Consider the following 113,203-nt stretch of genomic DNA (forward strand, 5'->3'; position numbering starts at 1 on the left):
CCCCACCAGCTATCAAAATATGTTTCATATAAATAACCCCTTTTAGTTCTTTAAATATAGTTAGGCGCCTAACTATATTACTTTACTATATCCTCAGAAAAATTGTCAATCATCTTTAAGTCAGGTTGTATTATGATATTAACTCCTTTATAATCGTGTCATAACGAACGAACGGGAGCTTATTTTAATGGAATTAAAACATTTACCTAAATATAAGTATTTAACAGAACACACCGAGACGTATTCCAATATAGATGCTAGTTCTCTTGAATTGTTTTTATCTCTATTTGATATATCAAAAAAAATGAATCATGTGATGGAGCGTTACTTTGCAGGCAGAGGGCTGTCTGAAGGAAAATTCAAAATCCTGATGCTACTCTTCGACGCAAAAGACCACTCGTTAAGTCCGACAGAACTTGCAAAGCAATCAAACGTTACGAAAGCAACGATTACAGGTTTGCTGGACGGGCTGGTGAGGGACGGTTTTGTCAGCCGCACGCATCAAAATAAGGATAAACGAAAAATCAGCATTGAACTGACAAAAGAGGGAAAAGAACAACTGAAACAATTTCTACCCGGTCATTTCAGTAAAATCTCTGCGGTAATGGAAAACTACAGCGATGAGGAAAAAGAAATGTTTATCAATATCCTGGGAGATCTATTTGAAAAACTGAGCGTGTTTAAAGACTAAAACGCATTTTTTGGTCCCACCACATCGTTATTCAGCTAAAATTTTATAGTACCCCCAGAACGAAATTTTGTACTAACTTGTAATAAAATATTCATTTTTCGTTTTGAGGGTATTTGCATTTCTTAGGTTGATGGCGGTGAGGCTAGTTCCATGAACGATATAAATCCGGTTGAATTAACGAAAGGTTTACCTGACATACCTTGTCCCATCGCTAAAACGCTTGATGTAATTCGTACAAAATGGACGTTTTTAATCATTCGCGACCTTCTTATCGAAGGAACCTTACGCTTTAGTGATTTACAAAAATCAATGGACGGGATTAGCCCGAAAACATTATCGCTTCGACTAAAAGAATTAGAGTCTCAAGGCATTATAACGAGAAAAGTATATCCAGAAGTTCCGCCTCGTGTAGAGTACACATTAACGGATAAAGGAAAGCAATTAGAGAGGATTTTTATTGAATTACAACGATTTGGATTAAGTTTATAAAACAAAAACCCCTTACCGTTGTAAGGGGTTTGATTACTTCGCAAAACTTTCAGCTAACTGTTTCTCTCTCCACATAAATGTAATAGCGAGACCAACTATTAAGACAACTCCTGAAAATGCATATGGATAATGAATATTCATATCAAATAATATTCCGCCCATCGCTGGTCCTGCTATATTTCCTAAACTCGTATAAGTCGAGTTCATACCAGCAACGAATCCTTGCTCTTTTCCAGCTGCTTTTGATAAAAACGTCGTTAAAGCTGGGCGAAGCAAATCAAATGCAAGGAAAATAAAGCAAGTAACGAGAAGTACAATCCAATAATTAAAGACTACAGTTGAAACGAACGCTAATACTGCACCTACAATTAAACAGATTTGAATTAACACTTTTTCACCGAACATATCAACCAATTTACCAAACATAAATACTTGCACAACTACCCCAAAGATTGAACTGATTGTAATAATTGCTGCAATATCTTTCGGCGAGAAACCAAATTTATGATCTGAGAATAAGCTAAACACAGTTTCATACGCCGATAATCCGAATGCGAGTACAAATACGATAATAAATGCAATTGCATACATTGGATGTAATGATTTCTTTAAATCACCAATAAAACTTGATTCTTTCGTATTAGAAGAAATCTCTGCAAGTTCTTCTTTCGTTAACGGTTCTTTTAAAATAAAGATTGAAATCACACATGCTATAAAAGCAATTGCTGCTGCAACGAAAAACGGCACACGTATACCGTATTCTGCAATAAATCCGCCGATTCCAGGCCCTATAATGAATCCAGTACTAATAGCCGCAGATAAGTATCCCATCGCCTTTGGACGTTCCTGAATAGATGTAATATCCGCAACATATGCCGTAACACCAGGCATAATAAAAGCAGCACTAATTCCGCCTAATACCCTTGCTACATAAAGCATCCATACATCTTTTCCTAATCCAAAAAGAAGCTCTGAAACACCAAAAATAAATAATCCAATGATTATCATTTTCTTTCTACCGTAAAGATCAACCCACCGGCCTGTAATAGGTGAAGTAATGAGCTGTGCCATTGCAAACACTGCAACGAGATATCCCATCGTCTTCCCTGTTAAATGCATATCATTCATAAAGGACGGCATAACCGGAATGATTAATCCAATCCCTAAAAAAGCGATAAATATATTACTCAAAAGAATGACCAATACCATCTTTTGTTCTTTTATCGGTTTCTTCACTTTCTAACACCTCTTCCCGTAAGTTCCTCTCAAAAAATAATGCCCAAGAAGCTTTTTCTTTATCCTGCTCTTTGCGGGCTAGTAATGAGTGAGGATGCCTCCACTCATTAGAATTTCACTCTATCCTTCCACACATACATAAGCATTAGGTGAATGACTATCATTCAGTTTTCCTCAAAAATGAACCTACCTTTTCAGACAGGTTCATCTTACTACTTCTTTATATGTAGTGCATGTGTTAAAAAATCTAGTACTTCTGCCTTTTGCAAATCCACTTGCTCATCATCTTTATGATCATATAAATAAACTTGTTCCGCTGCTGATTCAACTAGAGCGATAAATAACTTCGCTGTTCGCTCTGCGTGAACCGAATCACGAATTTCACCAGCTTCTTTCGCCTCACTTAAAAATTCGCTTAACCACATATAAAGAGGCTCATACACAGCTTCCCACTCTTTTATATGTTCTGTAGATGCAAGACCTGCATACATTAAAGCTTGTATTTCACGGTATTCCTCTATAAATTGAAACACCGCATCGATTACTTGTGCCACTTTATTTGAAAAAGGTACATCTTTTTGTACTTTCTCTTTCACTGCAAGTATCATCTTTTCAACCATCACTTCTGCTATTGCAGGCATAACAGATAGCTTAGAAGGAAAATATAAATAGAAAGTTCCTTGCGCAATGCCAGCTAATTTCACGATATCAGAAATCTTCGTTTTTTCGACGCCCTTTTCCTGAAACACTTCAATAGCTGCATAGACAATTTTCTCTTTTTTATTCATCATCTAAACCCTTTCACACGCATATTGAATGACTGTCACTCATTTTATAAGATAATTGATTGTACTGTCAATGATAGTGAACTCTAAGAGGACGTCATTTTTTTATAATAAAATCTCCTAATAAACAATTAGGAGATAAAAATACAATATATCTTTAAGAAAGTGCCTTTAATCCTGTCACTCCACATACAATAAGAAACACACTAATAATACGCGCTTTACTTTTCGACTCACCAAACAAGAACATGTTTAACAAAACTGCACCTGCTGTTCCAATACCGATCCAAACCGCATACGCGACACTGACTTGTAAAAATAAGAAAGATGTATACAAGAATGCGAAGGATGTAGCAAACCCACCTATATAAATTGCACCATTGGCTAATGTTTTATCTTTACTATACATTTTAAGTCCTATCACACCGACTATTTCACTAATTGCAGCACAAAATACGAAAAACCAACCCATCTTTAAGCAGCTCCTTCCACAGTTTCTTCTTTATTATCAGCAAGCTTTAAACCGATAACGCCAGCTACAACCATCACGATAAAAAATAACTTCCCTACACTGAAACTTCCGCCGAAAAGAAATACATCCATCAAGAAAGTACCTACCGTACCAGCTCCGGCGAAAACAGCATATACAGTCCCTGTTGCAAGATGTTCACACGCTTTAGAAAGGAAGTGAAAATCAACAGCGATAACTCCTAAAATAATAATCCAATGCCACCAAGTATTAGCCGTATTAAAACCAAACACCCAAAAAATTTCAAAGATACATGTTAATATGACATATAACCAAGCTTTATTTTTCATACCTCTCACCTCTTATGACTGACTATCAGTCATTTTTGTTTTAAAAAAATATACTCTTTCATCAATACTATATAAAAACAACTATCATCCTCATTTACCATTTTATTTGTTCCATTTCTAAGCTAACTGCATCCTGTCACATAAAAATGACTGAATGTCATTCATATATATATTGTACATGAACATTTTAAAAACTGTCAATGGCGAAAGTTTATTTAAAATTTCTTTCATCTGATTTGTATATTTCTCAATAATCTGTCAATACTGCTAGTAACATAATATTTTCTCCACTCCCCCTTGGAGAGATCCCTTGAATAGAGCAGTTAGCTTTTGCTAGCTGCTCTTCTTTATTTACCAACACACTATGAGATCAAATCCATGTTTATCCTATAACTAAGGAGCGAATTTTGTTTTCTATTTATTTTCCAATGAGCTTTTGTAAGCACGAATTTTATTCTCGAGCATCTTCTCTGTAACTTCTAAGTTTTCTCTTTGAATCTGAATAGATTTCCTATGATCTTCTAGGAGCTGTAAACGAGCTTCTGTTGTATGCTCCCCTTCTGTATATAATCTAGCGTATTCTCTTATTTTCGCTATTGGCATTTGCGTTTGTTTTAATTTCATTACAAACTGCAACCACTTTATATGTGACTCTTCGTAAAGTCGATTTCCATTTGTATCTCGATTTGCAATTAATATATTTTCCTTTTCATAATAACGTAGTGTATGTGTGCTCACGCCTAATAATTTTGCTACCTCGCTAATTGTGTACATACTAAAACTCCCTCCACATGCTTACCCTCATATATTTTATGACCGTATCAAATTTATAAAAAACATTTGACTTAGAGTATACTCTAACAAATACAATCTAACCATAATAAATTCATTTGAACTTAGGGGGATTTTATATGAAATACACTGTTATTACTGGCGCAAGTTCCGGAATTGGTTATGAAGCAGCTTTAGCATTTGCATCTCGCGGAAAAAATTTAGTACTTGTAGCTCGAAGACAAGAAGAATTAAACGAATTAAAATTGAAAATTAACGAAATGCATCCAGAATTGGATGTTGTCATTCGAAGAACTGATTTATCTGTTACTGAAGATGTTTATAAACTTTATGAAAGCCTACAATCTTTTCAAATTGAAACGTGGATTAACAACGCAGGTTTTGGTAATTTCGCCTCAATTGCTGAACAAAATTTAAATAAAATCGAGACGATGTTGCATGTCAATATAGAAGCACTAACAATACTCTCTTCTCTTTTCGTTCGAGATTATTCAAAGGTTGACGGAACACAGCTTATTAACGTTTCATCGGGCGGCGGATACACGATTGTTGCTGATGCTGTTACGTATTGCGCTACGAAATTCTATGTAAGTGCATTTACAGAAGGGCTGTCTCACGAACTGAAAGAACAAGGCGCAAAACTGCAAGCAAAAGTTTTAGCTCCTGCTGCAACTGAAACAGAATTTGCGAAGCGTTCATTTGATATTGATGAATTCCAATACGATAATGTTGTACCAAAATTCCACACTGCAAAACAAATGGCACAATTTATGCTCGATCTTTATGATAGCGATAAAGTTGTAGGGCTTGTCGATGGTTCTACTTATAACTATGAACTTAAAAACCCCATTTTTAAGTTTGCAGTAAGAAAAACGAATTCAAGTTCTTAATTTCCCCTAAAACATAGATGCCCACTATTACGTAAATAATAGTGGGACTTTTTCTGTCTGAAAAATTCACCCAACATACCGAATCATCGCCACCTCATCACAATAATCAACCTTTGGACAATGCCTACAATCAATCCATACTTTCTCTGGCAATGCATCTCTATTCACAAAATCAAACCCGCACTTTTGAAAAAATTCCGTTTCATATGTTAAAGAAATAACTCTACTCACTTTTATTTTCGCAGCTTCATTCATGACATGATTCACTAACATACGTCCAATCCCTTTTCCTGCATATGTATGCGAAACGACTAACGACCGGACTTCTGCTAGGTCCTCCCCTAATACATGTAAACCAGCAACTCCAACAATTCTCTCGTCTTCTTTCATAACATATAAACATTGCAAATATTGATAAAGAGACAAAAGAGAACGTGGTAAAACAACTCCCTCTTTTGCATAAACCTCAATAAGACTATAAATTTCTTTCACATCACTCGTCACCGCATTACAGATTTTCATATTACATCCCCTTGCCCCTCAATATTAATATTTATAACTTAAAATGAATTTTAATTCATAATTTTATATAATAATACATCTCTCTTTTCTCCTCGTCAATCACTTTATGCAAACAAAAAACCAAGCAATCTAATTGATGCTCGGTTCCTCATCTCGTATCGGCAATACTGTTGAATATTTAATTTCACGAAGTGCTAAACTTGTCTGTATCCTTGTAATACCAAGCTTATTCAGCTTTCTAATAAACTGCTCTAGTTCTTTACGATCACGATTTGCAACCTTTAATAAATAATCGTACTCCCCTGTTAAACAGTGACATTCTAACACTTCCGGCATCGATTCTAATTCTTTCTCCAACACTTCCAACTTGTCAAATTGATGAATATTCGTACTCATAAAAATAAAGCATAATAAATCAAACCCAAGCTTTTCTTGATTTAAAATCGCAACTTGCTTATCGATGAAACCTTCCCCATCTAACCTTTTTATTCTTGCATGCATCGCAGCTGGTGATAAATTAACGCGACGTGCCAACTCTGCATTACTTACTTGTGACTCCTTCTGCAATATATCTAAAATTTGTACATCCAAATCATCCAACACTTTAATAACAGACGACTCCATTACAATTCCCCCTTTTTTCTTACCGATGATTATTCGAAAAAACACCTTATAATTTATCCGAAACTGAATATCATTCTGTAAATATCATTCACAGATAAATATTTTATCGAGTTTTCACCATTATACAAAAGAATATATTATACAATAAAGAAAAATGCTAAAATTATTTACAATTCGTATTGATTATAAAAAAGGGGATTTTAGCATGCCTTATTTTTACGTCTTTTTACTATTACTAACGAGCTTATTATGGGGAGGAAATTTTGTCGTTGGAAAATCACTCGTCGATCATGCATCGCCGATGACACTGACAAATTTAAGATGGATGATTGCGATTGTTTGTTTATTACCGATGGTATGGTTTAAAGAAAAGAAAATCCTTCCACCACGTACCGCAATACTTCCTTTAATATTGATGGGAATTTCAGGGGTCGCTCTTTTTAACATCTTTCAATTTTTAGCATTAGAAAAAACATCCGCTACGAATGTAGGTCTTATCTCTACATTGAATGCAATTTCAATCGCATTATTTTCAGTATTATTTCTAAAAGAAAAAGTAAATACACTTCAAATCCTATCCATGATTCTTTCATTCTTCGGGGTTATCCTCGTCCTATTAAAAGGTAATTTCTCGCTTTTATTTTCACTACATTTTAATAGCGGCGATTTATGGATGATTGCAGCAGTTTGTATTTGGGGAATCTATTCTGTTTGTAGTAAATGGGCAACAAAAACAACTACACCACTTATGGCAACGTTGTACTCTGGTATTTTCGGCGTTATTTTATTACTACCGTTTAACATAGGTAGCTTCACTGTTTCAAATATAAATACTTCTTTCATCACATCACTTTTATATACTGGGCTTATTTCGACAGTTCTTTGTATGGTATTTTGGAATATTGGTGTACAAAAATTAGGCGCAACTACATCAGGTATTTTTCTAAACTTCAATCCAATTTTCACAGCCATTTTGGCATTCATATTCCTCGGAGAAGAATTAACGTGGATACAAATTTTAGGGACAATTGTCGTTGTAACAGGATGTTATTTATTTTCTCATTTTAAAACTGTTGCCGTTCAGCCTGTTAGACCTTTAATGCGAAAACATTCTTAATGAAAAAACATCGTCATCTGGGTTGGCGATGTTTTTATTTTCTCTTCATTTCTTTTATATACTGCTTTTCCTCTTCTGGCGATAAACGTTCCGTCGCCTTGCCAGTATCTCCACCTTGAAGGCTCCATAAAAAGTTATGCTCCTCAACAGTTTGAGAAAAATCTCCTTTTTCCCATCTATTTATAATAGAAAATAACTTCATTTTATATTGAAAACCTGTACTATTTTCAATATCTCTTTTTACATTAGAAATTTCCTTTTTTGTCATCTCTACAAATCCCCATTTTTCAGAGGATTTTACCTTTTGATGCACCATTTTATGCATAGTAGAAATAATTTCACCTTCACTAAATTGCGGGGCTTCTTCTGCAGCTTTTTTCTCTTTTTCGTTTGCCGCTCGCTCGGTTTGAATATTTTCATTTTCTTTTTCCACATATGCAAGCAATTTCTTTCCGCCAACTATAGACGAGAAAATTACTATAATTGTAATGCATATACCTACGATCCATTTAAAAAGCATTATCTCTTCATCGCTTCCCTAACAATATGACTATCTACATATTGCTTAAACTTCACGATTTTTCCGTTCTCAAGTTGCCATACATGAACAAATTCTGCTTCAAATGATTTTCCTGTTTCTTTATAAACTCCAGAATACATACCTTCAGCAACAATTACATCTTTTCCGTTTACTTCATGATATGTATTTACACTTGCTTTATAAGCATCCCATTCTGATCCTAAACGGCTAAATACATTTTTCATTATAGCTTCCACGCCTTTATATGTTCCGCCGTACGGGAAACCTTCTGCCTCTGTCCATTCCACTTTTTCAGAGAGGGCTTCTGCTAAATGCTTTGCATTCGAAGAAGCTGATCCTTCATACGTGCTTTGAATAATTTCTAAATTTGATTTAGGCATATTACTTCCTCCCGTTTATTTATTTTTACACAAGACGTAACCAATCTAGTTACATCTTGTGTAAAAAAATATTTAAATTGTTTCATTCGTAATTCATTAGTTGTAATCATTATAGTTACAATGATTATTCAAGTCAACAATTTATAAATAAAATTTACTTCGTTTTCATTACTTTCTCTTTTAAGAAACGATCTACATATCCTTCTGCTTTTACTACGAATAAATACGCACCCATTGATAATAATGCAAGATCTAATTCATATCCTGGATTCTTTCCATCTCCTAATAAACCTGCTGCTCCATTTACCTTTACGATAGCTCCAGCTAAAATAAGAGCGAATAACAATCCTACATATCGTACACCTAAACCGATAATTAATAATATACCACCAACTAATTCAACTGTTGCTACGCCGTATGCAAGACCACCTGGTAAACCGATGCTTGTAAACCATCCTGCTACGTTATCGATACCTGATTGAAACTTTGCTAAACCGTGTGCAAAGAACGTAACTCCTAACACGATACGAATAATTAAATTCCCAATATATTGATTCATTTTGAACTCTCCTTTTTTGTTTTGTTATGGTGAACTTTTATTTACAAGTCAAAACAATACGGTATTTTATTTCATTCGTCAAATACTTTTTTAAAGAAAACAAAAAACATTATCCGTTTTACAGATAATGTTTTCTTACAAAATAGCGCTAATTCAAGCTTTTATTCTATCGCATAGAAAAAGTTGAAACATTTTTCCAGCGCCAATATAAGGCAGTAAAGAAACGTCCTCTTCCACAACTATTCCAACAACATTCACTTTCTCATCTACAGGTAAATCATGTGTAGCAACTTGCATCTCCCCTGCATATCTACCGTACAATTCATTATCAATTGTAATGCTGCCTTTCTTTCTTACAATTGTATGCATCGGCTGTAAAACCACTCTATTTCCTTCCCTTGATTCTACAGATCGAATAACATCACGAGCCGGATCTAGTCTATTTGTATGCACTTGCTCCACCACTTTTAATACTTCTTTATCAGTTATAAATGATTTGTAACGCAATGGAATAATCCCTCTACTCGCACTAGCTACTTCTTGCATACTTTCCAAACTTGCGCTTATATCTCCAATCAATACTTTATCAACACCACAATCTTGAACAAGTTCTAAGTACGCTTCAAGCGGGCGCATATTGCGATGTTTTTCTAACGTTGGTAACCCTTCATATAACGGACCACGTTTTTCCGCATCTCCTGGAATAAATGCCATCGTTTTTATTCCGCACTTCTGTAAATATTGATTTTGTTTTTGTAAGAAGGACTTTGCTAGTCCCGTCTCTGGACGTGGATAAAAATTATGCCACGCTTCTACATTCTCTACTCTTATATGTTCTGCAAGTAATTCTTTCCAAAATGGCTTTGTAATCGTACTCGCATTTAAAGCTACTTTCATCTTATGAGATACGCTTGCAATTTCTTTTGGCGCAATGCCGTAATCCATTCTTAAACCGGTAATGCCCCAGTCCAATAGTTCTTCCACATTTTCATATGTTAGCCCTAAATGATGTAACGATTTTGGAGAAACATCAACCATTAACTCCATTTCATGTGCAAGAGCTTGTTTCCCTAATATTTGAATTAACTCTTTATACGTATTTGGATCATCTTCTGGAATGTGCAGTGATGTAAAAATAGATGTAAACCCATTTTCCTTCGCTACTTTTAGCCACTCTTCTTGTTTCTCTACTCGTTCTTTTGAAAGATAAATGGAAACTCCGATCATATAAATCTCCCTTTCTATTAATAGAAAAAGAGAAAGGAATCCCTTTCTCTATATGTTTTCTGCCATTTCTTCTTTAAATCCGAAGAAGTACGTAAAGATAAATCCAAAAGCATATGCAATTACTAAACCTAAGAAATATAGTAAATATTTATTGTCAGCAATTAATGGAATTAAAGATAGCCCTGATACGCCAATTCCAAGAGAAGCTGTTTGCATAACTGCTTGGAATGCACCACCGACAGCCGCTCCTAAACAAGCAGTAATAAACGGTTTCCCAAGTGGTAATGTCACCCCGTATAATAACGGCTCACCAATTCCTAAAAAGCCAACTGGCAATCCACCTTTAATTACGTTACGAAGTCGTTTGTTTTTTGTTTTCACATAAATCGCAATTGCTGCGCCCACTTGGCCAGCACCAGCCATTGCGAGTACTGGTAATAAAGGTGTTACGTGTGTTTGATTAATAAATTCCATATGAATTGGTGTTAAACCGTGATGCAATCCGACCATAACGAGAGGTAAAAATGTTCCCGCAAGTACTGCGCCAGCAAATGCTCCGCCAATATTTAAAATAGCATTAATTCCGCTCGTAATACCATCTGATAAGAAACCTGCTAATGGCTGAATGGCTAACATCGTTACGATACTTACAACTAATACAGTAATGAGTGGCGTCACGATTATATCAACTGCATTCGGCACTGCTTTTCGAACTTGTCTTTCCACTACAACCATAAGCCATGCTGCAAAAATAACTGCAAACAATCCGCCTCTTCCAGGCACTAATGCTTCACCAAACAATTTTACGTTTGCCATCGCTGGATTGAAAATTAAAATACCAGCAATTGCCCCAAGAACCGGTGTCCCGCCGAACTCTTTCGCTGTATTCCAGCCGACTAAAATTCCTAGGAATGTAAAGATACCGCCGCCAATGAGTAGTAACATTTGTAACCACGTTGCATTTGGATCAGCACCAGCGTTTTTCGCAAAGTTAGCAACCCCGTTTATAATTCCTGACGCAACAAGACCTGGAATTAATGGGATGAAAATACTTCCTATTTTTCGTAAAAAGTTTTTCACCGGTGTATTATTTTTCTTCTTAATCTCTGATTTCATCTCTTGCCCAATATCTTCAAGGTGATGATCTGCTACCTCACCAATTCGTAGTCCTGTCAAACCTTCCATTTCAGCTGCCACTTTATTTACTGTTCCCGGACCAACGACAACTTGAAGCGTCTCATCTTCTATAACACCCATAACGCCTTCAACTTTTTTCAAAAGGTCCATGTTTACTTTACTTTCATCATGAAGCGTTAATCGCAGTCTCGTCATACAATGAGCAATACTACGAATATTTTTTATTCCTCCAAGTTGCTCCGAAATTTCCTTGGCCATTCTCTCTTCTTTCTTCATAATAGAATCCCCCTCCCTATTATTTTATAGTGCTTTCTTCACAAACCCTTTAGCGTATTTTAATTTCTCCAGTGCTTCCCCATATTCGCACTGCAACAACACCATAACAATTGCAGCTTTTACGTTACGTTCTGCCTTTTCATAATACTCTGTCGCTACTTCATAACTAGCGCCTGTTGCTTCCACAATAATTCGTTTTGACCGTTCTACTAACTTTTCATTTGTGGATTGAACATCTACCATTAAGTTTTTATATACTTTTCCTACACCAATCATCGAAGCTGTTGAAATCATATTCAGCACTAATTTTTGTGCTGTACCAGCTTTTAAACGCGTTGATCCTGTTAATATTTCTGCACCTGTCTCTACTTCCACATTTAACTTTGCATATTTACTTATTTCAGCATTTTTATTACAAGAAATACTCGCTGTACTCGCTCCTACGCTCTGTGCGTATTTCAAGCCGCCGATTACGTAAGGAGTTCTGCCACTTGCAGCAATTCCAATCACTGTATCTTTCTCATTTAATCCAATACTTTTTAAATCTTCTTCCGCTAACTCTTCGCGATCTTCGGCACCTTCCACCGCTTTAGTAAACGCTTTCAATCCACCTGCTATAAACCCTTGCACCATTTTATCATCCGTGCCAAATGTCGGCGGACATTCCACTGCATCTAGAATACCTAAACGACCACTCGTACCAGCACCAATGTAAATTAAGCGTCCCTCTTCTTCAAAAGATTTAATAACAGTCTGTACAACCTTTTCAATTTGTTCTATCTCTTTTTCAACTGCTAACGCAACAGTTCGATCTTCTTCATTCATACTTTGCAACACTTCTTTTATACTCATTTCATCCAGATTCATTGTTTTCTCATTACGATGTTCTGTCGATAAATTTTCTAACATATTGCCACCCTCTTTGAAATTATATTTCACACTTTTATTATAACTTTAAGAAACTAAAAATCAATAACTCTTTCTTATTTTATGAAATAAAATTTCACGACATGACATATTTTTGTCAAAGATAATAAAGTGAAACTTTAATCAGTGGGGGTTTTGTTCATCCCCACTGATTATTAGCCCGCACCACTCGGGCTTTTACGGGCAGTTAATCCCCCACCTAACTTTCTTTGCTTCCGCTGAATTTTGAAGTGGGGGGCTTACTGCCCGTTAACGGGATAAAAAAAAGATGAGTCTCCTCATCTTTTCTTCTACTTTAACTTCCGTAACCGCAACGCTTCTTCTCGCGTCTCCATAAATTGATCCAATACTTTATTACCAATTCGATTGAAAGTAATAACATATAAAGCATCGATCATATTCAATTGTGTCATTCTCGAAGCAATACTCGCAATACGATGATCTTGTTCTACATCTGGCATACAAAGGCGTATATCCGCTTCTTTATATAGGGGTGATGATTGATCTAATTTCGTAATTCCAATAACAGTTGCACCTTGTCTCTTTGCATACTGCGCCATTTCAAGCACATCTTTCGTTCGACCAGATGTTGAAATCGCAACAAATATATCGCCTTCTTTTAAATTTGTCACAAGCGGCAACATCATATGAAAATCAGATAGCATCATCGCTGTAAATCCGAGCCGCGTAAATTTATAAGCCCCGTCCATTGCTGGCGTAGCTGATCCGCCTACGCCGTAAAATATAATTTTATTCGCATTTACAATAAGATCTGCAGCTTTCTCAAGTTCCCTCTTATCTATTGCAGTAACACTCGCCTCAATTGCAGCTTTATTCACATAAGTAACTTTATTAAATAAATCATACGGTCCATCTTCTGTATTCATCACTGAAAAATCGTTAATATTATAATCAGCAATCGTTAATTCACGAACGAGTGCTATCTTAAATGCTTTAAAACTTCCGATTCCAATCGATTTACAAAAGCGAACGACACTCGCTTCACTTGCGCCTGCATTCGTTGACACTTCTTTCGTCGTTAAATTCGGTACAATCTCTGCATTCTCCATTATGTACATGGCAACCTTCTTCTCAGCTGGTGAAAATTGATCCATATTACTTTCAATTTTAAATAGTAATGTTGAAGCTTTCACTATTTAACCTCCACTTCTTACGGTTGCGTTCACTTATTTTCTCTTGCTTCAAGAAGGTAATAACCATCATCGCCAGGAGGATGAAACACATTTACAATGCGATTCCCTTTTTGATAAACAGTTCTTTCCCCTTCTGTCCACTTCTTTTCCCAACCGTTCATCCAAATCGCAACATCAGGTAAAAAAGCAGTATATTTCAGCTTCTGACCGTACTCACCATCTGCTTCTTCCGAAAAAATAGAAACCGGAAAATCTTTCACTTTTGATTCTTTCCATGCAGTAAATGGTATACATACTGCAATAAGTACGATTACACCGATAACCTTCTCCTTCGTAATCTTCACACTTCCCTCTCCTTGTCATATCACATACATAGATTTTACCATAATTACAAACCCTTCATGCTATATGACTATTGCTTTTGGGAATAAAAAAGAGCTTACCTACATCAGATAAGCCCTTCCCGTCTATACAAAATATTTCTTCAAAAGTGGCGGTGTAATAATCGTCGTCAATATAACAACAATAACAATCGCTGTGAAATTTTCTTTCGCTAATAAATTCGCCGTAAGTCCATTTGCAGCGATGATAAGCGCTACTTCACCACGTGATACCATCCCCGCGCCAATACTAATAGAAGATTGGAGATTAAACCCTGTCAGCCTTGCTCCTAAACCTGATCCGATTAACTTTGTGAAAATCGCAATGAGAGTCATAATAATAATGAACCAAAGCTGGCTTCCAATGCCTTGAAATGTAATTTCCATTCCGATACTTACGAAGAATACTGGAACAAATATTGCATAAGCGATCGGTTCAATTTTATGTTCCACTTCATGCTTATACTCTGTTTGAGAAATAGCAATTCCTGCTGCGAATGCTCCAATAATGCCTGCAATTCCCATCATTTCACTGTAATAAGAAAAAGAGAAGCAAATAATAAGAGCTGCACTAATTAACGCTTCTGTTACACGAAGCGGGACAAGCATTTTCATAATCCAAGGAACGACTTTCCAAGCAATAAAAACAATACTTACAAAGAAAATAATTTTCTTTACAATGACCAGTGTTATATTCACATCTTGTGTTCCTAAAAAACTCATTACAAATGCTAATAAAATAACGACAATGACATCATCAAATACGGCAGCACCTAAAATTGTTGTACTTTCTCTCGTATTCATTTTTCCTAGATCACGTAGCGTCTGCACCGTAATACTAACCGATGTTGCGCAAAGTAATAACCCTAAAAAAATGGCATGGGATTGTATTAATCCAAACAGCAATCCTGTTACATAACCACCGATGAAAGGAAAAATAATTCCACCGGCCGCTACTGCAAACGACGATTTCAAATTCCGATTTAACTCTTCTAAATCTGTTTCAAGTCCCGCCATAAACATAAGTAACAAAACACCAATCTCACTCAATTCATCAATCAGTTCAGAACTATTAATAATACCAAGTACAGCCGGACCGATAATAATACCGACAATTAACTTACCAAGTACAGAAGGCTGACCAAGTCTTACACTAATGTCACCAGCTAATTTCGTACAAAGTAAAATGACGACAAGTTCAAAATAAAATAACATAGCATCTGCTCCTACTTTAACTTTAATCAGTGGGTCGTTAAACCCCGTCCATTTCTGCAAGTAGTTTCCCCTATTGATCCGCATTTTATTTGTCATATTTTTATTTGACAAAATATTCTGAATTATATTAAGATTAATCCAGCAATTTTAAAAAACTACATACCATAACTGCACCTCCACTTCCTTACTTACTCTTTTTTAATGGGCTCATACTATAGTCGCAGTTATGGAAATGAAAAAACGGGGGGAGAGTCCAAAGTGAAGTCATTATTACGAAAAAAAGCGCTTAGTACTGAATCACCAAAGCAGCTAGCTAGAACATTAACTGCACTCGATTTAACATTTTTAGGAATCGGCGCCGTAATTGGGACAGGGATCTTTGTATTAACAGGTATTGTTGCAGCAAAACATTCTGGTCCTGGTATTATGCTATCATTCCTTATTGCTGCATTTACTTGTGCTTGTGTAGCCTTTTGTTACGCTGAATTTGCTTCTTCTATTCCTGTCTCAGGAAGTGTGTATACTTACGCATACATGACAGTCGGAGAAGTCGTCGCCTTCATCGTCGGATGGTGTTTAATGCTCGAATATTTACTTGCCGTTGCAGCAGTAGCTGTCGGTTGGTCTGGTTATTTGCAATCATTACTACAAGGGTTCAATATACACCTGCCCGCCATAATCGCCTCGGCCCCCGGCGTAGGAAAAGGTGGTCTCATCGATTTACCTGCTGTCTGTATTTTACTTCTTATTACTGGCCTTTTAAGTTTTGGTATACGTGAAAGTGCACGCATTAATAATATTATGGTTCTTATTAAACTAGCTGTTATCATTGCCTTTATCGTAGCAGGTGCAAAATATGTAAAACCTGAAAACTGGACACCGTTCATCCCATTCGGATACGACGGTATTATTACTGGGGCTGCCACTGTGTTCTTCGCCTTCTTAGGATTTGATGCAATCGCAACAGCTGCAGAAGAAACGAAAAAACCGCAGCGTGACTTACCAATTGGTATTATCGGTTCTCTTCTTATTTGTACTGTTTTATATATGATCGTATCTTTCGTTTTAACAGGTATGGTTCCTTATACGCAATTAGACGTTTCTGATCCAGTTGCATTTGCATTGCATTTCGTTGGTGAGGATACAATTGCAGGACTACTCGCTGTTGGAGCGATGACTGGAATGACAACCGTTCTCTTAGTCGTTATGTATGGACAAGTTCGCGTTTCGTATGCGATGAGCCGTGACGGTTTACTTCCAAAAGCGTTAGCACGTGTAAATAAAAAAGTAAAAATCCCTTTATTAAATACGTGGATTACTGGCGTTGTTGCTGCTTTATTAGCAGGCCTTTTAGACTTACATTTGCTAGCGAATTTAGTAAACATCGGCACGTTAACAGCCTTTACATTCGTTTGCTGCGCAGTACTTATTTTACGAAAAACACACCCTGATTTAAAACGTGGATTCCGTACACCTTTCGTACCTGTATTACCAGTTGTCGCGATTCTTTGCTGCTTATATTTAATGATCAATTTGTCTAAAACAACATGGATTAGCTTTGCAGTTTGGCTTATAGTCGGCTTATGCTTCTATTTCTTCTACTCTAGGAAACATAGTCATTTAGCTATTGAAAAAACAAATGATGAAAAGAAAAAAGCATAACAAAATAGCTCGCCGTTTTAGCGGCGAGCTATCTTTCTGTACTATTATATTTTTTCGTCAACGATTGTAAAATGAAAAACATGCCGATGCAAGCTGTAAACCATGCCCAATTTCCTATTGATGTCGAGTATTTAACCATTCCAATACCTACAAGCAATAGAAAAATAATCACCTGATATATGAGCTTCCACTTTTGCATATATTCCCTCCTTTACTTCGTTCCCTTCTTTTTATTCTTCCAGGCATTCAAACTATCAAAGAAAAAGTTAATAAATAACGTTCCTAGTCCTGCTAATAAGAAAGTCATTAAAAATAAAACCCAAATACTTTTCTCTTTTAAGAGATAATATCCTACAAGGAGCACAACCGCGATCCATACATATTCAAGAATTCTTTTTAGCTTTTTCTGTTCCAAATTATTCGCTCCTTTTTTCTATGCTATTTTTAGTATAACAAAAAAGAAGCCTATCATGATAAGCTTCTTTTCTTCTCTCTTACTTGTTTATGCTTTTTTCAACGAGTGAAATTGCATATTCCATCGTACGATTCATTGTTTCTACCTGTGTATCTTTTACTTTTACATCTTTCACTACAGCTTCTGCCACTGTAATTTTTTGACTCAGTGCTTTCACTGAACCGTCCGTTACGTTTGCAGCTTGCGCCTTTTTCACTACTACTTTTGCAGATTCAATATGAATTTGTAATTTTTCTTTCAATGTTTTCGGTTGTTCTACTACTTTAGATTGTATAAATGTTTGATTTGCAGTTTTTAATTCATTATACGCTTGAACAATTTGCTCTCCATTACTTGCTACATTTTCAAACACTTGTTTTGCATTATTATAGCTTTTCTCTAGTTCTTGAAATGCTTCCTTTGAATATTGACCTGGCTTATCACCAAATTCATACGTACCAGCTAACACTTCTTTTACTTTTCCAAGTTCTTCAAATAACGCATTTACTTGCTCTAACTTCGTACGGTTAGAAAACTCATTGTACGCTGCTAATACTTCTGAAGAACTTAACGCTTTACTATATAATTTCGCAAGCGCGATTTTACCGTTTAACGGAATACCACCATTGCCGTTACTATCAGGATCAGCTCCAAGTGCAAATGGTACATTTGGATGATACACTTTTCCTGTAGCTGGTTGGCTATTTACTTTTTTACCATCGACATAAATAGCTACTTCACTTCCGTTATACGTTCCTGTTAAGTGATATGTTTTGTTTGCTTCTAATTGAACTCCAACACGTTTATAACTGCCGCCAATGTGAGCCCATAATTCAACATAGCCGCTTCCTGTAGACTCAAATCCAATTCCACCGCTCTCTGTATTTTGCAAAATACCTTGTCCACGGATTTGATTCATTGAAAATACCGTTTCTAACGTAAATGTATTTGCTACTTTCTCTTTTTGTGCTGCTGAAAATGGAAGGTATCCAAATGTATTAGATTGTCCGTTTAACTTCATAACATTCTTTTTCAATGCTTTATCATATTCAATAGTCACATTGCCCTTCACATCACCTTTTGTTCCAAATGGTGAATTGTCTTTAAATGTACCATCTGCAAAATTCACATCAAAAACATCAGCCTTTGGCACTTTTACATTCGGATCAATATCATCTTTTTTCGTAATAATTTCTGCCGTTAACGGTTGCGCACTTTCATTACCAAACGAATCAATTGCAACGACTTCAAGTGTATATGTTTTCCCGCCATCTAACCCTGCAAGCGTAAACGTAAGATCTTTCGGCACTGGATCACGATAAAACTCTGAGAATGCTAACAATTTATTCTTTATTTCTCCCGTTTGCTTATCTCTAGCTTGTACACGGTAAGAATGAACAAGAAGGTTGTCCAACGCTTGTGGGAATGTTACTGTTGCTGCATTTGCTGTTACATTTGATACAGCAAGCTTTGCATCCTTAGCAAAGTAAGGCTTTTCTTTATCACGATCTTCTACATGTGTAAATGTTTCTTTCTTTGCTGGTAATTTAATTTTCCAAGGCTCGCCTGTCCAAGAATTTGTATGGAAATCACGGCGATTAATCGTCACTTCTTCTTCATCTACTTCTACTAATAAACCTTGGCTTAACGTACTAGCTCCTGGCGGGATATTCCCTTGTACTTTACCACCTTCAACTTCCATATAACTTACTGAAGATGTACCAACTGATGTAAAGTCTTTTTGATGTATCGATCTCGGATCATCTAACGGATAATGTGAATGACCTGAAAACGTAATAACTTGTGGATATTCTTTTAATACTGCATTAATTTTTGCGCTATCTTGCGTTCCCCATTCTTGGCTACCGTATACTGTATCTTTAATGTGCTGATGTAAAAATACAAAAATCGGTTTTTCTGGATCATCTTTTTGTGCTTTTACCATTTCTTCTTTTAACCAATTAATTTGCTTGTCCGAATAATAGCCATGAGTTGTTCCATTCTCGGGAGACATAACAAGGAAGTGATAACCTTTTACCACTTTATGATAATAAATTGATTCCATACCTGTTTTTTCTAAGAAACGCTTCTGTGCGCCCTCTACAGATAAACCGTTCCAATAATCATGGTTACCAAGAGAATTCATTCTCACGGCATCTTTATTTGCATTTTCATTATACACTTGCATGAAACGATCATATTGCTGCACTGACCCTGTATCCGTGAAATCACCTACAATAACAAATGCATCTTGCTTTGGTGCTAGTGTATTAAATTGTTCAATCGCTCTTTTCCAGCGAAATGTATCATCTGTTCCACTGTTTTTAATATGCACATCACTTACAACTGGAAAAACTATCTTCTTCTCACTTGATGCCCTTTCTTGCTTTTTCTCTTCCGCCTTGACTGATGTACTCCACGGAAATGATACGGATGCTAATACAAAAACCATTAATAATCCAATAAGGCCTTTTACTTTTCTTAAAGCATTTCTGTCCACTTGAATCCTCCTCATAATAATTGATTCATTACAAGGGCTATTTTATCTAATACATGTTAATGTCGTTTAAATAACAAATGAACTTTATTAGATTTTTGTAAATATACAGTTAATTAGAAATTAAGTCCAACATTCCTCGTACTATTGTATACAACCACCTTTTGTCTAAAAGAGTCTGATCATTCTTTTCCTATGACTATTCACATATAATCTTTTCTATAACACTAATGATAAGTTAAAGTTTAAGCCTATTAGACAATCTTAATTTTTAATATTTCCTTCTTTTTTTAACACATCGGCCATGCTTTTACATTTAATAGTAATAAAAGACAACTTAAAAGGAGGGGGTATATTGAAGAATAAAAAAAATATCGGCTGTTTCGCTCCTTTATCTATTATTTGTCCAGACCCTTGTCCACCGCCCCCTCCTCCAAATCCAAATTGCGAGCGAGTAACAAATGAATTTGCAGGGAACTTCCTCATAACTAATAACACCATCCCATCTGCCAAAGATGCATCACAATCAATGATACTATGGCAAAGTGATGGGATACTACTTATATCAGGTACTGTCTCGGTTTACAATAGTACTAGCAGCACCGAAGCAATTACAATTCAAATTGTTGGAACAGTAACCAATATTTTCACTGTGTTTCCTGGTAATACAATATCGTACACAGGAAAAGACCTACAGTCGGTCAATATTATCAATATAACAAGTAATCCTTCACTATATTTAGAAGGCAAGTACTGTTGTGAATTTACATGTTGCTTATAGAATACCAATTTCATTATTTCCTTAATATAAAAAGCATACCGTTTACGGTATGCTTTTTATGAGATTGGATAACGTACTGTAATACAAAACTCACCTTGATTAACAGTCGTTCCTGTCGTAGTAATTCGGACAGTAGTAAAATATCGGACAGTGAAAGTACCACTACTTTGTGGTTGTACAGTAATTGTATCAACTACTGTTGCACCTACTAAAAAATCAACTGTAATCGGGTTGGCACCTACATCATATTTCACGTAACCTGAACCATATACTTCTTGCGTGATATTATTTGTATATACAATTTGAGTACCAGCACCTGTAATAGACCAGTCTGTACATACTTGGTCTTGCACAAGTGTTTTATTAGAACAACAAGACAAACTGGAACTTCTCATTCCCATTTCGATCCTCTCCTATTCTGCTATGAAAGTGGATAACGTGTTGTAATACAAAATTCTCCCTGATACGTTCCAGCAGGTGTTGCAGGTAACACAACTTGTATACTATCAAAGCGACGATACGTAAAAGCAATACTCGTTCCTGGGTTTAATGTTTGTGTATCAATTGTACCCCCAGCAGAATCAAGCGCTTCTACAGTAATTGGGCCCGGTCCAACATCATATTTAACAAAACCAGTACCAACTACGTTTTGGTTGATATTATTTGTATAGAGAACATTATCAATTGCTGTTGCAACTACAGTAGCAGACCACGGACTACACACTTTATCTTGCACATAATTTTTATCTGGACAACAAGTTAATGCTGACCCTGAGCACTCACAAGACATAGTTGTTTCCCCTCTCTCTTTTATATTCCCTATATGTGTATGTCCTTTAGAGTCTTTTGCCTGTACTATTCATCTATTTTCAAAAAATATTCAAATGACTAAATAGATTCCGTTTTATTTCTTTTCTTCATATATTTATAGACAAAGATACTAGCAACGATAAGAATAACGCCTCCTAATATTGGTAGCATATATTGCCCAACAACATCCGCTGCTTTTTCCCAATGTGGACCTAATTTCATTCCAAAATAAACATACAAAGTCGTTAACGGGAACATTGCTACAAATGTATATATGCTAAATTTCCATATGTTCATTTTCGCCATACCACATGGAACAGAAATAAGCGTTCGAACTCCTGGCACAAAGCGTCCAACAAATGCTACAACCGGTCCATATTTCTCAAAGAAATCATCTGCTTTTTGAATTTGTTCTTCTTTAATGAAGAAGTATTTCCCGTATTTTATTAATAGAGGACGACCACCGTAATAACCGAGTGCATATAACGTTAAAGGTCCTGTCGTTCCGCCGAGGGTTCCGGCTAATACAGCAAGCCAAAAATTCATATCTCCCTCGTACACCCAATAACCAACCATGGGCAAAACTACTTCTGCTGGAATAAATTCAAACGTTAATGCTAACACAACTCCAAAATAAGAAAATTGCTTTAAAAACTCGATTATATCTAAAATAATTTGCTCCATATTTTCTACCCCAACTCCTATCCTACGTTTACGTTATGCTTTTCTTGTAATTGAACTGGCGCCATTTTTACAATTCGGTTCAAAATAAATAATACAATTCCAATATCATCTAAAATACCGATAAACGGTAAGAAGTCTGGAATTAAATCGAGCGGCATCGCAACATAACCAACTAAAAACGCAATAGATAAAATTTTCTTCTTTATTGAAACCTCTTTTGAAGTGAAAAAGTCAAATAGGAATGGAACAAATCGGCGAACATGAAATACAACTCTTAATCTACTAATAAGTTTTTTCATTTTTATATCTCCTCTCTTTGTATACAAAAAGGACCCTACCAAACATGGTAAGGGTCCTAAAAAAGACAATAAGGGGCCTTTACCATTGCTGGTAAAGGTCTCACTAACAACGAAACGTTGCCAATAAAGCCGAGGGTTTCTCCCTGTAATGACGACTTTACTGTAATAAGTTACTCCCCTTTATATACACAATTTTATACAATCACATTAAAATATTTTGGAGGGCTTGTCAATATATTTTATATCCCACATCCTCCTGCTTAACATTCCGTAAAAACAAAAAACGTATAGGAAATTTCTTACTATCTCATAATATACATAATCATTTTTGAATGAAAGGAGAGGCTTCATTTGCATACCGTATGGAAAGGTGCCCTTTCACTTGGACTATTAAATATAGGAATCAAACTATACAGTGCCGTAGAAGAAAACGATATAAAATTTTTAAGTCTTCATAAAGAATGCTTAACACCTATTAAATATAAAAAATTTGCTCCTGATTGTACGGATGAAGAAATTGATGATAAAGATATTGTAAAAGCCTATGAATACGCACCTCATAAGTACATTATTATGGATGAAAAAGAATTAGCTGAATTGCAAAAAGCTCACGAACCAAGATCTATTCGTATTATATCTTTTATCCAAAATAACGAAATTGATTCTGTTCTCTACGATCGTTCTTATTTTATAGGCCCTACCCCTGGACATGAAAAATCGTATTTATTATTAAAAGAAGCACTTGAACGTACGAATAAACTTGGTCTTATCCATATTTCCATTAGAAAAAAACAACATTTAGCTATTATCCGTAACTTTGAAGATGGGCTTATATTACAAACTATTCACTACCCTAATGAAATTCGCGATATAACAAATACACCTAACTTACCAAGTAACGAAAATTATCCGATTCAAAAACAAGAACTCACAGCAGCAATCAATTTAATCCACCATCTTACAAATCCTTTTGAACAAGAGATGTATACAGATGAATATAAAGAAGCCCTTACCGAACTAATCGAAAACAAAATTGAACAACAGGAAAAAACCGAAACAATCTCTCCAACTCCAAACATCATCAATATTATGGAGACATTACAGGCAAGTATTGAACAAGCAAAAATAAAAAGAGAAAATAAAGCAGAAAAAGAGGCCAAATAAAATTGACCTCTTTTTTCTTTAAAGCGGATTACATTTTGGCATCTCAAGTCCAGACGATTGTGCTAATTTTAATAAGTAATAACATTCTTCTCTTGCCATATGATCCGCCATTCTAGCAGATAATGCACTTAATATTTCATTCGATAACTCCAGCTCTTCAACCTCATGGAGAAAATGCGAAAATAAGTTTAACTCAAGTGAAACATCTTTTGTAAACTTCTTTAATGCAGGAAAATGATGAAGCTCTGTCCGTAAATACCCCGTCATTTCAACTGCCTTTAAGTAAAATTGTTCAAAGTGCTTCGTAAATTCTTCGCTTTTCTCTTTTAATCTTTTTTCAACAAGATCTAATCCACCAGAAATAGACCCTGCATGGCCAGCCGCATCCGTTAACCAAACGAGATGATAATGTAATTCATGAAAAACAGGCGGAACTTCTCCTTTCTTTAAAAATTCTAACACTGTTATATACTCTTCTACTTCGTTTACCATATGATTGATGAAAGTTGGTGTAAAATGAATAGTGATTTTTCCCTCGAGTTGTTTCTGTATAATACTTAATTTAAACGTTCGTATTTCCTTTGCTGCTCGTTCTGCCTCTTTTGAAAACGCAATGAGATTCACATTACGAACTTTATTTAACAGATTCGTAAATGTTTCAACAAAATAAGTGGCCTTTTTTATATCCTCTTTTTCCTTTGGAGCTAATGCATCAAGTAAAAATTGCGAATGATCAGTAAGCACCTTTAGCCAAAATTGATGCTCAAACAATGCACTTTCTTCATAATTCCTCTCCACTAAATCCCCTCCGTTTATTCGTCCTTCTCTATCACTTGAATTTTATATCCATCTGGGTCTTGTACTACAATACTCTTCTCACTTTTGTTTTCTGTATATGCAATTTTATAAAACACTAACCTCTTCTTTAAGTTCTCTATGTTAGAAATTGAAAACATTAGTACATCAATCGAATCCGTAATACTCTTCTCACGCCCACCCAAACTACGATTCATTACAAAACTAACTCTCATTGAATCAGCATCATACCAAACCCCTGTTACATCTAATTGGGGTCTTTCTAAACTAGGCTTGATTCCTAAAATCCCTTCATAAAAATACAAAGTTTCCTTTAAGTTTTTCACTTCCAATACAATGAATTGTTTCACATTCTCCACATTCATTCCCCCCGTACCTATTACTTTTTTATATGTGTCATAAAGGCCTATTATGTCTGAATACAATACGTAGTAATGAACATTTAAGGAGGTTTATCCATGAATAAATATATGCGATCATTCGTGCCCTATCATAGTCCTCTCGATCCTTGTCCTCCTATTGGAAAGAAATATTATTCTACTCCTCCTAATTTATTTTTAGGTTTTCAACCGCCAAACTTACCACAATTCACACCAAAAGAAGCGCTACAAAAAGGGACTTTATGGCCAGTTTTTTATGACTATTATGAGAATCCTTATAAAAAAGGGCGGTGACTACTGACGTGACTCAATCGCTACCAGAAGAATATTATCAGCTGTTACTGGAGCTTCAAGAACTAGACTTTGTACTAGTTGAACTAACTCTTTATTTAGATACACATCCAGATGACACCGCTGCTATTAATCAATTTAATGATTTCTCCTATAAACGAAGAGTATTAAAACAAAAGATGGAAGAAAAATACGGACCACTCCAACAGTTTGGGAACAGTTATTCTAATGCCCCTTGGGAATGGAGTAAAGGTCCTTGGCCATGGCAAATATAAAGGAGAGAAACTATGTGGATTTATGAAAAAAAATTACAATACCCTGTTAAAGTAGGAACTTGTAATCCAGCACTTGCAAAATTATTAATTGAGCAATACGGTGGTGCAGATGGAGAATTAGCTGCTGCACTACGTTACTTAAATCAGCGTTATACAATCCCGGATAAAGTCATTGGCCTCCTTACCGATATTGGTACAGAAGAATTTGCGCATCTTGAAATGATTGCTACGATGGTTTATAAGCTGACAAAAGATGCGACTCCTGAACAGATGAAGGCAGCTGGTCTCGACCCTCATTACGTCGATCATGACAGCGCACTTCATTACCATAACGCAGCTGGTGTTCCATTTACTGCAACCTATATACAAGCTAAAGGTGATCCAATTGCCGACCTATACGAAGATATTGCGGCTGAAGAAAAAGCGCGTGCCACATATCAATGGCTTATCAACCAATCTGACGATCCCGACATAAATGACAGCTTACGCTTTTTACGCGAACGAGAAATTGTCCATTCACAACGCTTCCGAGAAGCCGTTGAAATTTTAAAAGAAGAACGCGATAGAAAAATATATTTTTAATACACATATCCTAGCGATATGTGTTTTTTTGCGTTAAAAGTTAAATCTTCCCTATTAAACATACAAATAGTATATTTATTCGATTTAATGCATTATTTTTTAATTTTTTCAAAATTCCCTATTGCTTTCTAGTCATCAGACCTTTAAAATAATAACAGTTACTCGACAAATTATTTGAATTTTCGACAAAAATACTCATTAGGAGGATTTTCTTTATATGCGTACAACTTTGAAACCAGCGCAAATACTTTCGATTAGTTTATTACTATTCGCAGTTTTCTTCGGTGCTGGTAATATGATTTTCCCGCCCCTTCTTGGTCTTTCTTCCGGAGAAAATATGTGGGTTTCCATTACAGGGTTTATTATTACAGACGTCGGTTTATCTTTACTTGCTATCGTTGCTGTTGCCCTTGCTGGTGGTAGTTTTAACACTTTAGCGAGCCGTGTTCATCCAAAATTCGCAGCAGTATTCGCTATCATTATTTATCTTTCAATCGGCCCACTATTTGTTATTCCACGAACTGGATCTGTATCTTATGAAATTGGGATTGCACCACTTTTCCCAGATCAATGGTATTCTATGTTAGTTTTTAGTGCGATTTTCTTTACAGTCGTTTACTTCTTATCATTAAATCCATCCAAGCTAGTAGATCATATCGGTAAAATATTAACGCCAATTTTACTTGTAATTATTGCAATTATGGCAACAAAAGCGATTCTTTCACCAGGAACGTTTGCAGAGCCTATCGGTGACTATAAAGACATCCCGTTTTTCAAAGGATTTCTTGAAGGATTTTTAACGTTAGATGCAATTGGCGCTCTCGTACTATCAACAATTGTTGTAAATGCAATTCGTCAAAACGGTATACAAGAGAAGAAATCTATCGCGAAATATACAATCATTTGCGGAAGTATCGCTGCTCTATTCTTAACAATTGTTTACTTCTTACTCGGTTATATCGGAGCTTCAAACGGAAACTTGGGACAATTCGAGAACGGTGGTCAACTATTAGCAACTGTTATGTACCAATTCTTTGGGACAAGCGGTAATGTTTTATTAAGTATCGCCATTATCTTCGCTTGTTTAACAACAGCAATTGGTGTTGTAAGTGCATTCGCCAACTATTTCGCAACAGTATTAACAAATGTTTCTTACAAAAAGCTCGTACTATACGTTTGTATCTTTAGTTTCGTTATTTCAAACTTAGGATTAAGCTTATTAATTAAAATCACACTACCTGTATTAATTATTTTGTACCCAATTACAATCATTTTAATTTTCGTATCATTTATCGATAAATATACGAAACGTAAACCTTCTGTCTACATCGGAGCAATGATCGCAGCATTCATTATTAGCTGTATTCATGCACTTGATAATGTGGGAATGATACCAAGTTTTATCGCTAATATCGTACACACGATTCCTTTTTATAACTTAGGAATCGGCTGGATCGTTCCAGCAATAATTGGTGGTATAATCGGATACTTTATTCCGCAAACAGAAGCTGAAGGTGAAGTTTCTGCAAAGTAAAAAGAAGCAAGCATGAAATCCATGCTTGCTTCTTTTTCTCTTCACATCGTATGTTTAAACGTAAACAACTCTTCCTTTGACTGTACAGCAGATTGTTCCTCTTCTACAACTTCCTTCTTTTTCTCTCCCCCTAATCGAACTTTCAACATCGCCTCTTCTAGACTTTTTACAATCATATTTCCTGAAAAAATAGTAAGTCCAAAAAATGTAATCGGAACGAGAGGGATCCACGGATTCACTGTTAATGACCTAAAGTATACTCCAATTAAACCTGACCATTCATGCGTATAAGATTCCACCTCTTTTATAGGTCCACCAAACATTACAGTCCCACCAAAGAACACTTCAAGTAATCCTAAGTGCAGTAAAATAGTAAGAGTCTGCGTAAACTGCTGAAAAAATACAAGTATAAACGTCATATAAAGGTGCGGGAAAAGATGCTTTATAACAATATGTCTTCTCGATCCACCTAATATGCGTGCGGCATCAACAAATTCCTCCGTTCGCAATTTACGAACTTCCTTCGCAACATACAGTGCAATAACTGGCATTACAAGCATTACAAGTAAGACAACTTGAAACGAAGCCCTTTCAAAAAAGGTTGTTGTCTCCTCTCCGCTTCCAAATGCATTTGCAGATTGAAGAAAAAAATACGCAATCATAACTGTCGGAATAACTGTAAAACTATCAAAGAAAGCCTCAATTTTTGAAAATCCTCTTTTTATATACGTTCCGAGTACGACACCGAAAAACACACCTATTACCATTCTAAGTGCCGCAATTAAAATAGATATACCAATCGTCCACTTCGCGCCCTCAATGACTAAATGTAACAGGTCATACCCTTTCCGGTCTGTCCCGAGTAAAAATTGTAATGAAGGTGGAAACGGTGGCACTTGTGGATTTTCATCCGCATCATATTGCAATGTAACTTGTCTAATATGTCCATCATTCCATAACGTATTTCCGATGCTCAAAAGAACTAATAGGAGAAGAAACCCAATGCTTATCCAAAATCTTTTATCACGTTTTATATACGTCCACATATTATAATCTCTCCTTCATCGCAGCCGGAATGAGATAATGAAATAATTTAAATAAAATAAAAATCGGAATATATATAAGAAGCACACTAACGATGAAAACCTCAACTCTAATACCAAAATACGATTTCAAAAACATAAAAATACCACCCGTATTAAAAATCCATTCTATAATATATAAATTAGATAACATAAAAAAGATATTCGTTTTCGCAAAGAATAATGTACTAAGCAACACATTTCGTAAAATATGACGATTTAAAATATGAAAGCGCCCCAGCCCTTTCGCCTTAGCAAATAGTACATAATCTTTTTCTAGTTCATTTTCAAAACGAAGCACGACCATTTTTACAAACATAATCGTAGTCGGGATGCTCAAACAAAGTATCGGCAATCCTCTAATTGACTCGCCTCCAATTGAAGCAATTTGAAAAGGTAAAAAACCTGTTTGTTTAAAAAACCATATAACTAAAATTTGTGATACTAAAATAAGAAGGATATCTGGAATAGATTCTAGGAAGATAAGAAATGATTTAATTCGATGTTGTATACGCGGTGAACTACTCATAATTACATAAACAATACAAAATGCTACAAATAATGAAATAAAAAAAGCAGCTAAAAAAATAATAATCGTTTCTTTATAATGGACGAACAGCTGCGGAAATAAAAATTTACCTTTTACATATTGCAAATTGGAAATATCCATTAAGTTCACAAACACTTCTTTTAAACTCTGTATGTACTTTGATACATCCAGCTTAAATCCATAGAACAATTTCGGCAGAGCCCCTAACATAATAATCCCCAAAATCGAAATAATAAATTGAATTGTCACTTCCATCCCATTCAGAAAAACTTTTTTGACCACGTTTTCCCTTCTCTCTCTTTATATTTTACTCTCTAATTTTATTCTTAATTTTCTGAATTGTAAATATTCAAACATAAAAAATCACTAGGTTATGATCCTAGTGATTCTTTATGCGCATGCCTTTCTCTTTTTGCAAACGCCATATACAAAATAAAACACCCAATAAGTGCTGCGAGTTCTAATGAAATAATATAGTAAGGATGCGGTCCTAACATATCGAGTAGTGAAGCTGTTTCTGGCTTATGAGCTAAAAACATATAATTACCGCCTGTTTTATAATTCACAAACGAAACAAGCGGAATCAATATGTTTAAAAATATCATCGTACGCTTAATAGATTGCAAGGTCGGTCTATAGCCTTCCACCCAAGTCATAAAGAGTGGTGCCCAAATGAGCAATATATGCGCGATAAAATATTCAATGAAACGAAAATGCGGAAAAGCATACTGCAAGTTTGGCGTTAAAATAGCTTGTGAGGCACCAATAATTCCCGTGAAAAATACAATCTCATATATGCGGTAACTTTTCGTTACGATCATAATCGACGCTAATAATAAACTAATCGTACATAATTCAAACGGTAATGAAGTAGCTAGCTCAAAAATCCCCGCTTTCCACTCCCACATATGAAGCCCAATTTCACTACCTATAAATAAAAATGCAATTGCATATCGAACCGTTATATTCCACTCATTTTGACGTAATACATCTTGGTATTGATACAGAAAAAATATCCCCACCAACATAATAAATAATATAAGGGCATGTTGCCTTGAGTATGGAATAAATGGTTTTAATGGGTGTGCGCTAAAATAAGCTTCCATCTTCCTTCCTCCTTTCCTCCATACAATATTATTGTAAGAAAGAAACGACGAGTCAATTCATTTGCTTACACTAGGACAACCTCTACCTTACATTTACATATTCATACCTTACAAAACTGTAAGGTTATTGTAAGCTAAAACGATTTGTCAGATTCTTCACCTCTTCTATACTTAATGTAGATACTAAAACGAACGAAAAGGTGATAAATAGATGAAAAAGAAAAATAAAGTGTTAATTACTAGTGTAGTAGCAATCGGAATTGCAGCTGGATCATACTTTGCATTTGCTGGAGGCGGTTCAGAAGTAGCAATGGCATATAGCGGATATAAAGTAACTGAAAAACAAATCCAAAACGCGCAAAAATTTGGTGGCGAAGTTATTCCAAACGGAATTGAAACTATTTCATTCGATCCAACAAAAGGAACATATGAATTAGCTGTAAAAAAAGGCGATGAAGTGAAAAAAGGTCAGCTTCTATTTAAATACAATGACCCGACTGCTAAACAAGGTGTAACAGAAGCAGAAATGCAAAAGAAAATCGCACAAAAAGAAGTAACGTTGTTCCAAAAACAACTTGATGCAGCGAAACAAAAGTTACAAAAAGATAAAAATGCAGGCCTTCCCGCTGAAGCATTAAAAGCATCAGAAGCTGAAGTTGGGCAATTAGAATCACAACTTGAAATGAAAAAGTTTGATGTTGAAAAATTTGATGAAATGATTAAAACAGCAAAAGAGAAAGTAAACAATCTTTCTGTAACAAGTCCTGCTGATGGCGTAATTGATGATATCGTGAAAACTGCTGACGAAAAAACAGGTATGAGCGGCGTTACTCTTCGTCACGCTGGTCAATTTAAGGTAAAAGGTCAACTTTCTGAATATGAGCTTGCTAGTATGAAAGTTGGGCAAGAAGTAACTGTTTCATCAAAAACTGTCGCTGGTAAGACTTGGACAGGAAAAGTAACAGAAATCGGTTCTACACCATTAAAGAGCATGGATGAAAATAAAACTGTTTCTAACTATCAATTCACTGTCACATTAGATAATAGTGACGAATTACAAAACGGCTTCCACGTTTACGTAACAAGTAAATCTGGCGAAGCAACTGGTACAATTGTTCCGAAAAGCAGTATCGTGAAAAAAGGTGACAAAAATGTTGTCTTCGTTGTAAAAGACGGTAAGGCGAAAGAACAAGCAGTTACTGTTGAATTTGAGACTGATAGCGAAGCAAAAGTTTCTGGAGTGAAAAAAGGAGAGGAAATTATCTCTAAACCTGAAAAAGACTTAAAAGATGGTATGGAGGTTGTCGCCCAGTGATTAACTTAAAAGGCATCACGAAATCCTTCCAAAATGGTGCAGAGTCCGTTCAAATATTACACGGAATTGACGTAACATTGAACCAAGGAGAATTCACTTCAATTATGGGACCTTCTGGTTCTGGTAAATCAACATTAATGAACATTATCGGTTGCTTAGATAAACCGACGACAGGTACGTACGAACTAGCCGGTCAAAATATTTCAAACATGTCTGAAACAGAACTTGCACACGTACGTAATAAAGAGATTGGATTCGTATTCCAAAACTTCATGTTATTACCGAGACTTACAGCACTTCAAAATGTAGAACTACCTCTTATTTACGCTGGAGTCGATAAAAAAGAAAGACGCGAGCGCTCATTAGCTGCTTTAACAAAAGTCGGTTTAGCTGATCGCGCTACTCACTTACCAAACGAATTATCAGGTGGACAAAAGCAGCGTGTCGCCGTTGCACGTGCAATCGTAAATAACCCAAAATTCATTTTAGCCGATGAACCGACGGGAGCACTTGATACGAAAACAAGCACACAAATTATGGACCTCTTTTACGAATTAAATAAACAAGGCTCAACAATCATTATGATTACCCATGACCGTGAAATCGGGGAAGCTGCAGCACGTCAAATTGTAATTCGTGACGGAAATATCGTCCAAGATTGGAGAGGTTAATTTTGAATACGAGTGAAAATATACGCATGGCCCTTTCCTCTATCTTTGCTCATAAAATGCGTTCTATCTTAACGATGTTAGGTATTATTATCGGTATTAGTGCCATTATTACTATTATTTCAATGGGTGATGGTACAAACGCAAAGTTTAAAAAAGAATTAGGCCAAGGAAAAGATAACGAAGTAACGATTTACTACAACAATCCTGATTACGGAACAGATAGTGCCAAAATCACACCTGATATGCTAAACCGTCTGCAAACTGTACCAGGCGTTAAAGATGTGTACCCAGACGTAAGTATGAAAGTAAAAGCATCTGCTGGTTCAAAAGATGTAAATCTTGATTTAAAAGGTGGAACAGGCGCCTTTATGACAGATTCGAAAATAAAATTAGTTCACGGTCGTGAATTAAATGACAGTGAACTAAATCAAGCAATCCCTGCTGTTATATTAAATGAAGAAGCTTTCAACAAATTATTTAGTAGTGGTTGGGAATCAAATCAATACACAGATATAAAAGGAAAGCCGTATAAAATAGTTGGTGTATACGAAACGAAAAATGACTTTGGAATGCCTATGCCTGAAGGTTATACATCACTTGAAAATGCGCCTGTCATTTCAGGAGTAAATGAGTATGACTCTGTAAGATTAACAATGACCTCTCCGACAGAACGTAAAAGTGTAGAAAAACAAGCTGTTTCTGTCTTAAACGAAATGAAAGCTCCTAAATTTGAGCACAAATTCGAAGCACAAGATTTAGGTGAATTTACGAAACAACTAGACGAATCAATTGGTATGATGAAAATGGTATTCGGTGGTATTGCCGCTATCTCCTTACTTGTTGGTGGTATCGGTGTAATGAACATCATGCTCGTATCTGTAACAGAACGTACACGTGAGATTGGTATTCGTAAAGCACTTGGTGCAACACGTGGTAAAGTATTAACACAATTCTTAATCGAATCTTGTATATTAACAGGACTTGGTGGTTTCATCGGATTCATGCTCGGTATTTTCTTCGCTTGGATCGTCTCAATCTTTGCTGGATGGCCACTCGTTGTCTCAAAAGAACTTGGACTTCTTGCAGTAGGTATCTCAATGTTAATCGGTATTATATTCGGTTTACTGCCAGCTAACAAAGCTGCCAAACTGGATCCAATTGAATGTTTACGATATGAATAAACAAAAACGTAGGAGTTTACACTCCTGCGTTTTTTATTTATCTACTAAATTGAGTTTCTTCTATTATATATGTTTCACGTTACAACTATCATTCTAATACTCTTCATTATTTATAGGTACTAAGGCTATTATCTAATTCTATTATTGCAAAAATACTATGTAACAGACGAAAATCAAGGCGTAATTTTTTCCATACTTCGACTGATTTTGTAACAATTATATCGATATTTCATTAAATTTCACCTCATTTATATATTTTCACGCCTAAAAAGATTATCGTTTCATAACTAAATTTCCATTCAAACAGTAAAATAAGCTATTTTTGTAACGCTATAGATATCATCAAGAAATATTACTGTAACATTATTAACGTTATAGTAATTGAAATACTACTCATTTTGTGTTTCATATGCCCTAATACGCCAAAAAACAACAAGGAAGCGCTATCAGGAAATTTATGTAATTGTTACAGAATATTAATGCCCCATTACGAAAGCTTTGTAATTTTATGTTTTTCGCAAATAAGAAAATAATGGTTGCTATAATGAGGTCAACGAAAACAAATGCAATGGAGGCTATTATGAAAAAATTTATGGGTATAGCAACAGCAGCGGTTTTTGGTCTTGGGATTTTCACAACATCTGCTAAAGCAGAAACAATCGTAACGACTGACGTACTAAACGTACGAGAAAACCCAACTACTGAATCAAAAGTTGTAGGAAAATTATTAGATGGATATAAAGTAAATGTTTTACATACAGAAAATGGTTGGTCAAAAGTTCAATTGAATAGCGGTAAAGAAGCTTTCATAAGCGCTGACTATACAAAAGACACTTACTACGTAACAGCAAACGTATTAAACGTACGTGCTGGAGCAAACACAGACTCAGAGATTCTTGGTAAGTTGAAAAAAGATGATGTAATTGAAACAACACACCAAGTACAAAATGATTGGATTCAATTTGAATATAACGGAAAAACAGCTTATGTTCATGTTCCTTACTTAACAGGTAAAGCACCAGTTAAAGTTCAACCAGTAGCTAAAGTTGAAAAAACGACTACAGTTCAAGATACAGCTAAAGTTCGTGAAGCAGCTAAAGCTCAGGAAGTAGCTGAAACTCAAGCAAAAGCTAAAGCAGTGGAAGCAACTAAAGCTCGCGAAGCAGCTGAAGCTCAAGCAGAAGTTAAAGCTCAAGAAGCGGCTAAAGCTCGTGAAGCAGCTAAGGCTCAAGAAGCAGCTAAAGCTCAGGCAGATGCTGAAGCTCAAGCAGAAGTTAAAGCTCAAGAGGCAGCTAAAGCTCGTGAAGCAGCTAAAGCTCAAGCAGATGCTGAAGCTCAAGCAGCGGCTAAGGCTCAAGAAGCAGCTAAAGCTCGTGAAGCAGCTAAAGCTCAAGAGGCAGCTAAAGCTCGTGAAGCAGCTAAGGCTCAAGAAGCAGCTGAAGCTCGTGAAGCGGCTAAGGCTCAAGAAGCGGCTAAAGCTCAAAAACCAGCTACACAACAACCTGTTGCAAAAGAAACTGAAACAAGTGCACCATCATCTTCTCGTGAGTTACGTGTTGTAGCAACAGCTTACACAGCAGATCCACTTGAAAATGGTTATAAAGCAGGCGACCAAGTAAAATCAGCTTTAGGCCACAACTTAACAGCTAATCCAAACATGAAACTAATTGCAGTTGATCCAAGTGTCATTCCATTAGGTTCAAAAGTATGGGTTGAAGGTTACGGAGTAGCAATCGCTGGTGATACTGGTGGAGCTATTAAAGGTAATAAAATCGACGTTTTAATGCCAGATAAAGGTTCATCAAGTAGCTGGGGACGTAAAACAGTTACAGTTAAAGTATTAAACTAGTTAGTAAAAAAAGGAGCCAGTCTCAACGATGAGACTGGCTCTTTTTCTATAATTATTACATTCTTTCTTTCTCTTGAAAGTAAGCAATATTGTCTCGAAGCCATTCCCTCTCTGATATAAATAAGTTCCCTCGTTTTTTATATACTTTAAAATATCAGTCATGTCTCTATACCTCATGACATCATAATCGATAAAAAACCAGATTATCCAATAGCCGTAGAAAGTCCGGCTATGTGAAATACTCTCTAATATCGTTTTAAACAACAAAGAGGAAATAGATAACGCCCTGCTGTTGTCAACTGAGTTACTATCAAAATACAAAGTACTAAAAAAAGTGAAGCAAGCAAACAAAAAATTATTAAGATACGTTGTTGTCATTTAACTTGTATTTCATTTAAGCTGAAGTATTATGTTTTTTGTAAATTAATTTGAATACAGTTCGTTTAACATAGCATGTGGGTTCTTATTCCAAAATCTATCTAATGGAGTTCTTAATCCTTGATTAATTATCCATCTTCTACTATACACCCTTATAAGTTCTTCATTTGTTAACTTTTCTTTTTCCTCTATCATCCATTTCAATGCTTCTAATGCCTTCTCCTTTGTCCAAAATCCCCGAGAAACTCTATTTAATTCCCATTCTTTAAACTTCCCTGGATACAAATCGTGCAGCATAGCATATGGACTATTTTTCCAAAATATATTTAAAGGTGTTCTTAACCCCTGACTGATTATCCATTTTTTACTATACACCTTTATTAGTTCTTCATTAGGCAACTTTTCTTTTTCCTCTATCGTCCATTTTAATGCTTCTAGTGCCTTTTTCTTTGTCCAGTAGTTTTTAGGTGTTTTCTGGAATTCCCACTCTTTAAAACATCCAGGATATAACTCATTTATCATGCGAAATGGACTATCATACCAGTATCTCTCAAGTGGAGTCCTTAAGCCTATTTCAGTAAACCAACTTACACTAATTTTTTTCCTGATTCCCTCAGCATCCATTTGTTTTCTTTCCTCTATGGTCCATTTTAATGCTTCCAACGCTTTTTTCCTTGTCCACGAATGACTACGAGTTTTTTTAAACTCCCACTCCTTAAAATGGGCTGGATATAATTCATTTATCATTATGTAAGGACTATTTCCCCAAAAAATTTGGCAAGGCGAACTCAAATTATGATTAGATAACCACTGAACATTATAAACCTCCAATAACTTATTATCTGTTAACCTTTCTTTTTCTTCTATCGTCCATTTTAATGCTTCCAATGCCTTTTCCTTTGTCCAATAGTTTCTAGGTGTCATTTGAAAATCCCATTCTTTAAAACAATTCGGATAAACATCATTTATCATTGCATATGGGCTATCATGATATTTAGCACTAAGTAAACCACCTAATTTATATTGAATGATTAATTGTGACTTCCAACACTTAAGAATAGTTTTTTTATCCCACTGTAAAACTTGTTCTATAAGATATATAATTACACGTCTCGCTAGCGTATTATCCTGATCTTCACTCCATGTATTTTTAGGAAATCGCCTTCTTCTACCTTCTAAAATTTCCTGATATATATGTTCAATGGTAAACAAATCATTTGCTCCTTTTTATGTACAAACAAAAAATCGTAAAATTCGCCAAATATGATGATTTTTTAACAACAAACAGAGTATTTAACAAAGGAACAAAATACATCCACTTGTTTGCAATTCTAACCTTCATAAATCCCCCGGATTTTAAAACTTTCCCGAATACCAACTGATACAAAGTATAGTAAGAAAAACATAAGAGATCCTTAAGTTAAATCTAAAGAAAATCTTAAGTTTTAAGACTGTAGCCCACTCCCAAATTCATTTCGAAATATTCAGCATGAGAAAACTTACTTCTTATTACTTTTTTCATTCCAATAGAAAAAACAGGATGAATTCAAACATTCATCCTGTTTTTTTATTACACCAAATAAGGATTTTTTATTTTTTTATGATTGAAACTGTATCGAATGAGTTTACTTGTTCCTTCATATCTTTAGTAAACTTTTCCCATTCATTCCATGCTTGCTTAGCTTCTGCGTCGTCCCCATTAAATGATTTATTTTCTCCATAAGACTTGTTGAAATGTAATACTTCCATATAAGTTTCTGTTCCCGGTAAATCTTTAAATGTTGTAGCATCTACAATCAAAACTATGTCTTCATAAGCTGTATTACGACCACGTCCTAGCGAGATATCATCTTCGTATTGTACGTTGATTTTTTTATCATTTACTTTAATTTCTTTTATTTCTTTATTTTCATTGTTGGTAAACATCAAAACTTTCCCTTTTGGAATGGTTGGTAAAGAAGTAATTGGACCTCCACTAGTAGGCACTCCATTATTAGTCTCTCTTAATAGCCCTTTCTTCATAACACCTTCAGCTGTTTTTTGATCTATAATTAATACTTGCTGCTTCTCGATTTTTTCTTTATCTTCCCTTTTCACCTTAATATTGGTTTCTGCTCTTTTTACCTGATATAAATCATTGGATATAATATCACTTTTATGTTGATTTACTATATCTTTTAATTGTTGTTCTTCTCCAATAAGTACAGCCCCATTCCTTGGTTCTTCTGTCTTTCCAAAAGAACATGCTCCTAACATCGAAATAGAAACGATTCCTACCATACATAATTTAATTACTTTTCTCATGTTTTATACTCTCCTCTTTGTTTAACAAATAAACTACATAATTTTCTTGTATAACTTTTGTAAATAACGCCATCTGACCGTGAAGAAGTATACGCTTTGAATGAATAGAAAGGCTAAGAAAATTATGATAGACGTTTTTAAAACCGAAAAATCCACTAGTCTCTGTAATGCCATAAAAGCGACACCACTATGAATAATCGCTAAAAGTATTGGTAAAAAGAACATCAATATAAGCTGACGCGTTACTATTTTCTTTAGCTCTTTTCTGCTCAGGCCAACTTTTGCAATCATTTCATATTGTTTTTGCTCTCTTTCTAAATCTGCATATAGACGGAAATATAGCAAACTAGCTGCAAAGGTAAAGAATACGATACCTACCAATACACTCACAATAAGTAATACACCATTCTTTTGTTTTGAAGAAATCCATTCAGAGTATAACGATTCAAAAGAATGAGTAGGATTAACCATTTCTGTATTCTCTAATTGCGCCTCTAAATTCTTCGTAATCATTTTTGTTTTTTCCCAATTTTCCACTACAAATCCGTATCTCTTTTTAACAATGGGACCATATTCCGTGTCTATGTTCGGGAATTTGTCGTATAAGGAGTCCGACACTACTATCGTAGCACTCTTCTGAATAGGTAAAGTTAGGTGTGGTATAGCTTTTTTTACTTTCAAAGTCAAATCAGAGTTCCCTTGAGCTACATCTAGTTGCGGAGGAATCCCTTTTCCTTTCGCATATTTTTCTTTTTGTGTAACTGATGTTGGTACTAATATAATTTCTTGATCATTATCCAACGTTTCTGCTTCATGCCCAAAGAGCTTCGCAAAACGGTTATACTCTGTTAACTTAATAAGTGTGTAATTATTTTCAGTAAATTTCGGACTTATAGCTTCAACATGATAAGAAAATTTTGATGTAGTTAACTGTTTTTTGATTTCTGCAACGTGCTCTTCTTCATGCTGATCTTCATTTGTGGAAGTATAAGTAAATGCAAATGGATTCGTCATCTCGATTAATCCTTTATTCCCCATCGCTAAGCATGTACCAATTCCTGTGAAGGCCACAGCAGAAATAATTGCTAGCATAAAGAACATAGTTGCATTATCCTTCATGCGATAGGCTAATTCTGAAATCGTAAGAAGGTTTGTTTTATTGAAAAATACAGAGTCTTTCTTCTTTAAAACACGTAGTACGTACACACTTAACTGTGAAAATAAAAAATAGGTTCCTACAATTACACAACCAACCCCCATAAATAGATATTGAGGCTTATCAAAGTCCCTACCTATGGTGAAATAGAATACAAATCCATATCCTAACCCAATTAATACAAGAGAAAGTAACGCTAGTCCTTTAGATGCTCTTGGTTCTGGTTTAGGTTTTTCCTCTGATCTCATTAGTTCAATCAAATTATTTACTTTTACCATTTTGGAAGTAAACAACGAAATGAATAGAAATAAAATCAAAAATGCACCAGCTGTCATGAAAATTGCTTTAATTGGAATATAAAAAGGCAATCCATTATCAATTGCTAATATATTTGCACTTAGTAATAACAATAGCTTTGAAAAAATCAATCCGATTAGGATACCGAAAGCAACAGATGAGATTCCAATCAACATATTTTCTAAAAATATTAATTTATTTAATTGAGAAGGAGTCATTCCATGCATCATTAATATCCCAAATTCTTTTTTTCTTGTCTTCAAAAAAGAACTTACAGAATACAGCAGAAAGAAGAAAGAAAAAATAAAAATGAGATACTGAGAGATTTGCATCCCCGTCGTCGCTAATTTACTCATGGTTTTACTGGTAGAAGCCAGTTCCCCTTGTAAACTAGGATGAAAAAGTAATAGTGCATATATGAAAAATACCATTACCGAAAATGTACTACTTAGAAAGTGTGCAGCATAAGTCCGTTTACTGCGCATGATATTATTAAACGCGAACTGTTGAAAAGTCATGCTTACGTCCTCCTAATAATGCAAGTACATCCATAATTTTTTGATAAAACGCTTGGCGACTGTCTCCACAATACACTTCGTTATAAAGTTCCCCATCCTTAATAAATATAACGCGGTCACAATAACTGGCAGCCATTGGATCATGCGTAACAAGCATCATTGTCGCTTCTTGTTCCTTGTTTAATCGTTGTAATAGCTCCATTACATCATTAGCTGCCTTTGAATCTAAATTACCTGTGGGCTCATCCGCAAGTATTAATTTCGGGTTATGAATTAGTGCACGTGCGATAGCAGTTCTTTGTGCTTGTCCTCCCGATATTTCATATGTTCGTTTATCTAATATAGATTGGATTCCTAATTTCTCTGCGATAACATCAACACGATTGTTCATGTCCTCGACTTTCGTTCCATCTAGTGTCAGAGGAAGAACAATATTTTCTTTCACGGTTAACGTGTTCAGAAGATTAAACGCCTGAAACACAAACCCTAATTCACGTCTTCGAAATAATGCTAAGTCATTATGAGATAACTTGTGTGGGTTTTCTCCGTTAATTACAACCTCTCCTGATGTTGGAGAATCAATAGTAGAAACCATGTTCAACAAAGTTGTTTTCCCACTTCCTGATGGCCCCATTACCCCTACAAATTCTCCTTTCTTCACATTCAAATTAATATTGGAAAGTGCTTCATAAGAAACTTTTCCAGTATAAATTTTACTTAGCTCCGAAACCTTTAAAATGTCCATTTCGTTTTTCTCCTTATTCTCTTTTGATATAACTTAGTTTAGCGAAGATGCCACCTTTCTCATATCGATTAACCTTTCATTTCCCTAACAGACCTGTAAGTTTTCTGAAAAATCATTTCAAATTAAACTAGGAACGAATTGCATAAGGGAAAATGATACGGACTTTCGTTCCTCTTCCTACTTCCGATTCAATTTCAATTTTGTGTTCCAATCGCTCGATAATATTTTCCACAAGATATAACCCCATACCAGTTGATTCTTTAAATTTCCGCCCGTTTTCTCCCGTATAAAACGGACGAAACACTCTAGGAAGATCTTCCCTTGGAATCCCTACCCCATGGTCTTGAATTTCTAAAATTACAGAGCGCCCTTCCTCAAATGCAGCCAGTGTCACGTTCTTTCTACTTCCTGCAGAATATTTAATGGCATTAGATATAACTTGATTAATTACAAACCGAAGCCACTTTCTATCCGTCTCCACCATAAGATTTTGCTTTATTTTCACTTCTGGATATACATAACTACGAATAAAAAGACGCTTATTCTCAACAATCACTTCTTGCACAATATTTTGTAAAGATACTCTTTCTACATAAAAATCTTGCTCAAATGTTTCTAAACGTGCCATGTATAATACCATTTCTAATCCATACTGCATTCGCTCTACTTCTTCTACAATACTTTCAAAACTTTCCCCGTCTTCTTCTTGTGTAATGAGTTCAATAACTGATAAAGGAGTTTTCATCTGATGTACCCACTGATTTAAAAACGTGAGATGCTCTCTCTGTTTATATTCCCATGTTTTTAGTTGTTGTTGATAATGGTTATACTGCGTTACTAATACATCCTGAAAAGCTACTGATAATGGAGTGGAATCCATTTCTTGTATGGATTCATGTAAGGTTTTAAAAGGAGTGGATAATTTGTTATACAATCTACGGTTACTAAAGTAACGATATATTAAATATCCCATTAATAAACAAATCCCTAAAAATACACTGTATAGTGCTGTAGGTAAATTACGATATCCATCCAGCCAATACACAGTAAGTGTGACGCATAGTTGCATAACAGAAAAAATAATAAAAGGTATTTGCTCACGTAAAAATAACTTCATCACAATACCTCATCATTCTTCCATGTTATTTTCAAACGGTATCCTGCACCGCGAACTGTTTCAAGCGCATTTTTTATTCCGATTCCTTCTAATTTTTTACGAACACGTGTAATATTTACGCTTAATGTATTATCATCTACATACGTGTAATCATCCCAAAGCTTTTCAAGAATTTTCCCACGGCTGACAATATTGGGAGCTCGTTGCATGAGAAGCTCCAATAGAACTGCTTCCTTTTTTGAGACTGTACAAGTAGTATTATTTAGCTTTAATTCCATTCTTTCTGGATAAAGTGTTAAACCTGATTGTTCTATAACCCTCGCTTCTACCTTTGGAGCGTATTCACCATATATGCGTCGAAGATGGCTTCGGATTTTAGCCATAACAACTTCATAGTGAAACGGTTTAGTAATATAATCATCTGCCCCATGTTCAAGTGCCATAACTTGTTCCATCTCTCCACTACGTGCAGATATAAAAATGATAGGGCAAGTGGATATTGTTCGAATTTGGCGACACCAGTAATAACCATCAAAGCTGGGTAAATTTATATCTAATAAAACTAAATCAGGTTTAATATCTTCGAATTGAATCAAGACATGTTCAAAATCTTCCGTAATAACACCTTCATAACCATATTTACTAATATGAGATTGAAGTAATTTTGAAATTTTTTGGTCATCTTCTACAATCATAATTTTGTGCATACACTTCTCTTCCTTTACTTACAATAATTATTGTTTACTCTGAAATCACATAATATATCCTGCATTATTATAAGGGATACACTTGTTGTTTAATATTGAATAACCTTACTACTAACTAACAGATTTGTAATGTTTCTGAAAATAATAATAGACAGAATTTTCTACTTTTATAACAAACAGAACTCTTATTGTTGGAATTATGTATATCGATATGTATTTTATGTACAGTATTATCATGTACTTTAAAACGAAACAAACAACACATTATGTTAAAATAATGTGTTGTTTGTTTCAAAATAGATAAGTTTCACAGTAAAAGGGGCGTGCCGATGATGTCACAAGTAATCAATATATTAGTTGTTGAGGATGATAATGATATAAATCAATTATTATGTAGTATCGTAGAAAAAAGTGGGTATGTTTCTCAATCAGCTTTCTCAGGTACAGAAGCTATGATTTATCTAGAGAGGCAAGAATGGGATATGGTATTACTCGATTTAATGCTTCCTGGTATGAATGGAGAAGAGATTCTTTCAAAAATAACCGATCAAAGTGACACACCTGTTCTTATTATTTCAGCAAAGATTGAGCAGCAAGCTAAAATTGATGCGCTCAGATCAGGTGCGGATGATTATATTACGAAGCCGTTTGATATTGAGGAAGTTTCCGCGAGAATTGACTCGCATTTGAGGAGATATCGACGGTTACATACAGCTCCAACAAATAAGGAATTAAGGCACAAAAATTTAGTAATAGATACAGAAGCAAAAAAAGTTTTTGTTGAAGGGAATGCACTCAATTTTACAGCTCGTGAATACGAACTTTTAGTTATGCTTGTGTCATCCCCTAACAAAATTTTCACGAAAGAAAATTTGTTTGAAAGTGTCTGGAATGAAAAGTTTTATGGTGATAATAATATTATGAACGTTCATATGAGCAATATAAGAAGTAAGCTATCTAAGGCTGATCCAAATGCTGAATATATCGAAACGATTTGGGGAATGGGCTATCGTCTTAAAACTTAAGGTTTTCTTTAGATTTAACTTAAGCTTCTCTTATGTTCTTCTTACTATACTAAATGTATCACGTAAGGGAGGTAAATGAATGAATAGTTATGTACTTAAGACAAATCAATTATCAAAGCAATATAAAAATCATATTGCTTTAAATAAAGTGAACATTTCAATTGAACAGGGTTCAATTTACGGTTTTATCGGACAAAATGGTGCGGGTAAATCTACACTAACTCGTTTGGTGACTGGATTAGCAATGCCAACATCAGGTACGATTGAGCTATTTGGAGAATCACGTGAAAAAGAATTAGTTCAAGCTAGAAAGCGCATTGGTTCTATGATTGAGATGCCCGCAATTTATCCACATATGACAGCTGCTGAAAATTTAGAAGCGCATAGGCTTTTAAAAGGTGTCCCAGGAAAAGACTGTATCCAAAAGACACTCTCACTCGTAGGGCTTCTTGATACGAAAGAAAAGAAAGCCAAGAATTTTTCATTAGGTATGAAACAAAGGCTTAGTCTTGCGATTGCCCTTTTAGGAGATCCAGAATTTTTAATTCTCGATGAACCGATTAACGGCTTAGACCCTATGGGCGTTGTAGAAATAAGGGAGTTATTGAAAAAGCTCAATAAGGAAAAAGGAATTACTATACTCATATCTAGTCATATTTTAAGCGAAATGCATTTGTTAGCCACTCATTATGGTTTCATTCATAATGGAAAATTAATTGAGCAAATGACCGTGAAACAGCTAGAAGAGAAATGTCAGCAATATTTGCATATCAAAGTAGATAATACAGAGAAGGCTACAACCATAATTGAAACGATACTTTCTACGACTGACTACGAGGTTATGCCTGACGGTGTAATTCGACTATATACCCATCTTGATCAACCAGGAATGGTTTCTAAAGTATTAGCTACAGAAGGATTGATTATTGAACAATTTAAATCCATGGGACAAGATTTGGAAAGTTATTTTACGAAGCTTATTGGGGGTATTCAGCATGGATAATCTATTAAAATCAGAAGTGTTTAAGTTAAAAAAGGACAGATCGTTTAAAACACTGATTCTAATATTGATTGCTATCGCTGTCCTTATTCCCACTATCATGTTTATGTTTGGAACAGAGCCGTTTAGAGTAGACGACTTATTTACAAGTATTATTGGTAAGAACCATTATGTGTTAAAGTTACTTCCATGTCTTTTAGCAGGCTATTTTATTTCTAGTGAATATTCTCTTGGTACAATGAAAAGTATTGCATCATCAGGAAATAGTAGAATTAGAATTTATATATCTAAACTACTTGTATTCACATTTGGAGCAATCATTCTCTCAGTTATATTACCAATCGCTCTGACAGGAATTGGCGCTATATATGCTCAATTTAATGGTATGCCTGATTTAAAGTACTTTATGCAAACAATGATTTTCATCATATTGTATGCAGCTGCATTTGCTTCTATTATGATGGTGTTTGCAACACTATTTACGGATAGCGGGAAAACAATTGGCATTCTATTTGCTATATTCCTTCTATTTGATCCTATTATGTTTCTATTAGCTAGCAAATCTACAGTAATTGAATATATTTACAATCATTCAATTTTCCATTTGGTATATAAAATTATTATGGTAAACACAATGGATAGCATTGAAATTTTCAAATTAACGATTATACCTATTTTAGTCTATTTGGCATTTGGTATATTAGGAATATTTGTATTCCTAAAAAAAGAAATTAAATAAATCATAAAGGAAGGCGAATGAAATGATGATTTTTATAGTAATTCTATCTGTAATAGCTATATTTATTTTCTTCGTTCGCTTTTACTTATTAAAAAAAGAGCTAAAACATGTTTCTCAACAACTCAAACAAATAAACAAAAAAGTAATCTCAAAAAAAATAGATCTTACTTTTTATGATAAAGATCTTGAGAATTTAGCAGCACATATAAATAAACAAATTGATTTAACGAACGAGGCTGTTGCCGAGACATTAAGAACGAAAAAGGAATTTAAGCAGGCTATTGCGAGTATGTCGCATGATATACGCACCCCCATGACATCTATTTTAGGTTATATACAATTTTTAGACTCCGAAGATATAACACCAGAAAAAAGAGAGCAGTATTTAACAAATACAAAAACTGGAGCACTGCGATTAAAGGATTTATTAGATGATTTTTTTGAACTATCCGTTATAGAGTCACCTGATCATCCATTAAAAATAGAAAGCGTCAAATTAAATACATTGTTATTAAACTCTTTATTCAATTTTTATGATGATTTCCAAAAAGCTCAAATAAAGCCTACTATCCTGATTCCTGAGGAAGAAATTTATATTATGGCGGATTCATCAGCTGTTAAACGTGTAATTGAAAACTTAATTACCAATGCAATTAAGCATTCATATAAAGAGGTTACCATTCAACTCGTTAAACATTCATCAGCTGTTCAACTCAATATAATAAATCCAGCAAATCAATTAAAAGAAAAAGATCTCCCTTTTCTGTTTGATCGATTTTATAAAGTAGATCAAGCAAGAAAAGAAAAAGGTACAGGTTTAGGTTTGTTTATTGCAAAAAGCCTAATGACAAAGATGAATGGTAATTTATCCGCAGAATTAAATGGTGATCAATTACAGATAAAGTGTGAATGGAAAAGGAATGATAGTTAATCTCTAATCCCTTGCTTATATTAAAAAAAACAACATAGGAGAACAAACCTCTAGCCATATTACCAAGCTATCAACTTTTTTAATAGTTATCTCCCCCCTAACCACAGGGCGCGGTGCTTTTTGAAAAATGGTATACGTAATAGACATTAAAAAAAGAGGATGCCACAGCATCCTCTCCTTCTCTTCTCTATTCCACACAAGTAAACTGCGTCCAAGCTCCTACATAATCTAGTAAGAATAACTCTTCTTCCGCAATTGTACCGACGATATTTTTCCGTTCATCTATCGGCATTTCTTTCAAGATGATTTGCAGTTCACCTTTATACTTTCCGAATGAGTTATTACCAATTACAACTTGCCCTCTTTCCTGTAGCACGCTTTCACGCACTGGGAAGTCATAATCTTTATATTTTTTACGCACTTCTGTAGAACGTACCATATACTCTGTTATGTCGCCGCGCCTTACGTGTAATTCTTGCAGCGTAGCTCTCTTCTCTACTTCAGTCGCTTCGTCTACAAAGTGCACTTTTAGCTGTAACATGTAGCGATTTAAGTTTCCTAGTTTCTCTAACTCTTCCTCACTCGCATAAGCATTTCCGATAATGACATCATCAATTAACCCTGTTGCCCATAAATGCTTCGCTTGTACTTCAATTGGTAAATTACGATGCTCTTCTAATGTACATAATCCATCGTTAATATCCCATGGACCGATGTTTGCGACATGTGATGTAATAAAGGCTGCACTGCGAATACCATGCTTTTTAAAGCGTTCACTGCAGCGAATGAAATAATCGTACGGAAGACCAGTGAATTTTTGCGGATAAAAATTATGGCAACCAATTAAAGCTGATTTATTCGCTTGATGCGAAAGAATATTTTCTAAGTACGCAATATCGTTACTTACATTTAACTCAATTTTTAAACCGTACGGATTATTCGTCATTTTCGCTTCAGTTAACCCGTCGAAGCCTACATCTAAACGAATACCGTCTGCGCCTAACTCCGCGAAGAATGATAAATCGCTATAACTAATACCAAGCTGATCAAACACAGCCGGAGCTACATCTAAAATAACTTCCATATTGTTATCTTTTGCGTGATTGATAATCTCTTTAAATTCAGCTACAATTTCTTCTTTCGGACGATTCACAGATAACAAACAAGTAAATATTCTTGAAAAACCGTGTCGTGCCGCTGCGGAAATATAAGCCATATCTTTTTCTTTCGTTGAATGTTCTGGATAAAGTGAAATTCCTAATTTACGCTCCATGCTTTTGCATCTCCTTCACACGTTGTATTAATGCCATGCTCGTAAATCTATATTTTGCAGATAAACACGTTGCACATAAAATTGTCGGTACAATAATTACGTACGGTGATTGCAATCCTAACATTACATATGCACCCATTGAACAACCGATAAATAAAACTGATACTAGTAGTAACACTAATAAAGATTTACTTTGTACCCATTTCGAATAATGGGCAATACACTGTCCGACCACGAATGTAATTAAGATGATAATTGCTCCGAGCATTCTGTTTTCTCCTCTCCTGCTAATTGTTGTTTCTCATACATTTTGAAGAATGGATAGTAAATAACGAACGAGATAACAAAGTTAACAAGTACAAGTACACCAGCCATAATTGTCCAGTCCGTACTAATCACCGCTGCAATTGGTGCTAACATCGTAAATGGCAGTTTCGCCATCATAAGTGGAATCATACCTGAAACAACTGCGAAATATGATACTGTCGTTGTCACTAACGGTGTAATAACGAACGGAATAATTAAGATTGGGTTCATTACAATTGGTGCACCGAAAATAATTGGTTCGTTAATATTGAATAAACCTGGTACGAATGATAATCTACCTAACTCTTTTAGGAACTTAGATTTAGAGAACATAAACATAATTACTAAAGCTAACGTTGAACCTGATCCGCCAATCCATACGAACCATTGAATGAATTGCTCTGTAAATAAGTTTGGTAACTGATGTGCATTTCCTGTAGCCGTGAATACTTCCATATTTTCAAGAATTGCTGAATCCCACATCGGACGAATAATTGGTCCTAAAATCGCTGGTCCATGTATACCGAATGACCAGAAAAACACGATTAAGAATACTGTTAATAAACCACCGAATAAATTATTTCCTACTAATACTGATTTTAATGGTGCGATTAAATATGTGATCGTTGTATTCACATCGAATTTCAAACCGTAGCGAATACCCCAGAATAAAAGAATAACTGCTAATGTTGGAATTAATGCTGCAAACGAATTTGAAACTGCGGGTGGTACACTATCTGGTAATTTAATCGAGATATTATGCTTAATCATAAAATGATAAATTTCTACTGCAATTAATGCTGTAACAATTGCGCCAAATAAAGACGTTGCACTTAATGTTCCTACTGAAATATATCTACCTGCATCAATAACACCTGGTACAGCTTTCGTAATTTGAATTGGTTCCACTGATGCTAGTAAAAAGGCGAGTACAGATAATAACCCTGCACTTAACTGATTGAGCTGATAAAAGTTCGCGAGCGAAGCCCCTACACCAAACGCCGCGTATAATGCCATTAGTCCTACTGTAAATCGGAATGGAATATCTAAAATATGGCGAAACGGTGCAATCCATTCCATATATGCATCAATTGGTAAATTTAAAAAGATAACGAAAAATGATCCGACGATCGTTAACGGCAATGTAGAAATAACCCCGTTTCGAATTGCTAATAAATGTCGTTGTCCTGCAATCTTTTGCGTTGTTGGCATAATCTTTTGTTCCATAAAACTCATAAACCCATTCATCAATAGCCCTCCTCTTTCTCTCTACTATAAAAGAATGAAATAAACTTTATAACATTATAATGTTTATATTTAAAAAGATATAATTATGCTAAAACTAATTGTTCTGCTTGCTTAAGCACCTTCAAACCATCACACATGCCATAATCTCGTTGGTCTATAATCGCAACTGGTATATTGTATGAATTTGCAAGAAACTCTACAGCTGGAAATAAGTATTTCACCTGTGGGCCAATTAAAACGACATCGGCTTCCTTAATCTCAAGCTTCACTAGTTCTGAATCAACCGCCTTAATTTTATAATTCTTCCCCTGTTTTTTTGCCTCTTCTTGCATTTTTCTTACGACCATACTCGTTGACATACCTGCTGCACAACATAATAAAATGTACATCTTATACGGTCACTTTCTCTTCTACTCGTTTATGAAGAGCAATAAATTCTTCAGCCAGTTCTTTCACTGTAATTGCATTCATTAAATGATCTTGTGCGTGCACTAACAGTAAACTGATTTCTGCATGATTTCCTCTTGCCTCTTCTTGAATTAAATCCGTTTGAATACGATGCGCTGCTGAAATTTCCTCACTAGCAAGTTTCATCTTTTCACCGGCATTCCCGAAATCTCCTTGTCTTGCAAAAGCAATTGCTTCAAGCGCCGCACTTCTCGCATTGCCACCATGTAAAATTAACGCAAATGGAGTTTGCATATCAGACATTTTAAATTCCCCCAAGCTATATGTTTTCTATATTTTCATCTTATTATGAAAACGCATACAATTAAACATAAAAAACTTCCGTTATGTAACGGAAGTTTTTATATACTTTTTCAAAATGATAATAAAATCTCTTGAAAATCTTCAATTACCTCGGTCTGAGTAAGTTTCTCTATCGTAGTTTGACTAGACATAATATCATATAAAAAATCATAAAGCCTTTGCAAATCTTCATTATTATTGCGCTTTACACTAAATAAAATAATTACTTGTACTTTTTTATCTCCCCAATCAACAGCCTTTTCAAGTGTGCAAAACATCAAAAAAGTTTCCTCACTTAATAACTGCATCGGATGCGGGATTGCAACTGAATTCCCAACCGCTGTCGGAGACGTATTTTCTCTTTCCATAACAGAAGCATAAAAGTTTTCTGGTACATAGCGTTTCTCAGCAGCTTTCTCACATAAAAACTGAATAACATCCTCTTTCGTAGAAGCACTATGATTTAAAAAGATTAAATCTTCCTTAATATAAGGCTGCACACTAGTATTCACATGCGTAAACAACCGCTGACCAATCGATTTAATCTCTTTATCATCAAATATTGAATTCACTTTTATAACTGGAACAGGCAAGCCACTCGGTATATGAATCGTACTAATAATACAATCTATTTTTTCTTTATAAAGATCTTCTACTTTCAATTGATAATAGCCTGTAATACCTACAATCTCTAATTTATCTCGGAACTGTGATAAAATTTTATATTTTAATAGTTGTGCACTTCCTTGACCAGTCGCACAAACTAATAAGCATCTTTTCTTTTGATTTTGCTCCTGCAAACGGCTCATAGCTCCGCCGAAGTGAATTGCAATATAACCAATTTCACTTTCAGGGATCGATTCACCCGTATATTCACCAATGATATCTCCAACGAGAACCGCAATTTCAAAAGCATACGGATAATTCTTTTTCACTTCTGCCAAAAGAGGATTTCTCGTATTTAACTTATACTTCAAACGATTTAATAACGTTTTTAAATGAATACCAAATCCAAATAATAATTCCTCATCATAATAAAAAATAAGATTCCGTTCTTCCGCTACTTTAAAAAGAATATGTTGCATAAATGCATATATATCTTTTCCTAATAGCTCTTCTACATTTTCATAGCGATTTCTCGTTGTAACAGCAGTACTTAATAAATGCATCGTCACATATAATACTTCTTCTTCTGGAAATGAAAATTTTAACTCTTTCTCTAAATCTCCTAAAATTTGCTTCGCAATTGTATATTCTTTCTTTATTATAAGTTCTGATTGCTCCACATGCAGTCCTTTCATATAATGTTGACTTTGACAACGCTTTAATGCGATTGCAATATGAATGACTAAATTATCAATTTCTATATCAGATAAATATATTGTTCCGCCTTCAATATACTTTAATATAATTGAACGAATGAGTGATATATGCGGTAGCGATAAATATGTCTCCGTCTGCTCAAATTGCTCATGAAACGGAGTATGATCATAACGCGGTAAACCATATTGTGATAAACAAGAACGAATATTAAATTCCTCTCCAACAATACGTATACCATAATACGGTCTCTTCTCAATTTGTAATTCATAGCGACCACATATATCTGTAACATCTTTCATAATTAAATTGACCGTTGATTTGCTCACATACATCTCTTCCGCTAATTCTGAAAGCTTCACATATCCCTCTGTCATTAAAACACGCTGCAGAATGTACGCTATTCTTTCTTCATAAGAAGTTGGGATCTTTTCCGTCTGTTTTTGAAATAGACTCACACAAAAGTCTTCAAATTTCTTCTTTTTTATAATTTCTAATTCGTACCCATTCCCTCTTTGCGATTCGATTTTCGCTCCGTTTTCTTCCAATATATCATTTAATAATTTTATATCCTTTTGAATCGTCTTCGTTGATACATGTAAACGGCCTGCTAAAAAAGCTCGATTTAACATCGATTTCTCTTCTAAAAATTCCTCTAAAATAGAAATTAATCGCTGATGCACCTTTGTCATAGCTCTTCCTCTCGCTCTTTATATATAAAGGGGGAAAAGCTGCTGAAATCAGTAGTTTTTCCCCTTTATATTCTCTCTATTTCTTTAATGTAAATCCGAATTTATCCCATGCTTGTAAATAGTCTAGTAAGAAAATCTCTTCTTCTACAATTCGACCAACTACATTTGTTTTTCCTGTATTAACCATATCTTTTAATGCAATTTGTAATTCGCCTTTATACTGACCATATTGTTCATTATCAATTAATAAATCTCCACGCTTAATTTCACGCGTATTATGAGGTTTAAACTCTTCTTTTTTATATTTCACACGACTTTGTGTAGAACGAATCATATATTCAGATACATCTCCGCGATAAAAATGTGGTTCGTCTAATACGATAATTCTTTCTAGTTCTGTCGTTGTATCATATATTTCTATATCAAATGTTTGTTTCTCTTTATTTAATGCACCTAGTGCTTGTAATTCTTTTTCTGACGCATATGCGTTTGCAATAATAACATCATCAATTAATTCCGTCGCGAATAAATGTTTCGCCTGTGTTGTCATCGGTAATTCACGATGCTGCTCTAATGTACATAACCCTTCTGTTACTGGCCAAGGTCCGTATGTTGCATCAAATGATGAAATAAAAGCAGCCGTTCTCATACCGTAATCTTTAAATTGTTTCGAGCATTTAATGAAATGATCGTATGATAACCCTGAATAACGATGCGGATAAAAATTATGACAACCAATTAAATTTTCACGATTTGGTCTGTGACTCATAATGTTATCTACATACTTCGTACCATTGCTCATATTAATCTCAATTTTCAAACCATACGGATTATAAGTCATAATTGATTCTTCTAATCCTGAGAAACCGACATCTAAACGAATACCGTACGCACCTAATTCATGGAAGAATGATAAATCATTATACGAAATACCTAATTGTTCAAAAACAGATGGACTAATATCAACTAATACTTGGAACCCTAATGCGTTCGCATGAGAGATCGTTTCTTTAAATTCTTCTATAATTTTCTCTTTTTCTCCATCCACAGATAATAAACATGTGAACACACGTGTAAATCCATATTTACTTGCTAATGTTAAATACTCCTTATCTTTCTCTACTGTTGAATGTTCTGGATAAATAGAAATACCTAATCGTCTCATATGTACACGCCTCTTTCTTCATCATATTGTAAACCTTTTCAAATATATGTAGTGAAAAGTATATATCCCCTTCTTGTTCACTACTCTTTTGAATCCGCTTTCTTTAAAGAAAAAACAATTTCTATCATTCTTAACACCTACAAGTCTATACATCTATACTTTACATCTTTTTTTCATAGTTGTGTAGCTTTTACACAAATTTGTCAGTTTTTCACCTTAAAAATTGTTATCCGTTTTCAAGACACCTTCCTTGACTGTTGCATTGGCCAATACATATACTCGAAAGAAAAGAGAAAATTTTATATAGGGGATGAATATATGGGAGAAGCAATACTCGTAAAACGAGAACCGTTATGGACAAAAGAGTTTGTTGCTTTAATTTTTGCAAACTTATGTATGTTTTTAGGGTTTCAAATGTTAATTCCAACCTTACCTGTTTATGTGAAAGAAATTGGTGGCACAAGTTCAAATATCGGATTTGTTGTCGGTATGTTTACCGTTGCGGCACTTTTTGTTAGACCGCTAACGGGGAACGCCTTGCAAAAATTCAATAAAAAAATCATTTTAATGATCGGTACTGCTATCTGTTTACTCGCTATGGGCAGTTACCTTTTCGCCTCAACTATTTTTCTCTTGCTTGCTGTTCGTATTTTGCACGGAGCTGGTTTCGGTATTACAACGACTACATATGGAACTGTCGTTTCTGATTTAATTCCCTCAGCTCGCCGCGGAGAAGGCATGGGATATTTTGGCCTTTCTGGAACAATTGCAATGGCCCTCGGTCCACTTATCGGACTATGGCTTATGCAAACATATAACTTCACAATTCTTTTTTTATGTGCATTATCGTGCACAATTGTTTCATTAATATTAACGAAACTACTTCAAATCCAAAAAACGAAACAGCCTCCACAACAATCATCTAGTACTTTTCTCGATGGATTTATTGAGCGTAAAGCTTTACTTCCTTCATTATTAATATTATGTATTACATTAATGTACGGAGGAATCGGAAGTTTTATCACACTATTTGCTACAGAAGTCGGCATAGCTGATATTAGTCTCTTCTTTTTATGTAACGCACTAGCAATCGCTGTGACTCGTCCATTCTCTGGAAAGCTATATGATGCGAAAGGCCATACATTCGTCATCATTCCGGGAGTTATTATAACGTTTACAGGTATTATTTTATTGTCGTATACGACGACAATTCCGAGCTTAATTATTGCTGCAGCATGTTACGGAAGTGGTTTTGGAGCGATCCAACCTGCACTACAAGCATGGATGATTGACCGCGTAGCACCGCATCGACGCGGCGTAGCAACTGCTACATTCTTCTCCGCATTTGACCTTGGAATCGGCGCTGGAGCGATTATCTTTGGATTTATTGCTCACTTTACAAACTATGCAACTGTATATCGTTACTCCTCTCTATTACTTATTGCTTTTCTCTTCATTTACATTACAAGCATAAGAAAACAAAAGCATGGCGATAAAAACACGGAAAAAGCTGCTGGATAATTCAGTGGCTTTTTTATCATGTTAAAAGAATTGTTTTTCCTCATTTTGCTGTTCTAAAACTACATGCATTTCCCTACATATTTTCTTAACTTTCATCAAAAAATATACGATGAACTCGCAGATACTTTCCTTGATATTCGACTGAACAATATTATTCTAAAAAGTGTGATTTCTTTACAAGATTAAGATTTATACAAGGTAAAAACCAATGAAATGCAGTTGTTTCTTTAAGGGATTGTAAACTTTTCTTTCCTTTGTAAATTTAGTGTAAATTTTACTAGCAAACCGTTTACAGTGACTCAAGGTTCAGTTAATAATTACATCGTACATGAAATTTAAGGAGTGGAATGCGTGGAATATAATGTTCAAGATATGATCTTCCAGTTCATTGGTGGATTAGGTATTTTCTTATTCGGGATTAAATACATGGGCGATGGACTGCAACAAGCAGCTGGAGATCGTCTTCGCGATATTCTAGATCGTTTTACAACAAACCCACTTATGGGTGTACTAGCAGGTATGTTAGTTACTGTATTAATCCAATCCAGTTCAGGAACAACCGCTTTAACAGTCGGACTTGTAAGTGCCGGATTTATGACATTAAGACAAGCAATCGGTGTTATTATGGGTGCAAACATCGGTACGACAGTTACTGCATTTATTATCGGAATTAAAATCGGAGAATATGCTCTCCCAGTTATGGCAATTGGAGCAATCTTACTATTCTTCTTTAAAAATAAAAAAGTACATTCTGTAGGTCAAGTTGTATTCGGTTTTGGTATGTTATTCTTCGGTTTAGAGTTAATGAGTGCAGGTATGAAACCTCTTCGTTCTTTAGAATCATTCCAAGAATTAACAGTTAGCATGAGTGATAATCCAATTTTAGGAATTGTTGTCGGTACAGTCTTTACTTTAATTGTACAAAGCTCAAGTGCAACTATCGGTATTTTACAAGAACTATTCGGTCAAGGTGCAATCGATTTACAAGCAGCTCTTCCTGTATTATTCGGTGATAACATCGGTACAACAATTACAGCTGTATTAGCAGCAATCGGTACTTCAATTGCAGCAAGACGTGCAGCATTAGTTCACGTTATCTTTAATATTATCGGTACAATTATCTTTACAATTTTATTAATACCATTTACAAGTTTAATTCAATATTTCCAAACATCATTAAACTTGAATCCAGAAATGACTATTGCATTTGCACACGGAACATTTAACGTAACAAATACAATCATTCAATTCCCGTTCATTGCAGTGTTAGCATGGATCGTAACAAAAATTATTCGTGGTGAAGATGCAGCGATTGACTTCAAACCACAACATTTAAATCCAATCTTTATTGAACAATCTCCAGCTATCGCTTTAACCGAAGCTCAAAAAGAGATTATCCGTATGGCTGAGTTCTCATTACATGGATTAAAAGAAGCAAATCAATTTTTAAATACACAAGACAAAAAACACGCAAACATGGCTACTCAATTAGAAGGAGCTATTAACAATTTAGATAAAAAAATTACCGAGTATTTAGTTTTACTATCAGAAAAGCCACTTTCACCTACAGATTCTGAAAAACATTCTGTTTTAGCAGGTGTTGTTGGAGATATTGAACGTGTCGGTGATCATGTAGAAAACCTTGTAGAACTTGTAGATTTCCAAATTTCAAACCGTGTTTCACTATCAGATGAAGCATTAGCTGAATTAAATGAAATGCTTGAGTTAACAATTTCAACACTACAAGACTCAGTTGAAGCTTTAACAAACTTCGATACTGAACTAGCTCAAACTGTTATTGCCAAAGAACGCAAAATCGACCAAATGGAACGTGTTCTTCGTAAACGTCACGTATTACGTCTAAACGAACGCAGCTGTTCAGGTGATGCAAGTATCATCTTCGTCGATATGGTAAGTAACTTAGAGCGCATTGGCGACCACGCTGTAAATATCGCTGACGGTGTTTTAGGTGAACAAGGAAAAATCAATCTAAAACAATCATTATAATAAGAAAGAGACGCTAACTTAAGCGTCTCTTTTTTCATTATATTTTAACAACTGTTCTTCCTTTTAACTTTCCTTGCAATATAAGTGCAAACTTCTTCTCTAATTCTTCTAATATACATTCTTCTGTATAAGATAGTAACTCTTTATTTCCCCATTCTTTCGCTAAAAGCGTCCAAACATCTCTTCTCACATCTACTGGGCATTGCACGGAATCTATCCCTAAAAGGCTTATACCTCGTAAAATAAACGGATATACCGTTGTTTGTAGTTCCTGGCCTGCCACATTACCGCATGTCGTTACACAACCACCATACTTTACTGTTTTTAAAGCTGTTTCTAGCATATGTCCACCTACAGTATCGATAACTCCCGCGTATATCCCTTTTAACATCGGTCTTCCTGATTCATCATTCAATTCCGCGCGATGAATCACCTTTTTCGCTCCTAGACGTAGTAGCATATCTTCCTCTTCCATTTTTCCTGTCGCTCCTACTACGTTAAACCCTAGCTTACTTAATATACTAACAGCTACACTCCCTACGCCGCCTGTAGCACCCGTTACTAAAACATCTCCCATACTAGGCTTGACTCCTGCTCCAATAAGCTTATATACCGACAAAGCCGCAGTAAAACCTGCTGTCCCATACATCATACTTTCCTTTAATGACATTCCTTCCGGTAAAGGCACGACCCAAGATGATGGCACGCGAATATATTCTCCGAAACCACCAGAGGTATTCATACCTAAGTCATATCCCGTTACAATAACTTGATCTCCTGCTTTAATGGTAGCATCTTCACTACTCACAACCACTCCTGCAGCATCAATTCCTGGCGTATGAGGATATGTTCTCGTAACCCCCTTATTACCAGTAGCTGAAAGAGCATCTTTATAATTTAATGAAGAATAATGAACTTGTATGAATACGTCTCCCTCAGGTAAACTACTTACTTCTCTCTCAACAACTTTTCTTACAAACTGATGATTTTCCGTTTCGTTCACAACGATTGCTCGGAATGATGTATGATTCATTATGCTCTCTCCTTTATCCGTCAAATTCTTCTTTATTATATAGAAGAAATAAGTAAGCTTACTCATTTCTTCTTGGCTATATTTCAACAAATCTTACTTCTCTATCACTTTCTCACAATACATATTTTCATTTCTACTAAAACAACTTATACTTATTCTACATCTAAAAAAGATAATATAGAAAATCTGACTTTTTATAAATATATTGAATTTTTACGAAATGTAAATGTTTTGTAATGTTTTTTTTCGCTAAATTTCATTATAATAAGTGGATATGAGTGTCGTATTTCAATCCAAATGAAGGAGTACAGGAAATGGAGCAAAACCCATCTTTGCAAGAAAATACACGCAATAAACCGAAAAAAAATAAGAAAAAAATAAAAATTATTATAAGCGCTATACTATTCGTTTTATTAATAGGCGGCGGTTATACTTGGTTTTTAGTAAATAAAGCATCTTCTGCTGTTCGAAATGCCGCACACGATTTAGCACGCGGTGATAAATCTGATTTACGTGATAAGGCTGTAAAACCTATTACAAACAATGTCTCTGTTTTAATAATGGGTGTTGATGAAAGCGATGTCCGTGGAAAAGAATATGGTGAAGCTATAAGAACAGACGCGCTTTTACTTGCAACATTTAATAAAGATAGCAAAACTGTTAAACTATTAAGTATCCCACGTGACACATATACTTATATTCCAATAGAAAAGAAAAAAGATAAAATTACACACGCTCATGCATTCGGTTCTGCTAAAAACGGAAAAAATGGTGGACCACAAGCAAGCATTGATGCAGTTGAAAAATTAATGAATGTTCCTGTCGATTATTTTGTAAAATTCAACTTTAAATCATTTATAAAAATCGTCGATGACTTGGGCGGTGTTGAAGTTGATGTACCAGTTGAATTTACTGAGCAAGATAGCAATGATAATGCTGAGGCTATTCACCTAGAAAAAGGTGTTCAAAAGCTAAATGGCGAAGAAGCTCTTGCTCTTGCTAGAACAAGACACATCGATAGTGATGCAATGCGTGGACAACGTCAACAACTCGTTATCGAGGCTATTTTAAAGAAACTAACAAGTGTTGGTTCTGTAACAAAAGTTGGCAACATCATTGATGATATTAACGGCCAATTCGTTACAAACTTAACATTTGATGATATGCTTTCATTCTATAAATATGGATCGGATTCGGAAATTGAGAAATTACAAATCCAAGGTGATGATTGCTATATGGCAAAAGGTGACGATACTTGTAGCAAATCTGCTGGTGGTGGTCGAACTTACTACTACAATCCAGATAAAAAAGAATTAGCTAATGTTACAAATGAACTTCGTACTCATCTTGGACTACCTGCATATACAAAGTTTGACTCAGACTCTGATTCGAAAAAGACAAAAGAATCTAAGTCTGAAAATTCAAGTGAACGCGAATCAAGTAACAATGAAGTGAAAAATAAGAACAAGAATAGCAGTGAAGATACAGAAACATCGTCTAACGACAATGAATAGTAAAGAAGCCGTACTCTATGGAGGTAGAGTACGGCTTCTTTTTATTTCTTCAGAATTAAAAATCAGAACTTTCTAACTATCTTTTTTAATATTTTTAAATTATAATAAATAGTAGCAATCTATTCCAATTATCAGGGGGCTCATACATATGAAAGCTGCAGTAAAACATAACATCTCAGATTTTAAAGACTACTTAAAATCCAACGATATATACATGGAAGAAAATATAGATGAAAATGATGGCTCTGTTCATTTTTCAGTAGGATTAGAGACTGAAGCTGGCGCAAAAATTCAACTTATCGCTGCTTTCCAAAACGAACATCCTACGGTGGATATATACTGCTTCAATGTTGCTCACGTACCTGATGCAACATCAACAAATGATATTTTACATGTCATCAATGAATTAAATACATCTTATCGCTTTGCAAAATTCACATTAAATAAGCAAAATGCAATTGATATTTCAACATCTCTTGCATTCTCAGAACCAAACTTTAATCCAGCACTTGTCTTTGAACATACGAGAATGCTATATAAATTAGCGAATGACGAATATAAAAACTTAATGAAAGTTATTTGGGCATAAATAAAAGGATGGGCTGCAAGCAGCCCATCCTTTTATTTCGATATCATATCAATCCACATCTTAATAGCAGTGCCGACAATTAAAATCGATAACATATATTGTAGTACTTTTTGATTTATCCTCTTCCCGACTCGCGCTCCAAGTGGCGCAGCAAATATACTTGCAACCGCAATAATTAGAGCTGGAATGATAACTACTTGTCCAGTAATCACTTTTCCAGTCGTAATCCCTACTGAGGAAATAAACGTAATAGCGATAGATGTCGCTATCGTCATGCGCAATGGTAATTTTAAAATAACTAGCATAATAGGAACTAAAAGAAACGCACCTCCAGCTCCAATAATGCCCGAAACACCTCCTACAATAAACGCTAACACACTTGCTAACCATTTATTATACTTAACTGCTCCACTATTATTTTTCTTCGGTACAAACATCATCATAGCTGCAATGGTCGCCAATACTGTATAAACAACATTTACAGCGTGTTCATCTAATAGATTTGCACTAAAACTTCCTATAAAACTTCCTATTAATATACTAGCTCCCATATACACAACTAACATTTTATTCATATCAGTACTTTTCCGATATGCCCAGGCACCTGCAAAAGTTGCAAAGAATACTTGTACCGCTGTAATACCGCTCACTTCATGTGACGTATAGCCAGTAAATCCTAACAATACCGGAATATATAAGATCATCGGATAATTAATAATTGCACCGCCAATTCCAACCATTCCTGATATAAACGATCCTATAAACCCAATTATAAAAAGTAATAATACTCCACTCACCTTACATCCCCCTCCTTCTAAAAAGAAGGTGATTAAATGAATAAGTTTACATTCCCATCCGAAGCATCTGCTAAATATGCCCCTACACCTGCAAACTCTACGCCTTCCATAATCTCTTCCTCTTTTAACCCTAATAAATCTACTGTCATTTGACAAGCTACAAGTTTAATCCCCTGTTCTTTTGCCAAATCAATTAAATCTGGCAAAGGCATTGCATTATGTTTTTTCATAATGCCTTTAATCATCTTTGGTCCCATACCAGCAAAATTCATTTTGGATAACCCCATCTTATCAGCACCGCGTGGCATCATTTTTCCAAATACTTTTTCTATAAATGTTTTCTTTACATTCACATGTTCATCTTTCCTTAAAGCATTTAATCCCCAGAAAGTATGAAAAATAGTAACCTCTTGATCATACGCCGCTGCACCATTTGCAATAATATAAGCAGCCATTGCTTTATCGTAATCTCCGCTAAATAAAACGATTGTTGTTTTCTTCTGTTGTTCCATATTGTTCTCCCTCCAATTACCTATAGGGGTATTTTTTCATTTATAAAAAATTGTTTCTCCCTATTCTACTTTTCCTTCCCAAGCTAACATACCACCTACCACATTGATTACTTGAAAACCGTAACTTTCTAAAAATTGAACAGCTCTTGCACTTCTCCCGCCTGAACGACAAACGATAATATATTCCTGATTTTTATTTAATTCATGCATACGAAACTCTAATAGTCCTAGTGGAATATTACATGCTTCTGGAATTTTCCCTTCAGCTACTTCTTCTACTTCACGTACATCCACAATATTTACCGCTTCTTTACGCAACAATTTTTCTTCTAATTCTTTTGTAGTCATTTCTTTCATTTTACATTTCCTCCTCACAAACCATTCATACCACCTGAAACGTTTATTACTTGCTGAAACCCTAGTTTTTTCAATACCTTTGCTGCTTGCTTACTTCTCATTCCACTTTGGCAAATAACGATTACTTCCTTATTCTTATCTAATTGATTCGCCTTACTTGCTAGATCATTTAGGGGGATATTTTGAAAGCCTTTCATATGATTCCCTCTATATTCACCTACTGTACGGACATCAATAAAATACTTCCCCTTTTTCCCCACTATACTTTTCAATTCTTTGCCATTTATATTTTGAACACCTTTCACTGGTAAAAATCGTGAAATAACAAACCATGCAGCAAGTACAATGAAAAGTGTACTTAATATTGTGTTCATATAACCAACCTCTCTATATTTACAAAACTATTGCTTCACTACGCCTTCATAATCCAAAACTTCAGCACATCGCCTTCTTCTTCAAGCTTTACGATGTCATGGCCACATTTATTTGCCCACGCTGGAATATCCTTAACTGACCCTTTATCCGTTACATGTATTTCTAACACTTCTCCAGTTTGTAGAGCATCCATTGCTCTCTTTGTTCTTACAATCGGCATTGGACATGCTAAACTTTTCGCATCTAACACTTGTTTTATATTCATCATCAATTCCTCCATTTTTTATTTATTTCATTATTCGTGCACTGCACAACGATTTGGACCAATCTCCATTTCACGCTCTTTATCCACACTTGGGTGAATTTTACCCATATTGGTTTGACGAATTTCTTCATATGCATTTGGCTGAGGTGGTAAGTTTTCTGTTACAACTTTACGGAACTCTCCCTCATCCTCAATATTTAATCCTGCATTATGCTCAAATAAATCTTTTAATTTTGCACTAACAATACCACTTTCGTTCATTTCACTTATTTTTGAATAATGAGCCGGTAACACAACTAAATTTTGAGATAGCTCTTTATATCGGCTATACAAAGTATTACGTAAATCACTTACCCAATCTTCAGCCTTACCAGCAAGATCAGGACGCCCAATTGAATCTACAAATAAAATATCGCCTGATAATAAATAAGAATCATCTACAATGAATGACGTACTTCCAATCGTATGCCCTGGTGAGTATAATGCGTCAATTACAATTTTAGTACCCCCCACCGTAATAACAGATCCTTCAACAAGCGGTTCGTATGAGAAAACAACTTCCTCTGCATCTTTTGGTGGTAACCAATACGTACCACCTACCTTTTCCGCTAACTTACGTCCTCCGGAAATATGGTCTGCATGTAAATGTGTATCCATTACATTCGTAATCGTAACGCCATGCTCTTTCGCAAATTCTTCATATGCCTCGGCTGTTCTTACTGCATCAATAACTGCTGCTTCACCATTTGAAACGACCATATAAGATAAACAGCCTTTTCCAAGGCGGTTAAACTGATACATACTTCCACCATTTTTTAAATCTCCAACTTTTATAGGCTTTACATATTCACTCCAAGCCTTCATGCCACCAGCTAAATAATAAATATTTTCTAATCCAGCCTCTGTTAATTGCTCTGCCACAAATATAGAAGACCCTTCTTTTGCACATACTACTAAAACATCTTTATCTTTAGGTAATTCACTTACAATATGATCTACACCATCTAACAAGTCAAAGTAAGGTCTATTAATAGAAGAAACTTGTTTCCCTTCAATTTTCCAATCTTCATAATCCGCCTCATTACGAACATCTAAAATGAATAACTCTCCGAATAAAACTTTCTCTGCAACATCTTTTGCTTGTAACGGTTTAACATTCATCTTATTACCCCCATAGGTATATTTTTATTCAAAAAAATTTATTTCTCTATATTCCCTTGCCACTCTAACATGCCTGGAATGACATTTTTCACATTTGCATAACCTTTCTCTTTCAACATGTGGCAAGCTACATCACTACGGTTACCAGTTCGACAAACAACATAAATTTGCTTCGTCTCATCTAACACTGCACTGTCTAACTCTCCTAACGGCATCGAAATGGCCGATGGAATATGACCAAAAGCGAATTCCGCTGCTTCTCGAACATCTAATACAATACACTCTTCCTCACTTAATAATATCTCTTCCAACTCTGCATTCGTAATTGTATGAGGATACTTTGCTACTTCATTCACTTCATGCTCATGCGCTTTCCTAATGTAATGCATCAAAACATCGCCCTCTTGTTTCGTCCCGATATATTGATGCCCTACTTTATTTGCCCAGCTTTGTATATCTACCGTAGATCCTTTATCTGTTGCCTTAATTTCAATCACTTGTCCTGATGCCAATCCTTCTATCGCCTTCTTCGTTTTCACAATCGGCATCGGACAAGCTAACCCTTTACAATCTAAACTCATATTCACTTTTATACTCATAGTCGATTCCTCCATAATTTATATACACATACCTGTAGGGGTATGTTAAAATGTTTTTGAAAATCTGTCAATACTTACGTTTGACAGATTATCGGCTTTTTACAAGTAATTGAACAGCTTCTTTAATTAACTCTTCATTTGAACCATTACCACTTTCAAACTGTTCACGCAAACATTGCTCTAAATTCGTTCCAACAACGAGCCCAATTGTACGATCAAGGGCAGAACGAGATGCCGTTAACTGTGTAATAACTTCTCGGCAATCCTTTCCTTCTTCCATCATACGAAGCACACCACGAACTTGACCTTCAATACGTTTCAATCTATTTTTCATATCTTGATTATATTCCATCCTATAATCACCTCATTACCATTATGTCACTATTTATAACCTATGACAATATATTATACCCTATAGGGTATTTTGTAAACCCCTATTTTAAATTTTCACCTTATATGTTCGCAAAACAAAAAATAAAACCTTAATCTATAAGTTTTTATCTTCCACTAAATCTTGAAGTAGAAGATGAAAAATATCAATATACAACACGTTCTGGCAGTACTGTCCCATACAATTTAAAACCACCATCTACATTCTTTACCTTATATCCTTTTTCCATTAACATGCGCGCTGCAACATACCCTCTCATACCAAGTTGACAAGTGATATATATTTCTTTGTCCATTGGCACTTCATCCAATCGATCACGTAATTCATCTAACGGAATATTAATAGAGCCTTTAATCATTCCTTGTTTTAGTTCATTGGGCTCCCGAACATCTATAAGATATCCACCATTGTCAACAATACGATCTATTTCATGCCATTGTACCGTTTCCACAAAACCATCTACTATATTACTTGCGGCATACCCCACCATGTTTACTGGATCTTTTGCAGAAGAATACGGCGGGGCATATGATAATTCTAAATCTGGTAAATCGATTACAGCTAAGTTTGCCTTCATTGCCGTCGCGATAACATCTATACGCTTATCTACCCCGTCACGCCCTAAAGCCTGTGTTCCGTAAATCTTTCCGCTATCTTTATTAAAAATTAATTTTATTAGCACTGGCGTAGCATTCGGATAGTATCCTGCATGAGAATTTGCCTGTACATGTACTACCTCATAGGGTATATTTAATCGTTTTAATATTTTCTCATTTACTCCAGTCGAAGCAACTGTTAAATCAAAAACTTTAGCCACAGAAGTTCCCATCGTACCTTTATATAAAGACTCCGTATGGCCATGAATAATATCTGCTAACATACGACCTTGACGATTAGCGGGCCACGCTAAAGGAATCATCGTTTCTGTTTCTGTAACAAAATCTTTCACTTCAATCGCATCACCAATTGCATATACATATGGGTCAGATGTTTGAAATTTCTCATTTACCTTTATCGTTCCTCTAACTCCTAATGATAATCCTGCATCTTTCGCTAAACTACTCTCTGGTTGTACACCAATTGCTAAAATAATCATATCTGTTTTTATAACTGAGCCACTTTTTAAACGTACAACAGTCCCATTCTCTTCTAACGCATCTACACCATCTTCAAAAACAAGCTCAACATTGTGCACCTTCATATGCTCATGTACATATGCCGCCATTTCGTAATCAATTGGTGGCATCACTTGATTTGCCATCTCTACAAGAGTAACCTCAATCCCGCGTTCTCTTAAATTCTCAACCATTTCCACTCCAATAAATCCTCCACCAATAACCGTCGCATAACGTGGTTTCTTCTCATCAATATACGCTTTTATACGATCAGTATCAGGTACATTTCGTAACGTAAACAACGCCTTCGCTTCTTCAATGCCCGGAATAGGTGGAACAATTGGTTTCGCCCCTGGTGAAAGAATCAAAACATCATATTCCTCGTTATATGTTTCATCTGTAGTTACATTCTTTATCGTAATTGTTTTCTCTTCTTTATTAATCTTTACAACTTCACTCAATACACGTATATCTAAATTAAAACGTTTTGACATCCTTTCAACAGTTTGTACTAATAACTTTTGTCTTTCTGTAATGACACCGCCAATATAATATGGCAATCCACAGTTTGCGAACGAAATGTATTCACCGCGTTCAACCATAATAATTTCATCTTCCTCACTTAAACGACGAAGCCTTGCAGCTACTGATGCCCCGCCAGCAACTCCGCCTACTACAACAATTTTTCTAAACATATTTCGAACCTCCATATTATTTAATTTTCTCATGCATCACACAGAAAAACCTATACCTGTATGGGTATATGATAGAGTATAAAAAATTTATTTTCAATCAATATGTCTTTCTTTCACAAATTTGAAACAAAAAAAGAACTTAGATATTTCCAAGTTCTTTACGAATGAAGCAATCCATCGTTCTATCGTCATACTTCCTATAATCTCTTTGTAAAACTATACTCCATGTTCCCGCCTAGGGCTGCCGCTGTATCACCAGTTTCTCTAAAATCATGTGTATATATTTTTTCAAATGAACCGAAATCTACTTGCTTATAAAATTCAAAACAAGGGAATCCATCATGCTCCCCTTGAATATCAATACTACCATCCTGTTTCACACATACATTTAATACATAATCCACAGGAGGTGCATATACATTTAATGGATTACTTGCACTCGCACTCATTTTGAATTGCACACCTTCAGAATTCCATGTGATATCAGTGCACACAATATTTTCTGTACTTGCTTTCCCTGTTCTTTTACTCACAGAACCATCTGGACTTGTAATCTTCTCGGTCGTAATACCCGTGTTCGCATATGAAAACACTTCTTCTTTATAGAAATCAACTACTACCTCTTGCTCAACTCTAGAGCGCATCGCATTTACCGCATACGGTGTGAATTCACGTGAATCACCTTCGAATTGAATTACTTTTCCTGTTTCCATATTCTTCTTAGCCTCAGTCCAAGACATTGGAATAAATACACTGGCTCTAATTTTCACGATATTAGTCATAAGAAACACCTCTATAATTTTATTTTAGATGCTGAATGCTTATTAAATAAAACAGACCATAATTTCAATCCTAAAACCAATAGATTTCTCTTTTACTTTTCTATTTCCTTCTAAAAAATAACGCTATATTTATGTTTAGACTTTCGTTTTAAAGCTATATTCCATCTCTCCAGCTAGTGCTGCTGGGGTATCATCCGTTTTTCTGAAATCATGTGTGTATATCAATTCAAACGAACCAAAATCTACTTGTTTATAAAATTCATAGCAAGGGAAACCATCATGTACACCTTCAATATTCACAGTACCACTTTCATTAGCTCGTATAGTCAAAAAATAATCAGCTGCAGGTGCTGCTGCGTTTAAAGGATTACTTGCACTTGCTCTCATTTCAAATGAAACTTCATCTTCACTCCATACAATATTTGTACATACAATGTTTTCTGTACTTGTTTCTCCCTTTTGATACTCAATTGAGCCATCTGAATTTGTAATCTTCACGGTGACGATACAAGCATCTGCATATGTGAAAATTTCTCTTTTATAAAAATCAATATTCACTTCTTGTTCTAACCTTGAACGCTTTGTGTTCACAGCTTGTGGTGTAAACTCACGTGCATCTCCAGCATATTCAAACACTCTTCCTGTTGCAGGGTCCTTAATAGGTTCCAGCGATGCATACGGTGCAAATACACTCCCTCTAATTTTCACGATATTAACCATGTGAAACCTCCATTGATTCTATATTATATAAATCATTATTTGTACTATACATAATATAGTCAATTTGATTGACTATATTATGTATAGTACAATAGGTATTACATATAGTCAACTTAATTGACTACAAGTACGGAGGTTATATATATGGATCAAACATTTAACGAGTTAGATCTTACATCGCTTTTATCATTATCATTTAGCACATTAATTACTGAGCTACATGACAAATTAAGTGAATTAGGATTTGAAGATATTAGGCCAGCACATGGTTTTATGTTCAAACGCATCCTTCCGAATGGGGCAACTGGTATAGAGCTAGCTGAGTATTTGGGGATTTCCAAACAAGCTGTAAGTAAAATGGTGGATTCTCTTGAGAGTAATGGCTACGTTACACGCAAAACACATCCTACTGATAAAAGAGGTAAAATCATCGTTTTAACCGAACGTGGTTTGTCAGTAATGAAAGCAAAAGAAGAAATAGTAGCTGAAATAGAACAGCGATGGATTGAAAACATAGGTACAGAACGAATGCAAATGCTAAAAGAAGATTTAACAACATTCGTTACTAAAGAAAATACAGAGAAATTATCATCAAATATACGACCTGTCTGGTAAACAAAAAACGAATCCATTTTGATTCATCTTCTTCAAAATGGATTCGTTTTCTACAGATGTATTAAAAATCATGAATTTCTTTAAATTTTATTCTACTGAATATATTTTTTACGCGTTATATAATTCCATAACTCTCTTCACAACCAACTCCGCAGTATTCTCCTCCGGTGGTATCAATAAATTCGTAACCGGTCCATACAGAACAGGGCTTAATTCCACTTCATACCCACCATATGAGAATTCTTCCTTCGTTGGTAAATAACCAATATATCCATTCGTATATCCACCAAAGAAAGCTAATTCATTTTGAAGATTCTCTTTCACTTCTAATGCCGTTTCAGAAAAAGGTTCCATCGGTAAACCTGAAAACATACCATCATTAACTTGAAACAACTGCACTTCTAAATCAATACTTAACCGCCGAATACCTTGCTCATATTTCTCTAAAACGATAGCAAGCCATTCATCCGTATTCACGCCCCACTGCTTCTCGGCTAATCGAGCCATACTTCGTATCTCATCAATTTCAGGAATATCCTTCAACTTCATTTGCATCGTACTTGAAACTGTCCTTAATTTTACAATTGGACTATATGTAACTGTTAGTAACATCGTTAATACATGTCCACTAAGTATGTAAGCCATTTGTTTTAACGCTTCACTTGAACCGCGATATTTCGCATTCACATTTCCAGCGGCACCTTGAACGATAATAACAGGGCAGTTCACTATCTGCTCTAAAATCTCTCTCGTCATTCCAGGATAATCCGCTGATAATTCATCACTATTTCCTTTTAAAACATTCGGATGCGCAGTACAAAATACTAAAATCCCAGATAACTCCTTCGTTTCAGCGTCTCTTATTGCTAACATACCAATTCGCTTATCTACAACACCATCTATATTTGTTCCCATCTTCGCTCTTCCATCAGATGTTCTCTCTCTTCGATTTACCCCAATATCACCTGTCGTAACACCCCAGCCAACTTCACATAGCTTCAAATTGTTATTCGCAGTAACAGCACCATGTACTACATTATTTACTAAAATCATTTTATACGACTGTACGAGCGGATTATCACCGACCGTTTCTGGACCAGAGTGGGTATGTGTATAAACAACTGTTATTTGCTCAAATGGAACATGAAGTTCTCTTGCTACTCGCTCACGAATCATATTCGTATCTTCTATTAACATTCCAATATTATCAATGCTTATAAACACAGTTTTCATTTCATCTTTTTCAAATACAAAAACCGTTCCATAAATACGTTCTTCAATATTATTTATTCCTGTCTCTCTATGGTATCCGACAAAATCAATACCTATAGGCGGCGTAATATCCACCTTACCTACCCCTACTTTGCCCATTTGAACCTCTCCATTTCTCTATGTAACTCCCTTTTTTCAAGAATAACATATTTAACTTAGTTCCAAATAAAAAGAACGGACACAGTATCCTATGTCCATTCTTCCCCTCACACATACTTCCGATGCACCATCTTCCCATCATAAGAAAACACAACGCCCTTACTCTCCACAATAGACTCCATATGCACCGTTCTTCCCCATAGCTGATGAAGATATGGTAATACCTTTTCTAAGTATTTTAAATCGAGCTCGATTCCTTCGTAACTATGTTTAATGTATAATTCTCCGTTCTTTAAGTAGTCTCCATCTTCTACTACTAAGTACGGGAACCCACCATTTGTCCGCATATTTACAAGTTGATCACGCACATTTTCCCATTCTTTATCTATTACTTTATATTCTTTTCCTTGGCGCTGGAATAAGTACATATCTTCTCGCATAACAAGATCTTTATTTAAGTAGTTTCTTAGGAACGATACGTCCCATTCAATTTCGCGTACTTCAAACATTTTGTCACGGCCAGATCCTGGTTTTACGCCTCGTCGCTTCATTTCTTCTGTTGGATTGTTGTACCGTTCTTCAATATCTTCAAAGATTTTAATACCTAGGTAGTATGGATTAATACTTGTTTTTGATGGCTGTACAACACCTGCATTTAATTTCGCAAATTCAATAGCTTCATCAGAGGTTAAGTCCATTTCACGAAGTATGCGTTGATGCCAGTAGGATGCCCAGCCTTCGTTCATGATTTTCGTTTCAAGCTGTGGCCAAAAATATAACATTTCTTCGCGCATCATCGTTAATATATCACGCTGCCAATCTTCTAACTCACGGCTATATTCTTCAATAAAGAGCAGTAAATCTTTCTCTGGTTGTGGTGGAATTTTCTTCTTTTTACGCACATTAGAACGTTCCTGCTTTTTATTGCGATTATCTAAATTCCATAAATCATCGTATTGCGACACCTTTTTCTTTTCTACTTCTTCATCTTCTAAATCATCAATACTCCATGCGAGCTTCGGACGCATAAGCGACGGATCAATATGCTCTTGAATGGCAAGTACGGCATCTAAAAATGTTTCTACCTCTGCCTTTCCGTACTTATGCTCATACGCTTTCACACGGTCCGCTGTTGCCGCCATACTCTCTACCATATCTCGCTTCGTATTTGAAAAACGAATATTATTTTTGAAGAAATCACAGTGTGCTAAAACGTGCGCTACAATTAATTTGTTTTGAATTAAAGAGTTCGTATCTAATAAAAAGGCGTAACATGGATCAGAGTTAATAACGAGTTCGTATATTTTACTAAGTCCTAAATCGTATTGTAATTTCATTCTGAAAAATTGTTTTCCAAAACTCCAATGTGAAAACCTTGTCGGCATCCCATATGCACCAAATGTATAAATAATTTCCGCTGGACATATTTCATAACGCATCGGATAAAAATCAAGCCCAAATCCAGTCGCAATTTCCGTAATTTCCGCAATCGCATATTGCAGTGCTTTATCGTCACTTGCTCTCATTATTTTCCCTCCTTACACTTTCCCTTAAGAAAGTGTATGATGAAGAACAAGCTTTCATGAGGATTGATTGCATAATAAAAAGACACCCCCGCAAAAACGAGAATGTCTCATCTATTAACCTTCAATAATCTCCATCTTCTCCGTAATCGGAGTACGAGCTTTTCCTTCTGGTGCTTTATCGAAATAGCCGATATGAAGAATTCCAACGATACGTTGGCCTCTTGTTAAACCGATTCCTTCTATAAATAATGGATTGTAGTTTAATCCGCCTGATTTCCAAACACAACCTAATCCACGTTCCCAAGCAAGAAGTTGGAAGTTTTGCATAAATGCACATGTTGCAGCGTAATCTTCGTCACGCTGAATTTGACGTGGATCTTCATTCATATATACAACGATTTGTGCAGGTGTGCTTAAAAAACGATCTGATAAAATTTTACCGCGTTTCGCTCTTTCTTCTTCTGTGAAAGAGTTTAATACTGCGTCTACTAATTTCTTGCGGCCTTCTCCGATGTATAGTTTACAATTCCATGGTTCACGGTGCTTATGATTAGGTGCCCATGTTGCGTCGTTTAATAGTTCAATTAATAAATCTTTTTCTACTGCTTTATCTGTAAATGTACGTACAGAACGTCTTTCTTTAATCACATTTGCGATGGAAGTATATGTAGTCATATTTATCTCTCCCTTATTTTTATCTATATGTATAAGTTTATCGTTAGTATTGATATTGATTTTCAATTTCGATTATACCTTAGTTTTTTACTATTAATCAATGTTTTATGTTGGAAAACTTCTAAAAACGTCATTTCATGCTGTGAATAAAAAAACTTAGCTTGTTCACAAGTATTTCACATTTTATGGAAATGATATGTGTACAGTTTTCTACATTATCCATCTAGGAGGAGTTTACATGTACAAAAAAATCGCTGTTTGTATGACTATGGCAGCATTATTATGCGGGATATCCACCTTCCCTATATCCGCTGCCACGCCAAAAGAAGTAACACTGCATCACCATAACCCAATTTCAGAAGAAGAAATGCAATCGCTAGAAAAACTCGGCTATAACAAACATGAAATTTGGAAAGCTGCTCATATTGCAAGAATTAGTAATAAAGAAATAAAAGATGTTTTAGCTTACTATAAGCAAAATAAATCTTGGGAGAAAACAGCCGAGCATTTCGGTATAGATCCAAGTAAGCTGAAAAAGCATCATATGAATAAAGAAACAAAGCAAGCACTGCTACAACAGTTAGCAACTATGCAAAAATCCACACCGGATCAGCTAAAGCAAAAAATGAAAGAATATAACATCAAATTGCGTCATCTTACTGTGTTAACAATCATCTCTCAAAAAAGCAATACTCCTCTTGATGATGTATTAAAGATGAAAAAAGATGGAATGGACATTAAACAAATTGCCGAAAAATTAAATGTAAAAAGAGAAGATATACGAGCGGAAATGATGAAATTAGTGAAGTCTATTAAAGAACAAAAAACAAATTAAAATGCTAAAAAGGAAGAGCCATTCACCACTCTTCCTTTTCTTTATGAACTTTCAATTTTTAAGTATAAATTCCCGTCTTTCCCAAAAACTAACACAAGTAAATGATATATGTTAGGGGTGAGAAAATGTTCGGTTTATCATCTAAAAAATCAAAAAAGACTAATACAAAAACACTTTGTTCTATCCCAGAATTTATACAAACCATGAAAGAATCAAGCGATTTTGTCTCTTATAACATACTTAAAGATGAAACGTTGTGCTTGTTTTATTATAAATCTGTCGTGGAAGCACTTATTATTAAACAATTCATTTTAACTCCTCTAAAAAAGGAATCGGACCAAATCCAAAACATCTCTGATTTATGTAATATCATCTCTATTGAAGACATTATTACCTCCCCTTCTATTGATGATATTCGTGAAAAATTATTAGGTGGATATATTTTAATACGCTTAAAAAACAATTCGAATCCTGATCAATATGCTTTAATTCGTGCCGAAAGTACTGTTTTAGGAAAACGATTATATAACGATACAGAAAATGAGTATAGCGTAATCGGACCTAAAATCGGTTTCGTTGAAAACCTTGATACAAATATCCACTTATTACGCCGAAATATCGTAACGGAGCAACTCATTTTTAAAGAAGTTACCGTCGGATCTATATCAAAAACGAAAGTAGCAGTTGCTTATATAGAAGGAATTACAAATGAACAATTTGTCAACACAGCAATTCAACGGCTAGAAGACATTGACTTTGATGTCCCATTTGATTCAACTATGATTGAGCAATTTATTAGTGATAATAGCAATTCACCTTTTCCTGTTCTATTACCTACAGAACGATTAGATCGAGCTGTATTTGCATTAATTAACGGGGAAGTTTTAATCTTAACAGATGGCTCTCCATATGCTTTATCAGGACCAACAACGTTACTGGATTTTTTCATTTCACCAGAAGATTATTATTTACCGTGGATGATTGGATCGTTCTTTCGTATTATTCGTTTTTTCGGAGCTATATTTTCTCTTTTTTCCTCCGCTATTTATACAGCGGCTTTAACATATCATTATCAAATGATCCCTGCCGATTTACTAGGTCCTATTATTTTCTCGAGAGCTAACGTACCTTTCCCTCCTATTCTAGAAGCACTCTTTTTAGAAATTACAATTGAATTGCTCCGTGAAGCTGGAGCGCGTTTACCGACAAAAGTCGGACAAACAATCGGGATTGTTGGGGGGATTGTAATTGGCCAAGCATCCGTGGAGGCAGCTTTGACAAGTACAATTTTATTAATTGCAGTTGCTTTATCCGCTCTTGCATCTTTCACAACACCAACAGTAAAGATGTCTTCTACTATCCGGTTGTTACGCTTTCCGCTTATTCTTTTAGCCGGTGCATTCGGAGGATTAGGCCTCGCTGTCGGATTTGTATTTATTTTAGCTCATTTAATTAAATTAAAATCGCTTGGATCACCTTATTTGTTACCTTTATATCCATTTCGTGGTTTAGGTACAGCAGAAGGTTTTCTTCGATTACCATTTAGTCAAACGGCACAAAGACCTTCTTTTCTTAGACCAAAATCAAAATGGCGCTACAATCCAAACAAATCGAAGCAAAAACGTGATGGTGAGAATGAATGAAGAAAATTTTATTGCACCTTATTATCATTATCTTCTTCATTTTACAAACTGGCTGTACACAAACGTATATAGTGGATACGCAGCGTATTATTCATGTCGCTGGATTTGACATCACTAAAAACAAAAGATTCCAAGGAACTATTCTCTTCCCAGAGTACACACATGGTGTAAAGTCTAAACCAGAAACTCAATCAACATCTGCCCGTTCACTTGAGACAATCGCTTCACGATTAAATGCAAAATCACCGCACAATGTCGTTGTAGGTCAAATGCGTGTCGTCCTATTTGGAAAGGCTCTAGGAGAACGCGGAATGGGAGAGATTATTACTAACTTACAACGTGACCCAAATATCGGGCGCGATGTACAACTAGCAATTGTAGATGGATCAGCTGAGGAACTTTTAAATTACGGAAAAAAAAATGGATCTTTATACATTGCTGATTTACTTGAACAAAATATCCGAAATGAGAACATTCCACAAACCGCATTAGACATTTTTTTATATAATTACTACTCTTCTGTATGTGATGCCTATGTCCCTTATCTTAAAATGGACGATAATCATTCCGTCGCTGTCAAAGGACTTGCTTTTTTAAAAGGCGATAAAGTCGTTATGTATACGGATAAAAGACATTCTGTTTTAGCAAAATTACTTATTAATCCTACGAAAAATGGACGTTACGAAGCAGCGATAACAAAGGATAAACATAAAGGTATGGTTGTTATACAAAACTTAGCTGGGGAAAATAAGTATGATATAGATCAAACTGGCGACATACCAAAAGTAAAAATCCATTTAAAATTAAATGGATTAATTAAAAACTCTCCAAATTGGATTGATCTAAGAAAAAAAACAAATATCAACTATATAAAAAAACAAATTGAACGAAATGTTGAAAAAGACTGTGAAGATTTAATAAAACAATTTCAAGAAAAGAAAATTGATCCTTTAGGAATACGAGATGAAATTAGAAGCCATACGAGAAAATGGAATATAAAACAAATTCGAAATATGTATCAAAATGTAGCGGTGGATATAAATTTAGATCTTAATATTGTACAATCTGGAATCGGGGAATAGTGAGGTGAAATGAGCAATGAATACAATGAATAAAACAAAAACTGTCTCTCCATATTTTGCATTTATTTTATTGCATTCTCTCCAAATCGGAATAGGAATTCTCGGATATCAACGTGTAATTTTGAAAAATGCAGGTTATGATGCTTGGATTTCTCTTATTATTGCAGGTATTGCAACTCATATTGTACTGTTTTGTATGTTAAAAATGCTTGAAAAAGACGGAGATTTAATTAGCATTCATACAACAACCTTTGGAAAATGGATTGGCTCTATATTTTCGGTAATTTTCACTCTCTATTGCTTATTATTTTGCCTTACTGTTCTTCGTACATATATGGAAGTAATACAAGTTTGGATCTTTCCTACCATTAAGTTATGGAAACTTACCCTAATGTTTTTATTGGTCACTTACTACATTATAAAAGGTGGCTTCCGTTCTGTGACAGGGATATGTTTTTGGGGTATTGTTCTTCCTATGTTCGTTGTATTCTTTTTAGTCTATCCGATGAAGTATGCACATTTCCGTAATATTTTACCTATTTTTACGCATTCCCCTTTCGACATACTTGTGTCAGCAAAACAATCTGCATTAGAATTTCTCGGATTTGAAACAATTCTTATCTTCTATCCCTTTATTGAAAAAGGAAAATCTTTAAAAAGATGGGCTCACGCAGGGATTGTTTTTAGCACTCTAATTTATGTAGTTTTAGCTATTGTATCATTTATGTATTATAGTGAAGGACAATTGAATCACACTATTTGGCCTACTTTAACGATGTTAAAAATAATTAAAGTTCCTTTTATTCAACGGTTCGAATATATTATTATTTTTGTTTGGTTTTTAATAATTTTGCCGAATCTTTGTTTAACTATTTGGTCATCATGTCAAACGATGAAGCGTTCCTTTCATATTTCATTTAAATTTACACTACCATTTTTTATTTTCATCGTTTTTACAGCTTCTTTATTTTTTAAAAATCGGGAAAGTATCAACGCATTAAATACTGTACTATCTCAAGCGGGATTGTATATTGTATACGCTTATATCCCAATTTTATTTCTAGTTCATTCGCTAAGATGGCGCTTCAAAAATCAGTCAAAAAAATCTTCAACCGATACACCTTAATCTCTGATACAATTTGATTAATACATTTGTAAAGGGGACAAGCGAATGAAAAAGTATGTATTTTCTTTACTTGCAGTACTAAGCTTAATTCTTGCTGGATGCGGAAGTACTGGTACAAATGACCAAAAATCTTCTGAATCAAAAAAAGAAGAACATGACCACGCATCGCACACTCAGCAAGCTGACATTCAAGAGAAAACAAAAGGAGTCGACACACTTCCGACCTTCCTAGATAAGCTTGATCCACAAATGAAAGATATCTACACCGTCGCTGGACAAAATGCAGAGCTATTAGATTGGATTCCATGCTATTGTGGTTGCGGCGAAAGTGTAGGACATAAAAATAATAAAAACTGCTTTATCCGTGAAATTAAAAAGAATGGTGAAGTTGTTTGGGATTCCCACGCAACGACTTGCGTCAATTGCCTAGAAATCGCAGTTGAATCTGCTTCCATGAAACAAAAAGGAAAATCAACGCTAGAAATTCGTAACTATATTGATAATAAATATAAAGAAGGCTATGGCAAACCAACACCTACGCCAATGCCAAAAGCTTAAAAAACGAGGAAACTCCTCGTTTTTTCTTTTCATTCACTTTTTTTCTTAACAAATTCTTTCAAGTGTATTTCCCCTTACTTATCACACACTATATATAACTCTCGGTAAGGAGGGTACACAGTGCAAACATATAACGACTATGATAAAGCTCTCTATTACACGTATTGCTGTAATTGGGATAAATTACTCGTTCTCATGGTTCAAACGAACGATCAATTATTTTCTAAGCGTATTGAGCATTTTTTACACGCTTATCAATACAGCAAGGAACTACCAGAAGTTGATAAACAATTGCAGCTCCTATTTCAATATATTGACCACGCATCCCAAAAGTCGCATGTAGAAGAAGTAGAACAAATTCAAATGTAAAATATAGCGCTATTCTCTTCCGGAGAATGGCGCTTTTTTAAAATGTTTATATCAATAAAAGTTTCTCCTTATAAAACTTTTATTGATAAACATATTTTTTCTTTCTTTTCCATACCACTTCATACTATAATTTAGTATGTAACTATTATAAGAGAGGTATAAAATATGGGACGAGAAAAAAAGCAAGAATATGCTTTACTTACCGCATGGGGAGCTTCTTTTATCGCTACACTAGGAAGTCTGTACTTTTCCGAAATCATGAAATTTGAGCCTTGTGTTCTTTGTTGGTATCAACGTATTTTTATGTATCCATTCGTTTTATGGCTTGGTATCGCTGTAGCAAAGAAAGATTATCGCATTGCAAGTTATTCTTTACCAATTGCAAGTATTGGTGCTTGTATTTCTTTATATCACTATGCAATTCAAAAAGTCGCAGCATTTTCAGCTGCTGGGGCAGCTTGTGGACGTGTACCATGTACGGGAGAATACATAAACTGGTTCGGCTTTGTGACAATCCCGTTTTTAGCACTTATCGGCTTTATTACAATCGCTGTTTGTAGCTTTATTGTCATCAAAAACAAATAAGGAGATGAAAGAATGAAAAAAATGCTTATATTTGGTGGTATTATTATCGCCTTGTTCGTGGCAATTTTCGCTGTAACACAAATGGAAGAAAAAAACGCTTCAACTAGCCAAAAAATTGATAATGCTACTGGTAGTCAAACAGATGGTCCTGACTACTACACAAATAAAATTTCTCTTTCAGATCTTCAAAAGAACTTAAAAGAGAAAAAAGAAGAAACAGTATACTTTTATCAAACATCTTGCGTTCATTGCCAAAAATTATCTCCTGTCGTAGTGCCAATGGCTAAAGACTTGAACGTTGATATGAAAGTTATGGATATTGAAAAATTAGATGCTCCTTGGGATGAATATAAAATTCAAGGTACACCAACAATCATTCATTTTAAAGATGGCAAAGAAGTGAGCCGTATTAGCGGTGAACAGCCGAAAGACAAATTAAAAGAATGGCTTGAACAAACGAAAAAGTAATTAGAAAAGGAAACTCCTTCTACACATGAAATGGGCGTAAAATCCCACACTAATGTATAAGGAGGGGGTTTTATGCCAGAAGTAAGATGTTCTGTTTCCAACTGTTCTTTTTGGGGACAAGGTAACTTTTGTCAAGCAAGTGCGATCATCGTTCAGCCTGATGCAGATGAAACTGGTCAAACTGAAAATGATTCATATACAGCTGCTGTTTTAACAAACGAGACGCTAGAAAGTTCTGTAGCAACGAGTGTAGAGACTTGTTGTCATACATTTAAGCCTAGATATTAACAATTATTCCACCTCATATACGTGAGGTGGTCTTTTCTTTCCCTCTTCTTGTTTACGTCATCTCTAATTCTCCCTATAATAAAGTTAACATTTTTATGAATACGAAGGTGAAATACTATGGCTAAAACAATTGCAGATATCGCCAAATTGGCTGGAGTTGCAAAAAGCACAGTCTCTCGTTACTTAAACGGCGGATATGTAAGTGATAAAACAAAACTTAAAATCGAAGGTATTATTCAAGAAACAAATTTCTCTCCCAATACATTTGCTCAAAGTTTAAAAGCAAAAACAACAAATTTAATTGGTGTCATCATCCCCCGATTAGACTCCTTCGCTACAATGAAAACACTTATCGGGATCGATAAAACATTACAGGAAAATAACTATCAAATGCTTGTAGCAAATGCAAATCAAACAACCGGAACTGAAATACAAGCAATTGAAAACTTTATAAAACAAAAGGTAGCTGGCATTATTTTATTAACAAAAACATTAACGAATGAACATCAAAAAATTATGGCTAATTCAAACATCCCTATTTTATTCGTCGGGCAAGAATATAAAGATCAATATTGCCTCGTTCACGATGATTATGATGCAGCTTATGAGTTAGGGGCATACGTTTTATCGCAAGGCCATCGACATATTGCCTATTTAGGGATAGAAAAAGATGATATTTCTGTTGGAATAAATCGAAAAAATGGTTTTCAAAAAGCAATTGAAAATTTAGAACCGACTTGCAACGTTTCATATTACGAAACAACTTTCCGCATAGAAGATGCCATGAAACAAGTACAACATATTTTAGATAATAATCGCCCAACTCTTATCGTATGTGCTACAGATAACATCGCTCTTGGCGCAATGAAAGTCATTCACTCCCACTCTCTTTCTGTACCAGGTGATATTTCTGTAACAGGATTCGGTGGATATGATATTTCAGAAATGGTACACCCTAGTTTAACGACAATTGCGTTTGACTATGAGTATGCTGGAAAGCTTGCTGCCACTTCTCTTTCACAGCTTGTTGAAAACAAAACTATACCAAAAATATTACACTCTCGTTATACATTAAAAATCCAAGAAAGCGTTGACAAAATATAAAGGCGCTCTATAATAAAATTAAAACCGGTTCCATATTTTAAAAACAGGATTTTCAACATCATTTCCCTGTTTTTTATTTTAACTTTTTGCGGAACCGGTTCCACAAAAAAGAAATTTATAGTAAGGGGGAATTTTTATGGATATGAAACAAATTGCAACTCAAGTAATACAGAATATTGGTGGAAAGGAAAACATTGTTCGTGCCACACATTGCGCGACTCGCCTTCGTCTTATATTAAAGGATGATACGAAAATAAACGCTGCAGAAATCGAAAACATCGATGGAGTAAAAGGTGCTTTTGCAACGACCGAGCAATATCAAATTATTTTTGGAACTGGCATAGTAAACAAAGTATATGATGAATTCTCAAAACTAATTGGAATAGCCGAACTAGATTCTACAACATCAAACGATATACCTAAGAAAAAAATGAATCCTATCGCCCGCCTAGCAAAGACACTATCTAATATTTTTGTTCCAATTATTCCAGCTATCGTCGCAAGCGGTTTACTTATGGGTCTACTCGGAATGTTGAAAGCGTTTAAATTAGTTCCTGGAGATCACTCACTTATCCAATTACTTGATATGTTCTCAAGTGCAGCTTTCATCATTTTACCTATTTTAATTGGAGTTAGTGCCGCTAAAGAATTTGGTGGAAACATTTTCTTAGGTGCAGTTGTTGGTGGTATATTAACTCACCCAAACTTAACAAATCCTTGGACTCTTTCAAATGCAAAACCCACTGTTTTACATTTCCTTGGTATGGATATTGATATGATTGGCTATCAAGGTACTGTTTTACCTATTTTATTATGTGTATATGTTATGAGTACAATTGAAAAAGAACTTCGAAAACGTGTTCCGAACTCTTTAGATTTATTAGTTACACCATTCTTAACAATTATTATAACTGGCTTTTTATCACTTATTATTATCGGACCAATTGGATATAAAATCGGTGACGGCATTACGTACCTTTTAAATACAATTTATCAATTTGCAGGACCAGTAGCTGGACTTATATTCGGTGGATTGTATTCAACAATCGTTCTTACTGGCTTACATCATAGCTTCCATGCTATTGAAGCGGGCTTACTCGCAAATAAAGATATCGGTGTCAATTTCTTACTCCCTATTTGGTCAATGGCGAACGTTGCACAGGGCGGTGCTACTTTAGCTGTCTATTTCAAAACAAAAAACAAAAAAACGAAAGAAATTGCAATTCCAGCAGCAGCTTCAGCATTTTTAGGAATTACAGAACCAGCTATCTTTGGTGTCAATTTAAAACTTGGTAAACCATTTATTGCAGCAGCTATTGGCGGCGCAATTGGAGGCGCTTACGTTGTTTGGATGCAAGTAGCGGCTAATGCATACGGTTTAACAGGTATTCCGATGCTTACAATTGTTGCACCTCTTGGCATGATGAACATGATTCACTATATAATTGGTTTCGCTATTGCAGTTATCACTGCTTTTGTTGCCACATTCATTTTATATAAAGAAAGTAAATAATAACGGGGTGAAAACCTATGTCAAAATATAAAACAATACTGCAATCTAATAAAGACGAATTACATTCTTTATATGAAATTGCAAACCAAGATTCATGGAAACCAATTTATCATATCCACCCACCATTTGGATTAATGAATGATCCTAACGGTGTATCATACTACAATGATGAATATCACGTTTTTTATCAGTGGTATCCATTTGGTCCCATTCATGGAATGAAGCATTGGGGGCATGTGAGGTCAAAAGACCTTATTAACTGGGAGCGTATGCCTGTAGCCATCATCCCTACTGAAAGCTATGAATCACACGGTGCATATTCTGGTAGTGCTATCGTAAAAGATGGCCTTCTTCATCTACTTTATACAGGGAATATAAAAAAGCCTGATGATTCCCGTGATGCAAAACAATGTATGGCAACAATGGATTCACAATATACGATGACGAAATATAGTAATAATCCTGTTATTGATATAATTCCTGACGGATATACAAAACATGTACGTGATCCAAAAGTCTGGAAACATAATGATATGTACTATATGTTACTCGGTGCCCAACGTGAAAATAAAACAGGAACTCTATTACTATACAAATCACAAGACCTATACAATTGGCATTTCCAAGGCGAAATTACAACAAACTTAAAAGAATTCGGATTTATGTGGGAATGCCCCGATTACTTCCAATTATCAGGGAAAGATGTACTTCTCTTTTCACCGCAAGGAATTGAAAAAGACGGAGAAAACTTTCACAATGTATACAATGTCGTTTATGCTATAGGCCATTTCGATATTAAAAATTTATATTTCCATGTTGATTCCTATTACGAAGCTGATAAAGGATTCGATTTTTATGCCCCTCAAACTTTAGAAGACTCTACTAGTCGTCGCCTATTGTTTGCTTGGGCAGGATCAAGTGAAATCACATATCCTTCTGATGATTATATGTGGGCTCATTGCCTAACACTTCCACGTGAATTAACATTAGAAGATAACATCTTAAAACAAAAACCAGTTTCAGAATTAACAAAACTACGAACAACAAAAAAAGACATTTCAGGAGATATAACAGCTGGATTAAATGTATTATCAACGCTTGATGATGAAGACTCCTATGAATTAATTGTTACACTTAAAACAGAAGATGCAAAGCGTTTTGGTCTTTCTCTCTTCCACAATGAGGAGGAATGTTTCCCCATTACATTTAATCGGGAACAAGGTACTATTTCTATAGACAGGGGCAACTTCTACCATCAATTTGGCGGAGAATATGGATTTGAACGCTGTAAAAAAATCAATATTCAAGATACGATAGAACTACAAATATTTGTAGATAAAAGCATCGTGGAAATTTTCTTATACGATGGTTCAACAGTCTTTACGTCCCGAGTTTTTCCCCGAAAAGACATGAAACATCATATCGCAATCTTTTCAGATGCAAAACTAAGCTTTACCATCACACAATATAAGCTGAAAAGAGGGATTGTATGAGAAATATCTTTTGTATAGGTGAACTATTAATTGATTTTGTGTGCCGAAATACTAACGTTTCTTTAGTAAACGGTTCAGATTTCGAAAAAAAAGCTGGTGGAGCACCCGCTAACGTTGCTGCTGCGATTACAAAATTAGGTGGACACGCTACATTTATGGGGCAAGTAGGAAACGACCCATTTGGTGAGTTTCTTGAACAAACTTTACAGCGTGCGCAAGTCGATACATCCATGCTCATAAAAGATAAACAAACAACACTTGCATTCGTATCCATCGATCAAGATGGCGAACGTGATTTTACTTTTATGCGTGGTGCAGATGGTGAATATCAATTCAATAGCATTGATTTATCAAAAATACAAACGAATGATTTAATACATTTCGGTTCAGCGACAGCTTTACTATCAAGCCCATTAAAAGAAACGTATTTTCAGTTGTTACAATATGCGAAAGATAAAGGCCATTTTATTTCTTTTGATCCAAATTATCGAAGTGCACTCATTACAAATACAGAACAATTCTCTCAAGATTGTCTAACCTTTATAAAACATGCACACTTCGTAAAAGTAAGTCAAGAGGAAGCTACTATGCTCTCTAAAGAGAGTGATTTACAACAAGCTGCACTCAAATTATTAAATTATGGCGCAAAAGTAGTAGCTATTACCCTTGGAAAAGACGGTACCCTTCTTGCGACAAATGAAGGTCAAACTATTGTCTCTTCTATTTCCATTCAACAAGTCGATACAACTGGTGCTGGTGACGCTTTCGTTGGAGCAATGTTATATCAGATTGCCCAAAGTGAACATACACTTTCGTATCATTTCAAAGACTTAACAGCATTTATCTCCTTTGCAAATAAAGTAGGCGCTATCACATGTACAAATTACGGTGCAATTGCCTCTCTTCCATCATTAACAGATATAAAAGCATACGATTAATCGTATGCTTTTTTACATCCCTCTCCAAAAATCATGCATAATAAAAAAGTACAAAATAACGAGAACGGCCGTCCCGCATAAGGTAATGCGCCGATATATACTCTTCTCTCCTTCCCTCGCTTTCACAAACGCCCAAATAAATCCGAAGAACAATATTAAATCAACATATGGAACATAAAAAGAAAAGACGAGAAACGCATATAAATACACGATAAATAAACAGGTCGTTACTAAGAAAACTTTAAACGCAAATTCACTTTTCATAATATAACCGCCCCCTATCTGTACTGTATTATATTCAGCAAAATACAATAGTTGCAGTTAAACTCCAAGTATAAATAAGCTACCGTCTATAATACGGTAGCCATTACGGAACATTGTATTTCCGTTTATATATATTACTTAAAATCGAAGAAGGAATTTGCTCGTAACGAACTTTCTCTCCTGTTTCATCTATAATATACGAATTGTTTCCTATATAATATATTCCATCTTTTCGTTTTGAGTACACTGGATATCTTTCATTTGGCAATACCGTTTTCACTTTCGTTAACTGTCCATTTGGTTCTTGCCAATATATATCCGCGCGGTCTACTAACGTAAGTACTCCAATTTGTTCTTTTTCTATTTTTCGACCATTCCAGCTCACAACGCGATAACCAAGTTTATTCGCTTCATATTCGGGGCTCGTATGAAAACGAGAAATGATTACTTTTGTTTGTAATTGTACTCGGTCATATAACCATTGTATATCCCTGTCATGCATACGAATACAGCCATTTGATTCCCTACTTCCAATCGTCCATTCCCGGTTCGTCCCGTGAATTGCATATTCATTCTTATCTAGTCCAAGCCACCTCGTACCAAGAGGGTTATTCGGTGCACCCCCAGGTATTTTTTTTCGATGGTATTCTTTATTTTTAAATTTAGTTATAATACAAAAATTACCTTCAGGCGTAGGTGTACGATCTCTTCCAGTCGTTACTGGAAATGTTTTTTTGTAATTTCCATTTTCAAAAAAAGACAACTGGTTCGTCGTAAGATTTACTAATATTAAATGATCTGTATTAGCAAAAGCACTAACCGGTAGGATGAAAAATAATAGTATGATGAAACATAACTTTTTCAGCTATATCCCCCCTAGCGCTCCCTATAATAAGTGGAATTAACATTACTTTGCTCTTATAAATGAAAACTATCCATTTACAATAACGCCCCCATTTACATGTATCATTTGCCCAGTAACATAGGATGAATCACCAGATGCCAAGTATACGTATGCCGGCGCTAATTCATATGGTTGACCAGGTCTTTGCATCGGAACATTGCTCCCAAACTGAGAGACTTTCTTCTCATCAAAGCTCGATGGAATAAGCGGTGTCCAAATCGGGCCTGGTGCAACACCATTTACCCGAATCCCTTTTTGCACTAACGATTGAGAAAGTGATCTTGTAAAAGCTACGATTGCTCCTTTCGTTGCGGAATAATCAATTAACGTTTCATTTCCTTCATATGCAACGATAGATGCCGTATTTATAATGACATCCCCTTTCTTCAAATGAGAAAGGGCTGCTTTCGTAACGTGAAAATAAGAAAAAATATTAATACGAAATGTTTTTTCTAGCTGTTCTGCTGTAATATAATCTAGCCCTTGCTGCGGATATTGCTGTGCAACGTTATTCACTAAAATATTTAAACTACCTAACTGCCGGGCGGTCTCTTCCACAATATCTTTACAATGCTGTTCATTACTCAAATCCCCCGGCAACAATACACACTTTACACCTTCTTTTTCAACACGTTGTTTCGTCTCATTTGCATCTTCTTCCTCATCTAAGTAAGCAATCGCAACATTTGCTCCCTCTTTTGCAAAAGCGATGGAAACTGCTCGTCCAATTCCGCTATCTCCGCCCGTAATTAATACATTCTTTCCTTTTAACTTTTCACTTCCTTTATAATTTGGATCTTCAAACTGCGGAAGGGGGCTCATTAATGATTCAATACCAGGCTGCTTATTTTGATGTTGCGCAGGCATTGTTATAAAGTTTTTTTGCTGTGGCATAGCTGCTTTCAACTCCTTTTCCTTAGCATGTGCACAATAAAAAGCTGAAATTCACACATCGGTTTACGATTAATATTCGAATTTAAGACACAAAATATGAATTGTTATAAACTTTTTATGTAAAACTATTGCAAAATAGATAAAAAACGAATATTATATATAACTGTTGTGAAAATTATTCGTAAACAGAAAGGATGTTTATATGTTTAACCTTTCAAAACATAAAACTTCTATTAAAACTGAAATTATGGCAGGTATTATTACCTTCTTAACAATGGCATATATCATTGTCGTAAACCCTGTTATCCTTGGAGATGCAGGTGTTCCATTTGAACAAGCATTTACAGCAACAATTATCGCTGCTGTTGTCGGAACATTATTTATGGCAATCTTTACAAACTTACCAATCGCAATCGCGCCAGGTATGGGATTAAATGCTTACTTCTCTTACTCTGTTGTAAAAGCGCATGAAGGCATGACTTTCGCAATTGCATTCTCTGCTGTATTCGTAGCAGGTATGATTTTAATTTTGCTATCATTTACATCTTTCCGTACAAAATTAATGGAAGCAATTCCTGAAAACTTAAAACATGCAATTACTGCTGGTATCGGGCTATTTATCGCCTTTATCGGTTTACGTTTAACAGGTATCGTTACAAAAAATGATGCAAACTTAGTTGGACTTGGTGATCTTCACTCTGCTCCAGTACTACTAGCATTAGCTGGACTTGGAATTACAATTGTCCTTATGTCTTTAAATGTAAATGGCGCACTATTTATCGGGATGCTATTAACTGGTATTATCGCTTTCTTCACGGGACAATTATCATTCTCAAACGGTGTTACATCAATGCCTGGTTTACCAGAAGGAATTATCGTTTCAAATCCAATTACTGCTGTATCTGACGTAATTAACTACGGATTATACGGCGTTGTATTCTCATTCTTCCTTGTTACACTATTCGATACAACAGGTACATTACTTGGCGTTGCACAACAAGGTGGATTTATGAAAGACGGAAAGCTTCCAAAAGCAGGACGAGCTCTTCTATCTGACTCATTCTCAGCAACTATCGGTTCTATGTTCGGAACGACACCATCAACAGCTTACATTGAATCATCTGCTGGTGTTGCAGCTGGTGGTCGTACTGGTTTAACAACTGTTACAGTAGCGGTTCTATTCGCACTAGCAGCATTCTTCGGACCATTAGTAAGTGCCGTTTCTGGTGTATCAGCTATTACTGCTCCATCATTAATTATCGTTGGTAGTCTTATGATGGGTTCAGTTCGCCACATCGATTGGGACGCATTTGATGAAGCATTCCCAGCATTTTTAGTAATCTTAAGCATGCCACTTACATCAAGTATCGCAACAGGTATCGCACTTGGATTTATTTCATACCCACTTATGAAAGTGGCAAAAGGTAAATTCCGTGCTGTTCACCCACTTGTGTATGTATTTGGAATTTTGTTTGCTTATCAATTGATATTCTTACCACATTAAAATCCCTCATAAAGAGGGATTTTTTTATACATAAAAAGTAGAGCATCGAAATTCGATGCTCTATTTTCCTTTTTTAAAAGCAATATAAAAAGGCTACAGAGAAATTCTTCTCCGCAGCCTAATACTTATTTTTGCAAGAACGCCTTTAAATCTGCAAATTGTCTCTTTGCGTCTTCATAGCCTTGCTCGTATAAATTTTGTAGTTTTGCTGTATCTTTTTCCATACGATCTACTTGAAGCGGCACTTCTGGGCGAATAACAAATAAATTCCCGGCTTGTTCTTCTTTTTCAATATAGTGAAGTGTTTCATTATACACTTCATAACGATTCAGCATCGTGTTAACAAGGTTCGGATATTTTTTATAAGCTTTCGCTGCAACCCATCCAAACTTTGATTTTTTCTTCGCGTAGCCATGATTTCTCGTTAAAATAACGACTGATTTTTTAAATCCATCCTCTTGCGCTTTACGAACTGGAATCGGATCAGAAATCCCGCCATCTAATAACTGCTTACCACGATAATTTACTACCGGTGCAATGAAAGGCAATGAACTAGACGCTTGTAATAAATTTAGTGCATCATCATTCGTTCCTTCTTTTTCAAAGTAAACAGATTTTCCTGTTTCACAATCCGTCGTTCCTACAAGGAAACGTTCTGGGCTATTAAAGTATGTTTCAAAATCAAACGGCACATGCTTTTCTGGAATTTCGTGGAAAATGAAATCCATATCAAATAGCTGACGTTTTCTCCATAAGTTTTTATACGATAAATATTTCGGATGTGATGCATACTCAATATTGACCGTTTTATTTCTATTTCTTTGTCTGGAAAGATACGACGCTGCATGACAAGCACCAGCTGATACACCGATTACATATGGAAAATATAAATCTTGTTCCATAAAGTATTCTAATATCCCGCCCGTGTATACACCACGCATACCGCCGCCTTCTAATACTAACCCCGTATTTTCAAGCATGTTACTCTCTCCTCTATATATATTGACTCTTTAATTATTCACCATGTTAAGTATCTTTTTCTATTATATATGAGTTCTTTCAGAAATTATATTTAAAAGCCTTGAGAAAAAGGAGTTTTTTCTTCCAATTATATTTCCAAATGACCGGAGACATCCTTTATAAACCTTTGAATAAAGTCTTGCTCTTCTTTCGTATATCCATCTAAAAGTAACAACCACTTTTCTTCAGCTTGCTTATGCAATTTTTCATGAGCTTTATATATTTCATTCCCACTCTCCGTTAAGCTGAAGAAGATTTCTTTTTGATTATCTAACATTTGCATCTTCTCAACGAATTGCTTTTGAAACAACTTTGTACAAATTTTAGAGATTGCTCCCTTCGTCATGCCCATTTCTGTCGTAATTGCCGTTACATTCATCAAACCATTTTTTCCGATACATTCGATTACATGTAACTCAGATAAAGACATACTACTTACGCCTGTCTCACGAAGAAACTTCTCATTTTGTCGTTTTAAATGTTCTTCTTTTTTATGCAAAAGTGTACGAATGTCCGAAAGTATTTCCATTTGCTTCGTTGCATGCTTCAATCCGTTCGCCTCCTAAGTTTCCAAAGAAACAATTTAACTATATACCATTTTAAAACCATTTTTTCATCTTTACAAGTAAGAAAATCATGTTAAAATAAATTTAGTTTCCTAGGAAACCAAATCACAAGGAGGTTAACATGATGAAAAACTCTAAACTAACTTTTATTTTATATGTTGTCTGTATTAGTGCCTTATTCGGTTCCTTCACGCAAAATATTTACACACCTATCTTACCGATGATTCAAAATTCTTTTCACACTTCTCTTTATCTTGTAAATATAACCGTTTCACTTTTCACATTCGTTCTTGCAATTATGCAGCTCGTATATGGACCTTTAATTGATACAAAAGGAAGAAAATCTGTCCTTATTCCTAGTTTAGTCATTAGTACAATTGGTTCAATCGGATGTGCTTTTTCGGCAAACATTTATTTATTTCTCTTTTTTAGAGCTGTTCAAGCTATAGGAATAGCGGCTATACCTGTAGTTTCAGCAACGATTATCGGCGATTTATTTGAAGGAAAAGAACGCGGAGAAGCGATGAGCCTATACCAAATGTTACTTGCCCTCGCACCTGCAATGGCTCCTCTCATAGGTGGTTATCTTGGCAGTATACATGGTCACTTATCTGTATTTCTCTTTTTATCTACACTTGGCATTATCTTATTAATTATAAACATTTCACTACTCCCAGAAACAAAGCCAAATATAATTAAACAAGCTAAAGCACAAAAGAATTACTCTCTTATCTTAAAAAATAAAACTGGATTTTCTATTACTCTTATTGGCTTCATTCAATTTTGTATTTACTTTTGCTTTCTCGTTTTTTTACCGAGTATTTTAACAAATTCATTTCATTTAACTGTAAATAAAATTGGTCTTATGTTTGTACCAATGTCTCTTTCTATCATGCTAGGAAGTTTTTGCTACAAATTTTTGCAAAAACGCCTCACAACAAAGCAAGCTTTATTTATTACGAGTTTCTTCAATATTATATGTGTCGTTTTATTCTCTTTCATATATAACATCAATATCCCATTCATCATTATCGTTACATCTTTGTACGGTTTTAGTATGGGACTTTCTATGCCAACTCACACCACTTTATTAACAGAAGAATTCGTACAAGAACGCGCAACAGCTATCGGTATGTACAACTTCATCCGCTATCTTGGTATGGGCACAGGGCCACTTATAGGTGGATTTCTTTTATTTAACCAAAATTACTTTTGGATTTTCTTCCTAGGCGCAATTATGTTTTTACTTGTAATCTTATATACAATGAAAATGCTAAGCCTTCATGCTGTACAAAAAGCAAAATAGAGCCCCAAAAATGTCGGCTCTATTTTACCCTCTTTGATCCGCAACAATATGAATATCAATATACTTTGTTTGTCTCATAATTTCATTTACAATAGAACCTTTTCGAATTTCTTCCCACCGCGTTCTCGCTGATTGCCCAAGTAAAATTTGTGTTACTTGCAATCTTTTCGCGACTTCAATAATAACATCCGCTGGCTTTCTTCCCTTTGCTTCTTCTAATACAAAACTTGCATCAAATTGATTCGTGAGCGCCTTCCACTCTTCAATCGTCTGCTTTTTTCCAGCTGAAATAGAATCTATATTTTCCCTCTCAACGTTTAATACGTACAATTCAGCATTTAACCGATCAGCCATGCGCCATCCCCGTCGTATTAATTTCTCCGCTGTTGAACTGTATTGTACACAAACAAGAATTTTTTCTTTTACGCCAATCGGTTCTATTACTGTTTGGCTAATTTTCTCGTCCATATCATCCGCAACTTCTCGAAGTGATAATTCCCTAAGTGCTCCTAAATTATTAAGTGTAAAGAAGTTTTGTAAGCTTTGCTGAATTTTTTCTTCTTTATATATCTTTCCGTCTATTAGTCTCTTCCTTAATACCTCGGGCGTTGCATCAACGAGCTGAATTTCATTTGCTTTTTGTAAAATAAAATCTGGAATTCGTTCTCTTACTTTTACATTCGTAATTTGAGCTACAATATCATGAACACTTTCTAAATGTTGAATATTAAAAGCTGATAATACCGATATACCAGCCTCTAACAATTCCTGCACATCCATATAACGTTTCTTATGTTTAGAACCAGGAACATTACTATGCGCAAGTTCATCCACTACAACTACTTGCGGCGCGCGTTTTTTTATTCCTTCCACATCAAGCTCATAAAATACCTTTCCTTTATACTGTATTTCTTTCAAAGGAACTTTTTCTAAATCAGCAATTGCTTCTTCCGTCTCTTTTCTTCCATGCGTTTCAATTAAACCAATTACAATATCAATTCCATCTTTTTTCATTTCCCTTGCATCAAAGAGCATTTTATAACTTTTTCCTACGCCTGGAGCTGCTCCTACATATAGCTTTAACTTTCCGCGATTTTGCTGACGAATATATTCTAAATATTCCTCTGGCGTTCGCCTTTGAAACTTCGGTTCATAATCATCTGCATACAAAATAAACACTACCTTTCATTCGAAACAACGCTACCTCAATCCGTTAGATTGAGGTAGCACTGTTACTATTTCATTAATTTCTGTAATGCCAAATTTAGCTTTAAGACGTTTACGCGGGTCTCTCCAAATAAACCAAGCGCAGCACCTTCTGTTTGATCTTTAATCAATTGATTAAGTTTTTCTTTCGGAATATTCGTTAATTTCGAGATGCGATCCACCTGCACCGAGGCCGCCTTTGGACTAATATCAGGATCAAGCCCTGAACCTGAATTTGTCACTAAATCTATTGGTATTTCTGTAACCGGAACAGCTGGATTTTTTTCCTTCCAGTCCGCAATACTTTTCTCTACTCGCTTTGCTAAATCTGGATTAGATGGTGCATAGTTATTTGAACCAGATGCTTCAGCCTTATATTCAATACTAGAAACACGCCCTTGAAAATAACGTGGATCCGTGAAGTTTTGACCAATTAATTTAGAACCAATCACTTCATTTTTATCATTATATATTAGACTTCCATCCGCGTTATCCTTCATTACTGCTTGTGCAATACCAGTAACAATAAGTGGGTATACAAGTCCACACAACACTAGAAATGTAAAAGTAATACGGATAATTGGTGATAGTATACTTTGTTTCTTCTCCATCTTTTTCCCCTCTTCCTTATATAAACAAGCCGACAATCATATCAATTACCTTAATTCCAATGAACGGAACGATAACTCCGCCAAGCCCATAAATAAGTAAGTTTCGGCTAAGCAATGCATTAGAACTCATCGGTTTATATGCAATACCTTTCATCGCTAACGGAATGAGTAATGGAATAATAACAGCGTTAAATATTAATGCTGATAAAATTGCTGACAGTGGTGATGTTAGTTTCATAATGTTTAATGCTTCCATTTGCGGAATCGCAAGTGTAAACATTGCTGGAATGATTGCAAAATATTTCGCTATATCATTCGCAATACTAAACGTCGTTAAAGCACCTCGCGTCATTAACAATTGCTTACCGATTCCTACAACCTCAATAATTTTCGTTGGATTTGAGTCTAGATCAATCATGTTCGCCGCTTCTTTCGCTGCTGTCGTACCACTGTTCATCGCTAATCCAACGTCCGCCTGTGCTAATGCTGGAGCATCATTTGTACCATCACCTGTCATCGCTACAAGTTTCCCTTTATCTTGCTCTGCTTTAATAACAGCAATTTTATCTTCCGGTTTACACTCGGCAACGAATTCATCTACTCCAGCTTCTTTTGCAATCGTTGCTGCTGTTAACGGATTATCACCTGTACACATAACCGTTTTAATCCCCATTTGGCGCAACTGTTCAAAACGATCACGCATACCCGGTTTTACTGTATCCTTTAAATAAATTAAGCCATAAATACGATTATCTACTGCAACTACAAGTGGTGTTCCGCCCTCTTTTGAAATTAAGTCAGCTTTTTGATTTACATCTTTCGGAATTGTTCCGCCTTGTGACTCAACCCATTCAATAACGGCACCTACAGCACCTTTTCTCACTTTCGTTCCGTCTTGTAAATCAACACCACTCATTCTCGTTTCTGCTTTAAACGGAACAAACTCACCTTGTTCTGCAAGTTCTCTATTATATGATATAGATTTTCCCTGCACATACTCGATAACAGATCGACCTTCTGGTGTTTCATCTAAAACAGAACTAATAGCGGCCCACTTTCCAACTTGCTCAATCGTTTCATTTCCTACAGGTAATAATGTATGAGCCATTCGGTTCCCAAAAGTAATTGTACCTGTTTTATCTAAAATAATTGTATTAATATCGCCAGCAGCTTCTACTGCTTTCCCTGACATCGCTAATACGTTAAATTTTGTTACCCGGTCCATCCCAGCAATACCAATCGCTGATAGCAAACCACCAATTGTCGTTGGAATTAAACATACTAACAACGCTACAAGTACAGCAGTATCAATTTGAAAACCTAAATAATTTGTAAAAATCGGCAACGTCACAACGACGATCAAGAAAATAAGAGTTAAGCTCGTTAATACTGTATTTAAAGCAATCTCATTCGGCGTTTTTTGACGAGCAGCTCCTTCTACTAAAGAAATCATTTTATCGATAAATGATTCACCAGGATTACTCGTAATGACAATTGTAATTTCATCACTTACGACCATCGTTCCACCTGTTACGGAACAAAAATCACCGCCTGCTTCTTTTATAACAGGAGCTGATTCACCTGTAATTGCAGATTCATCTACAGATGCTAATCCTTTGATTACTTCGCCATCACTTGGAATCATTTCTCCTTGTTTTACGATAACAACATCACCTTTTCTAAGATCAGTTGCTGAAACTTGGACAATGTCTCCATTTTCTTTTACTACATTTGCAAACACATCTTTCTTCGACTGCTTTAAAGAATCGGCTTGCGCTTTACCACGACCTTCTGCTAATGCTTCTGCAAAATTCGCAAATAAAACTGTAAATAATAGAATGAGAGAAACTGTTATATTAAACCATCCTGGTATACTACTAGAACTGCTTGGAAGAAAAGATAAAATGAACGTAATGATAAATCCAATTTCCACAACGAACATAATCGGATTCTTTATCATGACCTTCGGATTCAATTTCGCAACGGATTGCTTCATCGCATGTGTTACGATATCACGATCCATCGTTTTCGCTTGTCTAACTTCATCTTCTACAGCATGTATTTGGGACTCATTTAATTGTTTTTCTTTTACTACTACCGGTCTCATCATTTACCCTCCATTACTTCAATGTAAGAAATTCTGCAATTGGACCGAGTACTAACATTGGGAAGAATGTTAATGCACCGACAATTACAATTGTTCCGATGAAGATGCCACCAAATAAACTATTATCCGTACGGAACGTTCCGACTGTTTCTGGCACTACCGTTTTTTCTTTCAATGAAGCTGCCACAGCTAGCATCGTAATTAAACTGAAGTAACGTCCTAAAAACATAACTAAACCAGTCGTAATATTCCAAAACGGTGTATTATCTCCTAATCCTTCAAATCCAGATCCGTTATTCGCAGCTGACGATGTATATTCATATACCACTTGCGTCAAACCGTGGAAACCGGAATGAGAAATAGCATCCGTCCCTAAATTTGTTGAAAGAGCTAATGCCGAAAATCCTAAAATGAGCAATGGATGAAATAAAATCGTGACCGCGATTAATTTCATTTCCTTACCTTCAATCTTTTTACCTAAAAACTCTGGTGTCCGTCCAACCATTAACCCAGATATAAACACCGCGATAATTGCATACATAATAATGTTTACAAAACCTGCTCCAACGCCGCCATACACAGTATTTAACATCATATTTACAAGCGGAACTAAACCGCCAATTGGTGTTAACGTATCATGCATCGTATTAACAGCGCCTGTTTCAGCAGCTGTCGTTACCGTTGCGTATAGTGAAGAAAATACTGTTCCAAATCGTACTTCTTTCCCTTCTGTACTTCCTTGTACATGTTCGATACCCATTCCATTTAATGCCGGATTCCCATTTAGTTCAGATGTCGTAATCGTTATAAATCCTAGTAAAAACACCATAAAAAGTGATACGAAAAGGATGCGACCTTGTTTTTTATTTCCTACCATTCGTCCGTACGTAAATGGAAGTGCTGTTGGTAATAACATCATAAGCATCATTTGCAAAATATTACTCATTTGTCCTGGATTTTCAAAAGGATGCGTAGAGTTCGCTCCGAAAAATCCACCGCCGTTATTTCCAAGTTCCTTTATGGAAACGAATGATGCAACAGGTCCACGTAATATACTTTGCTTTGCCCCATCAATCGTTTGTGCTGTAACCGCCCCATCTAACGTTTGCGGTACGCCAAGTGCGACAAAAACTAGTGCCGCAATAAATGCGATAGGAAGAAACACTCTCGTTAACGCTCTCGTAAAATCAACGAAAAAGTTACCGAGTTCTTTTCCAGCAAGTCCTCTTATAAAAGCCATAACGAGCGCTAATGTCGTTGCTGGTGCCGCAAACATTAAAAATGTAATCCCGATTAATTGTGATAAATAGGATAAACCATTTTCACCGCTATAATGCTGTAAATTTGTATCAGCCATAAAACTAATCGCTGTATTAAAAGCGAGCGTAGGCTCCATCCCTTCAATATGCGCTGGATTTAGCGGCAGCACACCTTGTAATCTGAAAATGAAATATACAACAACAATCATAAATCCGTTGAGTAAAACTAATGATAATGCGTACTGTTTCCACGTTTGATTGTATTCTTTTACACCCGTAATTTTAAAAATAAGTTTTTCAAAAGGCCCAAATACTTTATCTAGCGTTTTGCTACCTTGAAAAGCTTTTTCTAAATAAACCCCCGTTGGCTTTGCTACTAAAATAAACAAGAGCATTGTAATAATGACTGCAACCCAAATCATAATGAATGATTCCCCCTAATTAAAACTTCTCTGGATTTAATAATGCATACACTAAATACACTGTAATTGCTGCGACAATAACCGATAAGACAATCATCATGATTGCTTTCCTTCTTTCACAACTTTATCTGACCAACTTGCAAGACTTGCCATTGATGCAACTAATAAAATAAAAATCCCGACCATTACAACATCTAACATAGCTATCCCTCGCTTTGTTTTTGTTAAAATTTACCATTTAAATATTAAAAAAGAACACTGAGCTCTACTCAGTGTTCAAAAAATGAACAACAAAAAGTAAACCTCCTCTCTAAACGCTTACGAGGTTAGCTGTCGGATTCGGGCCTAAAGAGTAGCCCTACTTTCAAAACTGAAAGATTCACCCCAAGTGACGATGCACAAAATTGGTTCCCCCGCTCCATTTCTGGAACTCAGCGATTTTAGGTTTTTTTGGAAATTTTATGAATGATTTATGAGAGTAAATATACTCCTCTATATTTCACTTGTAAAGGAGTAAATTACTGAAAATAATAATATTTATATTCATTTAAACGCTTACATTGAAGGTTATTACTATTATTTCATCTATTTTCTTTATTTCTCTTCTCTTTTCTTAAAAATGACCTTTTAAATATGAAATAAAAAGAGCGAATGACATGAAGTGCATAGCTTGTTGCACTCAGCATTCGCTCTTTTTTATTCAACCTTTATTCTCCTCGTAAAAATGCACGTAAATTTCTCCCGCGAATATAAACTTGTGTCAATTCTGCATGTAGCTGCTCATACTCGGTAATATCTACCTCTAAATACAAAGCATCTTTTGATGGTAATATAATATACGGCCCTGGAAAAAGGGGATCGATCTGAACCAATTCTTGAACTCGCTCTACCGATACTGCCCAACGATTTGCTATATCTCCAAGTAATAGTACCTTCATCATTTCTTCCCCCACCCTATTCAAAAAATAAAAAAGAAATATTATCACAATTTGTAAACACGACAAACTTAGCTCCAATTGTTTCATAGAGCCTCGCTGGATATCGTTTATTCCTTGTAACAACAGTAATAGGTGCTTGAAAAGAAAAGCGAATGTGTTCTGTTAAAAAACTAACGATTGGAAGCTCATCCCCTAGTAAAATCACCTTCTTAATACACTCACAAATACTAGTAAAGTCCTGCTCCTTACTGCAGCTATAAGTCCAATCAAACCCACAATTCCTAACTTCAGCCGCTATCTCTTCATTTGCTGTAAAAATAATTAACTCATGTTGAAATGATACTAAATCTCTTAAACTATTTACCTTACTTTCTTCTCCAACACAAATAAGTGTTAGTTCCATGTACCTCATCCTCCTTAGTATAAAAGAAATCAAACATAGATTGATATTCCCCTATACTAATCAGATCGATGAAGTGATGTATCCATCATGGCACCGTCCTCTCTCAAGACGCTTACGAAGTTAGCTGTCGGATTCGGACTTTGAGAGTAGCCCTACTTTCAAACTTGAAAGATTCACCCCTAGTGACACTGCACAAATTGGTTCCTCCGCTCCATATAATTGGACTCAGCGTTTACAAAAAAATGTATTCTGGCTGATATATTACTCCTGTATTTTGAAAAAGTAAACAGAAAAAAAGCCAGTTATAAAACTGGCTTTTCACTTATCTATCACGCGTTCTATTCACTTTATACGCAAAATGATTCGTCGGTCCATGACCACTACCAATATTCAATGGCTCTTCAATTGCTATACTAATAAATCGTTTTGCTTCTTGAACAGCATCTTCAATTGAGTATCCTTTCGCAAGTCCTGCTGTAACCGCTGAAGCAAATGTACACCCACTTCCATGCGTTTGCTTTGAAGGAATTCGCTCGCTTCTAAACTCAATAAATTTTTCTCCATCAAAGAGGAAATCAATTACTTCATTCCCTTGATATTCTGCATGTCCGCCCTTCATAAGCACATATTTAGCACCTAATTCATGCAATATTTTTGCAGCTACCTTACTATCTTCAACATTATGAATCTCCATCCCAGTTAACACTTCTGCTTCTGGGACATTCGGTGTTATAACAGTTGCTACTGGTAATAAATATTCTTTTAATGCTTGAACTGCTTCTTGCTGTAATAATGATGCACCGCCTTTTGCAATCATAACGGGATCTAGCACAATATTATTCCAGCCAAACTTTTTAATTTGTTCTGCAACAATTTGAATTATTTCACTACTAAATAACATTCCTAGTTTCACTGCATCTGGTGTTACATCCGTACCAATTGAATTCAGCTGTTCTGTAATACCTTCTAATGGAACAGGATATACCCCTTGAACGCCAAGCGTGTTTTGAGCAGTAATTGCCGTAATAGCCGTCATTCCGTATACACCAAGCTCTTGGAATGTTTTTAAATCTGCCTGAATTCCAGCACCGCCGCCGCTATCAGACCCTGCAATTGTTAAAGCTTTATTCACTTTCATCCCACTCATCCTTTTCTATCCAAAATAGCGATGATAAATCGTTTTTGCTTCGCTTATATCTTTCGTTCCATGTACGAGCACACGGCCATCTTTAAAGGCTACTAACCTCTTGTCTTCAACAGAAAATGATAGTAAATATGGATTTATATTTAAATCATTTACACGACCTTCCAACAACTCTTTATATTGTTCAAAATTCATTTCATCTTTATGAGGTGGTCTAATTTGAACTGTATTTCGCCCGCATAAAACTGCTGTTTTTGATGTGTTTTCTTTATTTAAATACGGATATAATGCATTCTCTCCGCATGAAGGACAATTATGCTGGCGAAGTTTTTGTACATTCATACATGAATACTCATTCTTCCACATATCAAACGATACCAGCCCATCTCGAAGTGATTCGTAATCTTCTACTAACAGTTTAAGAGCTTCTGTTACTTGATGAGAAACGACAAGAGATACAGCAGGTGATATAATACCCACTGTATCACATGTTGCCCCGCCAAGCGGAATCGACTGTAATAAACATGATAAACATGGTGTTTTACTAGGAAGGATTGTGTAAGAAAGACCGTAACTACCTACACATGCACCGTAAATCCATGGAATAGAATATTTTTGTGATATATCATTTACAATAAAGCGCGTTTCGAAATTATCAGTCGCATCAATAATTACATCAACATTTATAACAAGTTCTTCTAGCTCTTCAGCTGTTACATCTTGAACGAGAGCTTCTATTGTTACATCACTATTAATCTCTTCTAAACGTTTTTTAGCCGCTATAGCTTTTGGAAGATTATTCTTTACGTCGCTCTCTGCATACAATTGTTGTCTTTGTAAATTACTCCAATCTACATAATCACGGTCAACAATTGTTATCTTGCCAACACCTGCTCTTACAAACATCTCTGCATTTGCACTACCTAATGCACCTGCACCGATAATAAGCACATGCTTTTCTCTTATCTTTTGCTGTCCTTCTTCTCCAATTGGAGAAAATAGTTCTTGGCGAGAATATCGATTATTCAACTACGCTCATTCCTTCTAAAGGACTACTTGCAGTTGCACAACGTTTACGTGCAATACGACCTGCTTCAAATCCTAAACGGCCTGCTTCAATACTTAATTTCATTGCTTGTGCCATTTTAATAGGATCTTTTGCTCCTGATACAGCTGTATTTAATAACACGCCATCTGCTCCTAATTCCATTGCAAATGCCGCATCAGCTGGGCTACCAATACCGGCATCAACGATAACTGGTACTGTCGCTTGTTCAATAATGAAGCTCAAATTTAATGGATTTACAATACCAAGTCCTGATCCGATTGGAGATGCTCCTGGCATAATCGCATGCACGCCAAGCTCTTGTAATTTACGTGCTAATACAACATCATCAGATGTATACGGAAGTACGATAAATCCTTCTTCCAGTAACATTTCAGATGCCTTTAACGTTTCTACCGGATCAGGTAATAGCGTTCTATCATCACCAATAACTTCTACCTTTATCATGTCACAAAGCCCAGAAGCTTTTGCTAATTTTGCAATACGAACAGCCTCTTCAGCGTTTTTTGCTCCTGCTGTATTTGGTAATAACGTATATTTTTTCACATCAAGTTTCTCTAATAAATTAGGTTGCTTTGCATCAAAGATATCCATACGACGTACTGCAAACGTTAAAATTTCAGCTTCAGAAACGTCAATTGCCTTTTGCTGTACGTCAAAATCAGGGAATTTACCTGTTCCTAATAAAAGTCTAGAATGAAATGAAAATGGTCCAATGTTTAACATAATCAACCGCCTCCTACGAAAGTTACAATCTCAATTTGGTCTCCATCAAAAACAGATGTATCTGTATGATCATCTTTTTGTAAAATATCTTTATTACGCTCTACTACAACAATTCTGTTATCTAGCTCTAAATGTGTAAGTAGCTCAGCTACTGTTTTTACACTCGCTGGCACTTCAATTTGGTTACCATTAATTTTTAAATTCAAACTTCCATCCCCTTTCTAAACTCTTCTAGAAAGCAATGAATCTAGCAAATGATTCTCTTGCTTTCCTTCTATTAAATCAGCCATATATTGGCCAGAAATAGGACTTAATAAAATACCGTTTCGATAATGGCCCGTGCAAGCATATAAACCTTTTATTTCTTCATGCTCTCCCATATAAGGAGCTTCATGATTCGATTGTGGTCTTAATCCTGCCCACGTGCTTTCCCATTCTGCTTCTTTTAAAGCTGGCAATATTGTATAAGCACGCTCTAATATAGAAGTTATACTTTCTGGCTGCACAGTTTTATTGAACGTATGTGGCTTCATTGTTGCCCCAATTACGTAACGTCCACCACGCTTTGGAGTAATGTAAAACCTTTCTTGAAAAATAGGTGCTTTTAAAAGTTGTTTTCTACTTCTTACCGCAACCACTTCTCCTTTAACTGGATATGTACCCCAATCGCGGTGAAAATAACTGAGTAACTTCGTGCTCCATGAACCTCCTGCAATAACGACTTTCTCACATGTGACAATACCTTCACTTGTAATAACTCCAGTCACTTTATTATTTTCAATACGGATATCAAATACTTCTGTCTGTTCATATATATCAGCACCGGAAATCGCTGCAGAATGTGCGAATGCTTTCGTAAGCTCTGGTGCAATAACATGACCGTCTTTCGGATAATATACTGCTCCTATAATAGATTCGGATAGATATGGCTCTTTTTCCCGCACATGGTCTCCCGTTAGAAAATAAGAATCTTCACCTGTTTTCTGCTGCCAATCCATAATGTGAAGAATTCTTTCCTTCTCATCTTCATTTTGAGCAATACGATAAATTCCTTTTTCTTCATATCCAATATCAACACCCGTTTTTTCGCGTAAAACTGCTGCAAGTTGTGGAAATATAGCTCGGCTTTCTCTAGCAAGTTCAAATAGCGGATCATACGCATCCCATTCTGCCTGAACACCAAGTAAACCAGCAGCTGCTTTTGAAGCTTCCGATGCAATACTTTGCTTCTCCACAATCGCTACTTTATGTCCTCTTTCTGCTAGAAAATGTGCAATTGAACTACCAATTACACCACCACCAATAATCGCTACATCATACTTCTCACACATGTTTCTCCGCCCACTTTCTTATTGATTCCTTATAAGATTTCGCTTTGCTATACGGGTTACTACTACTTACAATTCCAGACATAACTGCTATACCGCTTACACCGTTAGTAAGAACATCCACTGTGTTTTCTGGGGTAATTCCTCCAATTGCTGTAATCGGTATAGATAAACACCTTGCAATGTCTGAAATTTCTTCAAGCCCTCTCGCTGGCACACCTTTTTTACAATCTGTCGGAAATACATGGCCATAAACGAGTGAATCCGCTCCATTTTTAAAAGCTACTATTGCTTCATCTAGCGAATGCACAGAATAACCGACATGCAAATACGAAAACTTTTCTTTCACTGACTTTACATCTGTACTTCGATACCCTAGTTGAACACGAGGAATATTTAATAAAATTGCAATATCAATTCGATCGTTTATGACAATTTTAGAAGCCGGAAAGCCCTCCATTAATAGACTTTCCACACCTTCATATAATTCCTTCGTACTCTTCTCACGCTCACGAATATGCAAATAATCAATCTCACTCTCAATTTGCATCGCTACATTCACTAACTCTTCGAATGGCATATGGCCATTTGAGATTACGTGGAGCTCATTTTTCATATTCATTCGCCTACTTTAAAATATTTTCGAATAATTCATCGGCTGGGACGGTTTCTTTCGTCATTCCTTTGTCCTTCAGCCACTTATTTTGTTTCTCCCAAGATTCTTTTGAATCTGATAAGAATGGCTCATCTTTCGTTTCCATCTTCTCTAATAAAATTTTCATACTTTCCTTTTCGACTTCTGGCACAAGTGGGAAGTTTTCTTTTTCTTGATGATTTAATAAAATATTCAATGCTTCATCTGGGTTTTTCTTCATGAAATCATAGCCTTTTTTCGTACCACGTAAGAAAGCTTGCAACGCCTCTTTATCTTTTTTCAACGTTTTATCACCTGTTACAAACACAAGCTCATGATAGTTTGGTACTCCGTAATCAGCTGGATTAAAGTACGCTGGTTCATGGCCTTCATGACGCATAACAGGTACTTCATGGTTAATGTATGCCCCTGTTACCGCATCTACTTTCTTCGTAATTAATGCTGGTACTAAATCAAAGCCAACATCTACTACTTTCACTGTATCAGGATTACCACCAGCTTCTTTTACCATCGTTTTTAAATACATCTCACTTAATGGTGTTCCAGAGTATCCTACTGTTTTTCCTTCTAAATCTTTCGGTGATTGAATGCCCGCTGATTTCAGTGATACAACATGATTTAATGGTGAACGTACGACAGCCCCAATTGATTTCACTGGAATTTGCTCATTCGCTCTCGCCATAACAACATCTGGCTGATAATACAAGCCAACTGTCACCTTCCCTGCTGCTGCCAGCGTTAATGGATCAGTCGGATTAGAAGGGAATTTAATATTTACCTTTACACCTTCTTCTTTAAAGTATCCTTTTTCAATTGCTGCATAGATAAAGCTATGTACCGCATTTGGATACCAATCTAACATGACTGTTATTTCTTTCTCTTTTTTACTTTTGTCTGATGCTGAATTACTCGAACATCCTGCAATTATTGCAATTAATAATGTAAACACAAAGATGCGCTTTAAAAATTTCATGAATGCTTCCTCCAACTAATGAATTTCTTTTCTAATATGGAAATAATTACGACGAAGAAAATAGCTAATAATGATAACAATACAATAGGTGCAAATACGCCAGCTCCATCTAACTGCGTCATCATTCTCTTACTGAAATATCCAAGCCCAGCTTGTGCACCGAGCCATTCTCCAATTGCTGCTCCGATAACACTAAGCGGAACTGCAATTTTTAAAGCTGAGAAAAAATAAGGAAGAGCAGACGGCAACTTTAATTTAAGAAAAATATCTCTTTTTGTTGCTCCATATGTAACTAAGAGCTCCTCCCATTCTTTTTTCGTACTACGCAGTCCATCATACGTATTGACCGCAATTGGGAAAAACGTAATTAAAACTGTGACAACAACCTTACTCCAAATTGTATATCCAAACCATAAAACAAATAGCGGAGCAAGCGCAGTAATCGGAATCGTTTGTGAAGCAACTAATAATGGATAAAATGCTCTCTCCATCCATGTACTCGCATTCATTAACATCGCTAGCCCTACACCTAATACGATAGAGATAACAACACCTATTAAAACGACGTATAACGTTGCAGGTAAATGAACTGTAAATAATATGTCTTTTAGTTTCCATATCTTCATTAAAATCGCAGAAGGTGACGGTAAAATGTACATCTCATCTACAATTCTTGCTCCTATTTCCCACACAGCTAGTAAAATACTAGAAAGTGTAATAGCAGGAACTAATTCTTTCAATCGGTTCATCACACAAGTACCTGCCTTTGTAACATACTAAGAAGCTCATCTTTTAGCGCTAATACTTCCGGTTTATATAAATCTTTTCGTGTTCTGTTATGATCAAGCGGTACAGTCCGTTCAGTCAAAGTCGTTATCGGCTGCTGTTCCACTACTAGAACTCGGTTTGAAAGAAATAACGCTTCTTCAACATCATGAGTAATGAATAAAATTGTTTTTTCCCACTCTTGCCATTGTTCAAACAACCATTCTTGCAAAGAGGTCTTCGTTAAAGCATCCAACGCACTAAACGGTTCATCTAACAGCAATATCTCCCCGCCTGTTAATAAAGTTCGAATAAAAGATACACGTTGTCTCATACCACCAGATAAATCTTTCGGATATTTTGTCTCATACCCTTGCAAACCAAATTTATGTAACAGTTCCTTTGCCTTTACTTCTGCTTCTTTCTTCTGTACACCTTGGCACTCTAACGGCAGGGCAGCATTCTCAATAATTGTTCTCCACGGCAAAAGCATATCTTTTTGCGGCATATATCCTACAGGATGGTGCTTTGTTTCTGTCAGTTCTATCTGTCCAATACTTACCTTTTCTAGACCTGTAATAAGGCGAAATAAAGTACTTTTCCCACATCCACTCGGTCCGATAATACTGACAAACTCTTTCTCATGTATAGAAGCATTTAATTCATGGATGATTGGTTTCTCATCGTAATGAAAAGAAACATTATGAAACTGTAGTATGTTCTTGCTCCTCAAATCCCCACATCTCCTTACGATAGGACATATCCCAGAATAAATATTCAAATCGACTGGAATATAAGAAGATCTCCTCTAATCTTTCTAGTTCTTTCTCAGACTTTCCAACTGCCATTTCATTTAATAAATCTATTAACCAAATACAAAGATTACCGTATTCTTCCGAACTATATCCTTGAATCCACTCACCAAAAAACTCATGATCTCTTGCTCCAGGAATATCATTTAAACGCTTTCCAATTTCCCAATAGCTCCACATACATGGAAGAAGCGCTGCTATTAATTCCGCAAGTGTGCCATTTTGAGATACAGACATCATGTAATTTGTATAAGCTAAATTTTTAGCAGATGGTTTCGCAGACTCTATCTCCTCTATAGAAATTCCAAGTCTTTTTGCATATTGTTTATGGATTGTCATTTCGCCATTTAATATTCCATCAATTTGTTCAGCGAACTTTCCCATTACTTGTGGATTCGTTGCTTTTACAACACCAATCGCATATAACTTTGCATAATCTAGCAGATATAAATAATCTTGAATAATATAATACTGGAATTTATCTTTTTCTAACGTGCCATCTCCCATCCCCACTACAAACGGATGATTATGACTCATCTCCCAAACCGGTTGCACAGTTTCTAATAATCTATCGCAAAATTTCATTTCTCTATCCCCTTTCAATATATGTATCTAAATAAAAAACCACTTCTATATATAAGAAGTGGTTACAGCAAATAAAGTTATACATTTATTCGATGTTCCACTTCCCTTCGCTAGTATTACCTAGATCAGGTGTTGTAAGGGTTAAGGATTATTCCTCTCTCAGCAAGTCAAGCACCCCTAGTGGTTTCAATATGAAATTTTCAAATAAAAAAGCCCCGTTTCTATACGCAAAGAAACGGGGACTCATTGTTAGTGTCCGAATTGCTTCCCTACGCTAGCATAATCTAGATCAGGTAATAAAAAGGATCAAAGGCTTACGGCCTACTCTCAGCTGGCAACACCAGCTCTCCTAGCAAACTATAAAATTATCACTGTTAGTATAACACCCTAATAAGACATCATCAACTTTTTTAATTTTCTTAATTATCAACATAATATCAAAATTATATAATACATACATTCTATTTTAGAAAATAAAACCCCGATTAATTGTATAAAAAGGAATCATTATCCTCAAAAAATTTATTTTTATATTGATTTCATATTACATTTATGTGAATACCCCCACTATATCATATCTTTATACTATAATAAAATTACAACTATACAACTAGAGGAGGTCTCTATTCCATGAATATGAAAGCTACTGCTTTAACAGCAACTACTGTAGCGATTGCTTCTTTACTTCCTTCTATGGGTGAAACAAATGTACAAAAAGCAAACGCTGAACAATTATCTAATATTAAAACTGGGTATGTCAAAGTCAATCAAGTAGCATTACATACAGAAGATAACGTAAAAAGCACATCAATTGATACAATTCGCTTTAATACAAAAGTGAACATCCTTGAAACAACTAATGGTTGGTATAAAGTATCTGTTCATAATAAAGTAGGTTATGTACAAAAAGATGCTATTTTACTAAAAAACAAACTTCAATCTAATGATCAATACATCGTTAATGCTAATGCATTAAACGTTCGCTCTGAACCTAATTTAGAATCTTCCATTTTAGATGTATTACCAAATGGTAAGTTTATTACCGTTCAAGAAGATCAAGGCGAATGGTATAAAATATCACATAATGGCCAAACAGGTTACGTACAAAAAGCATTCATCTCTAATGGTTCACAACCCTTAGTAAAAGGAATCACCGTTCAAAATAATACAAAATATACTGTTGCAACACCTAATCTAAATGTACGTAGCACCGCTAGTACAAGTAGCGCTCTACTCGGTTCATTACAAAACGGTACACAAGTACAAGTAGTAGAAACTGTAGGTACTTGGTATAAAATTCGTTTTGGCACAGGATACGGATATGTAGCAAAACACTATGTAGTACAAAATCAACCACAAGCTAAAACAGATCAGCCTTCATCAATTCCAGCTGCTTTCAAATTCCCCGCTCAAGGAAGAATTAGCTCAACCTTTGATATACGCTGGGAACAAATGCATTATGGTATAGATATTGCCGCTCCAGGAAACGTCTCTATCCAAGCTGCTGCTGCAGGTAAAGTTGTGAAATCTTATTATTCAGCTAGCTATGGCAATGTTGTTTTCATTGCGCATCAAATCAATGGGAAATTATATACAACTGTTTATGCTCATATGAAGGATCGCACTGTACAAGCTGGTGATCAAGTACAAACTGGACAATTAATAGGTCATATGGGAAACACAGGTCATTCATACGGGCAACATCTTCATTTTGAATTACATAATGGAGAATGGAATTTTGAAAAAACAAATGCAGTAAATCCACTGCCATATTTAGTTAGGTAAATTGTATGCCACGCAATATACCTCTTATAATTGAATACGTAGCCTTTTTAGGTTTAATCTGTTGTTTAATCATTTACAATACAAACATTGTATTTTTATCTATTATTATTGCTTTTGTTGCATTAGAAATTATGATGGAATCATTTCAAGTGCAACTAAAACAAAAAATTGCCCATATTTATAATGCTATTTTTCTTTTGAGTGCTCTCATAACAAATATAATTAGTAATGGCTTTTATTTATCTACTGTATTTCCAGTATTCTTTATGGCTGTTTTATTATTTGTAGCTAGATATATTAATGTCCCTTATAACCAAAAACAAAAACAAGAAGCTTAGAAAGAGGAGACACTGTGTACCAATCTTTCAAAGATACTCCAATAAAATACATATTGAATTTGTATAAGAAAGCCAATACTTTTTTTGGTATACAAGGAAGTTATACTGCACAACTTCTCCTATATGGAATGTTGTTTCTTGTCTTAATCACTTTCTCCTTGTTTTACTAACAAAAAAGGATCTCACATAAACTGGAGATCCTTTTTAATTTATATTAATTTTTCATATCGAAAATATTGTTTATCCACAAGCATATTTTTCATAAATAAAGCTCAGATTATATTTTTTCTCTAAGCTCATTCGTTGTTCGTCATCGCACCAATAGAAAAGAATATCATGAATCGTTGCGTAACGCTTATTTTTAAGAAATAGCCTAAAGAATGATGGTAAACAATCATGTAATTGTATAAATATATAATTGCGTAGTGTTTCTTCTTTATATTCAATGCCCTTACAAATATACAGTAATTCTTCACAATAATATGCATGCTGTGGAACTTGTATCATTTCGAAAAATGGCACATAAGATAGTAGCTTTCCAATAAAATGACCATATCGATCCATTACTCCTATCGTCATATGCTCCATCATTTCTTTCATCACATATAAATAATCATCTACATGCGTTGTCTTTAATGGGTCTAAGCGATCGGAAATTTGAGATAATACAGCTCTTTGACATGCTAAAACTGCCTGACTAGGTCCATAATATGATAGGAAATCTGTACACTTACGATATTTCCGTAATAAATCATGTGTATACAAATCATATACAAAAGTATTACAATACATTGCTAAACTCATCATATCACTATTTAATTGCTCTTTTGATAATGATTTCGCTCTCTTGCACATATAAAAGAATGTAAATTCCAATACTTCTTTATGAGATAATAAATGTTTACAATCGGTTATACACTTCTCATTAAATTTAACTCTATCCCAAATTTCAATATCCCTATCTGTCAATTCACCTATACGATATTTAATAATTAAATAATTTAAAGCAACTGATTGCGTCAAAAGATCCCATGTTTCATATTCCAATGAAGTATGAACAAACTCAGCTAATCCTTGCGCTATCATAAAATCATTTGCCTCTTCATACCAACCAATCTCTTGGCATAAGCGAAGAATACGCACTAAAGTTGGAATTTCATCTTTATGAAACTGCGGTAATTTCTTTGCTTTATTCATGCCATATACGATAAATGCCGCTAAATTTTCTTCTTTATAAAATTCTTTCTCTTTCCATACTAATATAGTTCGTTCTTTCCCCTCACCTTTTGGGTGACAAGGTACAAGCAAAGAAAATAATTCAGCGAAATTATTTGGTTCTATATATGTATCTGTAACCAAATTCCAATTTGGATCGCCCTGTACAGCCTTCATATAATTCCCCTTCCCTTTTCATCTATGTAGGAAATATTAATTTATTATCGCACCACTAAAAATTAATATTGTTATATTCAAAATCTCTCATAATACTTATATCTATCAGTATATCATCTTTTCTCTTATTAAAAATTAAGAATAACAAATTTTAAAAAAATGTCGAAATTATTAACCACATACTTATTATATAATGTCTCAGATACATCACGCTAACATATTAGTTTAATCCATATATACTAGAATAATGTATCTGAAATTTATATATAATTTAGCTCTTTATGAGTGACCATTAAACTCTCGGTTAATGAAAGCTTCAATTTACTCTGTACGCTCTGAGATTTCGCTCAAGGCAAATCCAGCTTGATCATCTGCTGATTCCCTTATAGCTAAATCTCCTAGTGCTAACATGCCAATAAGTTGACCACTATCAACTACTGGTAATCGTCTAATTTGATGCTGTGCCATTAGCTCTGTAGCTTTTTCAATAGAATCATTTGGAGAAACTGAGATAATATTTGTTGTCATTACATTTGTAATCTTATTAGATCCAGGATGTTTTTCAGCAATCCCTCGAACGACTAAATCACGATCAGTAACAAGCCCAACAACTTGCTCATTTTCAACAACAGGAATTAATCCAACCGATTCTTCCTTCATTTTTACAGCTGCCTCATATACATTGTCTAGCGGTGTACAATGTACAATATGGGTACTCATTAAGTCTCTCACTCGTGTCATTATTATTTCCTCCTTTTTATACATACCATAGCTTTTCCAAAATTCCTTTATTTATTTCTGGAAAGTAACGTAATAAAAAGGATTAACAAAATAAAAAAGAGCCAGCATAATGCTGACTCTTTTTGTATGACCCGTACGGGATTCGAACCCGTGTTACCGCCGTGAAAGGGCGGTGTCTTAACCACTTGACCAACGGGCCATGGCTCCGCAGGTAGGACTCGAACCTACGACCGATCGGTTAACAGCCGATAGCTCTACCACTGAGCTACTGCGGAATAATATATGGTGGGCCTAAATGGACTCGAACCATCGACCTCACGCTTATCAGGCGTGCGCTCTAACCAGCTGAGCTATAGGCCCATATACTTTACAGGGGCAGTAGGAATCGAACCCACACTGGAGGTTTTGGAGACCTCAGTTCTACCTTTAAACTATGCCCCTAAATGATGCCGGCTAGAGGACTTGAACCCCCAACCTACTGATTACAAGTCAGTTGCTCTACCAATTGAGCTAAGCCGGCATAAAAAAATGGTGGCTCGGGACGGAATCGAACCGCCGACACGAGGATTTTCAGTCCTCTGCTCTACCGACTGAGCTACCGAGCCAACATAAATGGCGGTCCCGACCGGGGTCGAACCGGCGATCTCCTGCGTGACAGGCAGGCATGTTAACCACTACACCACGGGACCATTTGGTTGCGGGGACAGGATTTGAACCTGCGACCTTCGGGTTATGAGCCCGACGAGCTACCGTGCTGCTCCACCCCGCGACAATATAAAATTTTAAAAAATGGAGGAGGTAGAGGGATTCGAACCCCCGCGCGACTCTCGCCGCCTGTCGGTTTTCAAGACCGATCCCTTCAGCCGAACTTGGGTATACCTCCATAAAGGAAAAAATAAATATTTTATTATTATATGTCTACACCATTAAAGAAAAAATGGAGGAGGTAGAGGGATTCGAACCCCCGCGCGATTCTCACCGCCTGTCGGTTTTCAAGACCGATCCCTTCAGCCGAACTTGGGTATACCTCCGAGACATATATTAAATAAAGTGGAGCCTAGCGGGATCGAACCGCTGACCTCCTGCGTGCAAGGCAGGCGCTCTCCCAGCTGAGCTAAGGCCCCATGTTTTTTGGGAATATCGGGAAGACAGGATTTGAACCTGCGACCCCCTGGTCCCAAACCAGGTGCTCTACCAAGCTGAGCCACTTCCCGTTAATAAAAGCGCGCCCGAGAGGAGTCGAACCCCTAACCTCTTGATCCGTAGTCAAACGCTCTATCCAATTGAGCTACGGGCGCATATGGTGCCGAGGGCGGGGGTCGAACCCGCACGGTGGTCACCCACCGCAGGATTTTAAGTCCTGTGCGTCTGCCTGTTCCGCCACCCCGGCATGTCATATTGAAAATTGGAGCGGAAGACGGGATTCGAACCCGCGACCCCAACCTTGGCAAGGTTGTATTCTACCACTGAACTACTTCCGCAAGACATGTATGAGTTATTTTATTAAAAGTGCGGGTGAAGGGAGTCGAACCCCCACGCCAAAGGCGCTAGATCCTAAGTCTAGTGCGTCTGCCAATTCCGCCACACCCGCATATTTCATTAAAATGGTGAGCCATGAAGGACTCGAACCTTCGACCCTCTGATTAAAAGTCAGATGCTCTACCAACTGAGCTAATGGCTCTTAATGGCTGGGCTAGCTGGATTCGAACCAGCGCATGACGGAGTCAAAGTCCGTTGCCTTACCGCTTGGCTATAGCCCATTAATTAAGAATGGTGGAGGGGGGCAGATTCGAACTGCCGAACCCGAAGGAGCGGATTTACAGTCCGCCGCGTTTAGCCACTTCGCTACCCCTCCGACATATATGGTGGAGGATGACGGGATCGAACCGCCGACCCCCTGCTTGTAAGGCAGGTGCTCTCCCAGCTGAGCTAATCCTCCATTTTGCCTGGCAACGTCCTACTCTCACAGGGACAAGGTCCCAACTACCATCGGCGCTAGAGAGCTTAACTTCCGTGTTCGGTATGGGAACGGGTGTGACCTCTCTGCCATCATTACCAGACTGTATTCATTTAAGACAAGAATCATTTTAACTCATTTGACCTCGAAAGTCAATAAGTTTTTTATATTCTTTCAAAACTAGATAACATTTGCTACATATTATATGGTTAAGTCCTCGATCTATTAGTATTCGTCAGCTCCACATGTCACCATGCTTCCACCTCGAACCTATCAACCTGATCATCTTTCAGGGATCTTACTAGCTTACGCTATGGGAAATCTCATCTTGAGGGGGGCTTCATGCTTAGATGCTTTCAGCACTTATCCCTTCCGCACATAGCTACCCAGCTATGCCCTTGGCAGAACAACTGGTACACCAGCGGTGCGTCCATCCCGGTCCTCTCGTACTAAGGACAGCTCCTCTCAAATTTCCTACGCCCACGACGGATAGGGACCGAACTGTCTCACGACGTTCTGAACCCAGCTCGCGTACCGCTTTAATGGGCGAACAGCCCAACCCTTGGGACCGACTACAGCCCCAGGATGCGATGAGCCGACATCGAGGTGCCAAACCTCCCCGTCGATGTGGACTCTTGGGGGAGATAAGCCTGTTATCCCCGGGGTAGCTTTTATCCGTTGAGCGATGGCCCTTCCATGCGGAACCACCGGATCACTAAGCCCGACTTTCGTCCCTGCTCGACTTGTAGGTCTCGCAGTCAAGCTCCCTTATGCCTTTGCACTCTACGAATGATTTCCAACCATTCTGAGGGAACCTTTGGGCGCCTCCGTTACACTTTAGGAGGCGACCGCCCCAGTCAAACTGCCCACCTGACACTGTCTCCCGGGTCGATAAGACCCGTAGGTTAGAATTTCAATACAGTCAGGGCGGTATCCCACCAGCGCCTCCACCGAAGCTAGCGCTCCGGTTTCAATGGCTCCCGCCTATCCTGTACAAACTGTACCAAAATTCAATATCAGGCTACAGTAAAGCTCCACGGGGTCTTTCCGTCCTGTCGCGGGTAACCTGCATCTTCACAGGTACTATAATTTCACCGAGTCTCTGGTTGAGACAGTGCCCAAATCGTTACACCTTTCGTGCGGGTCGGAACTTACCCGACAAGGAATTTCGCTACCTTAGGACCGTTATAGTTACGGCCGCCGTTTACTGGGGCTTCAGTTCAGAGCTTCGCTTACGCTAACCCCTCTCCTTAACCTTCCAGCACCGGGCAGGTGTCACCCCCTATACTTCGCCTTACGGCTTCGCAGAGAGCTGTGTTTTTGCTAAACAGTCGCTTGGGCCTATTCACTGCGGCTTTCCGTTAAGAAAGCACCCCTTCTCCCGAAGTTACGGGGTCATTTTGCCGAGTTCCTTAACCAGAGTTCTCTCGCACACCTTAGGATTCTCTCCTCGCCTACCTGTGTCGGTTTGCGGTACAGGCACCTTTTATCTCGC

Annotated in this window: 125 protein-coding genes, 20 tRNA genes, 2 rRNA genes and 4 riboswitches (2 of these 151 cut by a window edge); of the genes, 41 read left to right on the plus strand and 106 right to left on the minus strand. The window is 35.8% G+C overall.

All coding sequences use genetic code 11. The features are described 5' to 3' along the window. Window positions 1-28 carry the start of an FAD-dependent oxidoreductase gene (locus M1D66_RS22870; protein WP_242554853.1) on the minus strand. Its footprint begins 1,082 nt before the window's first position, so 28 of the gene's 1,110 nt are visible here — the first part of the coding sequence; its start codon is at window positions 26-28; the stop codon falls past the left edge of the window. Between the two features lie 159 nt (window positions 29-187). Here M1D66_RS22870 and yetL point away from each other — a divergent pair, with 159 nt between their 5' ends. Together yetL and M1D66_RS22880 are read left to right on the plus strand one after the other, a co-directional pair. Beyond that, on the plus strand, window positions 188-691 hold the full coding sequence (yetL, locus tag M1D66_RS22875) for a transcriptional regulator YetL (protein WP_000420689.1): 504 nt from the start codon (window positions 188-190) through the stop codon (window positions 689-691). Between the two features lie 150 nt (window positions 692-841). Further along, entirely contained in the window at window positions 842-1,180 is a 339-nt protein-coding gene (locus M1D66_RS22880; RefSeq protein WP_242554854.1) for a winged helix-turn-helix transcriptional regulator, read from the plus strand. Between the two features lie 33 nt (window positions 1,181-1,213). Here the strand turns inward: M1D66_RS22880 and M1D66_RS22885 are convergent, their stop codons facing one another. From M1D66_RS22885 to M1D66_RS22905, 5 genes are all read right to left on the minus strand, one after another. Then, window positions 1,214-2,416 (minus strand): MFS transporter, encoded by a 1,203-nt coding sequence (locus M1D66_RS22885; RefSeq protein ID WP_000742952.1) that lies wholly within the window; start codon window positions 2,414-2,416, stop codon window positions 1,214-1,216. Window positions 2,417-2,628: 212 nt separating this feature from the next. Next, complete coding sequence (locus M1D66_RS22890) at window positions 2,629-3,207, minus strand: TetR/AcrR family transcriptional regulator (protein ID WP_002023345.1); 579 nt, start codon at window positions 3,205-3,207, stop codon at window positions 2,629-2,631. 151 nt (window positions 3,208-3,358) lie between these two features. Continuing rightward, the gene (locus tag M1D66_RS22895; RefSeq protein ID WP_000539671.1) at window positions 3,359-3,673 is read right to left on the minus strand and encodes a DMT family transporter; all 315 of its coding nucleotides are present in this window, start codon (window positions 3,671-3,673) and stop codon (window positions 3,359-3,361) included. A gap of 2 nt (window positions 3,674-3,675) precedes the next feature. Then, a complete protein-coding gene (locus M1D66_RS22900; RefSeq protein ID WP_000790626.1) occupies window positions 3,676-4,020 on the minus strand; it encodes a DMT family transporter in 345 nt (114 codons plus the stop codon). Between the two features lie 414 nt (window positions 4,021-4,434). After that, a complete protein-coding gene (locus tag M1D66_RS22905; RefSeq protein ID WP_000288066.1) occupies window positions 4,435-4,794 on the minus strand; it encodes a MerR family transcriptional regulator in 360 nt (119 codons plus the stop codon). A 137-nt stretch (window positions 4,795-4,931) separates the two neighbouring features. Here M1D66_RS22905 and M1D66_RS22910 point away from each other — a divergent pair, with 137 nt between their 5' ends. Further along, entirely contained in the window at window positions 4,932-5,702 is a 771-nt protein-coding gene (locus M1D66_RS22910; protein WP_000878077.1) for an SDR family NAD(P)-dependent oxidoreductase, read from the plus strand. A gap of 66 nt (window positions 5,703-5,768) precedes the next feature. Here M1D66_RS22910 and M1D66_RS22915 read toward each other — a convergent pair whose 3' ends face one another. Beyond that, window positions 5,769-6,224, minus strand: a complete 456-nt coding sequence (locus tag M1D66_RS22915; RefSeq protein WP_000686669.1) for an N-acetyltransferase — start codon at window positions 6,222-6,224, stop codon at window positions 5,769-5,771. 129 nt (window positions 6,225-6,353) lie between these two features. Further along, window positions 6,354-6,848 (minus strand): Lrp/AsnC family transcriptional regulator, encoded by a 495-nt coding sequence (locus M1D66_RS22920; RefSeq protein WP_000446096.1) that lies wholly within the window; start codon window positions 6,846-6,848, stop codon window positions 6,354-6,356. Between the two features lie 205 nt (window positions 6,849-7,053). Here M1D66_RS22920 and M1D66_RS22925 point away from each other — a divergent pair, with 205 nt between their 5' ends. Then, on the plus strand, window positions 7,054-7,965 hold the full coding sequence (locus M1D66_RS22925; RefSeq protein ID WP_001146244.1) for a DMT family transporter: 912 nt from the start codon (window positions 7,054-7,056) through the stop codon (window positions 7,963-7,965). Between the two features lie 34 nt (window positions 7,966-7,999). Here M1D66_RS22925 and M1D66_RS22930 read toward each other — a convergent pair whose 3' ends face one another. The 9 genes from M1D66_RS22930 to M1D66_RS22970 all read right to left on the minus strand — a co-directional run bounded on the left by M1D66_RS22930 (window position 8,000) and on the right by M1D66_RS22970 (window position 15,857). After that, window positions 8,000-8,485 (minus strand): PRK06770 family protein, encoded by a 486-nt coding sequence (locus M1D66_RS22930; RefSeq protein WP_086385354.1) that lies wholly within the window; start codon window positions 8,483-8,485, stop codon window positions 8,000-8,002. Continuing rightward, window positions 8,485-8,886, minus strand: a complete 402-nt coding sequence (locus M1D66_RS22935) for a nuclear transport factor 2 family protein (protein ID WP_242554855.1) — start codon at window positions 8,884-8,886, stop codon at window positions 8,485-8,487. Before M1D66_RS22935 ends, M1D66_RS22930 begins: the two co-directional genes overlap by 1 nt. 154 nt (window positions 8,887-9,040) lie before the next feature. After that, window positions 9,041-9,445, minus strand: coding sequence for a DoxX family protein (locus M1D66_RS22940; RefSeq protein ID WP_001077751.1), 405 nt, complete (start codon window positions 9,443-9,445; stop codon window positions 9,041-9,043). Window positions 9,446-9,598: 153 nt separating this feature from the next. After that, complete coding sequence (locus tag M1D66_RS22945) at window positions 9,599-10,672, minus strand: DUF871 domain-containing protein (protein ID WP_016125519.1); 1,074 nt, start codon at window positions 10,670-10,672, stop codon at window positions 9,599-9,601. 48 nt (window positions 10,673-10,720) lie between these two features. Next, window positions 10,721-12,085 (minus strand): PTS transporter subunit EIIC, encoded by a 1,365-nt coding sequence (locus tag M1D66_RS22950; RefSeq protein ID WP_000711293.1) that lies wholly within the window; start codon window positions 12,083-12,085, stop codon window positions 10,721-10,723. Between the two features lie 24 nt (window positions 12,086-12,109). Further along, on the minus strand, window positions 12,110-12,994 hold the full coding sequence (gene murQ, locus M1D66_RS22955; RefSeq protein ID WP_000892348.1) for an N-acetylmuramic acid 6-phosphate etherase: 885 nt from the start codon (window positions 12,992-12,994) through the stop codon (window positions 12,110-12,112). A 308-nt stretch (window positions 12,995-13,302) separates the two neighbouring features. Beyond that, window positions 13,303-14,166, minus strand: a complete 864-nt coding sequence (locus M1D66_RS22960; RefSeq protein WP_000648170.1) for a MurR/RpiR family transcriptional regulator — start codon at window positions 14,164-14,166, stop codon at window positions 13,303-13,305. A gap of 29 nt (window positions 14,167-14,195) precedes the next feature. Continuing rightward, the gene (locus M1D66_RS22965; protein WP_000704958.1) at window positions 14,196-14,510 is read right to left on the minus strand and encodes a hypothetical protein; all 315 of its coding nucleotides are present in this window, start codon (window positions 14,508-14,510) and stop codon (window positions 14,196-14,198) included. A 123-nt stretch (window positions 14,511-14,633) separates the two neighbouring features. Then, window positions 14,634-15,857 (minus strand): cation:proton antiporter, encoded by a 1,224-nt coding sequence (locus tag M1D66_RS22970; RefSeq protein ID WP_371856375.1) that lies wholly within the window; start codon window positions 15,855-15,857, stop codon window positions 14,634-14,636. Between the two features lie 105 nt (window positions 15,858-15,962). On the opposite strand from M1D66_RS22970, the gene bcaP reads away from it, so the two are divergent. Continuing rightward, window positions 15,963-17,423 carry a branched-chain amino acid transporter BcaP gene (gene bcaP / locus M1D66_RS22975; RefSeq protein WP_002197441.1) on the plus strand — a complete coding sequence of 487 codons (1,461 nt, stop codon included), beginning with the start codon at window positions 15,963-15,965 and terminating at the stop codon, window positions 17,421-17,423. A 28-nt stretch (window positions 17,424-17,451) separates the two neighbouring features. On the opposite strand, the gene M1D66_RS22980 is transcribed toward bcaP, so the two are convergent. The 4 genes from M1D66_RS22980 to M1D66_RS22995 all read right to left on the minus strand — a co-directional run bounded on the left by M1D66_RS22980 (window position 17,452) and on the right by M1D66_RS22995 (window position 20,887). Further along, entirely contained in the window at window positions 17,452-17,622 is a 171-nt protein-coding gene (locus M1D66_RS22980; protein ID WP_006921038.1) for a hypothetical protein, read from the minus strand. A gap of 12 nt (window positions 17,623-17,634) precedes the next feature. Next, a complete protein-coding gene (locus M1D66_RS22985; protein ID WP_000435803.1) occupies window positions 17,635-17,838 on the minus strand; it encodes a hypothetical protein in 204 nt (67 codons plus the stop codon). Window positions 17,839-17,917: 79 nt separating this feature from the next. Further along, window positions 17,918-20,377, minus strand: coding sequence for a LamG-like jellyroll fold domain-containing protein (locus M1D66_RS22990; protein ID WP_242554856.1), 2,460 nt, complete (start codon window positions 20,375-20,377; stop codon window positions 17,918-17,920). A gap of 261 nt (window positions 20,378-20,638) precedes the next feature. Further along, window positions 20,639-20,887 (minus strand): hypothetical protein, encoded by a 249-nt coding sequence (locus tag M1D66_RS22995; protein ID WP_002023335.1) that lies wholly within the window; start codon window positions 20,885-20,887, stop codon window positions 20,639-20,641. Here M1D66_RS22995 and M1D66_RS23000 point away from each other — a divergent pair. Next, window positions 20,775-21,155 (plus strand): S-Ena type endospore appendage, encoded by a 381-nt coding sequence (locus M1D66_RS23000; protein WP_306418679.1) that lies wholly within the window; start codon window positions 20,775-20,777, stop codon window positions 21,153-21,155. The genes M1D66_RS22995 and M1D66_RS23000 overlap by 113 nt on opposite strands. Before the next feature lie 56 nt (window positions 21,156-21,211). On the opposite strand, the gene M1D66_RS23005 is transcribed toward M1D66_RS23000, so the two are convergent. The 4 genes from M1D66_RS23005 to M1D66_RS23020 form a co-directional block, all read right to left on the minus strand. Continuing rightward, window positions 21,212-21,556 carry a DUF3992 domain-containing protein gene (locus M1D66_RS23005; RefSeq protein WP_000525819.1) on the minus strand — a complete coding sequence of 115 codons (345 nt, stop codon included), beginning with the start codon at window positions 21,554-21,556 and terminating at the stop codon, window positions 21,212-21,214. A 20-nt stretch (window positions 21,557-21,576) separates the two neighbouring features. Further along, entirely contained in the window at window positions 21,577-21,945 is a 369-nt protein-coding gene (locus M1D66_RS23010; protein WP_001277540.1) for a DUF3992 domain-containing protein, read from the minus strand. 98 nt (window positions 21,946-22,043) lie between these two features. Beyond that, window positions 22,044-22,649 (minus strand): DedA family protein, encoded by a 606-nt coding sequence (locus M1D66_RS23015; protein ID WP_000435017.1) that lies wholly within the window; start codon window positions 22,647-22,649, stop codon window positions 22,044-22,046. 17 nt (window positions 22,650-22,666) lie between these two features. Further along, window positions 22,667-22,948: a YkvA family protein gene (locus tag M1D66_RS23020; RefSeq protein WP_000733844.1), complete on the minus strand. Its 282-nt coding sequence runs from the start codon at window positions 22,946-22,948 to the stop codon at window positions 22,667-22,669. A 351-nt stretch (window positions 22,949-23,299) separates the two neighbouring features. Here M1D66_RS23020 and ku point away from each other — a divergent pair, with 351 nt between their 5' ends. Further along, window positions 23,300-24,112, plus strand: coding sequence for a non-homologous end joining protein Ku (gene ku, locus M1D66_RS23025; RefSeq protein WP_242554857.1), 813 nt, complete (start codon window positions 23,300-23,302; stop codon window positions 24,110-24,112). 18 nt (window positions 24,113-24,130) lie between these two features. On the opposite strand, the gene M1D66_RS23030 is transcribed toward ku, so the two are convergent. Together M1D66_RS23030 and M1D66_RS23035 are read right to left on the minus strand one after the other, a co-directional pair. Beyond that, entirely contained in the window at window positions 24,131-24,910 is a 780-nt protein-coding gene (locus M1D66_RS23030) for a DUF2935 domain-containing protein (RefSeq protein WP_000440986.1), read from the minus strand. Between the two features lie 14 nt (window positions 24,911-24,924). Next, window positions 24,925-25,353, minus strand: a complete 429-nt coding sequence (locus M1D66_RS23035) for a VOC family protein (RefSeq protein ID WP_165443285.1) — start codon at window positions 25,351-25,353, stop codon at window positions 24,925-24,927. A gap of 33 nt (window positions 25,354-25,386) precedes the next feature. On the opposite strand from M1D66_RS23035, the gene M1D66_RS23040 reads away from it, so the two are divergent. The 4 genes from M1D66_RS23040 (at window position 25,387) to brnQ2 (ending at window position 27,990) form a co-directional block, all read left to right on the plus strand. Further along, a complete protein-coding gene (locus M1D66_RS23040) occupies window positions 25,387-25,602 on the plus strand; it encodes a spore coat associated protein CotJA (RefSeq protein ID WP_001046257.1) in 216 nt (71 codons plus the stop codon). Window positions 25,603-25,610: 8 nt separating this feature from the next. After that, window positions 25,611-25,874: a spore coat protein CotJB gene (locus M1D66_RS23045; RefSeq protein ID WP_000194492.1), complete on the plus strand. Its 264-nt coding sequence runs from the start codon at window positions 25,611-25,613 to the stop codon at window positions 25,872-25,874. A 12-nt stretch (window positions 25,875-25,886) separates the two neighbouring features. Next, the gene (cotJC, locus tag M1D66_RS23050) at window positions 25,887-26,456 is read left to right on the plus strand and encodes a spore coat protein CotJC (RefSeq protein ID WP_000265278.1); all 570 of its coding nucleotides are present in this window, start codon (window positions 25,887-25,889) and stop codon (window positions 26,454-26,456) included. 217 nt (window positions 26,457-26,673) lie between these two features. Further along, the gene (gene brnQ2 / locus M1D66_RS23055; RefSeq protein ID WP_001260934.1) at window positions 26,674-27,990 is read left to right on the plus strand and encodes a branched-chain amino acid transport system II carrier protein BrnQ2; all 1,317 of its coding nucleotides are present in this window, start codon (window positions 26,674-26,676) and stop codon (window positions 27,988-27,990) included. A 41-nt stretch (window positions 27,991-28,031) separates the two neighbouring features. Here the strand turns inward: brnQ2 and M1D66_RS23060 are convergent, their stop codons facing one another. From M1D66_RS23060 to M1D66_RS23070, 3 genes are all read right to left on the minus strand, one after another. Further along, a complete protein-coding gene (locus M1D66_RS23060; RefSeq protein ID WP_102956463.1) occupies window positions 28,032-29,036 on the minus strand; it encodes an ABC transporter permease in 1,005 nt (334 codons plus the stop codon). Between the two features lies 1 nt (window position 29,037). Continuing rightward, a complete protein-coding gene (locus tag M1D66_RS23065) occupies window positions 29,038-29,904 on the minus strand; it encodes an ABC transporter permease subunit (protein WP_000239670.1) in 867 nt (288 codons plus the stop codon). An 89-nt stretch (window positions 29,905-29,993) separates the two neighbouring features. Then, window positions 29,994-30,728, minus strand: coding sequence for a YwaF family protein (locus M1D66_RS23070; protein ID WP_049108244.1), 735 nt, complete (start codon window positions 30,726-30,728; stop codon window positions 29,994-29,996). A gap of 211 nt (window positions 30,729-30,939) precedes the next feature. Between M1D66_RS23070 and M1D66_RS23075 the strand changes: the two genes are divergently transcribed. The 4 genes from M1D66_RS23075 (at window position 30,940) to entC (ending at window position 35,744) form a co-directional block, all read left to right on the plus strand. Beyond that, entirely contained in the window at window positions 30,940-32,043 is a 1,104-nt protein-coding gene (locus M1D66_RS23075) for an efflux RND transporter periplasmic adaptor subunit (RefSeq protein ID WP_000728834.1), read from the plus strand. Beyond that, window positions 32,040-32,714 carry an ABC transporter ATP-binding protein gene (locus M1D66_RS23080; RefSeq protein ID WP_000609100.1) on the plus strand — a complete coding sequence of 225 codons (675 nt, stop codon included), beginning with the start codon at window positions 32,040-32,042 and terminating at the stop codon, window positions 32,712-32,714. The genes M1D66_RS23075 and M1D66_RS23080 overlap by 4 nt, the downstream gene beginning before the upstream one ends. Before the next feature lie 26 nt (window positions 32,715-32,740). After that, a complete protein-coding gene (locus M1D66_RS23085; RefSeq protein ID WP_001986269.1) occupies window positions 32,741-33,895 on the plus strand; it encodes an ABC transporter permease in 1,155 nt (384 codons plus the stop codon). Window positions 33,896-34,403: 508 nt separating this feature from the next. Next, the gene (entC, locus tag M1D66_RS23090) at window positions 34,404-35,744 is read left to right on the plus strand and encodes a cell wall-binding protein EntC (protein WP_140335749.1); all 1,341 of its coding nucleotides are present in this window, start codon (window positions 34,404-34,406) and stop codon (window positions 35,742-35,744) included. A 423-nt stretch (window positions 35,745-36,167) separates the two neighbouring features. Here the strand turns inward: entC and M1D66_RS23095 are convergent, their stop codons facing one another. From M1D66_RS23095 to M1D66_RS23120, 6 genes are all read right to left on the minus strand, one after another. Then, entirely contained in the window at window positions 36,168-37,334 is a 1,167-nt protein-coding gene (locus M1D66_RS23095; protein WP_049108243.1) for a DUF4046 domain-containing protein, read from the minus strand. Between the two features lie 378 nt (window positions 37,335-37,712). Further along, on the minus strand, window positions 37,713-38,426 hold the full coding sequence (locus tag M1D66_RS23100; protein WP_049108242.1) for a lipoprotein BA_5634 family protein: 714 nt from the start codon (window positions 38,424-38,426) through the stop codon (window positions 37,713-37,715). 33 nt (window positions 38,427-38,459) lie between these two features. Then, window positions 38,460-40,397: an FtsX-like permease family protein gene (locus tag M1D66_RS23105; RefSeq protein WP_049108241.1), complete on the minus strand. Its 1,938-nt coding sequence runs from the start codon at window positions 40,395-40,397 to the stop codon at window positions 38,460-38,462. Beyond that, window positions 40,372-41,142: an ABC transporter ATP-binding protein gene (locus tag M1D66_RS23110; RefSeq protein WP_049108240.1), complete on the minus strand. Its 771-nt coding sequence runs from the start codon at window positions 41,140-41,142 to the stop codon at window positions 40,372-40,374. The genes M1D66_RS23105 and M1D66_RS23110 overlap by 26 nt, the downstream gene beginning before the upstream one ends. Before the next feature lie 127 nt (window positions 41,143-41,269). Further along, entirely contained in the window at window positions 41,270-42,259 is a 990-nt protein-coding gene (locus M1D66_RS23115; protein WP_049108239.1) for a sensor histidine kinase, read from the minus strand. Continuing rightward, window positions 42,259-42,966, minus strand: coding sequence for a response regulator transcription factor (locus M1D66_RS23120; RefSeq protein WP_049108238.1), 708 nt, complete (start codon window positions 42,964-42,966; stop codon window positions 42,259-42,261). Before M1D66_RS23120 ends, M1D66_RS23115 begins: the two co-directional genes overlap by 1 nt. A 332-nt stretch (window positions 42,967-43,298) precedes the next feature. Here M1D66_RS23120 and M1D66_RS23125 point away from each other — a divergent pair, with 332 nt between their 5' ends. The 4 genes from M1D66_RS23125 to M1D66_RS23140 all read left to right on the plus strand — a co-directional run bounded on the left by M1D66_RS23125 (window position 43,299) and on the right by M1D66_RS23140 (window position 46,661). After that, on the plus strand, window positions 43,299-43,991 hold the full coding sequence (locus M1D66_RS23125; RefSeq protein WP_049108299.1) for a response regulator transcription factor: 693 nt from the start codon (window positions 43,299-43,301) through the stop codon (window positions 43,989-43,991). 79 nt (window positions 43,992-44,070) lie between these two features. Continuing rightward, window positions 44,071-44,994: an ABC transporter ATP-binding protein gene (locus M1D66_RS23130; RefSeq protein ID WP_086388808.1), complete on the plus strand. Its 924-nt coding sequence runs from the start codon at window positions 44,071-44,073 to the stop codon at window positions 44,992-44,994. Then, window positions 44,987-45,730, plus strand: coding sequence for an ABC transporter permease (locus M1D66_RS23135; RefSeq protein WP_086388807.1), 744 nt, complete (start codon window positions 44,987-44,989; stop codon window positions 45,728-45,730). Before M1D66_RS23130 ends, M1D66_RS23135 begins: the two co-directional genes overlap by 8 nt. Before the next feature lie 22 nt (window positions 45,731-45,752). Continuing rightward, window positions 45,753-46,661, plus strand: a complete 909-nt coding sequence (locus M1D66_RS23140) for a sensor histidine kinase (protein ID WP_242554858.1) — start codon at window positions 45,753-45,755, stop codon at window positions 46,659-46,661. A 187-nt stretch (window positions 46,662-46,848) separates the two neighbouring features. On the opposite strand, the gene M1D66_RS23145 is transcribed toward M1D66_RS23140, so the two are convergent. From M1D66_RS23145 to M1D66_RS23175, 7 genes are all read right to left on the minus strand, one after another. Continuing rightward, entirely contained in the window at window positions 46,849-47,934 is a 1,086-nt protein-coding gene (locus M1D66_RS23145; RefSeq protein WP_000440054.1) for a DUF871 domain-containing protein, read from the minus strand. After that, window positions 47,924-48,202, minus strand: coding sequence for a hypothetical protein (locus tag M1D66_RS23150; protein ID WP_000900048.1), 279 nt, complete (start codon window positions 48,200-48,202; stop codon window positions 47,924-47,926). The genes M1D66_RS23145 and M1D66_RS23150 overlap by 11 nt, the downstream gene beginning before the upstream one ends. Beyond that, window positions 48,178-49,488 (minus strand): PTS sugar transporter subunit IIC, encoded by a 1,311-nt coding sequence (locus M1D66_RS23155; RefSeq protein WP_001013053.1) that lies wholly within the window; start codon window positions 49,486-49,488, stop codon window positions 48,178-48,180. Before M1D66_RS23155 ends, M1D66_RS23150 begins: the two co-directional genes overlap by 25 nt. A gap of 83 nt (window positions 49,489-49,571) precedes the next feature. Next, window positions 49,572-49,877 (minus strand): PTS sugar transporter subunit IIB, encoded by a 306-nt coding sequence (locus tag M1D66_RS23160; RefSeq protein ID WP_000275642.1) that lies wholly within the window; start codon window positions 49,875-49,877, stop codon window positions 49,572-49,574. 1 nt (window position 49,878) lies between these two features. After that, on the minus strand, window positions 49,879-50,199 hold the full coding sequence (locus M1D66_RS23165) for a PTS lactose/cellobiose transporter subunit IIA (RefSeq protein WP_001282173.1): 321 nt from the start codon (window positions 50,197-50,199) through the stop codon (window positions 49,879-49,881). 110 nt (window positions 50,200-50,309) lie between these two features. Continuing rightward, entirely contained in the window at window positions 50,310-52,250 is a 1,941-nt protein-coding gene (locus M1D66_RS23170) for a BglG family transcription antiterminator (RefSeq protein ID WP_086411490.1), read from the minus strand. A gap of 76 nt (window positions 52,251-52,326) precedes the next feature. Further along, a complete protein-coding gene (locus M1D66_RS23175; protein WP_049108233.1) occupies window positions 52,327-53,415 on the minus strand; it encodes a DUF871 domain-containing protein in 1,089 nt (362 codons plus the stop codon). A 318-nt stretch (window positions 53,416-53,733) separates the two neighbouring features. On the opposite strand from M1D66_RS23175, the gene M1D66_RS23180 reads away from it, so the two are divergent. Continuing rightward, window positions 53,734-54,936, plus strand: a complete 1,203-nt coding sequence (locus M1D66_RS23180) for an MFS transporter (RefSeq protein ID WP_000503239.1) — start codon at window positions 53,734-53,736, stop codon at window positions 54,934-54,936. 351 nt (window positions 54,937-55,287) lie between these two features. Then, entirely contained in the window at window positions 55,288-56,943 is a 1,656-nt protein-coding gene (locus M1D66_RS23185; protein ID WP_000456269.1) for a Na/Pi cotransporter family protein, read from the plus strand. A gap of 37 nt (window positions 56,944-56,980) precedes the next feature. Here the strand turns inward: M1D66_RS23185 and M1D66_RS23190 are convergent, their stop codons facing one another. Continuing rightward, on the minus strand, window positions 56,981-57,976 hold the full coding sequence (locus M1D66_RS23190; protein ID WP_049108232.1) for a YhdH/YhfP family quinone oxidoreductase: 996 nt from the start codon (window positions 57,974-57,976) through the stop codon (window positions 56,981-56,983). A 314-nt stretch (window positions 57,977-58,290) separates the two neighbouring features. On the opposite strand from M1D66_RS23190, the gene M1D66_RS23195 reads away from it, so the two are divergent. Together M1D66_RS23195 and M1D66_RS23200 are read left to right on the plus strand one after the other, a co-directional pair. Next, window positions 58,291-59,490: an LCP family protein gene (locus tag M1D66_RS23195; protein WP_000437390.1), complete on the plus strand. Its 1,200-nt coding sequence runs from the start codon at window positions 58,291-58,293 to the stop codon at window positions 59,488-59,490. Window positions 59,491-59,638: 148 nt separating this feature from the next. Continuing rightward, a complete protein-coding gene (locus tag M1D66_RS23200) occupies window positions 59,639-60,079 on the plus strand; it encodes a hypothetical protein (RefSeq protein ID WP_000642362.1) in 441 nt (146 codons plus the stop codon). Window positions 60,080-60,111: 32 nt separating this feature from the next. Here the strand turns inward: M1D66_RS23200 and M1D66_RS23205 are convergent, their stop codons facing one another. The 11 genes from M1D66_RS23205 to M1D66_RS23255 all read right to left on the minus strand — a co-directional run bounded on the left by M1D66_RS23205 (window position 60,112) and on the right by M1D66_RS23255 (window position 67,848). Further along, window positions 60,112-60,876 (minus strand): sulfite exporter TauE/SafE family protein, encoded by a 765-nt coding sequence (locus M1D66_RS23205; protein WP_000017249.1) that lies wholly within the window; start codon window positions 60,874-60,876, stop codon window positions 60,112-60,114. A gap of 32 nt (window positions 60,877-60,908) precedes the next feature. After that, window positions 60,909-61,388, minus strand: coding sequence for a DsrE/DsrF/DrsH-like family protein (locus tag M1D66_RS23210; protein WP_000437741.1), 480 nt, complete (start codon window positions 61,386-61,388; stop codon window positions 60,909-60,911). A 60-nt stretch (window positions 61,389-61,448) separates the two neighbouring features. Next, on the minus strand, window positions 61,449-61,745 hold the full coding sequence (locus M1D66_RS23215; protein WP_000661810.1) for a rhodanese-like domain-containing protein: 297 nt from the start codon (window positions 61,743-61,745) through the stop codon (window positions 61,449-61,451). 14 nt (window positions 61,746-61,759) lie between these two features. Then, window positions 61,760-62,119: a rhodanese-like domain-containing protein gene (locus M1D66_RS23220; protein WP_001092318.1), complete on the minus strand. Its 360-nt coding sequence runs from the start codon at window positions 62,117-62,119 to the stop codon at window positions 61,760-61,762. Between the two features lie 38 nt (window positions 62,120-62,157). Beyond that, window positions 62,158-62,388: a sulfurtransferase TusA family protein gene (locus tag M1D66_RS23225; RefSeq protein WP_242554859.1), complete on the minus strand. Its 231-nt coding sequence runs from the start codon at window positions 62,386-62,388 to the stop codon at window positions 62,158-62,160. Between the two features lie 27 nt (window positions 62,389-62,415). Then, window positions 62,416-63,546 carry an MBL fold metallo-hydrolase gene (locus M1D66_RS23230; RefSeq protein WP_001101332.1) on the minus strand — a complete coding sequence of 377 codons (1,131 nt, stop codon included), beginning with the start codon at window positions 63,544-63,546 and terminating at the stop codon, window positions 62,416-62,418. A gap of 38 nt (window positions 63,547-63,584) precedes the next feature. Then, entirely contained in the window at window positions 63,585-64,145 is a 561-nt protein-coding gene (locus M1D66_RS23235) for a sulfurtransferase TusA family protein (RefSeq protein ID WP_242554860.1), read from the minus strand. Window positions 64,146-64,233: 88 nt separating this feature from the next. Continuing rightward, window positions 64,234-64,497, minus strand: a complete 264-nt coding sequence (locus M1D66_RS23240; RefSeq protein WP_000456206.1) for a metal-sensitive transcriptional regulator — start codon at window positions 64,495-64,497, stop codon at window positions 64,234-64,236. Between the two features lie 184 nt (window positions 64,498-64,681). Continuing rightward, on the minus strand, window positions 64,682-66,346 hold the full coding sequence (cdr, locus tag M1D66_RS23245) for a CoA-disulfide reductase (RefSeq protein WP_000488695.1): 1,665 nt from the start codon (window positions 66,344-66,346) through the stop codon (window positions 64,682-64,684). 197 nt (window positions 66,347-66,543) lie between these two features. Next, window positions 66,544-67,128: a DUF3238 domain-containing protein gene (locus M1D66_RS23250; protein ID WP_000182103.1), complete on the minus strand. Its 585-nt coding sequence runs from the start codon at window positions 67,126-67,128 to the stop codon at window positions 66,544-66,546. Between the two features lie 135 nt (window positions 67,129-67,263). Next, complete coding sequence (locus M1D66_RS23255; RefSeq protein WP_000247264.1) at window positions 67,264-67,848, minus strand: DUF3238 domain-containing protein; 585 nt, start codon at window positions 67,846-67,848, stop codon at window positions 67,264-67,266. 144 nt (window positions 67,849-67,992) lie between these two features. Between M1D66_RS23255 and M1D66_RS23260 the strand changes: the two genes are divergently transcribed. Next, on the plus strand, window positions 67,993-68,463 hold the full coding sequence (locus M1D66_RS23260; protein WP_065224725.1) for a MarR family winged helix-turn-helix transcriptional regulator: 471 nt from the start codon (window positions 67,993-67,995) through the stop codon (window positions 68,461-68,463). 108 nt (window positions 68,464-68,571) lie between these two features. On the opposite strand, the gene M1D66_RS23265 is transcribed toward M1D66_RS23260, so the two are convergent. The 3 genes from M1D66_RS23265 to M1D66_RS23275 form a co-directional block, all read right to left on the minus strand. Beyond that, window positions 68,572-69,834, minus strand: a complete 1,263-nt coding sequence (locus M1D66_RS23265) for a neutral/alkaline non-lysosomal ceramidase N-terminal domain-containing protein (RefSeq protein ID WP_242554861.1) — start codon at window positions 69,832-69,834, stop codon at window positions 68,572-68,574. 107 nt (window positions 69,835-69,941) lie between these two features. Beyond that, on the minus strand, window positions 69,942-71,360 hold the full coding sequence (gene spoVR / locus M1D66_RS23270) for a stage V sporulation protein SpoVR (RefSeq protein WP_001202693.1): 1,419 nt from the start codon (window positions 71,358-71,360) through the stop codon (window positions 69,942-69,944). 114 nt (window positions 71,361-71,474) lie between these two features. Then, window positions 71,475-72,035 carry a nitroreductase family protein gene (locus tag M1D66_RS23275; protein ID WP_000214821.1) on the minus strand — a complete coding sequence of 187 codons (561 nt, stop codon included), beginning with the start codon at window positions 72,033-72,035 and terminating at the stop codon, window positions 71,475-71,477. Window positions 72,036-72,273: 238 nt separating this feature from the next. On the opposite strand from M1D66_RS23275, the gene M1D66_RS23280 reads away from it, so the two are divergent. The 13 genes from M1D66_RS23280 to M1D66_RS23340 all read left to right on the plus strand — a co-directional run bounded on the left by M1D66_RS23280 (window position 72,274) and on the right by M1D66_RS23340 (window position 84,037). Further along, window positions 72,274-72,870: a hypothetical protein gene (locus M1D66_RS23280; RefSeq protein WP_000276964.1), complete on the plus strand. Its 597-nt coding sequence runs from the start codon at window positions 72,274-72,276 to the stop codon at window positions 72,868-72,870. Between the two features lie 125 nt (window positions 72,871-72,995). Further along, window positions 72,996-74,513 carry a spore germination protein gene (locus M1D66_RS23285; protein ID WP_000467496.1) on the plus strand — a complete coding sequence of 506 codons (1,518 nt, stop codon included), beginning with the start codon at window positions 72,996-72,998 and terminating at the stop codon, window positions 74,511-74,513. Further along, window positions 74,510-75,595: a Ger(x)C family spore germination protein gene (locus M1D66_RS23290; RefSeq protein WP_000722252.1), complete on the plus strand. Its 1,086-nt coding sequence runs from the start codon at window positions 74,510-74,512 to the stop codon at window positions 75,593-75,595. The genes M1D66_RS23285 and M1D66_RS23290 overlap by 4 nt, the downstream gene beginning before the upstream one ends. A 16-nt stretch (window positions 75,596-75,611) precedes the next feature. Continuing rightward, complete coding sequence (locus M1D66_RS23295; RefSeq protein WP_001095034.1) at window positions 75,612-76,721, plus strand: GerAB/ArcD/ProY family transporter; 1,110 nt, start codon at window positions 75,612-75,614, stop codon at window positions 76,719-76,721. Window positions 76,722-76,766: 45 nt separating this feature from the next. Then, window positions 76,767-77,279 carry a PCYCGC domain-containing protein gene (locus M1D66_RS23300; RefSeq protein WP_000761026.1) on the plus strand — a complete coding sequence of 171 codons (513 nt, stop codon included), beginning with the start codon at window positions 76,767-76,769 and terminating at the stop codon, window positions 77,277-77,279. 120 nt (window positions 77,280-77,399) lie between these two features. Continuing rightward, window positions 77,400-77,648, plus strand: coding sequence for a YhdB family protein (locus M1D66_RS23305; protein WP_001195459.1), 249 nt, complete (start codon window positions 77,400-77,402; stop codon window positions 77,646-77,648). Between the two features lie 165 nt (window positions 77,649-77,813). Next, window positions 77,814-78,233 carry a disulfide formation protein C gene (locus M1D66_RS23310; protein WP_000532263.1) on the plus strand — a complete coding sequence of 140 codons (420 nt, stop codon included), beginning with the start codon at window positions 77,814-77,816 and terminating at the stop codon, window positions 78,231-78,233. Between the two features lie 12 nt (window positions 78,234-78,245). Continuing rightward, window positions 78,246-78,701 carry a thioredoxin family protein gene (locus M1D66_RS23315; protein ID WP_242554862.1) on the plus strand — a complete coding sequence of 152 codons (456 nt, stop codon included), beginning with the start codon at window positions 78,246-78,248 and terminating at the stop codon, window positions 78,699-78,701. Between the two features lie 72 nt (window positions 78,702-78,773). Beyond that, on the plus strand, window positions 78,774-78,989 hold the full coding sequence (locus M1D66_RS23320) for a DUF1540 domain-containing protein (protein ID WP_001115482.1): 216 nt from the start codon (window positions 78,774-78,776) through the stop codon (window positions 78,987-78,989). A gap of 117 nt (window positions 78,990-79,106) precedes the next feature. Next, window positions 79,107-80,093, plus strand: a complete 987-nt coding sequence (locus M1D66_RS23325; RefSeq protein ID WP_001140402.1) for a LacI family DNA-binding transcriptional regulator — start codon at window positions 79,107-79,109, stop codon at window positions 80,091-80,093. Window positions 80,094-80,229: 136 nt separating this feature from the next. Next, window positions 80,230-81,606, plus strand: coding sequence for a sucrose-specific PTS transporter subunit IIBC (locus M1D66_RS23330; protein ID WP_000367318.1), 1,377 nt, complete (start codon window positions 80,230-80,232; stop codon window positions 81,604-81,606). A gap of 17 nt (window positions 81,607-81,623) precedes the next feature. After that, the gene (gene scrB / locus M1D66_RS23335; protein ID WP_000049751.1) at window positions 81,624-83,099 is read left to right on the plus strand and encodes a beta-fructofuranosidase; all 1,476 of its coding nucleotides are present in this window, start codon (window positions 81,624-81,626) and stop codon (window positions 83,097-83,099) included. Beyond that, on the plus strand, window positions 83,096-84,037 hold the full coding sequence (locus M1D66_RS23340) for a carbohydrate kinase family protein (protein WP_006914785.1): 942 nt from the start codon (window positions 83,096-83,098) through the stop codon (window positions 84,035-84,037). Before scrB ends, M1D66_RS23340 begins: the two co-directional genes overlap by 4 nt. 12 nt (window positions 84,038-84,049) lie before the next feature. On the opposite strand, the gene M1D66_RS23345 is transcribed toward M1D66_RS23340, so the two are convergent. The 3 genes from M1D66_RS23345 to M1D66_RS23355 all read right to left on the minus strand — a co-directional run bounded on the left by M1D66_RS23345 (window position 84,050) and on the right by M1D66_RS23355 (window position 86,099). Next, on the minus strand, window positions 84,050-84,301 hold the full coding sequence (locus M1D66_RS23345; RefSeq protein WP_000834195.1) for a hypothetical protein: 252 nt from the start codon (window positions 84,299-84,301) through the stop codon (window positions 84,050-84,052). Between the two features lie 103 nt (window positions 84,302-84,404). After that, a complete protein-coding gene (locus M1D66_RS23350) occupies window positions 84,405-85,166 on the minus strand; it encodes a L,D-transpeptidase (protein WP_041183970.1) in 762 nt (253 codons plus the stop codon). A gap of 66 nt (window positions 85,167-85,232) precedes the next feature. Beyond that, a complete protein-coding gene (locus M1D66_RS23355) occupies window positions 85,233-86,099 on the minus strand; it encodes an SDR family oxidoreductase (RefSeq protein WP_086385340.1) in 867 nt (288 codons plus the stop codon). Between the two features lie 202 nt (window positions 86,100-86,301). Here M1D66_RS23355 and M1D66_RS23360 point away from each other — a divergent pair, with 202 nt between their 5' ends. Then, on the plus strand, window positions 86,302-87,603 hold the full coding sequence (locus M1D66_RS23360) for an NCS2 family permease (RefSeq protein WP_000482713.1): 1,302 nt from the start codon (window positions 86,302-86,304) through the stop codon (window positions 87,601-87,603). A 125-nt stretch (window positions 87,604-87,728) separates the two neighbouring features. Here the strand turns inward: M1D66_RS23360 and M1D66_RS23365 are convergent, their stop codons facing one another. Both M1D66_RS23365 and M1D66_RS23370 read right to left on the minus strand, forming a co-directional pair. Further along, entirely contained in the window at window positions 87,729-88,583 is an 855-nt protein-coding gene (locus M1D66_RS23365; RefSeq protein WP_048536153.1) for a patatin-like phospholipase family protein, read from the minus strand. 128 nt (window positions 88,584-88,711) lie between these two features. Further along, window positions 88,712-89,173, minus strand: a complete 462-nt coding sequence (locus M1D66_RS23370; protein ID WP_000679681.1) for a MarR family transcriptional regulator — start codon at window positions 89,171-89,173, stop codon at window positions 88,712-88,714. Between the two features lie 140 nt (window positions 89,174-89,313). Between M1D66_RS23370 and M1D66_RS23375 the strand changes: the two genes are divergently transcribed. Further along, window positions 89,314-90,495, plus strand: a complete 1,182-nt coding sequence (locus M1D66_RS23375) for an MFS transporter (RefSeq protein WP_242554863.1) — start codon at window positions 89,314-89,316, stop codon at window positions 90,493-90,495. Between the two features lie 24 nt (window positions 90,496-90,519). On the opposite strand, the gene kdpDN is transcribed toward M1D66_RS23375, so the two are convergent. The 19 genes from kdpDN to tenA all read right to left on the minus strand — a co-directional run bounded on the left by kdpDN (window position 90,520) and on the right by tenA (window position 105,495). Beyond that, window positions 90,520-91,674 carry a KdpD-like non-kinase potassium sensor gene (kdpDN, locus tag M1D66_RS23380; protein WP_074619043.1) on the minus strand — a complete coding sequence of 385 codons (1,155 nt, stop codon included), beginning with the start codon at window positions 91,672-91,674 and terminating at the stop codon, window positions 90,520-90,522. Between the two features lie 56 nt (window positions 91,675-91,730). Next, complete coding sequence (gene kdpC / locus M1D66_RS23385; protein WP_000412594.1) at window positions 91,731-92,312, minus strand: K(+)-transporting ATPase subunit C; 582 nt, start codon at window positions 92,310-92,312, stop codon at window positions 91,731-91,733. 16 nt (window positions 92,313-92,328) lie between these two features. After that, on the minus strand, window positions 92,329-94,419 hold the full coding sequence (kdpB, locus tag M1D66_RS23390) for a potassium-transporting ATPase subunit KdpB (protein ID WP_001248002.1): 2,091 nt from the start codon (window positions 94,417-94,419) through the stop codon (window positions 92,329-92,331). A gap of 13 nt (window positions 94,420-94,432) precedes the next feature. Continuing rightward, window positions 94,433-96,100, minus strand: a complete 1,668-nt coding sequence (kdpA, locus tag M1D66_RS23395; protein ID WP_006914749.1) for a potassium-transporting ATPase subunit KdpA — start codon at window positions 96,098-96,100, stop codon at window positions 94,433-94,435. A 19-nt stretch (window positions 96,101-96,119) separates the two neighbouring features. Then, the gene (kdpF, locus tag M1D66_RS23400; protein WP_000973728.1) at window positions 96,120-96,200 is read right to left on the minus strand and encodes a K(+)-transporting ATPase subunit F; all 81 of its coding nucleotides are present in this window, start codon (window positions 96,198-96,200) and stop codon (window positions 96,120-96,122) included. Then, window positions 96,197-96,301: a SipW-dependent-type signal peptide-containing protein gene (locus M1D66_RS23405; protein WP_000887894.1), complete on the minus strand. Its 105-nt coding sequence runs from the start codon at window positions 96,299-96,301 to the stop codon at window positions 96,197-96,199. The genes kdpF and M1D66_RS23405 overlap by 4 nt, the downstream gene beginning before the upstream one ends. A gap of 100 nt (window positions 96,302-96,401) precedes the next feature. Then, window positions 96,402-96,547, minus strand: a riboswitch (cyclic di-AMP (ydaO/yuaA leader). Window positions 96,548-96,681: 134 nt separating this feature from the next. Beyond that, the gene (locus M1D66_RS23410; RefSeq protein WP_001034421.1) at window positions 96,682-96,804 is read right to left on the minus strand and encodes a hypothetical protein; all 123 of its coding nucleotides are present in this window, start codon (window positions 96,802-96,804) and stop codon (window positions 96,682-96,684) included. Between the two features lie 3 nt (window positions 96,805-96,807). Continuing rightward, complete coding sequence (locus tag M1D66_RS23415) at window positions 96,808-97,041, minus strand: hypothetical protein (RefSeq protein ID WP_001985933.1); 234 nt, start codon at window positions 97,039-97,041, stop codon at window positions 96,808-96,810. Between the two features lie 13 nt (window positions 97,042-97,054). Further along, on the minus strand, window positions 97,055-97,441 hold the full coding sequence (locus M1D66_RS23420; protein ID WP_153595029.1) for a hypothetical protein: 387 nt from the start codon (window positions 97,439-97,441) through the stop codon (window positions 97,055-97,057). A gap of 93 nt (window positions 97,442-97,534) precedes the next feature. Then, window positions 97,535-97,682, minus strand: a riboswitch (cyclic di-AMP (ydaO/yuaA leader). A gap of 81 nt (window positions 97,683-97,763) precedes the next feature. Then, on the minus strand, window positions 97,764-98,579 hold the full coding sequence (gene thiD, locus M1D66_RS23425; protein WP_144597028.1) for a bifunctional hydroxymethylpyrimidine kinase/phosphomethylpyrimidine kinase: 816 nt from the start codon (window positions 98,577-98,579) through the stop codon (window positions 97,764-97,766). A 15-nt stretch (window positions 98,580-98,594) separates the two neighbouring features. Beyond that, window positions 98,595-99,614, minus strand: a complete 1,020-nt coding sequence (locus M1D66_RS23430; RefSeq protein WP_242554864.1) for a thiazole biosynthesis adenylyltransferase ThiF — start codon at window positions 99,612-99,614, stop codon at window positions 98,595-98,597. Further along, complete coding sequence (thiG, locus tag M1D66_RS23435) at window positions 99,607-100,377, minus strand: thiazole synthase (RefSeq protein ID WP_000931981.1); 771 nt, start codon at window positions 100,375-100,377, stop codon at window positions 99,607-99,609. The genes M1D66_RS23430 and thiG overlap by 8 nt, the downstream gene beginning before the upstream one ends. Before the next feature lie 2 nt (window positions 100,378-100,379). Further along, window positions 100,380-100,583 (minus strand): sulfur carrier protein ThiS, encoded by a 204-nt coding sequence (thiS, locus tag M1D66_RS23440; protein ID WP_001049502.1) that lies wholly within the window; start codon window positions 100,581-100,583, stop codon window positions 100,380-100,382. Window positions 100,584-100,598: 15 nt separating this feature from the next. Further along, complete coding sequence (thiO, locus tag M1D66_RS23445; protein WP_000333287.1) at window positions 100,599-101,708, minus strand: glycine oxidase ThiO; 1,110 nt, start codon at window positions 101,706-101,708, stop codon at window positions 100,599-100,601. Next, a complete protein-coding gene (gene tenI / locus M1D66_RS23450) occupies window positions 101,701-102,321 on the minus strand; it encodes a thiazole tautomerase TenI (RefSeq protein ID WP_000787170.1) in 621 nt (206 codons plus the stop codon). The genes thiO and tenI overlap by 8 nt, the downstream gene beginning before the upstream one ends. Before the next feature lie 10 nt (window positions 102,322-102,331). Beyond that, window positions 102,332-103,333, minus strand: a complete 1,002-nt coding sequence (locus tag M1D66_RS23455) for an ABC transporter substrate-binding protein (protein ID WP_000670416.1) — start codon at window positions 103,331-103,333, stop codon at window positions 102,332-102,334. Beyond that, on the minus strand, window positions 103,330-104,082 hold the full coding sequence (locus M1D66_RS23460) for an ABC transporter permease (RefSeq protein ID WP_001080853.1): 753 nt from the start codon (window positions 104,080-104,082) through the stop codon (window positions 103,330-103,332). The genes M1D66_RS23455 and M1D66_RS23460 overlap by 4 nt, the downstream gene beginning before the upstream one ends. Further along, the gene (locus tag M1D66_RS23465) at window positions 104,082-104,831 is read right to left on the minus strand and encodes an ABC transporter ATP-binding protein (protein ID WP_086385338.1); all 750 of its coding nucleotides are present in this window, start codon (window positions 104,829-104,831) and stop codon (window positions 104,082-104,084) included. The genes M1D66_RS23460 and M1D66_RS23465 overlap by 1 nt, the downstream gene beginning before the upstream one ends. Further along, a complete protein-coding gene (gene tenA, locus M1D66_RS23470) occupies window positions 104,800-105,495 on the minus strand; it encodes a thiaminase II (protein ID WP_000666827.1) in 696 nt (231 codons plus the stop codon). Before tenA ends, M1D66_RS23465 begins: the two co-directional genes overlap by 32 nt. An 85-nt stretch (window positions 105,496-105,580) precedes the next feature. Beyond that, a riboswitch (TPP riboswitch) is annotated at window positions 105,581-105,684 on the minus strand. 60 nt (window positions 105,685-105,744) lie between these two features. Further along, window positions 105,745-105,856: riboswitch (TPP riboswitch) on the minus strand. Between the two features lie 269 nt (window positions 105,857-106,125). On the opposite strand from tenA, the gene M1D66_RS23475 reads away from it, so the two are divergent. Together M1D66_RS23475 and M1D66_RS23480 are read left to right on the plus strand one after the other, a co-directional pair. After that, window positions 106,126-107,280, plus strand: a complete 1,155-nt coding sequence (locus tag M1D66_RS23475) for an SH3 domain-containing protein (RefSeq protein WP_086385337.1) — start codon at window positions 106,126-106,128, stop codon at window positions 107,278-107,280. A 5-nt stretch (window positions 107,281-107,285) separates the two neighbouring features. Beyond that, on the plus strand, window positions 107,286-107,618 hold the full coding sequence (locus M1D66_RS23480; RefSeq protein ID WP_001137823.1) for a hypothetical protein: 333 nt from the start codon (window positions 107,286-107,288) through the stop codon (window positions 107,616-107,618). Window positions 107,619-107,858: 240 nt separating this feature from the next. Here M1D66_RS23480 and M1D66_RS23485 read toward each other — a convergent pair whose 3' ends face one another. From M1D66_RS23485 to M1D66_RS23600, 24 genes are all read right to left on the minus strand, one after another. After that, on the minus strand, window positions 107,859-109,010 hold the full coding sequence (locus M1D66_RS23485) for a DUF3965 domain-containing protein (RefSeq protein WP_000648912.1): 1,152 nt from the start codon (window positions 109,008-109,010) through the stop codon (window positions 107,859-107,861). 321 nt (window positions 109,011-109,331) lie between these two features. Continuing rightward, window positions 109,332-109,751: a CBS domain-containing protein gene (locus tag M1D66_RS23490; RefSeq protein ID WP_000199011.1), complete on the minus strand. Its 420-nt coding sequence runs from the start codon at window positions 109,749-109,751 to the stop codon at window positions 109,332-109,334. 127 nt (window positions 109,752-109,878) lie between these two features. Further along, window positions 109,879-109,950: transfer RNA gene (locus M1D66_RS23495), tRNA-Glu, on the minus strand. A 1-nt stretch (window position 109,951) separates the two neighbouring features. Further along, a tRNA-Asn gene (locus M1D66_RS23500) sits at window positions 109,952-110,026 on the minus strand. A gap of 8 nt (window positions 110,027-110,034) precedes the next feature. Continuing rightward, window positions 110,035-110,111: transfer RNA gene (locus M1D66_RS23505), tRNA-Ile, on the minus strand. Between the two features lie 10 nt (window positions 110,112-110,121). Further along, window positions 110,122-110,192 (minus strand) — tRNA-Trp (locus M1D66_RS23510). A gap of 6 nt (window positions 110,193-110,198) precedes the next feature. Next, window positions 110,199-110,271 (minus strand) — tRNA-Thr (locus M1D66_RS23515). Between the two features lie 9 nt (window positions 110,272-110,280). Continuing rightward, window positions 110,281-110,356: transfer RNA gene (locus M1D66_RS23520), tRNA-Phe, on the minus strand. 8 nt (window positions 110,357-110,364) lie between these two features. Continuing rightward, window positions 110,365-110,440 (minus strand) — tRNA-Asp (locus M1D66_RS23525). 3 nt (window positions 110,441-110,443) lie between these two features. Beyond that, window positions 110,444-110,520, minus strand: a tRNA-Met gene (locus tag M1D66_RS23530). Window positions 110,521-110,541: 21 nt separating this feature from the next. Further along, a tRNA-Ser gene (locus tag M1D66_RS23535) sits at window positions 110,542-110,634 on the minus strand. A 55-nt stretch (window positions 110,635-110,689) separates the two neighbouring features. Further along, window positions 110,690-110,782 (minus strand) — tRNA-Ser (locus tag M1D66_RS23540). A 20-nt stretch (window positions 110,783-110,802) separates the two neighbouring features. Next, window positions 110,803-110,875: transfer RNA gene (locus M1D66_RS23545), tRNA-Ala, on the minus strand. 16 nt (window positions 110,876-110,891) lie between these two features. After that, window positions 110,892-110,965: transfer RNA gene (locus M1D66_RS23550), tRNA-Pro, on the minus strand. A gap of 10 nt (window positions 110,966-110,975) precedes the next feature. Continuing rightward, window positions 110,976-111,049 (minus strand) — tRNA-Arg (locus M1D66_RS23555). Window positions 111,050-111,052: 3 nt separating this feature from the next. Beyond that, a tRNA-Leu gene (locus M1D66_RS23560) sits at window positions 111,053-111,141 on the minus strand. 16 nt (window positions 111,142-111,157) lie between these two features. After that, window positions 111,158-111,232: transfer RNA gene (locus M1D66_RS23565), tRNA-Gly, on the minus strand. A gap of 29 nt (window positions 111,233-111,261) precedes the next feature. Further along, window positions 111,262-111,342, minus strand: a tRNA-Leu gene (locus M1D66_RS23570). 14 nt (window positions 111,343-111,356) lie between these two features. Further along, window positions 111,357-111,432: transfer RNA gene (locus M1D66_RS23575), tRNA-Lys, on the minus strand. Window positions 111,433-111,436: 4 nt separating this feature from the next. Beyond that, window positions 111,437-111,511 (minus strand) — tRNA-Gln (locus M1D66_RS23580). A gap of 11 nt (window positions 111,512-111,522) precedes the next feature. After that, window positions 111,523-111,606 (minus strand) — tRNA-Tyr (locus M1D66_RS23585). An 8-nt stretch (window positions 111,607-111,614) separates the two neighbouring features. Further along, window positions 111,615-111,690 (minus strand) — tRNA-Val (locus tag M1D66_RS23590). Between the two features lie 5 nt (window positions 111,691-111,695). Continuing rightward, window positions 111,696-111,811, minus strand: a 5S ribosomal RNA gene (rrf, locus tag M1D66_RS23595). 102 nt (window positions 111,812-111,913) lie between these two features. After that, window positions 111,914-113,203 (minus strand): 23S ribosomal RNA (locus M1D66_RS23600); it runs 1,632 nt beyond the window's last position.

The organism is Bacillus sp. PK6-16, from assembly GCF_056530295.1.

Excerpts from the sequence above, each read along its gene's own strand:
- M1D66_RS23230 (WP_001101332.1), bottom strand. The coding sequence starts at position 63,546 with ATGAATGTTAAACCGTTACAAGCAAAAGATGTTGCAGAGAAAGTTTTA.
- kdpF (WP_000973728.1), bottom strand. The coding sequence starts at position 96,200 with ATGATGATTGTCTTATCGGTTATTGTCGCAGCAATTACAGTGTATTTA.
- cdr (WP_000488695.1), bottom strand. The coding sequence starts at position 66,346 with ATGTTTAGAAAAATTGTTGTAGTAGGCGGAGTTGCTGGCGGGGCATCA.
- tenA (WP_000666827.1), bottom strand. The coding sequence starts at position 105,495 with ATGAAATTTTGCGATAGATTATTAGAAACTGTGCAACCGGTTTGGGAG.
- M1D66_RS23010 (WP_001277540.1), bottom strand. The coding sequence starts at position 21,945 with ATGTCTTGTGAGTGCTCAGGGTCAGCATTAACTTGTTGTCCAGATAAA.
- M1D66_RS23285 (WP_000467496.1), top strand. The coding sequence starts at position 72,996 with ATGTTCGGTTTATCATCTAAAAAATCAAAAAAGACTAATACAAAAACA.
- murQ (WP_000892348.1), bottom strand. The coding sequence starts at position 12,994 with ATGTTAGAAAATTTATCGACAGAACATCGTAATGAGAAAACAATGAAT.
- M1D66_RS23265 (WP_242554861.1), bottom strand. The coding sequence starts at position 69,834 with ATGGGCAAAGTAGGGGTAGGTAAGGTGGATATTACGCCGCCTATAGGT.
- cotJC (WP_000265278.1), top strand. The coding sequence starts at position 25,887 with ATGTGGATTTATGAAAAAAAATTACAATACCCTGTTAAAGTAGGAACT.
- M1D66_RS22900 (WP_000790626.1), bottom strand. The coding sequence starts at position 4,020 with ATGAAAAATAAAGCTTGGTTATATGTCATATTAACATGTATCTTTGAA.
- M1D66_RS22915 (WP_000686669.1), bottom strand. The coding sequence starts at position 6,224 with ATGAAAATCTGTAATGCGGTGACGAGTGATGTGAAAGAAATTTATAGT.
- M1D66_RS23485 (WP_000648912.1), bottom strand. The coding sequence starts at position 109,010 with ATGAAGGCTGTACAGGGCGATCCAAATTGGAATTTGGTTACAGATACA.
- M1D66_RS22895 (WP_000539671.1), bottom strand. The coding sequence starts at position 3,673 with ATGGGTTGGTTTTTCGTATTTTGTGCTGCAATTAGTGAAATAGTCGGT.
- M1D66_RS23220 (WP_001092318.1), bottom strand. The coding sequence starts at position 62,119 with ATGAACACAATATTAAGTACACTTTTCATTGTACTTGCTGCATGGTTT.
- M1D66_RS23215 (WP_000661810.1), bottom strand. The coding sequence starts at position 61,745 with ATGAAAGAAATGACTACAAAAGAATTAGAAGAAAAATTGTTGCGTAAA.
- M1D66_RS23155 (WP_001013053.1), bottom strand. The coding sequence starts at position 49,488 with ATGAATGGGTTTATGAGTTTTATGGAACAAAAGATTATGCCAACAACG.
- M1D66_RS22930 (WP_086385354.1), bottom strand. The coding sequence starts at position 8,485 with ATGCTTTTTAAATGGATCGTAGGTATATGCATTACAATTATAGTAATT.
- M1D66_RS23235 (WP_242554860.1), bottom strand. The coding sequence starts at position 64,145 with ATGAGTATAAAAGTGAATATGAGTTTAGATTGTAAAGGGTTAGCTTGT.
- M1D66_RS23475 (WP_086385337.1), top strand. The coding sequence starts at position 106,126 with ATGAATATGAAAGCTACTGCTTTAACAGCAACTACTGTAGCGATTGCT.
- M1D66_RS23020 (WP_000733844.1), bottom strand. The coding sequence starts at position 22,948 with ATGAAAAAACTTATTAGTAGATTAAGAGTTGTATTTCATGTTCGCCGA.
- M1D66_RS23250 (WP_000182103.1), bottom strand. The coding sequence starts at position 67,128 with ATGACTAATATCGTGAAAATTAGAGCCAGTGTATTTATTCCAATGTCT.
- yetL (WP_000420689.1), top strand. The coding sequence starts at position 188 with ATGGAATTAAAACATTTACCTAAATATAAGTATTTAACAGAACACACC.
- M1D66_RS23195 (WP_000437390.1), top strand. The coding sequence starts at position 58,291 with ATGGAGCAAAACCCATCTTTGCAAGAAAATACACGCAATAAACCGAAA.
- M1D66_RS23190 (WP_049108232.1), bottom strand. The coding sequence starts at position 57,976 with ATGAATCATACATCATTCCGAGCAATCGTTGTGAACGAAACGGAAAAT.
- M1D66_RS22890 (WP_002023345.1), bottom strand. The coding sequence starts at position 3,207 with ATGATGAATAAAAAAGAGAAAATTGTCTATGCAGCTATTGAAGTGTTT.
- M1D66_RS23460 (WP_001080853.1), bottom strand. The coding sequence starts at position 104,082 with ATGAACCGATTGAAAGAATTAGTTCCTGCTATTACACTTTCTAGTATT.
- tenI (WP_000787170.1), bottom strand. The coding sequence starts at position 102,321 with ATGAAAAATGAGCTCCACGTAATCTCAAATGGCCATATGCCATTCGAA.
- M1D66_RS23200 (WP_000642362.1), top strand. The coding sequence starts at position 59,639 with ATGAAAGCTGCAGTAAAACATAACATCTCAGATTTTAAAGACTACTTA.
- M1D66_RS23105 (WP_049108241.1), bottom strand. The coding sequence starts at position 40,397 with ATGACTTTTCAACAGTTCGCGTTTAATAATATCATGCGCAGTAAACGG.
- M1D66_RS23115 (WP_049108239.1), bottom strand. The coding sequence starts at position 42,259 with ATGAAGTTATTTTTACGTGAGCAAATACCTTTTATTATTTTTTCTGTT.
- M1D66_RS23170 (WP_086411490.1), bottom strand. The coding sequence starts at position 52,250 with ATGACAAAGGTGCATCAGCGATTAATTTCTATTTTAGAGGAATTTTTA.
- M1D66_RS23100 (WP_049108242.1), bottom strand. The coding sequence starts at position 38,426 with ATGAGAAAAGTAATTAAATTATGTATGGTAGGAATCGTTTCTATTTCG.
- M1D66_RS23175 (WP_049108233.1), bottom strand. The coding sequence starts at position 53,415 with ATGAGACGATTAGGTATTTCTATTTATCCAGAACATTCAACAGTAGAG.
- bcaP (WP_002197441.1), top strand. The coding sequence starts at position 15,963 with ATGGGCTCATACTATAGTCGCAGTTATGGAAATGAAAAAACGGGGGGA.
- M1D66_RS23310 (WP_000532263.1), top strand. The coding sequence starts at position 77,814 with ATGGGACGAGAAAAAAAGCAAGAATATGCTTTACTTACCGCATGGGGA.
- M1D66_RS23165 (WP_001282173.1), bottom strand. The coding sequence starts at position 50,199 with ATGTCTGATATGCAAACTCCATTTGCGTTAATTTTACATGGTGGCAAT.
- kdpB (WP_001248002.1), bottom strand. The coding sequence starts at position 94,419 with ATGAGACCGGTAGTAGTAAAAGAAAAACAATTAAATGAGTCCCAAATA.
- M1D66_RS23290 (WP_000722252.1), top strand. The coding sequence starts at position 74,510 with ATGAAGAAAATTTTATTGCACCTTATTATCATTATCTTCTTCATTTTA.
- M1D66_RS23125 (WP_049108299.1), top strand. The coding sequence starts at position 43,299 with ATGTCACAAGTAATCAATATATTAGTTGTTGAGGATGATAATGATATA.
- spoVR (WP_001202693.1), bottom strand. The coding sequence starts at position 71,360 with ATGAGAGCAAGTGACGATAAAGCACTGCAATATGCGATTGCGGAAATT.
- M1D66_RS23070 (WP_049108244.1), bottom strand. The coding sequence starts at position 30,728 with ATGGAAGCTTATTTTAGCGCACACCCATTAAAACCATTTATTCCATAC.
- M1D66_RS22935 (WP_242554855.1), bottom strand. The coding sequence starts at position 8,886 with ATGCCTAAATCAAATTTAGAAATTATTCAAAGCACGTATGAAGGATCA.
- M1D66_RS23135 (WP_086388807.1), top strand. The coding sequence starts at position 44,987 with ATGGATAATCTATTAAAATCAGAAGTGTTTAAGTTAAAAAAGGACAGA.
- M1D66_RS23075 (WP_000728834.1), top strand. The coding sequence starts at position 30,940 with ATGAAAAAGAAAAATAAAGTGTTAATTACTAGTGTAGTAGCAATCGGA.
- M1D66_RS23130 (WP_086388808.1), top strand. The coding sequence starts at position 44,071 with ATGAATAGTTATGTACTTAAGACAAATCAATTATCAAAGCAATATAAA.
- M1D66_RS23275 (WP_000214821.1), bottom strand. The coding sequence starts at position 72,035 with ATGACTACATATACTTCCATCGCAAATGTGATTAAAGAAAGACGTTCT.
- M1D66_RS23340 (WP_006914785.1), top strand. The coding sequence starts at position 83,096 with ATGAGAAATATCTTTTGTATAGGTGAACTATTAATTGATTTTGTGTGC.
- M1D66_RS23375 (WP_242554863.1), top strand. The coding sequence starts at position 89,314 with ATGAAAAACTCTAAACTAACTTTTATTTTATATGTTGTCTGTATTAGT.
- M1D66_RS23355 (WP_086385340.1), bottom strand. The coding sequence starts at position 86,099 with ATGCCACAGCAAAAAAACTTTATAACAATGCCTGCGCAACATCAAAAT.
- M1D66_RS23365 (WP_048536153.1), bottom strand. The coding sequence starts at position 88,583 with ATGCTTGAAAATACGGGGTTAGTATTAGAAGGCGGCGGTATGCGTGGT.
- M1D66_RS23225 (WP_242554859.1), bottom strand. The coding sequence starts at position 62,388 with ATGATGAATATAAAACAAGTGTTAGATGCGAAAAGTTTAGCATGTCCA.
- M1D66_RS23255 (WP_000247264.1), bottom strand. The coding sequence starts at position 67,848 with ATGGTTAATATCGTGAAAATTAGAGGGAGTGTATTTGCACCGTATGCA.
- M1D66_RS22980 (WP_006921038.1), bottom strand. The coding sequence starts at position 17,622 with ATGCAAAAGTGGAAGCTCATATATCAGGTGATTATTTTTCTATTGCTT.
- M1D66_RS23415 (WP_001985933.1), bottom strand. The coding sequence starts at position 97,041 with ATGATGAAGGTACTATTACTTGGAGATATAGCAAATCGTTGGGCAGTA.
- M1D66_RS23295 (WP_001095034.1), top strand. The coding sequence starts at position 75,612 with ATGAATACAATGAATAAAACAAAAACTGTCTCTCCATATTTTGCATTT.
- M1D66_RS23480 (WP_001137823.1), top strand. The coding sequence starts at position 107,286 with ATGCCACGCAATATACCTCTTATAATTGAATACGTAGCCTTTTTAGGT.
- M1D66_RS22880 (WP_242554854.1), top strand. The coding sequence starts at position 842 with ATGAACGATATAAATCCGGTTGAATTAACGAAAGGTTTACCTGACATA.
- M1D66_RS22905 (WP_000288066.1), bottom strand. The coding sequence starts at position 4,794 with ATGTACACAATTAGCGAGGTAGCAAAATTATTAGGCGTGAGCACACAT.
- M1D66_RS23060 (WP_102956463.1), bottom strand. The coding sequence starts at position 29,036 with ATGTGGACGTATATAAAACGTGATAAAAGATTTTGGATAAGCATTGGG.
- thiO (WP_000333287.1), bottom strand. The coding sequence starts at position 101,708 with ATGTGTGAGAAGTATGATGTAGCGATTATTGGTGGTGGTGTAATTGGT.
- M1D66_RS23490 (WP_000199011.1), bottom strand. The coding sequence starts at position 109,751 with ATGACACGAGTGAGAGACTTAATGAGTACCCATATTGTACATTGTACA.
- M1D66_RS23180 (WP_000503239.1), top strand. The coding sequence starts at position 53,734 with ATGGGAGAAGCAATACTCGTAAAACGAGAACCGTTATGGACAAAAGAG.
- M1D66_RS23085 (WP_001986269.1), top strand. The coding sequence starts at position 32,741 with ATGGCCCTTTCCTCTATCTTTGCTCATAAAATGCGTTCTATCTTAACG.
- M1D66_RS23260 (WP_065224725.1), top strand. The coding sequence starts at position 67,993 with ATGGATCAAACATTTAACGAGTTAGATCTTACATCGCTTTTATCATTA.
- M1D66_RS23160 (WP_000275642.1), bottom strand. The coding sequence starts at position 49,877 with ATGTACATTTTATTATGTTGTGCAGCAGGTATGTCAACGAGTATGGTC.
- M1D66_RS23150 (WP_000900048.1), bottom strand. The coding sequence starts at position 48,202 with ATGCTCGGAGCAATTATCATCTTAATTACATTCGTGGTCGGACAGTGT.
- M1D66_RS23315 (WP_242554862.1), top strand. The coding sequence starts at position 78,246 with ATGAAAAAAATGCTTATATTTGGTGGTATTATTATCGCCTTGTTCGTG.
- M1D66_RS23240 (WP_000456206.1), bottom strand. The coding sequence starts at position 64,497 with ATGGAATATAATCAAGATATGAAAAATAGATTGAAACGTATTGAAGGT.
- M1D66_RS23345 (WP_000834195.1), bottom strand. The coding sequence starts at position 84,301 with ATGAAAAGTGAATTTGCGTTTAAAGTTTTCTTAGTAACGACCTGTTTA.
- M1D66_RS23145 (WP_000440054.1), bottom strand. The coding sequence starts at position 47,934 with ATGGAGCGTAAATTAGGAATTTCACTTTATCCAGAACATTCAACGAAA.
- M1D66_RS23280 (WP_000276964.1), top strand. The coding sequence starts at position 72,274 with ATGTACAAAAAAATCGCTGTTTGTATGACTATGGCAGCATTATTATGC.
- M1D66_RS23040 (WP_001046257.1), top strand. The coding sequence starts at position 25,387 with ATGAATAAATATATGCGATCATTCGTGCCCTATCATAGTCCTCTCGAT.
- M1D66_RS23300 (WP_000761026.1), top strand. The coding sequence starts at position 76,767 with ATGAAAAAGTATGTATTTTCTTTACTTGCAGTACTAAGCTTAATTCTT.
- M1D66_RS22950 (WP_000711293.1), bottom strand. The coding sequence starts at position 12,085 with ATGAAGAAAGAAGAGAGAATGGCCAAGGAAATTTCGGAGCAACTTGGA.
- M1D66_RS22970 (WP_371856375.1), bottom strand. The coding sequence starts at position 15,857 with ATGACAAATAAAATGCGGATCAATAGGGGAAACTACTTGCAGAAATGG.
- M1D66_RS22920 (WP_000446096.1), bottom strand. The coding sequence starts at position 6,848 with ATGGAGTCGTCTGTTATTAAAGTGTTGGATGATTTGGATGTACAAATT.
- M1D66_RS22910 (WP_000878077.1), top strand. The coding sequence starts at position 4,932 with ATGAAATACACTGTTATTACTGGCGCAAGTTCCGGAATTGGTTATGAA.
- M1D66_RS23325 (WP_001140402.1), top strand. The coding sequence starts at position 79,107 with ATGGCTAAAACAATTGCAGATATCGCCAAATTGGCTGGAGTTGCAAAA.
- M1D66_RS23320 (WP_001115482.1), top strand. The coding sequence starts at position 78,774 with ATGCCAGAAGTAAGATGTTCTGTTTCCAACTGTTCTTTTTGGGGACAA.
- M1D66_RS23420 (WP_153595029.1), bottom strand. The coding sequence starts at position 97,441 with ATGGAACTAACACTTATTTGTGTTGGAGAAGAAAGTAAGGTAAATAGT.
- M1D66_RS22940 (WP_001077751.1), bottom strand. The coding sequence starts at position 9,445 with ATGAATCAATATATTGGGAATTTAATTATTCGTATCGTGTTAGGAGTT.
- M1D66_RS23015 (WP_000435017.1), bottom strand. The coding sequence starts at position 22,649 with ATGGAGCAAATTATTTTAGATATAATCGAGTTTTTAAAGCAATTTTCT.
- brnQ2 (WP_001260934.1), top strand. The coding sequence starts at position 26,674 with ATGCGTACAACTTTGAAACCAGCGCAAATACTTTCGATTAGTTTATTA.
- M1D66_RS23005 (WP_000525819.1), bottom strand. The coding sequence starts at position 21,556 with ATGGGAATGAGAAGTTCCAGTTTGTCTTGTTGTTCTAATAAAACACTT.
- M1D66_RS23140 (WP_242554858.1), top strand. The coding sequence starts at position 45,753 with ATGATGATTTTTATAGTAATTCTATCTGTAATAGCTATATTTATTTTC.
- M1D66_RS23210 (WP_000437741.1), bottom strand. The coding sequence starts at position 61,388 with ATGGAACAACAGAAGAAAACAACAATCGTTTTATTTAGCGGAGATTAC.
- M1D66_RS23455 (WP_000670416.1), bottom strand. The coding sequence starts at position 103,333 with ATGAAATTTTTAAAGCGCATCTTTGTGTTTACATTATTAATTGCAATA.
- M1D66_RS23110 (WP_049108240.1), bottom strand. The coding sequence starts at position 41,142 with ATGGACATTTTAAAGGTTTCGGAGCTAAGTAAAATTTATACTGGAAAA.
- kdpA (WP_006914749.1), bottom strand. The coding sequence starts at position 96,100 with ATGATTTGGGTTGCAGTCATTATTACAATGCTCTTGTTTATTTTAGTA.
- M1D66_RS22945 (WP_016125519.1), bottom strand. The coding sequence starts at position 10,672 with ATGATCGGAGTTTCCATTTATCTTTCAAAAGAACGAGTAGAGAAACAA.
- entC (WP_140335749.1), top strand. The coding sequence starts at position 34,404 with ATGTTTTTCGCAAATAAGAAAATAATGGTTGCTATAATGAGGTCAACG.
- thiD (WP_144597028.1), bottom strand. The coding sequence starts at position 98,579 with ATGAAAGTGAATAAAGCTTTAACAATTGCAGGGTCTGATAGCGGCGGC.
- kdpC (WP_000412594.1), bottom strand. The coding sequence starts at position 92,312 with ATGGAGAAGAAACAAAGTATACTATCACCAATTATCCGTATTACTTTT.
- M1D66_RS23360 (WP_000482713.1), top strand. The coding sequence starts at position 86,302 with ATGTTTAACCTTTCAAAACATAAAACTTCTATTAAAACTGAAATTATG.
- M1D66_RS23405 (WP_000887894.1), bottom strand. The coding sequence starts at position 96,301 with ATGTTAGATGTTGTAATGGTCGGGATTTTTATTTTATTAGTTGCATCA.
- scrB (WP_000049751.1), top strand. The coding sequence starts at position 81,624 with ATGTCAAAATATAAAACAATACTGCAATCTAATAAAGACGAATTACAT.
- M1D66_RS23120 (WP_049108238.1), bottom strand. The coding sequence starts at position 42,966 with ATGCACAAAATTATGATTGTAGAAGATGACCAAAAAATTTCAAAATTA.
- thiG (WP_000931981.1), bottom strand. The coding sequence starts at position 100,377 with ATGTTAAACATTGGACCATTTTCATTTCATTCTAGACTTTTATTAGGA.
- M1D66_RS23330 (WP_000367318.1), top strand. The coding sequence starts at position 80,230 with ATGGATATGAAACAAATTGCAACTCAAGTAATACAGAATATTGGTGGA.
- M1D66_RS22925 (WP_001146244.1), top strand. The coding sequence starts at position 7,054 with ATGCCTTATTTTTACGTCTTTTTACTATTACTAACGAGCTTATTATGG.